Here is a 115,343-nt window from a genome sequence, read left to right as displayed (position 1 = left end):
ATGAGCTGCTGCGGACATTCCACTCCGGAGTCGTCCGGTTGAAGGATATGCCAGTCTATACGATCGAGGGACAATATTTAGGCAAAGTATCGGATGTTTATTTTAAGACGTCCGAGGGTACACCAATAATAGGATATGAGTTGACGGACGGTTTTCTCGCGGACGTGCTGGAAGGAAGGCGGAAGCTGATTCTGCCGGAAGCGCCGGACAAGATGACATTGGGCAACGATGCGATTCTCGTGCCGGCGTCTTACGAACGGATACTGACGAGAGAGCCTACGCGGAAAGTGACAGGTGAAGACGGATGATGAGATGTCCGAATTGCGGTTCTAAAGATATCGGTAAAATCGGTTCCCATCAATTTTATTGCTGGAGCTGCTTTATCGAATTGACGGTCAACGGAGAGAAAATGTCGGTTTACCAGGTGGAAGAGGACGGAACGTTAAGCTCGCTTGACGATTTGTTCTTCGACGAGCCGATCCCGGCTCCGATTCACGCCAACGGCATGTAAGACGCGCGCGAAGCGCTCCGCCCCCGGAATGGGGAGCGGAGCGCTTTTTTTTCTGGGGTGCTTGCCGGGGTCTCCCGGACCGTTAAGAGGTTGATGGTCGGGCGGACTCAGCGGATTAACGGTCTCCCGGACCGTTAACAGGTCGATGGTCGGCGGAATCAGCGGGTTAACGGTCTCCTGGACCGTTAACGGGTCGATAGTCGGCGGAATCAGCGGATTAAGGTCTCCCGGACCGTTAATGGGTCGATTGTCGGCGGAATCAGCGGATTAACGGTCTCCCGGACCGTTAACGGGTCGATAGTCGGCGGAATCAGCGGATTAACGTAGCGGCCCGGATGCGGGCTGGCGGCCGTTCTCCCGGAGGCTGGTTTATGCGCGAGGACAAGTGCATATACTGGAAGGGAATGCCCGTCCTGCGGATGCGGCCGCTGAAGGGGGGAGTACGGAGATGGAGACGTTCGCGAAAAGCCGCCTGTTTCGCGCGCTCGTGTACGCGATCCTCCTGCTGGTCGTCTTGTTCCTGGTTGTGCTCGTGCGTCCGATGCTGATGTCGGTTTACGATTTTCTCAAGGCGGTGCTGGCCCCTTTTCTCGTTGCGATGATCATCTCCTACACGCTGAATCCGATCGTCAATCTGCTGCACGACCGCAAAGTTCCGCGCACCGCGGCGGTGCTGCTCATCTATGCCGTTTTCCTCTCCGTATCCGTCGTGATTCTGATGAACGTCATTCCGATGTTCATGAAACAGGTCGAGGAGCTGAACGAGCATATGCCCGAGCTGACGATGAGAGCGCAAGGACTGGTCGACCATTTCAACAACAACAACGTGCTGCCGGAAGCCGTCAGGGACGGCATCAACCGGTCGATCGGGACGCTGGAGAAACGGATCGAGCAGTGGATCGCCAACTTCCTCAACAATATCGATTCCGTCGTCAACGTGCTGTTTATCGTCATGATCGTGCCTTTTCTCGCTTTCTATATGATGAAGGATCTGGATGTGTTCGAGCGCGCCGCCCTGCAGTACGTGCCCCGGGCGAGGCGCAAGCATGCGGTGCGGCTGCTGAAGGAGATCGATACCGCCCTGGGCAGCTACATTCGCGGCCAACTGATCGTGTCGTTCTGCGTCGGGGTGCTCGCGTACATCGGTTATTTGATTATCGGGATGCCCTATCCGCTGTTGATGGCCGGATTCGTCTCGCTGTTCGATATCATTCCGTATTTGGGACCGTTCTTCGGGGCGCTTCCCGCGCTCATCATGGCCACGACGGTATCGTGGAAAATGGTGCTGATGGTCATCGTCGTCAACATGATCTGCCAGAACCTCGAGAGCAACGTGATCAGTCCGCAGGTGGTCGGGAAATCGATGAAAATGCACCCGTTGACGATCATCCTCGTGCTGCTGGTCGGAGGGGAGCTGGCGGGCATCGTGGGGATGATTTTGGCGGTTCCGTTCTACGCGGCGATGAAAGTGGTCGTTCAGCACGTGGCGGCCTACTACATTCACCGAAAAACCGTTTGACAGCGCCGAACGGGGTTGTCTATAATTTGATGTGTCGTAACAAGATATGACGTCACAAATATTGCGCAACACGTTGACGAAGCATAAGTACCTCGCAGTCCGCATCGCCAGAGAGAAGATTTCTTGCCCGAAGGAAGTCGGCAGACCGACGAAGGACGGGCATGGCTGGAAAAATCTTCGTTGCGAAGGGCGCGGGAAGCTCGCTTCCGAGTGCGGATGCAAGTCCGCCGGCCCGGGCCGTTATCCCGTCAGAGGAGATCGCTTCCGCGGAAGCGATAACCAGGGTGGTACCGCGAAGCTATTCGTCCCTGATTTTGGGGGCGTTTTTTTTATTTTTTTCGAGAGAGCCGAGGAGGAATACCGAAACATGAAACCGATGAAAGCAGCAGAAATCCGCAGCAAATGGCTGGCCTTCTTCGCAAGCAAAGGCCATAAGATCGAACCGAGCTCGCCGCTCGTCCCCCATAACGATCCTTCGCTGCTCTGGATCAATGCCGGCATGGCGCCGCTCAAGCCTTATTTCGACGGACGGGTCATCCCGGAAAATCCGCGCATCGCCAATTCGCAGAAGTGCATCCGCACGAACGATATCGAGAACGTGGGCAAGACGCGCCGGCATCATACGTTTTTCGAGATGCTCGGCAACTTCTCCATCGGCGATTATTTTAAGGAAGAGGCGATTACCTGGGCCTGGGAGTTTCTGACCGGTCCGGAATGGATCGGCTTCGATCCGGAGCGCCTGTCCGTCACCGTCTATCCGGAGGACGAGGAGGCATATCGCTACTGGAACGAGAAGATCGGTCTGCCCCCGGAGAGAATCGTCAAGCTGGAGGATAACTTCTGGGACATCGGCGAAGGCCCGTGCGGCCCATGCACCGAAATTTTCTACGACCGCGGCGACAAATACGGCGATCTGTCCGATCCCGAATGCACGACGGGCGGCGAGAACGAGCGTTTCCTCGAGGTGTGGAACCTCGTGTTCTCGCAGTTTAACCATAACAAGGACGGCAGCTACACGCCGCTGCCGAATAAGAATATCGATACCGGCGCCGGCCTGGAGCGCTTCGCTTCGATTGTGCAGGACGTGGACTCGAACTTCGACACCGACCTGTTCATGCCGATCATCGAGCGCACGAGCGCGATCTCGGGCGCGACCTACAAGGCGAACGAGGAGCATGACGTCGCGCTGAAGGTGATCGCCGACCATATCCGCACCGTGGCGTTCTCCGTGGGCGACGGCGTGCTGCCGTCCAACGAAGGCCGCGGCTACATCATTCGCCGCTTGCTGCGCCGCGCCGTCCGATACGGCAAGGTGCTCGGCATCGACCGTCCGTTCCTGTGGGAGCTGACGCCGACCGTGGGCGAGGTGATGGGCGGCTACTACCCGGAGGTGCTGGAGAAGCGCGAATTCATCGAGAAGATCATTCGCACCGAGGAGGAGCGGTTCCACGAGACGCTGTCCGACGGTCTGGCGATCCTCGCCGAGCTGTGCGCCAAAGCCCGCGCCGAAGGAAGCTCCGCCATTTCCGGTCCGGACGCGTTTAAGCTGTACGATACGTACGGCTTCCCGTTCGACCTGACGGAGGATTACGCCGCGGAGCAGGGCATGACCGTTGACCGCGAAGGCTTCGACAAGGCGATGCAGGAGCAGCGGGACCGCGCGCGGGCGGCCCGTCAGGAGACGGACAGCATGAAGGTTCAGGGCGGGCCGCTGGCCGATTATACGGACAAGAGCGAATTTATCGGCTACGACAATCTGTCCGCGGAAGTCCGCGTGCTGGCGATTGTGGCGGACAACGAATTCGTCGACGTCGCCGGTGTCGACCAGAAGGTGCTGGTCGTGCTCGACCGCACGCCGTTCTACGCCGAGAGCGGCGGTCAGGTAAGCGACCGCGGCGTGCTGTTCGGCAGCGGCGTCAACGCCGAGGTGACCGGCTTGAGCAAGGCGCCTCACGGCCAGCCGGTGCATCAGGTCGTCGTCACCGGAGGGTTCCTCAAGGTGGGAGAGACGCTCACGGCTTCGGTCAACGCCGCGGACCGCGGGGATACGATCCGCAACCATACGGCGACCCACCTGCTGCACAGGGCGCTTAAGGACGTGCTCGGAGAGCATGTCAACCAGGCGGGCTCGCTCGTCGAGCCGGAGCGGCTGCGCTTCGACTTCTCGCACTTCGGCGCGATAACGCCCGAGGAGCTGGCCGAGATCGAGCGCCGCGTCAACGAGCAGATCTGGATCGGCACGGAGCTGGACATCAGCCTGAAGCCGATCGCCGAGGCGAAGGCGATGGGCGCGATGGCGCTGTTCGGCGAGAAATACGGCGACATCGTCCGCGTCGTCCGCGTCGGCGATTACAGCCTGGAGCTGTGCGGCGGCTGCCACGTTCGCAACACGTCGCAGATCGGCCTGTTCAAGCTCGTGAGCGAAGGCGGCATCGGCTCCGGCGTGCGCCGGATCGAAGCGGTGACCGGACGCCATGCCTACGCGTATCTCGACGACCAGCTCGGCCTGCTGAAGGACGCGGCCGCGCTGCTGAAGAGCTCCGTGGCCGACGTGCCGAGACGCGTCGAAGCGCTGCAGGGCGAGCTCCGCCAGGCGCAGCGCGACAACGAGTCGCTGCAGGGCAAGCTGGCCCGCCTGGAAGCGGCGGAGCTGGTCTCCGCGGCCCGGAAGGTCGGCGAGGTGACGCTGCTCGCCGCTCAAGTGAACGCCGGCGGCATGGACGCGCTGCGCGGCGTGGCGGACGAGCTGAAGCTGAAGCTCGGCTCCGCGGTGCTCGTGCTGGGGGCCGTCGACGGCGAGAAGGTGAACCTGGTCGTGGCGGTAACGCCGGATCTGACGAAGCAAGGCTTCCATGCCGGCAAGCTGATCAAGGACATCGCCGCGATCTGCGGCGGAGGCGGCGGAGGCAAGCCGGAGCTGGCCCAGGCCGGGGGCAAAGAGCCCGCGAAGCTGGCCGAAGCGCTGAAGGCGGCCGAAGGGCTCGTCCGGTCCCAGATTTCATAGCCACTAATTTCCTGTCGAACCGAGATTGTGTTATGATGAAGATATGGGTTTTAGTCAGTTACTGAAAGCGAGGTGCTGGAGATGAGCACGTCGGATAAAAACCATTTCGATCAAACCGTCAAATTCGATGTCGTCGCCGACCCGCACGAAGTATCGGCGCGCGATATTCTGTTCAAGGTCCACGACGCGCTGGTGGAGAAAGAGTACAATCCGATCAACCAGATCGTCGGTTACCTGCTGTCCGGGGACCCCGCCTTTATCCCGCGGCACAACAACGCGCGCAGCCTGATCCGCAAGAAGGAGCGCGACGAACTGATCGAAGAGCTCGTGCGCTTCTATCTTCAGCAGAACCGTTGACGATGCGGGCGCTGGGGCTGGATTACGGCGAGAGACGGATCGGCGTGGCGATGAGCGACCTGTTCGGCTGGACCGCGCAGGGACTGGAAGTGATCGACCGCAAAGTCGTCGCCGATCCGGAGGCGCGCATCGCGGAGCTGGTCGGGCAGCACGAGGTGGGCACGATCGTCGTCGGTTTGCCGAAGAACATGAACGGCACGATCGGGCCGAGTGGGGAAAATTGCATCGCATTCGCGGAGCGTCTTCGGCAAAAGCTAGAATTGCCGGTGGAACTATGGGATGAAAGGCTGACGACGGTATCCGCGGAGCGGACGCTGCTCGAGGCCGACGTAAGCCGGAGCAAACGCAAACAAGTGATCGACAAGATGGCGGCGGCGATTTTGCTGCAGAGCTATCTTGAATCGGTATCGAAAAGAAACGAGGGAATCGTCCATGACGGATTTAAACCATAACGAAGAAGAAGCGGAATTGATCTACATTACGGACGACGAAGGCAACGACGAGCCCTTCGAAGTCGTCATGCGCTTCGAGCTCGACGACGGCACCGACCGCAAATACATGATGGTCGTGCCGGCCGACGAGGAAGGGGACGAGGAGCAGGAAGTGTTCGCTTTCCGCTACGACGAGGACAACGAAGGCGAGATCAAGCTGTACCCGATCGAGGACCCGGCGGAATGGGATATGGTCGAGGAGACGTTCAACACGCTGATCGGCGAGTTCGGCGAAGCCGATGACTGATTCGCGCGGCGACGGGCAGGCGTCGGAGGAGCTGCGCGGCCGTTACGGGGACAGCATCGAGCTGCAATCCGAGGACGGGGCGGCGCAGCTCTACCGCATCGCGGCCGAGCTGATCGTGAACGGCCGGCGTTATGCCGTGCTGCAGACGGAAGAGATGCGGCGGGACGACGAGATCGAGGTGTTCCTGATCGGGACGAACGCGGACGGCGAGATCGAACTCGAGTCCGTCGCGGATGAGGAAGAATGGGAGCTTGTCGCCGAAGCCTTCGACGATATGCAGTTCGGCAGCGAAGAACGGCCGTGAAATCATCGATCGAAGAGCGGGCGACCGCTCTTTTTCTTGGCGATTCAGAAAGCGCATCATCCGCAAGCCTTCTCTGAATCGTTTTCGACAAAAACGCGTTTCTCCGTCCCAAGGGCGCCGAAGGCGTTTTTGCTTGGCGAGACAGGTTTGCTGGAGGGGAAGATAGCTTGAATAGAGACGACGATACGACTACGGGATGGAGATCCATTTACGGGGACAACGGGAAGGACGGGGCGAACGGACCGACGGACAAGCGGGAGACGGCCGCGGCGACGGAGAGCGGAAGATTGCCCGCGCTGTCCCGCGTGGCTTCGCGCGCCGAAGGCCCCGCAAGGGAAGCCGAGCCGGACGACCGCTCCCCGGCCGCCCGGACTTCCCGGCAGGAACCGAACGCGAGCACGACATCGGTTCCGGCCGTGCGCCGGCGCAAGCCCAAGGTGCTGCTCTGGTCTTTCCTGATCGCCCTATGCCTGGTATTGGCCATAGCGGGCGGCACGTTATTTTATGTTTGGAACGGCTTAAGGCCGACTCCGGCGTCCGCGCCGGTGAAGTTCACGATCACCTCCGGCATGCGCGCGTCGAAGGTCGCCGAATTGCTGGAGGAGCAGGGACTTATACGTAACGCTTTTCTTTTCGGAAGCTGGCTGAAGCTCGAAGGAGAAGGCTCCCGCTTCCAAGCGGGGGAATACGAGCTGACGCCGGGCATGACCCGGGAAGCCATTGTAGACAAGCTGAACAAAGGGGATACGATCGCGGCGGAGACGATCAAGTTCACGATCCCCGAAGGCTTCACCGTACCGCAGATCGCCGAGCGGCTCGCGGAGAAAGCCGGAGCGGACAAGGAGAAGTTCCTGGAGGCGGCGAGCAAGCCGGAGCTGTGGACCGGGTCCGTCTGGACGAAGGATCTGCCGGAGAAGGGCAATCTTCGTTATCCGCTGGAGGGTTATCTGTTCCCCGAAACCTACGAGATGAAAGCCGGAAGCACGGAGACGGAAATTGTGAACCGCATGCTGGCCGAATTGGACCGCAAGCTCGATCAATTGCCGGAGGACTGGCTTGGCGTCCTGGAGGAGCGGGGACTGACGGTGCACAAGCTGCTGACGATCGCTTCGCTGGTCGAACGGGAAGTTGTCGTCGACGAAGAGCGGCCGATCGTCGCCAGCGTCATACAGAATCGGTTGAACAAGAAAATGCCGCTGCAGATCGACGCGACGATCCAATACTTGCTCGACAAGCAGAAGGAACGGCTGCTCGAAGCGGATTTGAAGGTGGACAGTCCGTACAACACCTATATGAACCAGGGACTTCCTCCGGGACCGATCGCGACCCCGAGCCTGAAATCGATCGAGGCCGCGCTCTACCCGGATCAAACCGATTATCTGTACTACGTCACGAAGAAGGACGGGACGAATACCCACCTCTTCGCGGAAACCTACAACCAGCACCAGAAGAACATCAAATTGAGCGAGAAGAACGTCGCTCCATAACATTCGCGTTCGCAAGAATGCGCGCCGACCCGGCGAGCGGTTCCGCAATTTGGCGGAGCCGCTTGCCGGGTCGAAGATTTCCCGGAGGTGCATTGCCATTACGACAGCGATACCCGAATTGCTCATATCCGCCGGCTCCGTCGGCCAGATAAAGCGTTACGTCCAAGCCGGAGCCACGGCCATTCTGATCGGAGAATCCCGATTCGGCATGCGGCAGCCGGGGGAGATTGGCCAGGAGGCGCTGCAGGAGGCCGCGGCAGCGGCTCATCAAATGGGCGCGAAAGTATACGTAAACATGAACAAGCTGTTCCGCAACCACGAGCTGGAAGGGCTGCCCGACTATTTGCGCGCCGTTCGCGCGGCCGAAGCGGACGCCGTCGTCTTCGGCGATCCGGCGGTCTGGATGAACGCGCGCGAGCACGCTCCCGATCTGACGCTCTTCTGGAACGCCGAGATGACGGGGACAAATTCGTCCTCCGCGTCCTATTGGGGCAAGCGCGGGGCCGCGCGGGCCGTCGTCGCCCGCGAGCTGAACGAAGAGGAGCTTGTCGATCTGAAAGCCAGGTCGAAGATGCAGATCCAGGTCCAAGTTCATGGCATGACGAATATCTATCATTCGCATCGCAATCTTCTGGAGAGCTATATGCAGCATCTTGGCCGCGAAGCGACGCTGATTCGCAAAGGGCCGGACAAAGGGCTGTTTCTCGTCGAGGCCGAACGGCCGGACGAGAAGTTTCCGGTATACGAGGACGACAACGGCACCCACGTGATGAGTCCCGACGACGTCTGTCTGCTCGAGGCGCTGCCCGAGCTGATCCGCGCGGGTATGGACAGCTTCTATATCGAGCCGCTGCTCAAGAGCGAGGAATATAACGAGACGGTGCTGAGGAGCTACCGGGAAGCGCTCGACCGCTGGCGGGAAGATCCCGACGGCTATATTCCGGACGAGCGGGCGCTGGACGACATCCGACGGCTGCAGAGCCCGGACCGGGAATTGGGCTTCGGATTTTTGTACAAGGAACAGGTCTATTGATCGGACTTGATCAGGAGGAATGAAGATGAGTCGAGTCGCAACGCGCGTCAAGCCGCGCTACGCGGGCAAGAGGACGCGTCTGGACAAGCCCGAGCTGCTGGCTCCGGCCGGCAGCCTGGAAAAATTGAAATTCGCCGTCCATTACGGTGCGGACGCCGTCTATATCGGAGGACAGAAATACGGCCTCCGTTCCAATGCCGACAATTTCAGCATCGAGGAGATGCGCGAAGGCGTCGCCTTCGCCGCCAAGTACGGGGCCAAAGTATTCGTGGCGACGAATATTTACGCCCACCAGGAGGACCTGGACGGGGTAGCCGATTACTTGCGGCAGCTCGAGGACGCGGGAATCGCCGCCATTATCGCCGCGGACCCGGCCATTGTGGAAACCGCGCAGCAAGTCGCGCCCAAGCTGGAGGTTCATCTGAGCACGCAGCAATCGACGATGAACTGGCAGGCGGTGCAGTTCTGGAAGGAGGAAGGACTGCCGCGCGTTGTGCTGGCCAGGGAGACGACGATGGACGAGATCGCGGAAATGAAAGCGAAGGTCGACGTCGAGCTGGAGGTGTTCGTCCATGGCGCGATGTGTTCCTCCGTGTCGGGGCGCTGCGTGCTGTCCAACCATTTTACCGACCGGGATTCGAACAGAGGCGGCTGCTGCCAATCGTGCCGCTGGAAATACGACCTGCACGCCGACGAGCAATCGGTCATGGAGCCGGGAGAGAACCTGTTCACGATGGGCTCCAAGGATCTGTGCATGATCCGGCATATTCCCGATTTGATCGACGCAGGAGTCGACAGCTTCAAGATCGAAGGACGAATGAAGAGCATCCATTACGTCGCGTCCGTCGTGAACGCGTATCGGCAGGCGATCGACGCGTACATGGCCGATCCGGATAACTACGAGCTGCGCCCGGAATGGGTCGAGGAGATCGGCAAAGCGGCGAACCGTCCGCTGAACACCGGATTCTTCTATTCGACTCCGGGAGCGGAAGAGCATATTTACGAGCCCGAGGAGAAGGCGGCGCCGTACGATTTCGCGGCGGTCGTAATCGAATACGACGAAAGCGCCGGCATCGCCGTCGTGCAGCAGCGCAATCCGTTCCGTCCGGGGATGGAGGTCGAGTTTTTCGGCCCCGGGGGCCGGCGGTTCGTTCAGCGCCTGGACGAGTTTACGGACGAGCATGGGACCCCGCTGACCGTCGCGCGTCACCCTTTGCAGCAAATTCGCGTCAAAACCGATCGGCCCGTAGCCCCGCTCGACATTATGCGCAAGAGACTATAGTGTTAAATTAGGGTAATATTTTTTTTAGGATCGCCCAAGAAATAAGAGGAAAAAGAAATAGACTTGTCGAATTTGTCACACAAAGGTAAACTTAGCCAACCAAGCGGCCGATAATTACTTTGTTGTGTTCAGGCAGGTCTATTTTTATATGCCGTTAGTCAGTCGTCACTACATAGTTGGAGGGTAATAGCAGATGAAACAATCGTGGCGTGAGAAAATGGGATCGATGAATTTGAAGAAAGCTTCGAATTCCGTGAGCGGTCTGTCCAAAAAGGTTGGCGGTCAATTAAAGGAAACGAAGTTCGAGAATCCGATTCGCTCCGTCGGAATGAAGCTGTTTTTGCTTATATTTTGCAGTATTCTGGCTTGCGTAATGATTTTGGGATGGTTTTCTTATTCCAAGTCGAGCTCGATCATTCAGCAGAAGGTTGCGGATTCGAGCAGTCAGACCGCGGTGCAGACGGCCGGCAAGATCGCACTTATGCTCGAAGGCTACGAACGCCAGTCGCTGCAATTCATTACCGATTCGTCCTTCATTAACCTGCTGGGCACTCTGGCGGTCTCCATGGACGATTATGAAATGTTCGATACGGCGCGTCAACTGACGGAGAAGCTGAACAGCGTCGCCATGGCCGATTCCAGCTATGAGTCGATTTCCCTGATTCCGATGTACGAGGGCGGGCAATTTATCTCCACCGGCACGTCGCTGAACCGGGAAGCTGTCGCCGAGAAGCCGTTCCTGACGACGATCGCGGAGGCAAACGGCCGGGCAACCTGGATTCCGACGATGCCCAAAGGCCTGGACGACAATCGCTCCACTCCGACTTTCGTCTTGGGACGTCTGCTGAATCAAGGCAAGCCTTATCTGCTGATGCTCGAGATCAAGATCAAGACGCTGGAAGACGAGATGAAGTCGGTCAATTTCGGCGAAGGCAGCTCCGCCTACATCGTCTCCTCCGACAAAACGATCGTATACGGTCCGAACGCCGAGAAGATGGGTACTCCGTACGAGTACGATTTGCCGGGAGAAGACTCTTCCGCGACGATTACGATCGACGGGACCAAAGTCCTGTCGTCGGTCGGATTGATGGAGAACAACGGCTGGCAGCTGCTCGGCAACATTCCGGTATCCGAGCTTGTCAAGGACGCCAAGGCAATCAGCAATCTTACGTGGCTGATGTCGCTGATCGCGGCGCTGATCGCGGCCGGTATCGGGATGATCGTCATGCTGACGGTCGGCCGTCCGCTGGCTCAGCTGCGCACGCTGATGAACGAAGGCGAGCGCGGCAACCTGACCGTTCGTTCCACCAACCGCAGCAAGGACGAGATCGGCCAGGTGTCCGAGAGCTTTAACCGGATGATGGAGGAAATTACCGGACTGGTTCGCCAGACGAACCAATCCGCGCAGGAGGTGCTGGAGACGGCGACTTCGCTGTCCGACGCCTCCCGCAAGACGGCCGGAGCGGCCAAAGAAATCGCCGTCGCGACCGAGGAGATCGCCAACGGCGCGACGAATCTCGCGGTGGAAGCCGAGAAGGGCTCGGATCTGACCGTCCAGATCGGCACGCAGGTTCAATCCGTCATCGATTCCAACCTCGAGATGGGACAATCGGCCAACGAGGTCGAGGAAGCCGGCCGCACGGGCTCCGTCTACATGGATAACCTGATCCAGAAGACGGGACAGACGGAAGAGATGACGCGTTCGATGGTCGAGAAGGTGGACAAGCTGCAGGAAAGCACCGGCTCCATCCGGAAAATTCTCGACGTGCTCGGCAATATCACGAAGCAGACGAATATTTTGTCCTTGAACGCCACGATCGAAGCGGCGCGGGCCGGAGCGGCCGGCAAAGGCTTCATGGTCGTCGCCGACGAAATCCGCAAGCTGGCCGACCAATCCCGCGAATCGATCGGCATCGTCGGCGGCATCGTCGAAAATATTTCGCGCGAGATCGACGAAACGGTCAGCGTTCTGTCCGAAGCTTATCCGATCTTCCAGGAGCAGATCGACTCGGTGCGCGAAGCCAATCAAATTTTCGTCACGGTGCAGGACAATATGAGCGGATTTATCAACAGGCTGTCCTCGGCTACGGATTCGGTTCGTCAGCTCGAAGGCGCCCAGAATACGCTCGCTCTCGCGATGAGCAACGTCAGCGCGGTCGCCGAAGAAGCGTCCGCCACGTCCGAGGAAGTCGCTTCCTTGAGCAACGAGCAATTAAGCATCAGCGACGGTCTGGTGCAGCTGTCGAACAACCTCGAGGCGGTATCGGGCAAGCTGCGCGAATCGCTCAGCCGCTTTACGGTATCCTAAGTTTTAATTTGCGCGAAGAGGTCTTCTCCGATTTCATGGAGAGGGCCTCTTTTTCATATCGTCTTCAAGACGGAACCGGCCGTTATGCTTGACAACGCGAATTATGGAAATCCTAGAGAGGAGACGAGAGAAAAAGGGGCATAAGAAATGAGGCGGGTAAGATCGACAAGGGCGCTGCGGGTGCTTTTACTGCTGGCGGCGCTGTTCGGCGTGCTGGGGGCTAGGCTGGCCTGGCTGCAGATTTGGGGAGGCGGAGCGAGGAGCGCAAGCGTTTCGCTGAATACGAGCGCTGTGCTGCAGCATTCGGATACGCTGCTGCTCGACAGCGGCCGAGGGCGATTCCTCGATCGCCGGGGACGCCAGCTGACCGGGCAGGCGGTGCACGGGCTGGCCGCGTTTCCCGACAACGGGCAGCCGCGCGGGCCGGAACGGGACGTTCGGGATTTGGCGGAGGCTCTGGGCGTCGAGGAGAACGTGCTGGAGCAGTGGCTGAGACGGCTGCGGGAACCGGCCGTGTGGCGTCCGCCAGGGTCCGGCGCGGCGGCCGATCTGACCTCCGAGCAGGCGCTGCGGGCGGAGCGGGCGAACCTGCTCGGCGTAGCGGTACTGCCCTATCTGAATCGTTATCCGGCGGACATCACGCCGCTGCATGCGATCGGTTATATTTCGCAGCATCCCGAGCATGTCGTCGGCGTCTACGGCGATCAAATCGCCAAGAAACGGATGAAGACGACAACGCCGATGGGGGGAGCGGGATTGGAGAAGTCGCTGGACCGTTTGCTCCAGGGTCGATCCGAGACGCTGGTGAAGCAGGTAACGGATGCGGGGAGAAAACCTCTGCAGGGGCTGGGGCTGCGGCTGACGGTTGCCGACAATCCGCATTTTCCGCTGCAAGTGACGACAACGCTCGATCTGGACGTTCAGCGGATCGCCGAATCGGCGATGGACGAATACGGAATCGGCCAAGGGGCGGTTGTCGTGCTGGACGCGGCGAACGCCGACATTCTGGCGATGGTGTCGCTTCCTCGTCTGGACCCCTATCATGTCGGCGCGAACGGAACGGACGAGCGCAATCACGCGGTCTCCGCCGCGCCGCCCGGATCGGTGTTCAAGACGGTGACGCTGGCCGCGGCGCTGGAGGCGGGCGAGACGGGCTGGCAGGAGACGTTCTACTGCGACGGCAAATACGGCAAATACGGGCTGAAATGCTGGAAGAAGGGCGGGCACGGCCGGTTGACGTTGGAGCAGGCTTACGCGCAATCCTGCAATGTCGCTTTCGCGACTTTGGCCGAGCGCCTGGACCCGGCCTGGCTGCAGATTACGGCGGAGCGGCTGGGCTTCGCCAGGCAGGTGGGCTGGCACACGGACCGCTTCGCGGACGGAAAACCGCTGCGGCTGCTGGGCGAGGAAGAGGCGGGCACGGTGTTCTTGAACAAGCGGATCGCCGCAGACGGGGGAGCGAGAACGGGATCGGGCATCGGCCAGCGGGACGTGAGGATCACTCCGCTGCAGGCGGCGAACATGGCCGTGACGATTTTGCACGATGGCCGCGTATTCTCGCCCAGACTGGTTAAGGAGGTGCGCTACGCGGACGGAGGGCTGATGGCTTCGCTGGACGTGCAATCCGCGACCTCGAAGCACGGAAGGATCGGAGCGGATACGGCCGCCGCGCTGCGCAAGGGCATGCTGGCGGTCGTGCGGGAGGGGACGGCCGCCGGGGCGCTGCGAGGCTCGGCATGGCCGCTGGCCGGCAAGTCGGGAACGGCGGAGCTTGCGGGCAAGCGGAAGGGGCGCAACGATCATTGGTTTGTCGGATACGGGCCGGTCGGCCAAAAGCCGCGGTACGCGGTCGCCGTGCTGATCGAGGATCAGCCGGCGGGCCTGCGCAACCGCGGCGCAACGGTGTTCGGCAAAGTTATGGACGGGATTCGGCGTCTGGAGCTTCGCCGGCAGCAGGCTGCGGCGCAAGCGGATGAACGTTGAACTCGTCCTTCGGAAACCGGATCCAGCGATGGAAGTAGCCCTGGTCGTACAGAGCTTTCAGCAGAATCATCAGGATCGGGGCCAGAATCAATCCCGCGACGCCGAACAGCGATAAGGAGATCATCATAAAAGCCAGCATCGTGAAGGCGGATACGCCGACGGTCTGCCCGGTAATTCTCGGCTCCAGAAATTGCCGGGTGAGCGTCACGACGAGCAGCAGCGCGGTAAGCCAGATGGCCAGCGTGGTGTCCCCGACGACGAACAGGTAGACGATCCACGGAATGAACAGCGTGTTGACGCCGAGCAGCGGGAGCACGTCGAAGATGCCCGCGAGCAGTGCGATGGAGAACGCGTTGTTCACGCCAAGCGCCAGCAAAGCGACGAAGATCACGAGAAACGTAATGCTGATCAGCTTGCCCTGCGCTTTCAGATAAGCGCCGATTCCTTTGAATACGTTGTTGCGCAGAAACTCGAAGGCGATTTTGAGCGTTTTGGGCGCTCTGTCCGAGGACACCTTCTTCCAGCTCTCGATCTCCAGACTCAGGAAATAAGCGAGAATGACGGCGATCGAAATGTTCAAAATAAAGGAGGAGAAGGAGCTCAGGAAGCCGACGAGCCATTTCAGAAATTTGCCGGCCCAGCTCGCCCCCAGATCGGTCACGTAGGCGGTAGCCTGGCTCAGCTTCTCGGCGACGTCCGGAGGCAGCGCGTCCGCCTGGGTTTGCAGCCGTTCGGCGATCGTATGAACCTGGCCTTCGAGCAATTTCTGATACTTCGGCAGATCGTCCGCAAGCTGCGAAATCTGAATCGTGAATATATAGCCGAGTCCGAAAAAGGCGGCCAGAACGATCAGCGTGAATAACAGAATGCTGATGCCCGTGGCGATCGATTTGGGCAGTCCGATGCGGTTAAGGCGCTTGGCCAGCGGTTCGATAATCCAGAAAATCAGAAAGGAGAGAAATACGGGCGTCGCCAAATTGTACAAGTAGCTGAATACGTACATCGTCAGCCATACGGTGAGCACGACCACGCCAATATCAAAAACGGTTCTCCAGTATTTTTGGTACAATGAGAGCATCTGTCAGCCTTCCTTTTCCGATTCGTAATAGGCAGCTTGTCCGTTCCAATAATTTCTATTGTACATGATAACAAAAAAGATGCATACTGGAATGCCTATTTTGGCGGAGCATATGTTAAAATATAAGGCAGGCTAATAACCGCGCGCACAACTAATATGGCAATCAAGATGGTGGGGAAAGCATGGAAATCATCCTATGGATAGGTTTTTATTTTTTGACTTTTTACGCTTTTTTGCCGGCTTTGATCAGCCGGATTTTCGGCTACCGCGTCTTCATGAACGGAAAGTCGGCGGACGGGATTTCCTTGACCTTCGACGACGGGCCCGACCCGGAGTATACGCCCAAGCTGCTCGACCTGCTTAAGCGCCACGGCGCGAAGGGAACGTTTTTCGTCGTGGGGGAGAACGCGGAGAAGTACCCGGAGATTGTGGCGAGAATTCATCAGGAAGGACATATTCTCGGCATACATAACTACGTCCATCATATGAACTGGTTTATGCGTCCGAGCACCGTCAAGCGGCAAATCCGCCAAACCTCCGACGTTATCGAGCGGATTACGGGGACGAAGCCGATGTATTATCGTCCTCCCTGGGGAATCGTGAACATGTTCGATTACGCCAAGCTCGGACATCTGCAGATCGTCCTCTGGACGTCGCTGTTCGGAGATTGGAAAAAGCGGATCGGGGCGGACAAGCTGTATCGCCGGATGAAGCGGAAGCTGAAGCCGGGGCAGGTGTTCCTGCTGCACGACTGCGGCAGCACCTTCGGGGCGGATCGCGACGCGCCCGAAAACACGATCGCCGCGGTGGAGAGAATTCTGAACGACGGGAGCAAGAAAGGCTATCGCTTTATCGGCATCGACAAAATGATCGAAGAGACGGAGCGCACCAAGAAAAAAGGCGGAGCGGGCAAGGCTGCCGGCGCGAGCGCGGAGCGTTCCGTCGGTCCCGTCAAGAAGCTGGTTATCGCTCTGTGGATGCTCTGGGAGAAGCTGTTTCACGTCGTGTTCCGGCTTCGTCCCGTCGGCGACACCGGATTTTTCAATTATCGGATTCGCAAGTATTCGGGGCCCGCGCTTCGGCTTCAGAGCGGACGGGAGCTTAAATCCGGAGAGCAGATTATGGAAATTCACTTCGAAAACCGGATGCTCGTCGAGATGGGGATGAAGTCCAAGACGTCGCTGCAGCTCGCCATCCGAATCATCCGCGAGATGGAGAAGGTGCTGCCGGACATGGCGCGCGAGCTGGCGGCGATTTCGAAGGGCGGCGACATCAGAGCGCTCTACGGGGTATCGATGATTCATCGGGGAGGCGAAAGCCTCGGGTTCGAAATGTTCGACTTGCCCAAAGGATTGTTCGCGTGGTCGACGAACCTTTACTTGCGGTTTATGATTCGCGTCGTTCACCCTTCCGGCAACCGGCGGGTACGCGAACACGGGGAATCGTTGAATCCCCGCATGCTGATTATGGAACGGGAAACGCTGCTGAAGTGGGCCGACGATTCCCGCGCGGTTCGCCGCGTCGGGCGGGAGCGGGCCGCCGCCGTCAAGGCGGACGAGACGGGCGGCAGATCGACGCGGAAGGCGGAAGCCGCCTCCGCTTCCGCCTCGTCCGACAGCTCCTCCGAAGGAGAGTTCGACGACGCAACCCTCGGCAAGCTGGTCTAATTTTTATTTTATGGTTCTTTCGTAAGAAGGCTGCCCCCTAAGATAATCAAGCTGCTTTGAAAGATAATCGATGAGCAAGGTGAAAGGGGGATGTACCTCCTTCCGATGCTATACGCCCCTGAAATGGGAATGATAAACCGGTGATAAGGTGATTTCAGGAGCGTAGGAGGCATCTCCAGGAGGTACACACCCCTTCTTTGTCTATCGATCATTAAGCAACTCTGTAGCGGACAACCTTTTTGAACGCCAGCAAAAAAGCCTGCGACGTCATCAGGACGCCGGAGGCTTTTTGCTTCTTGACAGGATGCAATTGCGGGAGAGGGGGGACGGGAAAGTCGTTCCCGCCCGGCCGTCCCGTTTACATTTTCATGACGCCGCCCTGGCTGGCATTGGTAACCATGGCCGAGTAGCGGGCGAGATAACCGCGCTTGATCTTCGGCTCGAAGCCTTTCCATTCGGAACGGCGGCGTTCCAGCTCTTCGTCGCTGACTTCCAGCGTGATCGTGCGGTTGTTCATGTCCAGCTCGATGATGTCGCCGTCCTGCACGAACGCAATCGGACCGCCTTCCGCGGCTTCCGGAGAGATGTGGCCGATCGCGATGCCGCGGGACGCGCCGGAGAACCGGCCGTCGGTAATCAGGCCGACCTTCGTTCCGAGGCCCATGCCGACGATCTGGGAGGTCGGGGCAAGCATTTCCGGCATGCCCGGGCCGCCTTTGGGACCCTCGTAGCGGATAACGACGACGTGACCTTCCTTAACCTTGCCTTCGGCAAGACCTTTCAGCACTTCGTCCTGGGAGTCGAAGCAGATCGCCGGTCCGCGGTGGTAGCCGCCGACCGATTTGTCGACCGCGCCGACCTTGATGATCGAGCCGCCCGGGGCGAGGTTGCCGAACAGCACCGACAAGCCGCCTTCCTTGCTGTGCGGATCGTCGATCGGACGAATAACCGAATGATCGGTAATTTCCGCGCCTTCGACATTCTCGCGCAGCGTCTTGGCGGAGACGGTCATCACTTCGCCCTTCAACGCGCCGTCCTTCTTGAACAGCTCGTTGATAATCGCGCTTACGCCGCCTGCGTTATGCAGATCTTCGATATGATGATCGGAAGCGGGAGCGAGCTTGGACAAGTAAGGGACGCGCTTTGCCACTTCGTTGATCCGTTCGATCGGATATTCGATGCCGGCTTCGTGAGCGAGGGCCAGCGTGTGCAGCACGGTGTTCGTGGAGCCGCCCATCGCCATGTCCAGCGCAAACGCGTTGTCGATCGAATCGAGCGTAACGATGTCGCGCGGCTTGATGTCCTTCTCGATCAGCTCCATCAGCTGCTTCGCCGATTTTTTCACGAAATCCCGACGTTCGGGGGCGACCGCGAGAATGGTGCCGTTGCCCGGAAGGGCGAGGCCGAGCACTTCCGCCAGGCAGTTCATGGAGTTCGCCGTGAACATGCCGGAGCAAGAGCCGCAGGTCGGGCAGCCGTACTGCTCGAGCTCGGTCAGGCTTTGTTCGTCGATCTTGCCGGTCATATAGGCGCCGACGCCCTCGAATACCGAGGTCAGCGAGATGGCGCGTCCGTCGCTCGTACGGCCGGCCTTCATCGGTCCGCCGCTGACGAAGATCGTCGGAATGTTGACGCGCAGCGCGGCCATCATCATCCCCGGCGTAATTTTGTCGCAGTTCGGGATGCAGACCATGCCGTCGAACCAGTGCGCGTTAACGACCGTCTCGACGGAGTCGGCGATAATCTCGCGGCTGGCCAGGGAATAGCGCATGCCGATGTGGCCCATGGCGATGCCGTCGTCGACGCCGATCGTATTGAATTCGAACGGAACGCCGCCCGCTTCGCGAATCGCTTCCTTGACGATTTTGCCGAATTCCTGCAAGTGAACGTGACCGGGTACGATATCGATGTAAGAATTGCAGACGGCAATGAAAGGTTTGCCGAAATCCTCTTCCTTAACGCCGGCCGCCCGAAGCAAACTGCGGTGCGGAGCGCGGTCGAAGCCTTTGGTGATCATGTCTGAGCGCATTCTTTTGTTGGCCAACTGTAGTCCCCCTCTTCGGATAAACCGGAATGTCATATCCTTGATTCTATCACATCTTCGGACGGCTTGACCAGAACGGCTTGCGCCGCTCCGCCGTCCGCGACGGGCGGGAAAATCAAGAACGGCCCCCCGCCGTTACGGAAAAACCGGCTGCGGAAACCGTTCGTTATTGGGCGGAATCGGTGAACAGATTGGCGAGTCCGGCGAACGGCAAATTTTCGTAATGCTCGGTTTTATACACGACTTCGCTCTCGACCTTCGTCTCGTCGCCGGGCTTGTTGCGCCGGAACTGGAAACGGTCGTACAGCTTGACGAGAATGCGCGCCGTATTGATCGCATCGTCCATCGCGCGGTGGTGGGAGCCGCTGAACGGAATTTCGAGCATTTCCAATGCGGGCTTTAACCCCATCTGCTGATGCTTCTCCAGCTTGTAGACCTTGGAAAGCATCTTCTGCAGATTGTTGTGGTTGACGATCCAATCCGTCGAAATATTGTGCTGCCGGCATTCGTGCGCCAATTGCCGCTGATCGTCGGGTCCCCATGCGCACAGGAAGTATTCCTCCTGTCCCATCCATTCGATAAACCCGCGGACGACTTGCGACAGCGGCGCCGCGGCGTCGACGTCCTCCTGCGAAATGCCCGTGAATTCGGTCGTATCCGCGGACAGCTGGGGCACGACGGTCGGCTTGACGAACGACTGGAACGTGTCGACGATTTGCGGCTGTCCGTCGGCGTCTCCGACTTTCGCCGCTCCGATCTCTATGATTTCGGCGATCTGGCCCTTCTTGCGCCGGACGGTCATTTCCAGGTCATAGACGATAATAATCACTGCATGCACCTCAAGATGTTCCGATAATGATTCGTACCCTTGTTATTATAGACCTCCTCCGTTCATTTGTCAGTGTGGAAAATAATTGTCCGAATGTCCGGAAAGCGGGCGGCGGAGTCGAATTTGATCGAACGGTGGCGATCAGTTACAATATAGCTATTCATTTATATTAAGGGTAGGAACCGGAAGGAGCTTTGCAATGAGCACTTTTTCACAGCGATTGGCTTCTATGAAGCAGGGCTTGAAGGACCAAGTCACCAAGTTCAAAAACAAGGATTTCATGGACGCGGTCGTTGCCGGATGCGCCATCGTCGCCGCGGCGGACGGCGAGATCAGCGGCCCGGAGAAGCAGAAGATGATCGGCTACATCCAGCATAACGAAGAGCTTAAGGTGTTCGAAACCTCCAAAGTGATCGAAAGATTCAATTTCTATACGGGCAACTTCGATTTCGACGCCATGATCGGCAAAGCGGAGGCGATGAAGCCGATCATCAAGTTCAAGGACAAGCCGGACATCGCCCGCATTGTCATCAGCGTCTGCTGCGCTATCGGCGCCGCCGACGGAGATTTCGACGAGCAGGAGAAGAACGTCGTGCGCGAAATTTGCCGCGCGGTGAATCTGAACCCTGCGGATTTCGGACTGTAAACCGCTCGACGAGCGAAACGGGGCTTTCCCGCGGGTCATCCGAGATGATCCGCAGGGAAGCCCCTAATTTTTTAAGGCGTTATTTTTGCGCGGCTGTGCTAAGACCCGGGGCCGCGAGCGGGCGGTTCCAGCCCGAGCCTCTGCCGTGCTCCGGCATGCCGGGCAGCGTCAATCCGCCGTCGACCTTCAGCACGGTTCCGGTCATATAGCGCGCCCGCTCGGAGCAAAGGAAGGCCGCGGCGTCGGCCACGTCTTCGTCTCTGCCGTAGCCGAGCGGAATCTGATCGCCGAATTCCGTTCCTGCCGGCGAGGCGGGAAGCGTCTCTCCCGCGGCGATGCAGTTGAGGCGAATGCGGTCGGGAGCGAGCTGCATCGCCAGCGATTCTGCGCTGCGGTGCAGGGCGGCCGAATAGGAGCCGATCAGCACGTTGTCGGCGTAGGCGCGATGGGCGTGATGGGAAGTGACGAACAGAATGCTGCCCGCGGTGCCCGTCTCGATCATGGCGTTGGCCGACGCCTTCGTAAACAGAATCGCGCTGCGGTAATGCAGCGCGTATTGACGATCCAGCTCCTCCGCGTCGGTATCGATAAGCCGCCCGGCCGGAGGGCGGCCGGTGCTCCATACCGTCAGCGCCAAATCCGCTATTTCGCCGACAATGCGCTCCGGCGTCTCGGGCGCGTCAAGCGGCGCCTGAACGAGGCGGACGGACGCGCCCGTCCGCTCGATTTCCGCGCGCAGCTCCGCGGCGCCGTTCGGAGGCGCGTGGCAGGCCAGGACGATGTCGCGGCCGTCGCTGGCCAGGGCGAGCGCGATCGCCCGATTCAGCGTCGAAGCGTCGCCGACGATCAATGCAGTTGTACGGCTCATGGCGTATCCCCTTGTCAGGCGTAGTTGTAGGTCCCGTCGGGCAGACGGGTTTGCGTCCAGCGCGTTACCGAATCGTCGCAAGGATAGCGGGCGGCCAGCTTCTCGTCGATATCGATGCCGAAGCCGGGCTTGTCGTTGGCGTACACGTAGCCGTGCTTTAATTGCGGGCAGCCCGGAAACACCTCCTGCAGCCGTTCGTCGAGTCCGGACCATTCCTGAATGCCGAAGTTGTGCGCGTTCAAATCCAGATGGATGTTGCCGGCATGACCGACCGGAGACACGTCGCCCGGACCGTGCCAGGCCGTCTTCACGCCGAACTGCTCGCAGAAGATGGCCAGCTTGCGCGACGGGGTCAAGCCGCCGATCTGGCTAATATGCACGCGAACGAAGTCGATCAATCGCTTGGCGATCAGGTGCGTCCATTCCTGCGGATTGTTGAACAGCTCGCCGATGGCGATCGGCGTCGCGCTCTGCTGGCGAAGCGTCTCGTACCAGTAATCCTGCTCGGGAGAGAGCAGGTCCTCCAGAAAATAAGGCCGGTAAGGCTCCAGCGCTTTCGCCAGGCGCACGGCCTCGATCGGAGCGATGCGTTCGTGCGAATCGTGGAGCAGCTCAAGGCCGTAGCCGACCTTGGAACGAACGTGCTCGAACAGCTTCAGCGTATTGTTGATGTACTGATCGGGACAATAGTAGACGCCGTCCGGCGAATCGGGCGGCGTATTCAGCGCGCTCGCTTTCCCGCCGTAGCCCCCGAATTGAATGCGAATATGCCGGACGCCCTGCTCCTGAAAACGATGGACGTTCTCGACCACCTCGTCGAGCGTCGCTCCGTCCGCGTGGCGGTATACCGCCACGGCCTGCCTCGATTTGCCGCCGAGCAGATCGTACACCGGCATGCCGGCCAGCTTGCCTTTAATATCCCACAGCGCCATGTCCACTCCGGATATGGCGTTGTTGCTGATCGGGCCGTTGCGCCAGTAAGCGTTGCCATTCATCAGATGCCACAGATCCTCGATGTCGGATACGGATCTGCCGACAAGCAGCGGCTTCAAATATTCCTCGACCACAAGCGTAACGGCCTTGTAGCGATAGGTGAAGGTGGCGCAGCCCAGGCCGTACAGGCCGGGCTCGCTCGTCTCCACCTTGACTACGGTCAAATTGGCTCCGCTCGGTTTCGTATTGATTACCCGAATGTCCCGAATAACGATTGGATGAATGGCAATCAGCCCCTTAAATGATTTTTTAGTTGGCGATCGGACTGGTCGAGGTGCGCGGGATCAGATGGACGGGAATGACTTTGGCCGACGGATCGTTGTCCTCGGACAGCAGCATATCCGCCATCGTCTCGCCGATTCTGGCAAAGTTCTGGTCGACGGTCGTAATTTGGGCACTGCCCGTCACCGCCCACTCGATATTGTCGAAGCCGGCGATGTTCATTTGCGCGGGCACTTGAATGGACAGACTCCGGCAGCACATATACACATTAAAAGCGACCTCGTCGTTCTCGCATTCAATGGCGGTGACGCCGGCCTTGAAAAGCGTGTTGATGACGTGCTTCAGCATGTGATAGTCGGAGCTGAGGTTCATGCGCACGAATTCGGGATTCGGAGTCAGGCCGTTATCGGCCATGCAGCGGTCGAACCCCTCGTACCGATCGCGAATACTGGTCAAGTCCCCGGAGGAGAAACGCGACAGATAGGCGATATTCCGGTGGCCGTAATCGATCAGATGCTGCGTCAGCATATAGGCGCCGTTGAAATTGTCGCACACAATGCTGCTTAAATAGTCGATATCGTGAGGCTTATCCAGAATGATGACGCGTTTTCCGCTCTCCGTGAACTTTTGCAGAATGTCCCGGTGCAGCTCTTTGGCGGACGGGTAGAAAATAAGGCCGTCCACGTTCTGGCCGAGCAGCCGCAGCAGCAATTTGCGTTCTTCCTCCTCGCTGGGCTCGCACACGTGGATCGAGAGATGCCAGCCGTGCTCGGACAGTTGGCGGGTCGCCACCTCGATTGCCCGCAGGATTCCTCCTTGCGTAATCGCGAAAGGGAGGACGAACGGGATGAGCTTGCCGGGCAGCGCGCCGACGGAAGGCGCGCTTGCAGCGGCCGTCTCGGCGGAGCTTCTCCGGCGCACGAAGCTGCCCACGCCGCGCTTTCGGTACAGGACGCCCGCGTTCTCGAGCTCGTCGATCGCGCGCTTCGAGGTGATGCGGCTGACGCCGTATTGCTCCGAAAGGCTTTTTTCCGTGCAGATCGGCTTGTCGTAGCTGAACTGCTTTTTTTCGATGTTGGATAGAATGTCATCGATGATCACTTGATATAACAATTTGGTTGAGCTGCGTCGCATGTTTAGCTCCTCGATCGCTTATTTCATTCTGTTTGCAGTCTATAGTATATCAAATGGGGGGCCGAAGTCAATTGAGATGACAGGCCGGGGGCGGAAAAAACGCTTTATAAAAATATTCTCAAAGTTATTGACATATCAAAATTGGAGGTGGGATAATATGACACATCAAACATGAAACGAAAAGGGCAAACATGATATGACAAACTATAATGATCGCGTTTACATGTTTGAAATTCAGGTTTAACAAATTATTGGGAGGTTTACGATGAGACAGAGAGCGTTATCGGTTCTGTTGGCTGGCCTCGTAGTCGTGTCGATCCTTGCCGGCTGTTCGGGCAAAGGGAATGAAGGAGCGTCTTCGACGCCCGCATCCGGTTCCAAGGAAACGTCTTCCGCAAGCCAATCTTCCGGAGGAACGAAGGAATTGACCCTGTGGACATGGAAGATAGCCATGGCGCCCGGATTTGAAGCCGCTGCCGAGAAATTCAAGGAAAAAACGGGCATTACCGTAAAAGTCGAAGCGTTCTCTCCCGACGATACCTATCGCCAGAAGGTCATCGGGGCCGCCAACTCGGGCGATCTTCCCGACGTCATTCACTGGTGGGCCACGCGCGGCCTCGGCTTCGAAAACGCGCTGGTCAACATGAACGACAAAGTAACGGACGATTTTAAGAGCAAGTTCATTGGAACCGCTTTCAACGAATCTCTCGTCCGCGAGTCCGACGTGAGAAACTGGGCAAACGACGCCCAGCAGAGCGACGTGGTCAAATCGCTGAAGGTAGGCGATCTGCATCAGATCCCGCTCGACGTGGGCGGCTTCTTCACGATCTATGCCAACAATGAAATTTTGAAGGAGGTCGGTCTGGAAAACCAGGTGCCGCAAAACTTCGAGCAGTTCGTCGAGTTCTCCCAAAAGGTGAGCGAAGGTACGGACAAAGCCGGCTTCGTATTCGCCGCCGGCCTGCCGGACGTCTATTACAACTGGATGGGACGCGGCATCGAGGCGACGTTCCTCGGCGTGGACAAATCCGTCGGTCTGATCAACCGTACGGAAAAAATGAGCGATCCCGAGAACATCAAACCGCTCAAGGCGTTCGAAAGCCTGGTTAAATCGAACTCGATTCTCGACGGCGCGATCACGAAAACGATCGACGACGCGGATCTGTCCTTCGCGGCGGGCGAAGCCGCCTACTTGCTCGGCGGAACGTTCACGTACGGCAACCTTGGCGCAATGGGCATGGATCTGGAGCAGGTCAGCTCGTTCACGATTCCGGCGATGACCGGTTCGAAGGTGACGAAGCCGTTCGAGCTGAATCCGTTCACGCTGACCGCGCTGGCCATCTCCAAGGATTCTCCGAATCAGGATGCGGCCTGGGAGCTGGTGCAATTCCTGACGGCCGATCCCGAGGGCGCTACGCTTCTGGCTAACGGGGCTTACATTTTGCCGGCCGCCAACCTGGGCGCGCAAGTAAGCGATCTGTCGCCGACGCTGCAAAGCATGTATTCCTCGCTCAGCGACGAGCCTTCCGTCGTCACGCAGGTCGACAACTGGCCCGACAGCATCGGCCGCAAGCTGGAATGGGAAGAGCTGTACAAGGATATGCAGAAGATCATGACCGGAGAGCTGACCGCGGAACAGGTCGCGAGCAACTTCGACAAGAACGCGGCGAACGAAGCGGCCAAGGGCAGCTGATCGCCGACACGGACAGGCGAAGGTCGGGCGTACTGGCTGGCAGACGCAGTACGCCCTTCCTGCTTTCTGCGAGGATGCGAAGGATCGGATAATACATGAGCTGCGAGGTGCTCCACAATGCGCAAGTGGAAGGAAACGCTGGCAGGCTACCTGTTCTGCGCTCCGGCGCTTTTGCTATTTTTGACAGTCGGATTGTACAGCGTCGGTTTCTCCATCTTTATGAGCTTCTACAACTGGTCGGGCGTCGATTTTGCCGGTACGGCCCGGTTCGTCGGGTTTGAAAACTTCGAATACTTCCTGTTCGGCGGCAGTCCGATCAAGACGAAAATCTTTTACGACGGTTTGCTGAATAACTTTAAGATCGGCATTTTGTCCATCGTATTCATTATCCCGATTTCCATGATTCTGGCCTTTGTCGTGAGCAACATCAAGCGGGCCGGCCTGTTCCGAACGATTTATTTTATCCCGATGGTCGCTTCCGGGGTCGGCGTTTTCTATGTGTGGCAGGGTCTGTTCGGCGCCAACGGCACGATCAATACGGTGCTGTCCTCGCTCGGGCTGGATATGCTGATGGTCAAAAACGGCATGCTGGGCGATCCCCGAACCGCCATTTTGGGCGTGATCATCACCGTCATCTGGGGAGGCATTCCGGGTACGCTGATTTTGTACTATGCGGGACTCGCCAACATCGACAATGTCTATTACGAATCCGCCGAGATTGACGGAGCCAATAAATTTCAGATGCTGATGAAGATTACGTGGCCGCTGCTGAAGCCGATGACGATCATCGTCCTCATTCAGCAATTAAACGGCGCTTTCCAAATGTTCGAAAATATCTGGGTGCTGACGGGGGGCGGACCGGGCGGCGCAACGGACGTCGTCGGCACGCTGATCTATAATACGGCGTTTAAGGACGGCAGATACGGGCTGGCGAGTGCGATGGGCTGGTCGGTGTTCGTCGTCACGCTTATTCTCTCGATTATCAGCATTAAAGGATTTCGATCCGATACGGAATAGGAGGGGAGGTCATGTCCGGAAAAAAAAGCAGCGGAGCTGCGGCCTCGTTGATCAAATACGCGATTTTGACATTGTACGCGGCGGCGTGCTTGTACCCGTTCGTGTGGATGATCGGAACGTCGCTCAAGTCGCAAATGGAGTCACTGCGCTATCCGTCGGTGACGTTTCCGAAGGAGAGCTGGCATTTCGAGACCTATATCGAGGTTTGGAACAAATTAAACTTCGCCAAATACTTTACGAACAGCATGCTGGTCAGTACGACCGCCGTCATTTTCGCCGTGCTGATCTACTCGTTGATGGGCTTTGCGCTGGCTCGCATCGACTTTAAAGGAAAGAACCTGATTTTCGCCGGCTACATCGCGCTTATTCTCGTGCCTGGCCTGACGGTGCAAATTCCGCTGTACATCAACATGGTGTCGCTGGGACTCGGCAACACGTTCGCGGGCCTGGTGCTCCCGATGATTAACGGCGCGGGTCCGTTTGCCGTATTTCTGTTCCGCAACTATTTCCTTTCCTTATCCAAGGAATTGTTCGAAGCGGCCAAGCTGGACGGCAGCAGCCTGTTCGGCATTTACGCGCGTATCTTCCTGCCGCTGTCCCTTCCGGTGGTCGGCACGATCGCCGTTATGAACTTTATCGGCACCTGGAACGGGATTCAGTGGCCGATGATTATTTTGCGCGATCGCGAGCTGTTCACCTTGCCGATGGCGGTCATGTACCTGGATCAATCGGCATTCAAGCAGTGGAATGTGCTGATGGCCGGCTCTCTCTATTCGGTTGTTCCCGTTATTGTGGTGTTTGTTCTGCTGCAAAAATCGTATATTCGCGGTCTGACTTCCGGCGCGATCAAAGGGTAGTGGATTCCCGGAGCAAGGACAAAGACAGGGGGTGCGTTATGGAGCAAGCGGGGAAGACGGCGTTCGTTACCGGGGGCAGCCGCGGCATCGGCCGCGGCATTGCCGAACGGCTGGCGCGGACGGGCTACGATGTCGCGTTCACGTATAATACCAAGCTGGACGAAGCGGTCTCGCTCCACCAGGCGATTACGGCTATGGGCCGGCGCTGCTTCTATTATCAGGCGTCGATGGAACAGCCGGACACGGCCGAGCGGGTGACCGCACAGGCGATAGCCGATCTGGGCCGGCTGGAGGTTATGGTTTGCTGCGCGGGGCTGACGGTTCACAGCAATGTGCGCAAGCTGTCGGCGGAGGACATCGACTTCGCCTACCGACTGGATTACAGAAGCTATATGCTGTGCGCGAGGAGCGCGGCCCGGCACATGATCGAGCGGCAGCTTGCCGGCAGCATCGTCATGATTACCTCGACGCGCGGAACCCGCGCCTACCCCGAAGACCCGCTGTACGGCGGCATGAAAAGCGCGCTGAACCGGGCCTGCGAATCGCTGGCGCTGGAACTGGCGCCTTACGGCATCAGAGTCAATGCGGTCGCTCCGGGAGCGACGGCCATTCGCGGCGGCTACACGCCGGAAGAGCTGCGCGCGTCCGCGTTTGCCCGGCAAATTCCGCTCGGCCGCCTGGGGACACCCGCGGAGGTGGCCGGATTGGTCGCTTACCTGGTATCGGACGAGGCCGCTTATATGACCGGAACGGTGACGCGAATGGACGGCGGGCTGATCCTGTCCGGCATTCCCGCGGGCGGCGGCGAATCGGAGCCGCAATGGCATGCGCTGCCCGCCCGTTTGCGCTGATGTTCAGAATTTGTTGAGACCCGACTGGTAAAATAGTTTCAGATATCAAGGCGATATAGGGCCTTAAGAACCAGTCGGGGAGTGGTGTTTCAATGTTGCCAGCTGATCATTTCCGAGTCGTGCCGGTAAACGAGTACGAGGACGAGTACGAGGAAATCCTTACGCCAGACGAAGTGAACGAGATTTTAAAGCAGCTTGAGGAGGAGCAAGTGGGGGAAGAAAGCCGCGAGACGGGAGCAGATCTCGACCGGTGACAAGAGAATTCAATAGACAGCAAAAGAGATTGCGGCGCCGAACCAGTTGGATTTGGCGTCTTTTTTTGTTGATCAAGAAATCATTGGCGTCAATCAGAAAAATCAAAGGAAGAGTCCCCGGTAAGCGAGGACTCTTTATCATTTACCTTTTCGCTTTATAGAACTCGTGATACAGCTTCATGAGCGCGCGCTTTTCAATCCTCGAAACGTAGCTTCGGCTGATGCCCAGCTCCCGGGCGATCTCCCGCTGCGTGCGCTCGTCTCCGCCTCCGTCGAGCCCGAACCGGCCGCGGATAACCTCTTGCTCCCGCTCGTCGAGAATGTCGAGATTGCGGTAAATTTTGCTTTTTTCGATTTTCAATTCGACCTTGTCGACGACCTCGTCGGGCTCCGTTCCGAGAATATCCTGCAGCGTAATTTCGTTGCCCTCTTTGTCCGTTCCGATCGGATCGTGCAGGGATACGTCCTTCCTCGTTTTTTTCAACGAACGCAAATGCATCAGAATCTCGTTCTCGATGCAGCGGGCCGCGAAGGTGGCGAGCTTCGTGCCCTTGTTCGGCTGGAAGCTCTCGATGGCTTTGATCAGGCCGATCGTGCCGATGGAGATCAGGTCCTCCAAATCTTCCCCGGTATTGTCGAATTTTTTGACGATATGCGCGACGAGCCGAAGGTTGTGTTCGATCAGCAGGTTGCGGGATACGGGATCGCCCTCCGCCAGACGCTTCAAATGAAGAGCTTCTTCGTCGTCGGTCAGAGGCTGGGGGAACGCGTTGTTTTTAACATACGAGACGAGCAGGGAGAGCTGTTTCAGAAACAGCGCAATCGATGCGATAAAACCAGGCACGGGACGGCCACCTCCGGAAGTAGGATCGCTCGCGAAAAAAGAAGCATTATCATTGTATGTGGGTGGCCGCCCAACCGTGCCTGTTTCACCGGATTAAAGTCGTTTGTCGAATGACAATGCCCTGTAGTGGGAAATAATGAACGCGACGAGCAGATTCGCGATTTTCTCATGGAGGTGTTAGCAATGGCAGTCAAGAACGCCGGGGGCGGCTCCGGGGCGTACAAGCCCGTGTCGATGTCGTCCAAGGAGTACCAAGCGTTCGCGAAGGCGCGGGAGCCGTCCCGGTCCATATGGACCAACTGCTTGAAGGCATTTTTGGTCGGCGGAATCATCTGCACGATCGGTCAGGGGGTCACTCAATTTTTCATTGCCGCGTTCCATATGTCCTCCCGGGATGCGAGCAATCCGACCGTGGCGGTGATGATTTTGCTGGCCGTCATTCTGACGAGTCTCGGCATCTACGATAAAATCGCCCAGTGGGCGGGCGCAGGCAGCGCCGTTCCCGTGACGGGCTTCGCCAACTCGATGTGCTCGGCCGCCATCGAGCATCGGGCGGAAGGACTCGTGCTTGGCGTAGGCGCCAATATGTTCAAGCTGGCCGGCTCGGTTATCGTGTTCGGCGTCGTGGCCGCATTCGTCGTGGGCATCGTCTATTGGGTGTTCGGAATCGGGGCGTGGCATGATACTGCAGGGTAAACGATCTTGGGTATTCGACCGTCCTCCCGTCATTATCGCCGCCGGAACGGTCGTGGGGCCGGATGAAGGCCAGGGACCGCTGGCCGCCGATTTCGACCTCGTTCATCCCGATCTGGAGATCGGCCAGCCGACTTGGGAGAAATCCGAGAAAGCGCTTATGGAGCAGGCGACGGACATCGCCCTGCAGCATGCGAAGCTGTCCAAGGACAAGCTGAACTTTTTTGTCGGCGGGGATCTGATGAACCAGATCATTAGCACGACCTTCGCGATCCGGCAGCTGGAGGCGCCTTACATCGGCGTGTTCGGCGCCTGCTCCACCTCGATGGAATCGCTGGCCGTCGCGTCGCTGATCGTCGGCACGGGGGCCGCCGAATACGTTATGGCGGGCACGTGCAGCCATAACTGCACCGTCGAGAAGCAGTTCCGGTATCCGACCGAATACGGCTCGCAGAAGCCGCCTACCGCGCAGTATACCGTAACCGGAGCCGGAGCGTCCGTCCTCGCGGGAAGCGGCGACGGTCCCGTCGTAACGGCCGTCACGATCGGCAAAATTATGGACCTCGGCATTAAAGATCCGTTTAACATGGGAGCGGCGATGGCTCCGGCGGCGGTCGATACGATTCAGGGCCATTTTCAGGAGACGGGCAGAGATCCCGGCTATTACGATCTGATCGTAACCGGCGACCTGGCCGGAGTCGGACACCCGCTTGCCAGCGAAATGCTGCAGCGCAACGGGGTGCCGATGGAGCGGACGACGTTTAACGACTGCGGGCTGATGATCTACGACGTGGAGAAGCAGAAGGTGCAGGCGGGGGGCAGCGGCTGCGCCTGCTCGGCCGTCGTCACTTACGGACATCTGCTCAAGCGAATCCGCCGCGGGGATCTGAAGCGGATTCTCGTCGTCGCCACGGGCGCGTTGCTCAGCCCGCTGTCTTACCAGCAAGGGGAGAGCATTCCCTGCGTGGCTCATGCCGTCGCGATCGAAGCGGGCAATTCGGGGCAAGGAGGTGCTAACGGATGATGACTTACGTATGGGCGTTCGTGGTCGGAGGAGCCATCTGCGTCGTCGGTCAGCTGCTGTTCGACGTCGCCAAGCTGACTCCGGCGCATACGATGTCGCTCCTGGTGGTGGCCGGAGCCGTGCTGGACGCCTTCGGCTGGTACGACCCGCTGGTCGACTTCGCCGGCGCGGGGGCGACGGTGCCGATTACGAGCTTCGGCAACGCGCTCGTTCATGGGGCGCTGACCGAGCTGCAGGAGGTCGGCTGGATCGGCGTCATCACGGGAATTTTCACCGTCACGAGCGCGGGCATATCGGCCGCCATCGTGTTTTCCTTTCTCGCCGCGCTGGTCGTCAAGCCGAAGGGCTGAATCGAACCGTTCGTTCGGCTGGAACTCAGCTGCCTGTCAACAGCCAGATCCGGATTTCGGGTTTGGCTGTTTTTATATGCTTTTTTGGAAGAAACTAAAATTTACGATGCTATCCAAATTCCGGTATAATGAAATAGATACGAAAATAAAGACATCGAAGTAGAATCCATAGGAGGAACGAGAAATGGATCAACATGCCGCGATGCTACTACTAGATAAGATCAGACATAACATGGAATCTTGTATTTATGGCAAAAAAGAGGAGATCGCTTCCATGCTGACTGCGCTGCTCGCGGGAGGGCATGTCTTGATCGAAGACGTTCCGGGAACCGGCAAGACGCAGATGGTCAAGGCGCTGGCCTTGTCGATCGGCGGTATTTTTCATCGCATTCAATGCAATCCGGACTTATTGCCGACCGATATTACCGGGGTTTCCATTTATCACCCGAAGCTGGAGCAGTTCGTGTTCAGGCCCGGTCCCGTCATGGCGAATCTGCTGCTGGCCGACGAGATCAACCGCGCCACGACGAAGACGCAATCCGCCTTGCTGGAGGCGATGGAGGAGAAGCGGGTATCCGTCGACGGGGAGACGCACAACCTTCCCCATCCTTTTATGCTGTTCGCCACGCAAAACCCGATCGAGTTCGAGGGCACCTACAGCCTGCCCGAAGCGCAGCTGGACCGTTTTCTGATGAAAATCAAGCTGGGCTATCCCGACGAAGCCTCGGAGAAGCGGCTGGTGATGGAGCCGGGAGCGAGCCGGTCGGCGGAGGCTCTTCCGGCTGTGGCGACCGTCGAGGACGTCGCCCGCATGCAGAAGCTGGCGGAGGAGATCCATCTGGAGTCCGCGGTCGCCGATTACTTGATCGCTCTCGTTCGCGGCACGCGCCAGCATTCGGCCGTCCTGCTCGGCGCGAGCCCGCGCGCGGCCGTCGCGCTGACGTCCGCGGCGAAGGCTTACGCCTTCCTTAACCACCGCTCGTTTGTCCTGCCGGACGATGTGAAGGCGATGGCGCCGCTCGTGCTCGGCCATCGGCTGCATTTGCGCTCGGAAGCGCGGATGCAAGGCGTCACGAACGTGCAGGTGCTGGAGGAAGTCATGCGTCTGCTGCCCGTGCCCGTAGGGATGGAGCGCTGATCATGGCGCGCCTGCAGGTTCCCCGCGCATGGTGGTTGAGCGCGGTTTTATACGTCATCGCTCTTTGTTATCTGCTCTTCCAGGGCGGCAAAACGTCGCTTATGCTGTTTACGATCTTGAACGCGCTCGCCGTCTACTTGATGCTCGGAAGATGGAGCGGCATCGGCGGCGTGCAGGGCGTCCGGCTGACGGAAACCGGAGACGGGCAATCGGCGATTCTGACCGCGGGTGCCCGTCTGCAGGTCAAGCTGCGCATGCAGATTCCGGGATTCTGGCCGCTGCCTTACGTCATCGTCCGGGAGAAGCTGGTTCGCACGACCGGCGGCGACGCGCAGCTGTACGAAATGTCGTTCGTCCCGGATTACAAGCGCCGGGGCGAGGTGCAGTTCGAGACCGCCCCGCTGCGGAGGGGCCGGTATCAATTTCAGCAGACGGACTGCTCGACGCGGGATATTTTCGGCTTGTTCGAGCACCGCGGATCGTTCCGTCAACCGCTGTACGTGCAGGTGCTGCCCCGCACCGTTCCCTTGAAGGATTGGCGGATGTTCCGCCGTTCGCAGCGGGGCGTGTTTCACCATACGTTCACTTCGCTGTGGGCCAGGGAGACGACCCAGATCGACGGGGTGCGGGAATACATTCACGGCGACCGGCTGTCGCGCATTCACTGGAACGCGACGGCGAAGACGGGACAGTGGAAGTCGAAGGAGTTCGAGCGGGAAGCTCTGCCGCGGGTCGTGTTCGTGCTGGACCGGAACGCGCAAGCTTACCCGCATGCGGATCAGTTCGAGCTGGCCGTGTCGGTGGCGGCGTCGCTGCTGGAGCTGACGATTGCCCGGGGCATGCCGATCGGCTTCGTATCGGCCGGCCAATCCGAGAGCTGGTTCGGGGAAGGGCGCACGCCCGTGTCCAAGGACGAGGTGTTTCAGCATCTGGTCGACGTGGAGGCGGACGGCGCCATGCCGGTCGGACAGCTGCTGTGCCAGGTGGCGGAGCGGTACGAGCCGGGCGTTCACATCGTCATGATCGGTTCCGCCGCGGACGAGCAGCTGTCGGTGGCCATGAAAGCTCTCGAGAGCAAGCGAATGGTCCCGAGCATGATTCATATCGGTCATAAGCATCTGTCCGCGGAAGCGGTCGCCGCCGTCCGGAACTGGGAGCGATTGTGCCAGTCCAAGCAGTGGGATTTCATTTCGGTGAACGAGCTGGACAGACTTCCGTTGGCTTTAGGGGGTGCGTCCGCTTGACGAAGTTTCTGCCGTCGGGGAGATTCTGGAGGCGGCTCGTGCTCGAGCGCCTTCATCGCCTGCTGGCCGTTGTCGTCGTATTCGAGCTGATTCAATGCTTCGCCGACTATTGGTGGGAAGAAACCTATTCGATCGTCTACGGGGTGCTGGCCGTTACGGCCGTTACGGAATTGCTGTTCACCCGGCTGCTCTGGGTCAGATTGATCCTGCAGTTCGCGGCGGCCGCGGCCATGATTTTGCGGAAAATCCCGATCGAGTGGGGCGGCTGGCCGGAGAGCTGGCGGGCATGGGATCAGGTCAACGATTTTATGGCGTTCCATTTGACCCAGTTCCATCCCTTCTTCGAGCTGGCCGCGGGCGCGATATTGACCGTTCACGCTCTTGCGTGGCTCGGCTCCAGAAGATTCGGGGCGATCGCGATTATCGTGTGCTCGATCATGATCATGACGGTCGTCGACTCGTTCTTCCCGCTGGAGCTGTGGCGCAACATCGCGTGGATCGTAACCGCGGGACTGGCCTGGCTTGTCGTGCTGCATCTCAGGCAGCTTCAAGTCCGCCATCCCGACAGCTGGGAGGCGATCGCCGAACGGCCGCTGGACATCGCGTTTCCCGCCGTCATCATCATTACGATCGTGCTCGTAAGCGGAATTATTATGCCTCGGGCACCGATCATTCTCGAGGATCCCTATACGATCTGGACGGAGGCCCAGGGACGCGAGGTTCCGGTGTTCTCCGGCGAAGGGGGCGTGCAGAGAACGAGCGCGTCGGGCGGCAGCGGCTCCTCGCTGTCCGGATACAGCCGGGACGACCGCAAGATCGGCGGAGGTTTCCAATTCGACTATTCGCCGGTCATGACCGTGACGACCTCCCAGCGCAGCTATTGGCGGGGGGAGAGCAAAGCCGTCTACACGGGCAAAGGCTGGGAGGATCTTAAAAATCCCGCCCTCGTCGCCGCTCCGATCGGGCAGGAAGCCGCGAGCTACGAGCTGGATCCGCCCCGCGCCGAGGGCGTGGAGACGATCGAGGTCGTTCAGACCGTCCAGGTCGAGCGCCGGGACAAGCTGCCGGTTCTGTTCGCGGCCGGTCCCGCGTCCGCGGTTACCGAGCTCAAGAGCGACAACAACGCCGGGCTCCGCTGGAATCCGGAGGAGTGGGAGCTGCGCTGGGGCAAGTCGGCGCGCGTGCAGACGTATTCGGTCGTGTCCGAGGTGACGGTGCTGGACGAGGAAGCGCTGCGCGGCCTCGACCCCTCCGCGCCGAGCAGCATCGACGTGACGCCGTATTTGCAATTGCCGGACAATTTGCCGCAGCGGGTCCGCGATCTGGCCGCGGAGCAGACGGGCGAATTCGCCAGCGACTACGATCGCGCCAAGGCGCTGGAGCAGTATTTGAAGACGACGTATCCGTACACGAACACGCCGGATCTGTCCCGTCAATCCGACCGGGCCAACGGGGACTTCGTGGACGAGTTTCTGTTCGAAATCCAGGAAGGGTACTGCGATTACTTTTCCACATCGTTCGTTGTTCTGGCCCGTTCGATCGGATTGCCGGCGCGCTGGGTGAAAGGCTATGCGACCGGTTACGATCAGGCGGCGTTGGAGCGGGCCCGTTACGGCGGGCCCGACGTGGAGCCGGATCCGCTCGGGGCCGGAACGTATACGGTCCGGAACGCGGACGCCCATTCCTGGGCCGAAGTCTACTTTGAAGGCTACGGCTGGATTCCGTTCGAGCCGACGTCCGGCTTCTCGGTGCCGCAGCCTCGTCCCGCGAACGCGCCCGAGCCGGTGGAGCCGGCCGCTCCGGTGGACGCGACTCCGGTCGAACCCGAAGCCGTCCCCGCCAAAAGCAACTGGCTGGCGATTACCACTTCGGTCGTCGGCGCGCTGCTGCTTGCCGCCGCCGTCGCGTTCTTCGTCAAGAGCCGGAGGGCAAGGAACGTGTGGAGCCGGCTGCGCCATCGCGGAACGACGCCGAACCAACGGGTCGTACGCGAGATGGAGAGACTGCTCTCCTTCCTCCATCGCCAAGGCCTGCGCAGGGAGTCTCACGAGACGATTCGCGAAACGTTCGACCGCTGGAGCCGCAAGTTCTCGTCCTTAAGCGGAGAGTTCGAAGGCGCGGTGAAGCTGTTCGAGCAGGCCAGATACGGAGGCGGGCAAGGCGACGGCCGGCTGCTGACCGCTTTTAACGAAGTATCCGAAAAAATTCGCAAGGCGCTGTAGACGGAGCATCGACGGATTGAAGAGCCTGTCTCGGTCATCTCGGCCCTCCCGGCCGCGACTGGCGAGGCAGGTTCTTTTTTTTGCAAGGCCGCATGGGGTATGGTATATTTTGAGGAAGATTAGCCGTTAGGACGTATCTGCATACACGCCCTAGCAGACAGGAGCTATTATTTAAGATGTTCAAGCGTTTGCTTCCCGATCAGATCGTGAACACCGTTTACGATATCGATCTGAATGAATTGCACGCTCAAGGAGTCCGGGGGATTATTACGGATCTTGACAATACGCTGGTCAGCGCCAAAACCCCGCTGGCGACCCCGCAGCTGATCGGCTGGCTGGATCTGGTCCGGGAGCGGGGATTTCAAGTTGTCATTTTGTCCAACAATAACGACTCGCGGGTCGGCAAGTTTGCTTCCCCGCTCGGCATTCCTTACATTCCGGCGGCCCGCAAGCCCGGCGGGGCGGCGTTCAGGCGCGCTCTGCAGCGGATGGAATTGCCGGCGGAGCAGGCGGTCGTCGTCGGCGACCAGATGCTGACCGACGTTCTGGGCGGAAGGCGGGCGGGGCTGCATACGATTCTGGTGACGCCGATCGCTCCCGCCGAGGAAGGCTGGGCGACGCAGATCAACCGCCGCATCGAGAAGGTCGCGCTGGCCCGCTTGCGCAAGAAAGGGCTATGGCCGGAACAGGGAGGACGACAGCATGGCAAGTGAACCCATTAAAGCTCCTCGCTGCGCAGGCTGCGGGATCGCGCTGCAAAGCGAAGACCAGGGGAAGCCGGGCTACGTTCCCGCTTCTTCCATAGACAAGGAAGGGGCCGTATGCCAGCGCTGCTTCCGCATTAAAAATTATAATGAAGCTTCGTCCGTCGCCGTCGACCAGGACGAATTTCTGAAGCTGCTCGGCGGCATCGCTTCGACCGACAGCCTGGTCGTTCATATCGTCGACCTGTTCGATTTTCAAGGCAGTCTCATTTCCGGCCTGCAGCGCTTCGTCGGGAACAATCCGGTGCTGCTCGTCGTAAACAAGATCGATCTGCTGCCCCCGGTCACGAACTGGAACCGGCTGCGCAACTGGGTGCAGAAGGCGGCCCGCGAAGAGGGGCTGAAGACGGCGGACGTCGTGCTGTGCAGCGCGCGCCGCAACATCGGATTCGACCGCGTCGTCGAAGCGGTGAACGCCTGCCGCCAAGGGCGCGACGTCTATGTCGTCGGGGCGACCAATGTCGGCAAGAGCACGCTGATCAACCGGCTGATCTCCGACTACAGCGACCTGAAGCGGGAGTTGACCGTATCCCGGTATCCCGGAACAACGCTCGACGCCGTGCATATTCCGCTGGACGACGGCAAGAGCATCATCGATACGCCCGGGATCGTCTACGATTGGAGAATGTCGGAGATCGTGCCGCGCAAGGACTTGGCGGCGCTGCTCCCGGACAAGCCGCTCAAGCCGATGACCTATCAGCTGAATCCCGGACAGACGCTGTTTTTCGGCGCGCTGGCCCGCTTCGATTTTATCGAAGGGGAGCGCCAGTCGTTCACGGCGCAGGTGTCCGGCGGCCTGACGATTCACCGCACGAAGCTGGAGCGAGCCGACGAGCTGTACGCGCAGCATCGGGGCGACATGCTGAGCCCGCCCGGACGGGAGGATCTCGATGCGTTCCCGGCCTGGACGAGGCACCGGCTGCGCGTGCCGGCGAATGCGGATCAGGACGTCTTCGTGTCGGGATTGGGCTGGATACAGGTTAACGGCAAGACCGGGGCTCTGCTCGATATTCACGCCCCCAAGGGCATTAAAGTGATGCTGCGCGACAGCCTGTTGTAGCGTTTCGTTCCCGAGGACGGCCGACTGCCGCCTCAGGGAGAGGAGGATATTCGGATTGATAGATAGTCATACAAAGCTGTTCGGGGTCATCGGCGACCCGATCCGCCATTCGAAGTCGCCGATCATGCTGAATCGCGCGTTCCGGGAAAGCGGCGTCAACGGCGTTTACGCCGCTTTCCACGTCGAGCCCGGCCGTCTGGAGCAGGCGATCGCCGGCGTACGGGGACTCGGGTACCGGGGCTTAAACGTGACGATTCCGCACAAGGTCGAAGTGATGAAGTATCTCGACGAGATCAGCGAAGGCGCGAAGGCGGCCGGCGCGGTCAACACGATCGTGAACGAGGACGGCCGGCTGATCGGCTACAATACCGACGGAATCGGCTACGTCCGGTCGCTGAAGGAAGAGGTCGAACCGGATTTGGCCGGCAAAACGATCGTGGTGCTCGGAGCGGGAGGCGCGGCGAGAGGGATTTTGTGGGCGCTGGCGCAGGAGCGTCCGGCGGCCATTATCATCGCGAACCGCACGGAAGCGAGAGCGGCCGAACTGGCTGCGTCGTTCCCGGCCGGGCTGCGCATCTCCGCGCTCCCGTGGAGCGAGCTGCGGGGCGCCGTCGCCGAAGCGGACGTCGTCATCAACACGACCTCCGTCGGCATGTCCCCGAACGTGGACGACCTGCCGCTGGACCCGGCATGGCTGAAGCCGGGAGCCGTCGCCAGCGACTTGATCTATAACCCGCTCAAGACCGCCTTCCTCGCCCGGGCCGAGGAGCGGGGGTGCCGCGCGCACGGCGGACTCGGCATGTTTATTTACCAAGGCGCTTACGCCTTCGAATATTGGACCGGCCGGCCGGCGCCGGTCGCGGCTATGCGCGAAGTCGTGCTGGCTTCGTTCAAGCAAACTTAAGGAAAGCAGGAACTTACATGCTGACAGGCAAACAGAAACGTTATCTCCGCTCGCTCGCCCATCATCTTACCCCGATCTTCCAGGTCGGCAAGGGCGGCACGAACGACCATCTCGTTCGGCACATCCAGGAGGCGATCGAGACGCGCGAGCTGATCAAAGTGTCCGTACTGAACAACAACGACGAGGACCCGAGGGAGATCGGCGCCGAATTGGCGGAGAAGTCCGGGTGCGAGCTGGTGCAGGTTATCGGCAAAACGATCGTTCTGTACAAGGAATCCGTCGATCACAAGGAGATCGAGCTTCCTAAGTAACGGCAGGAGGGCGGATGCGACACATGCGTAAAATCGGTTTGCTCGGCGGGACGTTCGACCCGGTCCACTACGGCCATCTGGTTGCGGCCGAGGCCGCTCGGGACGCGCGGCGGCTGGACGAGGTCTGGTTCATCCCGACTTTCCTGCCGCCGCACAAGCCCCAACCGGGCGCGGACGGAGCGCGCAGACGCGAGATGCTGGAAGCGGCCGTCTCCGGCAATCCGGCGTTCCGCGTCGAAGATATCGAGCTGCGCAAGCAAGGGACCTCATATACGGTCGAGACCGTCGCCGCGCTGCGGCAGCGGTACCCGGACGCGGAGTTTCATTGGATCGTCGGCTCCGACATGATCCGCGACCTGCCGAATTGGCGCAGGGCGGAGGAGCTGGCTGCGTCGGTCGGCTTCATCGGACTGGAAAGGCCCGATCAGCCGAGCGACGACGCTTCGCTGCCGGAGTACGTCCGAAGCAAGCTTGCCCGGGCGGAGATGCCGCCGCTGGGCATCTCCTCTACCGACATCCGGCGCAGAATCGGGGAAGGGCGTTCCGTCCGCTACCTGCTGCCCGATGCGGTCATCGAATACATTCAAAGGAATGGCCTATATGAATCTTGACAAACTGCGGGAAGCGACCCGCGCGCAGATGCCGGACAAAAGGTGGAAGCATACGCTGGGCGTCGTGGACTCGGCCGTCGAGCTGGCGAAGCGGTACGGGGGCGACCCGGACCGGGCGGAGCTGGCGGCCCTGCTTCACGACTATGCCAAGGCATGGGCCGTCGATCGCATGGAAGCCGTCATTCGCGAGCAGGGCTTGCCCGCCGAGCTGCTGGACCACGACAAGGAGCTGTGGCATTCGCACGTCGGCGCCTGGGCGGTCCGCGCCGAGCACGGCATCGACGACGAAGAAGTGCTGGATGCGATCCGCTACCATACGTCGGGACGCGAAGGCATGACGAAGCTGGACAAAATCGTCTGTTTGGCGGATTATATCGAGCCCGGAAGAGCGTATCCCGGCGTCGACCTGATTCGCGAACGGGCTCGACATAGCCTGGAGGATGCCCTTGTGGCGGCTTTCGGTTCCACGATCGGCGTGCTGATCGAACGGGGCAAGCGCATATTCCCGCTCACCGTTCTCGCGCGCAACGATCTGATTACGCAAATGAAGCAAAACAATAACGGAGGCTGAGACATGGCAGGAAGCTCGGAACAATTGCTCAAGAAAGTTTTTCATGCCGCGGAAGAGAAGAAGGCGCACGATCTCGTCGCCTTGAATCTGCAGGGCATTTCCCTGGTGGCGGACTATTTCGTCATCTGCCACGGCAATTCGGACACGCAGGTGCTGTCGATCGCGACGGAAATTCGCAAAAGCGCCGAGATGGCCGGATACCGCGTGCGTGTCGAAGGCTTGGACACGGCCCGTTGGGTGCTCGTGGACATGGGCGACGTCGTCGCCCACGTGTTCCATCGCGACGAACGGGAGTATTATCATCTGGAGCGTCTGTGGTCCGACGCGAAGGCAGTGGAGATCGTATGAATCTGACCGCCGGAACGGTGCAGAGCCTGCGCGTTCGCAGAGAGGTGTCTCCTTACGGCTGGTTTCTCGGCTTTGGGCCCGAAGACGGACCGGAGGTGCTGCTTCCCTACGGGGAGGCGGCCCAGAGCCGTCCCGAGGTCGGGACGGACATCGAAGCGTTCCTGTTTCACGACGACAAAGAGCGGATCACCGCGACTTTGCGCGAGCCGCTTATCCGGCTGGGCGAGCTTGCTCGCCTCAAGGTGGCGGATTTCCATCCCAGCTTCGGCTTCTTTCTGGAGATGGGGATCGGACGCCAGCTTCTGCTGCCGGTCAAGTCGTTCCCCGCGGAGCGCAGAAACGCGTGGCCGCAGACGGGCGACGAGCTGTTCGTCGTCATGAAGCACGACAAGGAAGGGCGCATGCTGGCCCGTCTGGCCAAAATCGAGGATTTCGCGCCGCACGTCTTCCGCGCCCCTTCGTCCTGGAAAAACCAGTGGCAGGAAGGCTGGGTAACGGACGTGTTCCGCGACGGCGTATTCGCGCTTGTCGACGGTGGCGTGCTCGGCCTCGGCGCGCTCGGCTACATCAATGACGGCGCGATGGTGCACCCGCTGCGCATCGGTCAGAAATTCCGCGCCAGAGTTACGCAGGTGCGCGAGGACGGGCGGGTGTCGCTCAGCGTCAAGGCGACGAAGGAGGTCGGCCGTCTGGAGGACGCCGACCGGATTTTGGCGTTTCTGAAAGCCCGACCGGGCGGAGCGATGCCCTATTCCGACCAGACGGGCGCGGAGGACATTCAGCGGCGGTTCCAGCTCAGCAAATCCGCGTTTAAGCGGGCGCTCGGCAAGCTGATGAAGGACGGGCTGATCGAGCAGAAGGGCAACTGGACGCATTTGAAGTCCTTGGACGATTCGGCCGGAGAGGATTCGACCGGCGACGAGAACGAAGACTGAGGATGAGCGAACGGGGCGTCGCAAGTCGCCTCGGAGGAGCGAGATTTTAACTTACGACTGGAGCTGCGGCAATGCGTACATATCGTCAATTCGCGGCCGTCTACGATCGTCTGATGGAGGACATGCCGTACTCCGATTGGCTGAGCTTCGCCCGCCAATGCTGGAACCGCTACGGCATTCCGCGGACGGTCGTCGACCTGGGCTGCGGCACGGGCAACCTGTCGATCCCGCTCGCCCGCTCGGGCTTTCGCGTGTTCGGCATTGACATCTCCGCGGAAATGCTCTCGGTTGCCCGCAGCAAGTGGGAGGAGCCGCAGGGACGCCGCGGCGATCGGGACGAGCCGGGAACGATCCGCTGGCTGCAGCAGGATATGCGGGATTGGGAGCTTCCCCATCCGGCGGACGCGGTAATCAGCTTCTGCGACTGTCTGAACTATTTGACGGAGCCGGAGGACGTCTCGGCGGCGATCCGCCAGACGTACCGGGGGCTGGCGCCCGGCGGACTGTTCCTGTTCGACGTCCATGCCCCGCGGCAGCTGGAGCGCTATGCGGAGGAGCAGCCGTTCGTCTACGACGAGCCGGACGTGGCGTACTTGTGGACGAGCGACTACGACGAGGAGCGGATGGAGATCGAGCATTCGCTGACGTTTTTCATCCGGGAGGACGCGGCGGCTCCGGGAGCGGGCGCGCTGTACAGCCGTTTCGAGGAGTCCCACGTGCAGAGGGCGTACGACCCCGACTGGATCGCCGGAGAGCTGGAGCAAGCCGGCTTCGAGCTGCTGCATCGCACAGCCGATTTCAAGTGGGACAAGCCGAACGCGGAATCGGAAAGACTGTTTTACGCGGCTCGCAAGCCGGAATGAATCAGGGGCTGTTTCTTGGTCGAACGGACGGCGGCATTGCCGTCTCCGCCGGACTGGGAAGCAGCCTTTTCGCATTAAGCCGGCTCGAACGCAGCGGACTTCTCCGCTCGCCGGTTTACCCGATGCCGGCCGGCAGCAGCGAGATGAAGCGCTGCGAAGCGGCGGACAGCGGAGTGCCCTTCAGCGTGACGATGCCGATTCGCCGCGGCGGAGGAGACGGAAGGAGCGGAACTTCGACGATCTGTCCGGACGCCAGCTCCTCCCGGACGAATTCCCGCGCCGCGAAGGCGAGTCCGAACCCGCTGCGGACGAATTGCACGATCAGATCGATGCTGCCCAGCTCGAGCTCGGGATTCAGCGCGGCGCCGTGGGACGAAGCATAGCGGTCGAGGAACCGCCGAATGCTGCCGCCGGACTCCAGCAGAATAAGCGGATAGCGCCGCAGCTCCGCAAGCGTCAGCGATTTCCCGCCATCCGGGGAGAAGGCGGCGTCCGCGATCAGACATTCGTGCAGCGTCAAGCTTTCCCGGACGTCGACCTTGTCGTCGTCGACCGGAAGATTCACGATGCCGAAGTCGATATGACCGTTTCTCAGCAAGGCCAGCGTTTCGTCGGTTGTCCGGTTGGTGACGTGGATCCGCACTTTAGGATAAGCCTTGCGATATTCTCTTAAATAGGGCAGCAGGTAGTGCTTGCACAGCGTATCGCTGGCCCCGATATGGATTTCCCCGCTTTCGAGATCGCGCATTTCCGCCAGCTTCTTCTCTCCCGCTTCCATCATCCGAAACTCTTGATCGAGATAGACGAACAGCGCTTTCCCTTCGTGCGTCGGCACGACGCCTTTCGGCGTGCGAAAGAACAAGGGCGTTCCAAGCTGACGCTCAAGCTGCTTAATCGTGTGGCTGACCGCCGGCTGCGTAATATGCAGCGCTTCCGCCGCTTTGGACAAGCTGCCGCACAGCGCCGTCCGGTAGAAGACGCGGTACCATTCCGTATTCATCTCCATAGGCATAACTCCTTCTTATATCCGGTATTAGGAATATCAATTATTTTTATAACTTCGCTGCCTCTATAATAAGCCTTGCACGGACAATACGAAAGGGGAGGCCGGAAAATATGACGGTTACAGCGATCGTGGGAGCGAATTGGGGAGACGAGGGCAAGGGGAAAATGACCGATCTGTACGCCGGGGAGGCTTCATACGTCGTCAGGTATCAGGGAGGAAGCAACGCCGGGCATACGATCATTAACGATTACGGGAAGTTTGCCCTGCGCATGCTGCCTTCCGGCGTGTTTCATCCGGAGACGGTGAACGTCGTCGGGCCCGGGGCCGCGTTGGACGCGGAGCGAATGCTGGCCGAGCTGGCGCTTCTGGAGGAGCGCGGCGTCGCGAAGCCGAACGTCCGCTTGTCGGATCGCGCCCAGGTCGTGCTCCCCGTGCATCGGCTGCTCGATGAGCTGGAGGAGACGAGACTCGGCGCGCAGAGCTTCGGCTCGACGAGAAACGGCATCGCGCCGTTTTACGCCGACAAATACGCCAAGCTGGGCGTCCAGGTGGCCGACCTGCTTCACGAGGACCTGCTGAGGAGCAAGCTGGAGCGGACTTTTGCGGCCAAAAACGTACTGCTCGAGCATCTGTACGACAAACCGGCTTTGGAGCCGGGCGAGCTGGTCGAGCAATTGACCGAGCTCGGCGGAAGGCTTGAACCTTTCGTATGCGATACGACCAAGCTTCTCCGGCAAGCGCATGCGAACGGGGAGACGATTCTGCTCGAAGGCCAGCTTGGCGCGCTGCGGGACCCGGACCACGGCATCTATCCGTATTCGACGTCTTCGTCGACGCTTGCCGGTCACGGCGCGGTTGGGGCGGGTCTGCCCCCGTACGCCATCTCCCGCGTGCTGGCCGTCGTCAAGGCGTATTCCTCCTGCGTCGGAGCGGGACCGTTTGTCTCCGAGCTGGCCGGCGAAGAAGCCGAGGAGCTTCGGCGCAGAGGAGGAGACGCCGGAGAATACGGGGTCGTCACCGGTCGCCCAAGAAGGGTAGGCTGGTTCGACGTCGTGGCGACTCGTTACGGCTGCGGCGTTCAAGGCGCGACGGAGGTCGCGCTGACGAACCTGGACGTGCTGGGCTATTTGGCGGAAATTCCGGTATGCGTCGGCTACGAGATGAACGGAACGGTTGTCGAGGATTTCCCAACGTTGCCTATGCTGCAGCGAGCGAAACCGGTTCTCTGGAGACTTCCGGGATGGAAAAGCGATATTTCCGCATGCCGTTCGTTCGACGAGCTTCCCGAGGAGGCCAGGAGCTACGTGGGTTACATCGAGGCGGCCGTCGGCGTAAAAATAACCGCCGTATCGGTCGGTCCTCATCGCGACCAGACGATACGGCGGATTTGAAGGCGGTCCTGTCGGAGCGCGTTAGTCGGAGGACGCCGGCTTCTCCCCGACCGGCTCGAGCTTGCCCGGCCAGAAGGCCCGGCGTCCCAGCAGCAGCGTAATCGCCGGAACGAGGAACGGGCGCACGACGAACGTATCGAGCAGCACGCCGATCGCGGTAATCGTCCCGAATTGCACGAGCACCTGAATCGGCAGCGTCGCCAGCACGGCGAACGTTCCGGCCAGAATGAGTCCCGCGGACGTGATGACGGCGCCCGTCTCGCCGACGCCTTCCCTGATCGCCCGCTTAAGCGGCATTCGTTTTCTTTTTTGCCAGATGCTCGAGATCATGAAGATGTTGTAATCCTCGCCCAGCGCGACCAGAAAAACGAACGAGTACAGCGGAATCGCGCCTTGGATCGCATCAGCCCCCATCCCGTAATGAACGACCAGCCAGCCGAGCCCCAGCGCGGAGAAAAAGGAAACGATGACGGTGAGCACGAGATAGACGGTCGCGATGACCGAGCGCAAATACAGCAGCAGGAGCAGAGAGATCAGCCCGATGACCATCGGAATGACAAGCCTCGTGTCCCGTTCTCCCGTCGTTTTGTTGTCGTACTGCTCCGCCGTTTGACCGCCGATCCAGACGCCGTCCTGCGGGCTCGCGACGCCGGAATCGGCCAACGCCTGCTCCGCAACCTTCCGCAGCTCTGGAATATGACCCATGGCCTCAATTGAATACGGATTCAGATCGAATTGGAGCTCATACGCGACGATGTTCGGATTGGATTGGCCCGTCTGCGGCTCGGACACGATATCGACGTAAGGCAGGGCGGCCAGCTTTTCTCTCAAATTAACGGCATGACCCTGCGTATCGACGATGATCTTCGCCGGCGCCAGATCTCCCGGGGAGAATTGCTCGCCGATCACCGCAAACCCTTCCCTGGACTCCATATCCTTCGGAAAAGACGACAGCAAATCGTAGGTGAACTTGATTTGCGGCGTAACGGCCGCCAAACCTCCGAGCAGCAGCAGACAGACGACCAGCACCGCCCAAGGCTTGCCCGTGACGATGCGTCCGGCCCAATTGCGCGGCTCCTTGGGAGCGGCGGGGGCCGGCTTGCCCTTGCGGGCGGCGCGTTCCCGCTGCATCTCCGGCGTTCTGGGCACGAACGGATAGAAGGAGGCCCGGCCGAGAATGGCGAGCATCGCGGGAACAAGCGTCAGACTCGCGATGCCCATGATCAGAATCGCCAAGCTGAACGGCACGGCGAAGCGCTCGTATGCTCCGTATTCCGCCGCGAGCAGCGTCAGGAGCGCTATGACGACGGTTAAGCCGCTCATCGCGATCGCGCCCGACGAGCCGGTAACGGCGGCGAGCAGCGCTTTGGTTTTGCCGGTCTCGGTTTTGAGCAGGTGACGGAAGCGCGAGATCAGGAACAGGCAGTAATCCGTGCCGGCGCCGAACAGCAGAACGGTCATGATCGAGATCGCCTGGCCGTCCACGACGATCCAGCCCTTGCTTGCCATCCAGCCGAGCAGCGGGCTGATGACCCCGTAGGCGAAGCCTACCGCGACGAGGGGCAGAAGCGCCAAAATCGGCGAACGGTAAATGAGCAAGAGCAGGAGCAGGACGAGCAGCACGGTTCCGATCAGCAAGCTGACGTCGGCGTTCCGGAACAAGCCCGTCGCATCGATCTGAATGCCGACGGGGCCGGTGACGCGCGCGCTCAATCTGTCCGCGGAATCGCCGGGCTCGGCGAACGGGTCGGCTCCGGCGATGGCGGCAAGCTCTCGCTTGAGCTCGGTCACGCCTTCCTTTAAATTTTCCGCTCCCGCGTCTTTGGCGAACAGAACGGGCAGCACCAGCGTGCTCCCGTCCGCGGAGAGCTGGCCCAGCAGCGCTTGCGACGGCATTGCGTGCAGCGGCGGGACAGCCGTCTGATGCGGCACGGGCGAGGCGGTCAGCTTCTCCGTCAGCTTGCGGACGAAGCCGAGCTCGGCCTCGCCGAGTCCGTCGCCCTTGCGCAGCACGACAAGCGCCGGAATGTCCGATCCGCTCGGGAATTCGCGCGCGGCGACGGCGTCCGCCTGTACGGAAGGCTTTCCGAATTTCAGATTGGGGGAGTTGTTGATTTCCTGACTGTTCACGGACGGGAGCAGCGCGCTCAGCAGGCCGGCCGCGGCAATCCAGACGAGCAGCGTGATCCATTTGCTTCGCTTGCCGGAAACCCAGCCTCCGTAACGATGTTCTTTATCGCTCATGACGGGCGGTCCTCCTTCTTTTTTTGAAGAACGCTATAAATGAGAGCTTTCGGAATTTCGATTTTCGGATATAATGGAATATAATTTCGAATTAATTATATATACCGGAAGGTTAATTATGCAACGACGAGTTTTTTCGCATAAGGAGGGACAGCGATGAGCGGTTCCCGTTCCGGACGAGCGCCCGGAAGACCGAAGAGCGGGGCGGACCAGCCGTCGATGAGAGACAAGGTGCTGCAGACCGCTTCCGTTCTGTTTATGGAATTAGGGTATGAGCCGGTTTCGGTCAATATGATCGCCGCGCGAGCGGGAGTGACGAAGGCGTCCGTCTACTATTACTTCGATAACAAAGCGGTGCTGTTTACCGCGGCCGTAACGCAAATGATGCGGCGAATCCGCTCGGTCACCGAACGGATCATCGAGGCGAACGGAACTTTGCGGGAGCGTCTCGTGCAGATCGCGTTAGCTAAAATGACGAAGCTGCAGGCGCATATCGAATTCGAAAGCCTGATGAGAGAAGCGCTGGCTTCGCTGAGCGAAGAGCAGAAGGCCGAGATCCGCGAGGCGGAGCACGGGATTCACGAGGCGCTTGCGGCGGAGTTCGCCAGGGCGATGGCGGACGGGGAGCTTGCGAAGGGGCATCCGATGCTGCTGTCCCATGCCTTCTCCGCGCTTCTGATGGTCGGAAGCCGGGAGCGGATCGGGGACGAAGCGTTCGCCCCGGAGCGGCTGGCGACGGCCGTCGCGGATTTGTTCCTGCACGGAGCGGCGGACCGGTAACGGCCGCTTTGCCGAACCGGCGGACCGCGGCACGCTCGGCGGCTGTACGTTCGGCGCGAGGCGCCTCCGCTCGACAGAGGCGTCTTCCTCCGCTTGACACGAATCGCGCGAATGGCTATAATCATGGCATACTTTGGCTGTGAAAAGGATCAGTACTCGCATGACGTTATTTCAGAGAGCCGGCGGAAGGTGCGAGCCGGTTAACGACTGCGAAGAACTCGCCTTGGAGCCTCCGAGCCGAACGCTCTTGCAAATTCGCTATGCGGATGCCGGGCGCTAGGCAAGGCGTTACCTCTCGTTACGAGGCGGAGTGGGCGGACATCCAAGCAGGATTGCCGTCAACTAGGGTGGTACCACGGGAGATGACGCTCTCGTCCCTAGCGATAACGCTGGGGGCGGGAGCTTTTTTATTTTGACGGATAAGGGAGTTAATCGACATGGCACAGGAGCAAGGTCAGGGCTATCAGCCGCAGAAAATCGAACCGAAGTGGCAGAAATATTGGGACGAGAACAAGACGTTCAAGACGACGGAGGAAGCGGGCAAGCCGAAGTTTTACGCGCTTGACATGTTCCCGTATCCGTCGGGAGCCGGGCTCCACGTCGGCCACCCCGAAGGCTATACGGCGACCGATATCGTCAGCCGTTATAAGAGGATGAAAGGCTTTAACGTGCTGCACCCGATGGGCTGGGACGCGTTCGGCCTGCCGGCCGAGCAGTACGCGCTGCAGACGGGCCGCCATCCGCGCGAAATCACGTTCGAGAACATCGACAACTTCCGCCGCCAGATCAAGTCGCTCGGCTTCTCCTACGACTGGGACCGGGAGTTCAGCACGACGGACCCGGATTATTACAAATGGACGCAGTGGATTTTTATCCAGCTGTACAAAAAAGGACTCGCCTACGTCGCGGAAGTGCCGGTCAACTGGTGTCCGGCGCTGGGCACGGTGCTGGCGAACGAAGAGGTCATCGACGGGCTGAGCGAGCGCGGCGGCCATCCGGTTATCCGCAAGCCGATGCGCCAGTGGATGCTGAAGATTACCGAGTACGCCGAGAGATTGCTGGAGGACCTGGAGGAGCTGGACTGGTCGGAGAGCATCAAGGACATGCAGCGCAACTGGATCGGCAAGTCGACGGGCGCGGAAGTGACGTTCGCCATCGACGGCCACGACGCTGCGTTGACCGTATTCACGACGCGTCCGGACACGCTGTTCGGGGCGACGTATTGTGTGCTGGCTCCGGAGCATGAGCTGGTCGGTACGATCACGACCGCCGGGCAGAAAGCGGCCGTCGACGCTTACGTCGAGCAGGCGGCGCACAAGAGCGATCTCGAGCGCACCGACCTGGCCAAGGACAAGAGCGGCGTATTTACGGGCGCATACGCGGTCAACCCGGTGAACGGCGCCAAGGTGCCGATCTGGATCGCCGATTACGTGCTCGGCGGCTACGGCACGGGCGCGATCATGGCCGTTCCGGGGCACGACGAGCGGGACTGGGAATTCGCGAAGAAGTTCGGCCTGCCGATCGTGGAAGTCGTCGCCGGGGGCAACGTCGAGGAAGCGGCGTATTCGGGCGACGGCAAGCTGGTCAATTCGGAGTTTCTGAACGGATTGGGAACGGCGGACGCGATCAAGGCGATGATCGCGCGGCTGGAGAAGGAAGGCAAGGGCAAAGGCAAGGTGACGTACCGTCTGCGCGACTGGCTGTTCAGCCGTCAGCGTTACTGGGGCGAGCCGATTCCGGTGCTGCACTACGAGGACGGCACGATGGACACCGTTCCCGAGGAGGAGCTGCCGCTGCTGCTGCCGGACGTGGATGCGATCCAGCCTTCCGGGACGGGCGAGTCTCCGCTGGCCAATGTGACCGAATGGGTCAACGTCGTCGATCCGCGCAACGGCCGCAAAGCCCGGCGCGAGACGAATACGATGCCGCAATGGGCGGGAAGCTGCTGGTACTACCTGCGCTTCATCGATCCGAAGAACGACAAGGAGATCTGCTCTCCGGAGAAGCAGCGCGAATGGCTGCCGGTCGATTTGTATATCGGCGGCGCGGAGCATGCGGTTCTTCACTTGCTCTATGCGCGCTTCTGGCATAAGGTGCTGTACGATCTCGGCGTCGTAAGCACGAAGGAGCCGTTCCACAAGCTGGTCAACCAAGGGATGATTCTCGGCACGAACAACGAGAAAATGTCCAAATCCCGCGGCAACGTCATCAATCCGGACGACATCGTCGGCGAATTCGGCGCCGATACGCTGCGGATGTACGAGATGTTCATGGGCCCGCTGGAAGCGACCAAGCCGTGGAACACCAATGGCGTGGAAGGCGTCTTCCGCTTCCTCGCTCGCGTGTGGCGCTTGTTCGTCGACGACAGCGGCAAGCTGAACGCAAAAATCCGGGACGTTCCGGGAGACGAGGCGTTCCGCCGGGTTTGGCACAAGAGCCTCAAGAAGGTCGGCGAGGATTACGAGGGCTTGCGCTTCAACACGGCGATCAGCCAGATGATGATTTTCGTCAACGAAGCGTACAAGACGGAAGTGCTGCCGAAAAAAGCGATGGAGGACTTCGTGCAGATGCTGTCCCCGATCGCGCCGCACATCACGGAAGAGCTGTGGGAGAAGCTTGGCCGTTCCGAATCCGTCACTTACGCTTCGTGGCCGCAGTACGACGCGGCGTTTACGGTGGATGCCGAGGTCGAAATCGTCGTGCAGGTGAACGGCAAGATCGCCGAACGTCTGAAGATCGCCGCCGATCTGGACGAAGCGGGCATGCAGGCGCAGGCGCTTGAATCCGCGAAGGTGCAGGAGCTGATCTCCGGCAAGACGATTCGCAAGGTGATCGCGGTCAAAGGCAAGCTCGTCAACATCGTTGCCAACTGATTCGGGCCGTGGCCGTCTGGAAACGGGAGCGTCTGCCTGACGGAACGGCAAAGCCGCAAGGAATGAAGCTGCAAGAAATAAGGAAGCGATAGAACGATCGCAGCGTGAAGCACACGCCGCTTGACCCCGTCCTTGAGGACGGGGCCGGGCGGCGTTTTTGTTTGCCTTGCTCCACGGCCCTCGGGCCGGGCGCTAGGTGCGCTCGCGGGGGAAGAGTGAGGAATCGACGCGATCGAGATCTTCGGCGAACTTCTCGTGCGTCGTGAACAGCACCTGCATGAACGCGCCGCGGGTCGTCTTGCGCAGCGACTCCAGAGCGGCGGCCGTAATGCCGCCCGGCACCGATACCCGCGCCTGAAGCTCGGCCGGCGAGCAGGGGAGCTCCAGCATAAGCCGCGCCGTGCCCAGCATCATTTCGCAGGCCAGGGCGGTGGCGGTTTCCCGTTCCATCCCCGCGGTTAGAACCGCGGCGTCGATGAACTGTTCGAGCAGGAACGCCATAAACGCCGGACCGACGCTGGACAAGTCCGATGCGACCCGCACCTCCTCCTCGGGAACGCAGATCGGCCGGCTGATCGAGGCAAACAGCTCCCACAGCGCCCGCTTATCCTCCTCCGTCAATCGGGTCCCCCACATGACGAGCGAGGCGCCGCTGCCGACGGCGTTGACGACGCTGGGAATAATTTTAGCGACTTTGCTCGGCGTAAGCTCCTCCAGGGAGGAGATTTTGACGGGGCTCGTAATCGAGACAACGATCTGCTCCGCGGTTAATACAGGCGAGATTTCATCCAGCACTCTTCGGAAATCCAACGGTTTTACGCACAAAAACAAATAATCGGCCCCGATCGCGGCTTCCCTGTTCGAAGCGGCGATATGCAGGCCGGGATATTGCTCGGCCAGTGCGGACAGCTTGCCATGCGTCCGGGAGCTGACTACGACGTCGTCCGGCTGCATCGCGCCGGCGCGTACGAAGGCACCCACCAGTAAGCTTCCCATACTCCCCGCACCGATGAAGCCGATCTTCATCCTGGTCCCTCCTACAGAGTCGTTCAAACGTTCCGCCGTTTATCCGTCCCGATCGCTTGGGACGAGGACGTACGTTTACCTTGCATTCCATTATATGAATACGTGCTTGGACGTCATGAACGATTTTTCCTATATTTATGCGAGATAAGAAACGGAGGATACAACAAAATGAATAAAAATAAACCATTTCGCATGCGCAAACCGGCTGCCGCCGCTTTATTCGCGATCGGAGCTTGCGCGCTCTGCATCGCTTTATTCCTCGGTTCCCGCCCGGCGACGATCGCAGGATGGACGCCCGTAAACGAATCTCTGGAGGAAACGCTCGGTCTGTTGGCTCCACCTCCGGCAGAGAAGGAGCGGGAAGCTGGCGGGCAAGCGACGTCTTCCGCAGACAAGGAATCTGGCGGACAGGCGGCGCCATCCGAGCAGGAATCTGGCGCACAGGCACAGCCCCCGGCAGACAAGGGGCAGGAGGCTGAGAGGCAACCTCCGTCTTCTTCAGCCGCTGCCGGGGCTTCGCCTTCCAACGTCGCCTCCGATCCTCAGTCGGATGTTTACGCAGAAGCAGCGTCTCCCTCGCCGATGCCTTCCGGAGAGAGCGGCGAGCCTGTGGACCAACCTTCGGGAGCCCTCGATCTGAACAGGGCGACCGAAGCCGATCTGGATGCGCTGCCCGGCATCGGCCCGTCCAAAGCGAAGGCCATTATCGCCCATCGCGACAAGATCGGCGGCTTCCGAAGAGTGGAGCAGCTACTGGACGTTAAGGGGATCGGACCCAAGGTTTTCGAGCGTTTGTCCGCTCTCGTATACGTCGCGGCGAGGAAATAAAGAAACGCCCGAGATTGACTTTTACTTTAGCCAAATTTTATGAGAGAATGGGAGGGAAAACGATCTAAATCCATTATCCACTTTTGGGAGGTTCAAATCCGAATGAGCAATGAATCCTATTCCCTGGAAACGCTTGCGGTGCATGCAGGGCAGCAGGTCGACCCGACGACGATGTCCCGGGCGGTTCCGATTTACCAAACGTCATCCTATGGCTTTCGCGATACGGATCATGCGGCGAACTTGTTCGCGTTAAAAGAGTTTGGCAACATCTATACTCGGATCATGAACCCGACGTCGGACGTGTTCGAGCAGCGGGTAGCCGCGCTTGAAGGCGGCGCGGCGGCTTTGGCGGTCAGCTCCGGGCAGGCGGCGATTACGTATTCCATTCTGAACATCGCGGGAGCGGGAGACGAGATCGTCTCTTCGTCCAGCCTGTACGGAGGTACATACAATCTGTTCGCGATCACGCTGCCGAAGCTGGGCATTACGGTCAAATTCGTGGATCCGTCCAACCCGGAAAATTTCCGCGCGGCGATTACGCCGAAGACGAAGGCGGTATTCGCCGAGACGATCGGCAACCCGCGGGGAGACGTTCTGGACGTTGCCGCTGTCGCTGCGATTGCGCACGATAACGGCATCCCGCTCATTATCGACAGCACGTTCACGACGCCGTTCCTGCTTCGTCCGCTCGATCACGGCGCGGATATCATCCTTCACTCGGCCACGAAGTTTATCGGCGGCCACGGGACTTCGATCGGCGGCATCGTCGTCGACGGAGGCAAGTTCGACTGGAAAGCCAGCGGGAAATTCCCCGGCCTGACCGAGCCGGACCCGAGCTACCACGGCGTCGTGTACACCGATGCTGTCGGTCCGATCGCGTACATTATTAAAATGCGCGTGCAATTGCTTCGCGACATGGGGGCGGCGCTGTCTCCGTTTAACTCCTTCATGTTCCTGCAGGGCCTGGAGACGCTGCATTTGCGCATGGAGCGCCACAGCAGCAACGCGCTTGCCGTCGCGAAGTTCCTCGAGTCTCATTCCGCGGTGGAATGGGTAAACTATCCGGGTCTGGAAAGCCATCCTTCCTACGAATTGGCCCAGCGCTACTTGCCTAACGGCCAGGGCGCGATTTTGACCTTCGGAATCAAGGGCGGCATCGAAGCGGGCAAAAAAGTGATCAACGCCGCGAAGCTGTTCTCGCATCTGGCGAACGTCGGCGATTCCAAGTCGCTGATCATCCATCCGGCGAGCACGACCCACCAGCAATTGAGCGAGGAAGAGCAGATCGGGGCCGGCGTGCAGCCGGGCATGATCCGCTTGTCGGTCGGCACGGAAGGCATCAAAGACATTATCAACGATTTGGAACAAGCGCTGGCGGCAAGTCAACGGTAACGAGGCAGGCCCCGGGGCGGAGGGAGTAAGATGACAGCCTTGCGCAAAGACTGGGATACGTATTTCATGGACATCGCTTTTATGGTTTCTACCCGTTCGCGCTGTCCGAGACGCCATGTCGGGACGGTGCTCGTGCAGGGCAAAAAGCTGCTCGGCACGGCGTACAACGGCGCTCCGATGGGCGTGCAGGATTGCTCCGAGGCCGGCTGCATGATCGTGGAAGAGTACGAGCCGGCCTCGGCGGGCTCCTCGGAAATGATCAAGAAGCAGCGCTGCATCCGGACGATTCACGCGGAGCAGAACCTGTTGCTGTTCACCGACCGGGTGGACCGCGAGGGCTCCGTCGTTTACGTGACGGACCAGCCTTGCTGGACTTGCGCGAACATGCTCGCCAACAGCGGCATCGCGGAGATCGTCTACTTCAGACCTTATCCGAAGGATTACGGCAAAGTCGCCGCGCTGATGGAGCAGCGGGGACTCATTTTCCGCAAGCTGGACAACTACGTCCCGCCCGCGGACACCGAGGTCCAGGACGGTTCGTAAATGCGGAGTCGAGAAGGAGCAGAGGTGGGAACAGGCAGCCCATACCCTGCGATTAATCGCAGTTAGGAGATCCGGATTGTCACCCGGCTCTTCTTCTCGGCAGCAACATACGGAGCCGGGTTTCCCCGGTTTTTTCACAAATAAATCTGTTTGGAAATAAGAAGAGGAAGCACCTCTTTGCTGAGCATAATTGCTCTGCGGGGGGGATGCTTCTCTTTGCGTTTGAAAGGATGACAAGAAAAGCGATCAGAAAAAAACGTACCGGAGAGTTTGTGGTGAATGAGAAAAAATGCTGGGGGTATCACCAAATGACGATTGAGTCCACAGATCAATGGTTAGATATTTGTGGATAACAAAACGAGGAATGTATCCTGTTATATGCAGGAAAAATGCTACTGTATTCTAGCCCGATGACATTGAGTGATTGTTTCCTAACTGTACTCGATCATAAATGGACGGTGGTCACGTTGTAGTACAACAAAAGTCGGAAATTAACTTTTTATTTCGGTTTTGGGGTAATAAATCTTGTCTAAAATGATAATAAATAAAAATTTCGACAAGTAGTAGTAATGACAAGCTGCATAAATAAGAAATCTGATCGGTGGTATATAAAACCAGAAGTGAAGGGATTTTAGATACTAACTAATAATACAGTGATAGGCTAAAAAGACATCCACCAGAATAGTAATCAGTAACAGCAAACAAAAGAGGTGTTTTTATGGAGAAACGAAAAGTACAAGCTCAGTTGATAATTACTTGTGACGTAGTTATTGATGATGATTTAAAAAGGAAAGCAGTCAAGCAGTATGCTTCAGTTAAAGATGATGAATCCCTTGCCAAGCAACTCCTTTACGCATATTTGAATCCAAAGATACCGTACAATAAAGAATTAGTGGAAGCCGAAGGCTCTTGGGATGCTATTTGCGAGTTCAAAGGTCGATTATCTAATATTAAAATCAGCGATGAAATAATTTGAGCATATGCGGAGCAAAGCTCCGTTTATTTTTTTGTTTCTTATTTTTTTTCCATGTGATAAATTGGAAGTATATTTATCCGACTTTTTGACTAAAAGGGGATTTTCATTTGTCGAACCTTACATTGAAACGCCTCATTACACATGGCATCGATTTAACTCAGGCAGGACCGACGACTTTTGATAGATTAATGCCTCTTCACACGGTCCCACAGGAAGTAAGAGATTTTTTCATTTCGCATATTGAAAGTGCTTTAGTTGCCAAACAAGTTCAAGCGTGTATCTTCAGTGAAGAACATGCATCTGTGTTAATTGACTGCGTTGAGATTGCTGCTGACTTAACTGATGACCAAGTTTTCATCGACAACAGTAAAAACATGACACAATTATTGTTTAATGCAATGTATGCGGCGTCAACAACAAGTTCAGGTACGTTAATGTTCTTACAGTATTTTGATGCCAGAACGAATTCGGACTACTTGGCGATTCTTAAAATGGATCCTAATAAAGGTATACAGCTTGATTTAATCAATTATCAGTTTAAAGTTCAAAAGGATATGCTGCCCAGCGTTAATGAAAAGCTGCATAAATGTGCTTTTATAAAATTAGACGAAAATCTCTATGATGAAGAGATGCATCTTCGCGTGTTGGACAAGCAGCAGCTTACCGGGGAAGTATCAAAGTTTTTCTTGAAAACCTTTCTTGGTGCTGAAATTGTTATTAATGATAAAGCAATGACTGAGCTCGTTGGGAAGAAATTGAGCGAATTTGGAGTGGCTGAAAACATTGTTATAGATCCTAAACAAATCCTGGATTTTAACTACAAAATCGATAACATTCTCTCAGACGGACGGGAAGTTGACTTGGAAGCCGATCTAGAAAGTCTTTTTAAGACTTATATTCCTGGTGACGCGGATCGATTGCATAAGATTGAATCGTTCAAGCAAAAGTTGTTAAGCGAAAAAGAAAATGCGTACTATCAGTTTACAGCAAACAAAAAACAAACTGTTGCGTTTTTTGCTGATAGCAATAATAAAATCAAAATCCAGTTCCCGGTAAGCTATCAAGATCACAGTGTATTTGTGGATTATGAAGATGAAGAAGACGGAAGCAAGACTACAGTAATTAGAATTAAGGGTGTGGAACTGAAACAAAAATTTAAATAAGGAGAGCGACGGCTATGAACCAGTTGCTAAAGGATATTTTAGCAATGACAAAACAATATTCGAATAATGCTGTTAAAGTAAGCAGCATAGAAGATGTTGATATAGCCGTCTTTACGTTTTCCTCCACTTTAGAGAAGTTTTTTGAATTATCTGCCCCCAGTAAGAACCTCTTTGAAAACTTATTTGTAAGCCTAGAAGTAAATTATGAAGAAGATCTCTTTGAATATGAACAGGTTTACGATTTTCAGGAAAAGCACATATTGAATTTAACCAAAGAAATTAAATTTAAAATTAGCATAAATAAACGACTGAGATTCAATCTGGATGAAAATGTGTTTATTTTTTTCACTTTAGATTCTTTTATAAAATCATTCGACACTGTTAACTTTAATTTCTTTAAAAGAATAAATGAGCAGAAAACCGTTGTTGTACATATTCCGATTGATACCGAATCGAACAATGAGTATCTTTTACTGAAACCGCTAGAAAGTTTTACAATTCATAACGCTAGTGATTTGTCTGATCCAATCAAAGAAGAGGGCGCTCGACTTATTAAAATTAGAGAGGAAACGTCACGGTTGCTCACGGCGGTACCAATTCCGCACTTTTTTTATTTTCAAAACATTGATGAAGAGTTGAAAATGTGGCACGAGTCAAATTTGTTTTACTCATCGTTTCTTCATTTATCAAATAAAATCGTTGATCGTAAAATTACAATCAGAGGTCATAAGAATACAGAGATTGAACTCGAGAACAACTTTTTTCCCGTAAATGCTTCTATTTTATATAGTATTTTTAAATTTTCTTACGAAGAAAAACATTACTCTGACAAAATTGAAATATCAAGAAACATCCTAACGTTATATCTGAATAGTAATGAAACCGTTAAGAAAATAGATGAATTGTTACCAAAGATATATAAAACTATAACAAGCCACTTCTCTGCCTATATTAAGGACAGCATCAAAAAGTTCTTCAGTGAGCGTAAAGACGTAATCAAAGAAGCTCATAAGTTTGCTTCTGACTTAAGGGGAGAAGCCGATAAGCTTCAAACTTATATTAATACGTCTTTAATTGGCATTATTACAGCTGTATTTTCTGGAGCACTGGGCTTATCAAGAGGCGAGAGATGGTTCTTATTGGTTGCCTTTGCGTTTCATTGTATCTATTTTGCGATTTCATATTTCATAAACGGCAACTATGTTCGGAAAAAATCAGATGATATTATAAAACTGTATGATGATTACACTGCAGAATTTGTGGTTTTGGATGATAACGACGTTGCGGATATTAAGAAGACGTACATAGAACCTTCAATGGAAGGCATTGAGCACTATTTGCGGAGATATCGAAATATAACGATATGGTTAGTTACTTTTATGTTAGTTTTAATTTTGACTGGTTTGTTTCTACCTGACAACTACTTCTCAGCTGTTAAACTTGGAGATGCAGATAGCGTAAGTGTAACTCAGGATACATACAATCAAGTTCCATAGTGGGTGCGAGATGCAGGAGCGGGCATGAGATTACGGTCAAAAACAACTCAGGCCGTTCAGCAAGAAGAATATGTCGATATTGCTCATGACGGACAAAATAAACTGAATGAATCTGATTGCTAAATTATCTATCTTCAGGTAACATAAAGAGAATCTATAGGGATAGTCTACTAGGTCTCAGAATTGGGTCAATAAAGATCAGATCAGAATAGGGGGGCGGTAAAACTACTTGTTATACCGACACTCTTGGTCTTCATCGAACAACTAAAAATACCTAATTATGAGGAAGCACCTCTTCGTCAAGCGTTGCGCTTGGCGGAGGGGTGCTTTTTTGCGTGGAAGGGGAGGCATTGGAAATGGATCGAAGGCCGTTGGTGGCCGTGAGCTGCTGCTGGATTGCAGGGACTGCGCTGCTGTCTTTATGTTCGGGGAGAGGGGCCTTATTGGCAGCGGGCGCGCTGCTTCTGATGCTGCTGGCGGCAGCGATGACGGGTCTGGCGTCCCCGAGGCTGGCGTGCGTATGCGCGGCCGCGTTGGTGTTGGCGCATGCGGAAAGGACGTGGACCGAGCAGCGCTTATCGTCCGATATTCCGGCGGCCGAAGTCGAGGCGTGCGGCGGCGCGGCCGAGCTTGCGGGCAGGCTCGACTCTGTCGCGGAAGTGGACGGAGATTTGGTCGCGTTCAGGCTGAGGGCCGAGACGATCCGGTTGGGCGATTCCGAAGAGAGGCGCACGAAAGAGGTCGTCGTCGTTAGGGTAAAGCTGGCCAAGCCAAGCGAACAGCAGACGGCCGGCGAGTGGAGAAGGGGGGACCGCGTTCTTCTGACCGGGGTCTTGGAGCTTCCCGGGCAAGCTTCCAATTTCGGAGCGTTCGATTACCGCCGTTATCTAATGAAGCAAGGCGTCTTCTGGCAAGTGTCGGTGCAAGGGCTGGAGCAGGTCGAGTATACGAGAGTGGCGGCCCCGTGGCCGATGAAGCCGCTGCGGGCGCTCGACGAGCTGCGGGATACGATCGGCAGGCTGGCCGATCGGCTGTATCCGGGCGGGGATTCAGGATATATGAAAGGATTGGTCGTCGGCATTCGTTCCGACCTCGATCCGGTGCAGTTCGATAATTTCGCCAGATTGGGATTAACGCATATTCTCGCGATTTCGGGTCTTCATGTAGGCGTGATCGTCTACTTGCTGCTGCAAATTTGCGGTTGGCTCAGACTGACGCGCGAACGATCGCTGGAGCTGACCCTTGCGATGATGCCGGTCTATATGCTGGTCACGGGAGCGTCGCCCTCCGCCGTGCGCGCTTGTCTGATGGCGATGATCGCGCTTGGCCTGGCGCGCCGACACGCCCTCAAGGACGGTCTGCATTTACTGTTCGCCGCAGCGATGGTTATGCTCATCTGGAATCCTTCGCTGATCGAGGATGTCAGCTTTCAGCTTTCTTTTCTCGTTACGGCGGGGTTGATCCTGGTCGTGCCGGCCGTCTCGGATCTGCTGCCGATAAGATGGAAAGGGTTGAAGGGAGCCGTTGCCGTCACCGTGACCGCTCAGCTCGTATCGTTTCCGGTTTCGGTCTATTATTTTCATTCGATGCACCTGCTGTCCCTGCCGGCCAATTTCCTGCTCGTTCCTTTTATTAGCGCGATCGTGATGCCGCTTGGCATGGCTTCCTTGACTTTGGGCGGGATTTGGCTCCCGCTGGGCGTCATTCCGGCCAAGCTGGCGACGCTGGGGAACGACCTGACGTTCGGCATCGTCGATTGGCTGAACGGCTTTATTCAATGGAGGACGATCTGGCCGCAGCCGTCCCTGCTCTGGGTCGCAAGCGCCTATGCGCTGATGGGAGTCGGGCTTGCCGGATTAAGGCGGCGCTCCCGACGGCTCAAGGAGAGGGAATGGTGGACGGCGCAAGCGGCTCAATACGAGGCGCAATTCGCAGGCGCATCCGTTACGTCGCCGCTCGATTCCGTTGTTCCCGGCGCAGCGCGCTCCGAGAGAGCGCGATCGTTGGCCAAGCGATGCGGATTCGGCATCGCCTTGACCGCATGGCTCGTATGGGGAGCGCAGCCGGCGTGGACGGATCGCGAAGCGGCGGTTTCCTTCCTCGATGTGGGGCAGGGAGACAGCATTTTGATCCGAACCGGCTACGGCAAGCGAATTCTGATCGACGCCGGAGGGACGGTCAGCTTCCGCAAGCCGGGAGACGAGTGGAGGGAACGCAACGATCCTTACGAGGTCGGCAGGAAGCTGCTTGTGCCGCTGCTGCTGCAAAGGGGAATCCGGCAGCTGGACGCGCTCGTGCTGACCCATATGGATACCGATCATATCGGAGGCGCTCGCGCTGTGCTCGACAATATTCCCGTACGGGCAGTGCTGTTCAACGGCACGATCAAGGATTCGTCCGGCGCGCTGGCGCTGATGCGGGCGGTTGCCAACAGGGGGATTCCCGTATACGCGGCGCACGAATCGCTGGAATGGCAGCCCGATCCTTCGGTAAACCTCCGCGTTCTGTACCCGTCGGCGGACGATTCGCAGCAGGATAGCCCCGTTGAAGCCAGCGACAAGCAAAATGAGCGAAGCGTCGTTCTGTTGGCGGAGATTTACGGACGCCGTTTTCTGCTGCCCGGCGATCTGGAGGCCGGAGGGGAAATCGCCATCGTGGACGAAGAGTATGCGAGCGGAAGGAATGGCGCCGGTTTCTTGGATGGCCAACGCCCTGCCATCGACGTGCTCAAAGCCGGCCATCACGGCAGCAAGACGTCGACGACCGGCTTGTGGGTCGATTTCTGGCAGCCGAGAGAGACGGTGATATCGGTCGGACGCAACAATTTCTACGGGCATCCGAGTCCGGAGGTGCTGTATCGGCTTGAGAGCGCGGGAAGCGAGATCTGGAGGACGGACCTCAACGGAGAGGTGCAGTATCGCATTTCTCCGGGCGGGACGATGCGGAGAAGGACGATGATGACCTTGACGTCCGAGCCTCATTCTTAAAACTTTCAGAAGGAAGATAACGAATATTCGGGACGACGGCCTGCTGCCGGGTTTCAAGGGGAGGATGGTTCTCTGCGGGCGGGATTGCCGCGGCGCGCGTTTATCCAGCATAAAACATGGTGACTTTTTACGTATTTTTGCTAGACTTATAGAGTATGAATGAAGGGTTACCGAAAATTCCCGTTGGGGAACTGCAACCTTTATTTGGACGCTAGCGTCTGTGAAGGTGCAGGGGAGGAGGATCTTCTGTGGTGGAGCCGGCTCTGATCAAAGCCGCACAAGCGGGCGACCGGGAAGCTCTCGTCGCGCTACTCCGCGAAATCGAGCACCAAGTGTATCGTACCGCGTACTATTTGCTGAACAACGAGCAGGATGCGCTCGACGCATCGCAGGATGCGCTCATTCGGATATATACGAAAATCGGATCCTACGAGGAAAAAGCGCAGTTTCGCACCTGGGTGCAGCGAATTGTCACGAACATCTGCATCGACAAATTCCGGCGCAAGAAACCTTCCGTCTCCATCGAGGAGCACGAGATGGTCTTTCAGGCGGGGGATAACGTGGAGACCGAAGTTTTGTCCGCGTACGCCGCGGAGGAAATTCGAGAAGCCATCGGTAAGCTTCCCGAGCATCATCGTACCGTGGTCGTTCTCAGGTATCTCCAGGATTTCTCTTATAACGAAATTGCCGATTCCTTGAATTTGCCGCTTAATACTGTCAAATCCTACTTATTTAGAGCCCGGCAACAATTGCAAGTTTTACTTCACGATTATCAGAAAGGTGGTGTCCGGGGATGAAGTGCCAAGAGGTGATGGAACTCATGCAGCGTTACATTGACGGTGATCTAGATCAACAAGAAACATCGCTCATGATGGATCATGCCGATCAATGCTCGGATTGTGCCGCCATGCTGGTCAGATTGCAGAAGCTGTCGAGCGAATTGGAGCAGCTTCCGCGAGTCGTACCGAAATTCAGTATCGTGGATTCGATTCTTCCCGAGCTGGAGCGCCTGCATGCCGCCGGCGCGACCGACGGGGCGGACAAAGCCGCGAGCGATTCGATCGCTTCATCGCCGGCACCGGTTCGTTCGCAGCGGCCTTCCCGGCGGCTCTTTCGCAAAATTTCCGGCGTCGTAGCCGCGGGTATCGTCGTCGGGCTGCTGCTGTTCAGCAATCCCGGGGAGTGGCTGAGAATGGGCGGCGGAAGCCATAACGATGCGGCGATGCCGAATCCGGTGTCCGCGCCCGCCGGCGAGAAAGGGTCGGCGGCGTCGGGAGCCACGCTGTTCTCCATTCAAGAAGAGACCCCTGAGGGCGTTCAGGATCAATCCGCTCCGGAGGCACGGGAAAAGTCGTTTGCGGCGGGCGGCGGGGACGGAGAAGCGGAACTGCGTCATAACGAGGGAGACGCCTCATCCGGAGAAACCGGAGATACGATGACTCCCGCGCTTGAAGGCGACGGGCCTCTCATCACGGGTCTGTCGGCTCCGGCGGAAACGGCGGAATCCCCGGACGGCAAGTGGAGAGCGGCTGCCGAGGAGGAGGCGGGAACGCTGAGGGTCTACCGCGCCGAGGACAACGAGCTGCTGTACAGCTCGGAGCCGAAGGATGGGAGCATCGGCCTGCTGACTTGGAACGATGACAGCACCGCGCTGAACTTTACGGTCACCGCTGCCGACGGCAGCTCGACGGAATGGCAGCTCGACATGGCGACGTTTACGGAATCCGAAAGATGAACGAACTTTTTGACGGCAGTCACCTTCCCGGGGGAGGCCGCGTATAGTGTACGGTATAAGCCGACGAGCGTCTCCGGACCGTTGTCGCGCTCGTTCGCGCCGGTACCATGGGCCGGCCGGCGGACGTTGATATAGATGTCCGAGAACAAGGGGATCGCGCCGCAGCAGGCGCGATCCCCTTGTCTTTGTCGGCTCGGTTCGCGGCGGGGAAGCCTCCGGTTCTGCCTCCGACATAACCCGATTCTGCGTCCATAGGACGCCGAAGGCGTTTTTGCTTGGGTGCGCATTCCCGTGCCTTTGTAGTACAATGAGAGGAAACGAACAAGCAAGGAGCGGCAGGATGGACGCGAAGCAAGCTTTTCGAGCGGTTAATCAAGGTCAAATCTCGCCCGTGTACGTCTGTTACGGGACCGAGTCCTATATCAGGAACGAATTTATCGAACGGCTGCAGGAGCGGCTTGTGGAACCCGAGCACAGGGAAATGGCCATCGTCCGCTTCGATACCGGGGAGACGCCGATCGATACGGTCGTCGACGAGGCCGAGACGCTGCCGTTTCTCGTGCCAAGCAAAATCGTGATCGTCCGGGATCAGACGCTGTTCGCCGCGGGCAAGGAATCGGCCAAAACCGAGCACCGACCCGAACGTCTCCTCGCGTATATGGAGCAGCCGCTGGAGTCGACGGTGCTCGTCTTTGTCGTGCCGCAGGAGAAGCTGGACGAACGCAAGAAAACGGTGAAAACGGCCAAAGCCAAAGAGTACATCGTCTCGTTCGCCTCGTTGCAGCCCGAGGAGCTGCTGCGCTGGCTGATCAAGCGCGCCGGGGGGCAGGGACGCTCGATGGACGCCCCGGCCGCGGAGGAGCTGCTGCGCCGCGTAGGCACCGACATGCACGCGCTGGCCGCGGAGACCGACAAGCTGTGCCTGCACGCGGGACAAGGAGGCGCGGTATCGCTCGAAGCGATCCGAACGCTCGTGCCGATGGCGACGGAGCAGAACGTGTTCAAGCTGACCGAGGAACTGGCCGCGCTCCGTACGACGGAAGCGATCTCGCTGTATCACGACCTGCTGAAGCAGCGGGAGGAGCCGATCAAGCTGATGGCGCTGCTTGTCCGCCAATTTCGCAACATGCTCTACGTGAAGGAGCTGGGAGGCCAAGGGTATTCCCCGCAGCAGATGGCGTCCCAGATCGGGCTTCATCCTTATGCGGCGAAATTAACGGCCGAGCAGGCGCGCAAGTTCAGCCTCGAGCGGCTGGCCGCGCTGCTTGGCGAGCTGGCGGAGCTGGATTACGCGATGAAGACGGGGAAGGTCGACAAGGCGCTCGGCCTCGAGCTGTTCTTGCTGCGAACCGGCTCCCAAGGGGCAAGCTGAAACTGCGGAGGAGCGCGGGGAAGGCGGAACGATCGGTGCTCGCAGCCGTGAAATCATGACGCGAAAACATGAAAACAAACCAAAAGAGCCATCCTACAAGCAGGACGATCCTGCAGGGGATGGCTCTTCGATGGCTGCCGCCGGTGAGCGGCTCGCCGCATATGCGTCAGGCGCAGCCTTAAGCTTGCGCGGACAATGCGTTGAGTTTCTTGGCCAGGCGGGACTTTTTGCGAGCGGCTGCATTTTTGTGAATAAGGCCTTTGGTTGCCGCTTTGTCCAGCTTCTTCTGTGCCGCACCGTATGCTGCTTTAGCAGCGTTCACATCCGTTCCTACGACCGCAGCGTCGGCTTGTTTAACAGCCGTACGAAGAGCGGATTTAGCCGAAGCGTTGCGCAGGCGGCGAGCTTCGTTCGTTTTGGTACGTTTGATGGCGGATTTGATGTTTGGCATTCTTTTCACCTCCAGATCAAACAGAAAGTATTTCTCCACACAACTTGTAACATTCTATCATGCAAGGGGGCAAAAAGCAAGCTGATTTCCCACCTCAATCCGCAAGCGAAAGGGGCTTTATTTCACCCGATGGACAAAGACTTGTCGATGTATAACATCCGCACGGACCTGGCTCTGGAAGCGAAGGAGCTCGCCTCGGAAGATCATGGAGCGTCCGAAATTCCGGGGCTGTGGTCGGAGACGGACAGCAGCGACGGCGTTACCGTAACCCGGATGGAAATTCAGAACGAAGAAGCCGCGCAGCGGATCGGCAAAATGGTCGGACACTATGTCACGCTCGAGGTGCCGGGCATGCGCCAGGGCGATACCGAGCTGCAGGATAAAGTGGCGACCGCGATGGCCAAGGAATTCGAGGCGTTCCTGCAGCGGATCGGCATTACTCCCAAGCACAGCGTGCTTGTCGTCGGGCTGGGCAACTGGAACGTGACGCCGGACGCGTTGGGGCCGATCGTCGTGGAGAATATGATGGTGACGCGGCAGTTTTTCGAATTGATGCCGGATCAGGTAAGTCCGGGATACCGGCCCGTCAGCGCCGTGGCGCCGGGCGTGCTGGGCACGACAGGCATCGAGTCGAGCGACATCGTGCAGGGCATTGTGGAGAAGGCGAAGCCGGACCTGGTCATCGCCATCGACGCCCTGGCCTCCAAATCGCTTGAACGGGTCAACACGACGATCCAGATTGCCGATACGGGCATTCACCCCGGCTCGGGCATAGGCAACAAGCGCAAAGGGCTGACCAAGGACATTCTCGGCGTCCCGTGCATCGGCATCGGCGTGCCGACCGTCGTATACGCGTCGACAATCGTCAACAATACGATGGATATGATGTTCGAGCATATGAAGCAGCATACCGACAACATGGACCCGATGTTCGGCGTTTTCGGCAAAATGGCCGACAACGAACGGCTGCAGCTGGTGCGCGAGGTGCTTCACCCGCTCGGACACGATTTGCTCGTCACGCCCAAGGAGATCGACAAGTTTATCGAGGATATCGCCAACGTCATCGCCAGCGGCCTGAACGCCGCGCTCCACGAAGCGGTCGACACCGACAACGTGGCCGCCTATACGCACTAGGGCGGGTTTGCCTGCACGCCCCGGAACGCCGCGCTCCCGCAGGAGCCGCTTCGCCAGCCGAAGCGGCTCCTCTCTCATTCTATCAACCTTCCGGTTCTATCATTCCCGTTTGTCTCATAGGATGAGATACCTGGGAAAAAAGAGAAGGCGCCTTCGCAGGACGGAGGCACCGGGAGGTAGAGCAACATGAAACGAAGGATCGGATCGACGGAGTGGCCCTTGCTGCGTGCCAAATGGCGTAAAATTCTCGTTACCGGACGCGCTTTTTTCCTGCTGAGCGCCGGTTCTATGATGCTGTTCATTCTGCTGGGACTGGGCGGCTTGCTGCAGGACAAGCTGGCCGTGTCGCCCGCGCAATCGATGAAAGGGATGGCCGCCTCGCTGTCGGGCCGATTTTTCGAATCGCTGCTGGCAATGGAAATTCCGGAGATGGAAGCCTCGGCGGATTCGCCGTTCGAGACGGGCCGGATGGCGTCGTTCCTGCTGCGGTTCATGACCGACATGAATCCCGACAATCCGAAAAGCCTGCTCACGCTGGAGCTTCCGGGCATGGATCGCGATCGTTCCGTGCTGCTCAGGCCGGGTTCGGGTTCGCCGGAGGCGCCCGAAGACCACGGTCCGCTCACCGATGGAGAGCAGCCTTCCGATTATGGGGAGCCCGGCGAGCCGCAGGATCCCGACCATTTTCCCGAGACGGAGACCGATCCCGAGCCGTCGGCTCCGGCGTCTCCCGCGCCTTCGGGCGGAGAGGACAAGCCTTCTCCGGCCAGCGAGCCGTCTACGGAAGGACGCAAAGTCGTCTTCGTCTATCATTCGCACAATCGCGAATCGTATTATCCGGAGCTCAAGGAAGGGACGAAGGACCCGAACTCGGGCAAAATCAACGTCACCTTGGTCGGCAAACGGCTCGTCGGCCAACTCGAAAAGCGCGGAATCGGGGCCGTTCATTCGCCCAAGGATTATTCGACGTCGGTTCAGGGCTATAATTGGAATTATTCGTATAAATATTCTTTGCAGACCGTACGCCAGGCGATGGCCGATAACGAAGATTTGAAATTTTTCTTCGATATCCACCGGGATTCCCAGCGACGCTCGAAGACGACGGCGACGATCAAGGGCAAGGATTATGCGCAGGTGTATTTTATTATCGGGCATCGCAACCCGAACTGGCGCGAGAACGAGGATTTCGCCAATCGCCTCCACGAGCGGCTGGAGAAGCAGTATCCCGGTCTGTCCCGGGGCGTGTGGGGCAAGTCGGCGGCCAACGGCAACGGGGAGTACAACCAGTCCGTCGCTCCGGACAGCGTGCTGATCGAGATCGGCGGCGTCGACAATACGCTTGAGGAATGTTACCGGACGGCGGACGCGCTGGCGAAGGTCATCTCGGAAATCTATTGGGACGACGAAAAAGCGGTCAAAGCGGATGCTCCGCAAAAATAGAAAGGAGGTGCGCCGATGCGCAGGGATACGTTTAAGCTGCTGATTATGGCGGGTCTGCTCGGCTTTGCCGTGCTGTACGGGATGGAGCTGTCGTCCAAGGGGATCGAAAGCGTCAAAGGCCCGTGGGAGACGGAGGGAACGGCGGTCGAGCAGCCCGCCGAAGACGGAGACTGGACGCTGCCGGTCAAGGAGCCGCGGCAGGGAACGAAGTCTCGGGAGGACAGCCGATCCTCCGCCGCCGGAGAGGGGCTGGAGGCCGGCGAGAACGGCGAGGAATTCGGGATACCGAGAGCGGATCGCGAGCCGATCGTCGACAGATTGTCCGGCAAGACGGCCGAGGTGCTGAACAACCTGTCGCGGGACGGCATTCGCATGGTCGTCTCCTTGTTCGACAAGGTGCTTGGCTAGCGGCGAACGGAGGGGGCTGGCGCGGAGTAGGGCGGGGATGCGGCTTGACGCGCGCGAAGCGGTCGACTATGATGGAGGTAATTCCGTTTCTAAGGGGAAATTTAAATGTTGGTCATGGTTCTGAACTGAATTATTCAATAAGTCGCTAACGACCCATGCATGGAGCAGCGAGCCTGGAAATAAGCAGGTTTGTTTGCCGATGGGGCCGTCGCGGCTGGAATAACCAGTGAGGAACCGGACAAGACCGCCCCTTCCGAAACGAAGCGTTCGGGGAGATCTGCCGTGCTCGTCAGGGTACGGTTTTTTTGCGCGATTTTTCGGGTTTGCGCCCGGGAGCCGCGCGTCTCTTCGAGGCTGATTTCTGGCAGGCTGCGAGCTTGCGCCGATGGCGCATGTCCTCGCGGCCTATTTTTTATTTTCCACTTAGGAGGCATAAACGATGAGACAGCATTCACTCGACAAACTGGAATATCCCCGCGCGATATCCGCGCTCCTGAACTGCGCCGTGACGTATTTGGGCAAACAAAGAATCGAGCGGCTCCGGCCGATCGCGGACATCGCGATCATTCGGCGCAAGCTCGCGGAGACGGAGGAGGCTGCCCGGCTGCTTGCTCGGGGCGCGCATCCGCCGCTCCCTTCGCTGGAGGGCATGGAGACGCTGACGGCTCTGCTCGGAACGGGGTACGTGCTGACCGAGCAGGATTTCGGACATCTGGCCCAATTCGCGCGAAGCTGCGAGCAGCTGCGGCAGTATATGGCCGCCAAGAGAGCGGACTTTCCGTCCGTGGCCGGCTACGGCCTGTCGATGCACGACCTGAAGCCGCTGCGAGAGGCGATCGAGGCTTGCGTCGACCGGGGACGCATCGTGGATACGGCGAGCCCGGAGCTTCACAAGCTCAGGAAGAAAATCCGCGCGGCGGAGGAGAAGCTGCAGAAGAGACTCGAAGGCCTCATGTCCCGGCTGGCGGATTGCCTGCAGGAGAGAATCGTCAGCCGCAGAGACAACCGGTTCGTGCTGCCCGTGAAACGGGAATACCGCAGACGCGTGCCCGGAGCGGTGCTGGACGAATCCGCGAGCGGCCAGACCGTATTCGTGGAGCCGGCGGAGCTGGCCGGACCGCAGATGGAGCTGAGCGAGCTGCGGTTCCAGGAAAGCCGCGAGGAGACGCTTATTCTCGCGCGCTTGACCGGAGAGGCGGAATCGTACGCGCAGGAACTGTCGGTCAATCTCGATGCGGTCGGATACTGCGATTTTCTGTTCGCGAAGGCCAAGTGGGGGCTGGCGATCGGCGGCGTCGCTCCGGAGCTGAACGAAAATCGCGCGCTCGATCTGAAGGAAGCGCGTCACCCGTTTTTGGCGGCACAGCCGGTTCCGCTCAACATCCGCGCCGGCGACGGCTATCGGGCGCTGCTGATTACGGGACCGAACACGGGCGGCAAGACCGTTGCGCTTAAGACGGCCGGGCTGCTCACGCTGCTGGCCCAATCGGGGCTGCTTATTCCCGCCGCGGAGGGAAGCTCCGTGGCCGTGTTCCAGTCCGTCGAAGTCGATATCGGGGACGATCAGAGTCTTGAATCGTCGCTGAGCACGTTTTCCTCCCACCTGCGCAACGTCATCGATATTCTCGCCCACGCGGGACCCGCGACGCTGGTGCTGCTGGACGAACTGGCGACCGGTACCGATCCCGGAGAAGGGGTCGGCCTGTCGATTGCGGTGCTGGAGGAGCTGTACCGGCGGGGCTGCGTGATTATGGCGACGACGCATTTTAACGAGATCAAGGAGTATGCCCGGAACGCGGAAGGCTTTCGGAACGCCCGGATGGCGTTCGACGAAGAAACGCTTAGTCCGCTGTACCGTTTGGACATGGGAGAAGCGGGCAACAGCTACGCTTTCGTCATTGCCGCCAAGCTGGGGATCGCGCCGAACATCGTCGAGCGGGCACGCACGATTGCCGACCGGCTGAAGGATGGGCGCGAATACACGGCCGTTCCCGACGCGGAGGCAGGACGGCTGCAAGCCGATGCGCGCGCGGACGCTCGCCCCGCTTCGCGGCAGTCGAAACGGCAGACGAAGAAGGAGCGGACGAACGAGGAGATGGCCGGCAAGTGGTCGGTAGGGGATCTCGTTTATATCCCTCATCTGCGCAAGGCCGGCGTCGTATATCGGCTGCCCGACGAGCGAGGCAACCTGATCGTGCAGGTGCAGCGGGAGAAAATCAAGCTCAACCATAAGCGGATTCGCAAGTATATCGACAAAAAACACCTCTACCCGGACGAAAATTACGATCTGGATATCGTGTTCGACTCGGTGGACAATCGCAAAAAACGCCATCTGATGGGCAAGCGGCACGTGGAGGGGATAACGATCGAGCATCCGCCGGAGGAGTAGCCGCGAGAGGAAATGGCCGGCGCGATTCCGGCACTCCCGTCAAGCTGCCGCCGCGCTCATTGATGAGAGCGGCGTACGCTGTTATAATGAATTGATCGTCATTCGACGTTATGGAACCGGCTGGAGGTACTCATTGGAATGGCAGAACTGTCCATCAAACAAAGCAACATCCGCAATTTTTGCATTATCGCGCACATCGACCACGGCAAATCGACGTTGGCCGACCGCATTTTGGAATATACCGGGGCTCTGACCTCGCGGGAAATGCAGGAGCAAGTGCTGGACTCGATGGACCTGGAGCGCGAGCGCGGCATTACGATCAAGATGACGGCGGTGCGGCTGCTGTATAAGGCCGACGACGGAGAGACGTATTTGCTGCACCTGATCGATACGCCGGGCCATGTCGACTTTACGTACGAGGTATCGCGCAGTTTGGCCGCATGCGAAGGCGCGATTCTCGTCGTCGACGCGGCGCAGGGCATCGAGGCGCAGACGCTGGCCAACGTGTATCTGGCACTGGACAACAATCTGGAGATCGTTCCGGTCATCAACAAGATCGACTTGCCCAGTGCGGAGCCCGATCGCGTCAAGCAAGAGATCGAGGACGTGATCGGTCTCGATGCGAGCGACGCGGTGCTGGCGTCCGCGAAGAACGGGATCGGCATTCGCGAAATTCTGGAGCAGGTCGTCAAGCAGGTTCCGCCTCCGCAAGGAGATCGCGACAAGCCGCTGAAGGCGCTCATTTTCGATTCCCATTACGATGCATATAAAGGCGTCGTCTGCTCCATTCGCGTCATTGACGGCACGATCAAGGCCGGCACGCGCATGAAGTTCATGGCGACGGGCGCGCAGTTCGAAGTCGTCGAGGTCGGCACGTTTATGCCCCGTCCGACGGCGGTAACCGAGCTGGGACCGGGAGACGTTGGCTTCGTCAGCGCTTCGATCAAGAACGTGAAGGATACGCGGGTCGGGGATACGATTACCGATGCGAAGAATCCGACCCCCGAGCCGCTCGCGGGCTATCGAAGCATTAACCCGATGGTGTTCTGCGGGATGTATCCGATCGATTCGACGGATTACAACGACCTGCGGGACGCGCTGGAGAAGCTGGAGCTGAACGACGCTTCGCTGCGCTATGAGCCCGAATCGTCCCAGGCGCTTGGCTTCGGCTTTCGCTGCGGCTTTCTGGGCATGCTGCACATGGAGATCATTCAAGAGAGAATCGAGCGGGAGTTCAACATTCCGCTCATTACGACCGCGCCGAGCGTTATTTATCGGGTGACGCTGACAAGCGGCGAAGTGCAGGAGATTTCCAATCCGGCCGATTACCCCGATTCCGCCAAAATCGACTTCGTCGAGGAACCCTTCGTCAAGGCGTCGATTATCGTTCCGAACGATTTCGTCGGCGCAATTATGGAGTTGTGCCAGGGCAAGCGCGGTGAATTCATCGATATGCAGTATTTGGACACGAACCGCGTTACGATTCAGTACAATGTGCCGCTGGCGGAGATCGTCTACGATTTCTTTGACCAGCTCAAGTCGAGCACGAAGGGCTACGCCTCGTTCGACTACGAACTGATCGGCTACCGGCAATCGTCCCTGGTCAAAATGGATATTTTGCTCAACGCCGAGAAGGTGGACGCGCTTTCGTTTATCGTGCACAGGGACCGCGCCTACAACCGCGGGCGAGTCATCTGCGAGAAGCTGAAGGAGCTCATTCCGCGCCAGATGTTCGAGGTGCCGATTCAGGCGGCGGTCGGCCAGAAGATCGTCTCCCGCGAGACGATCAAGGCGATGCGCAAAAACGTGCTGGCCAAATGTTACGGCGGCGACATCTCGCGTAAGCGGAAGCTGCTCGACAAGCAGAAGGAAGGCAAGAAGCGGATGAAGCAGGTCGGCAACGTCGAGGTTCCGCAGGAAGCGTTCATGGCGGTGCTGAAGCTGGACGAGGATTAAAAATACGGGGAAGCGGGCTGCGGCCCGCTTTTCTCTATTGAAGTTAACGTGAAGGGCAACAAGAACGATAAGCGGGGTGAAATCTATGAGCAGCAATTGCGCGGAATCCGCCGAACCGGCGAATGGCGTGCCGCCGCTGCACCGGTGGACGCCGAGTGCGCTGTACATCCATATTCCTTTTTGCACGAACAAATGCTTTTATTGCGATTTTAACTCCTACGTCGCCGCAGGCCAGCCGATCGACGCGTATTTGGACGCGCTTGAAAACGAGATGAGGCTGACCGTTGCCGAGCTGTCCCCGACCGCGATCGATACCGTATTCGTAGGCGGGGGGACGCCGACCGTGCTGACGCCTTCGCAGATGAGTCGGTTTCTGGAGGCGGTAAGAAGGCATTTTCCGCTTGCGGCCGATGCCGAATTTACGATGGAAGCCAATCCGGGCACGACGGACATGGAGAAGCTTGCCGCGATGCGCGACGGCGGCGTGAACCGGATCAGCTTCGGCGCGCAGACGTTCGACAACGGCTTGCTGGAGAGAATCGGGAGAATTCATGCCGCGCAGGACGTCGTGCAGAGCATCGCCAACGCCAAGGCGGCCGGATTTGCGAATCTGTCGATCGATCTGATGTTCGGTCTGCCGAACCAGACGCTCGCCCAGCTTCAGGACAGCGTCAACAAGGCGCTGGAGCTCGACTTGCCACACTATTCCCTGTACGGGCTGAAGGTGGAGGAAAATACGCTGTTCTACCGTCTGTACCAGCGGGACGAGCTGCCCTTGCCCGAGGAAGAGGAAGAAGTGGCGATGTACGAGTACCTGATCGAAAGGCTGAGCGGAGCGGGGTACCGGCATTACGAGATCAGCAATTTCGCGCGGCCGGGCTCCGAGAGCCGGCACAATACGGTCTACTGGCACAACGAGCCGTATTACGGGCTGGGCGCCGGAGCCCACGGTTACGCTTTGGGGCAGCGCCATGTCAACATTAAAGGCGTGCAGCCGTACATCGACGCGGCCAACCGCCAGCTTCCGCGGCTTGAGCGCAGCGGCGTCAGCGCGGAGGAAGCGATGGGCGACTTCATGATGGTCGGCCTGCGGCTGCGGGAGGGCGTGACTCAGGCCGCTTTCGCCAAGCAGTTCGACGGGGCCGACCTGGAACGGATATACGGCCGGGAGCTGGCCAGGCTCGTCGATCAGGGCTTGCTGGAGCGCACGGAGCGAGAGCGGGGCTATCGGCTCACTCCGCGCGGCGTGCTGCTCGGCAACGAGGTATTCGGAGCGTTCGTCTGATCTTCTAAATGTCTCTTGAGGGATCCGATGAGATGTTGTATATTTATACATACATTATTCATTGGATGAGAGAAGGAATGGTTATGTCGGTCGTCTGCCGCCCGGCGCTAAAGGAAGACGTAGAGGCGCTTTACGAACTTATACAGGGTTATGCCGCCCAAGGAATTATGCTGCCCAGGTCGCGCGAGGCGTTGACCCGGAACATCGATACGTTTATCGTTGCCCTGGACGGAGAACGGCTGATCGGGTGCGGCTCGCTGTGCCGTCTTGGCAGCGACCTCGTCGAGATTCGTTCGCTGGGCATTGCCGACGGGTATAAAGGCCAGGGGGTCGGCAGCAAGCTCGTCGACGCGCTGATCGCGGAAGCCAAGCTGCAGGGCATTCCGAAAGTAATGGCGCTCACGTACGAGGCGGCGTTTTTTCAGAAGAACGGATTCCGGATCGTCGACAAGGAGATTTTTCCCGAGAAAGTATGGACGGATTGCGTCAACTGCCCGAAGCAGGAATGCTGCGACGAAATCGCCGTCGTACGGATCATCGAGCCGGCCGAGAAGAACGAGGAGATCAGTTTCGCCCAAATGTAAGCGACGATGCCAAATCGAGCGGGAACGTCCTTGACACGACCGCCTTCGGTTTGGTATTTTTGTAATAGCCTTTAGCACTCGTCGTAATTGAGTGCTAACGATGACGGGAAGCCATTTTAAGGAGGAGATTCGGATGCTGAGCGAACGCCAACGCATGATCCTGAACGCGATTGTCGACGATTATATTCGTTCCGCGGAGCCGATCGGCTCTCGCAGTATCTCCAAGCGCGGGGATGTCACTTTCAGTCCCGCGACCATCCGCAACGAGATGGCGGATCTGGAGGAGATGGGGCTGCTTGAGCAGCCGCATACTTCGGCAGGCCGAATTCCTTCCATTAAAGGCTACCGTTACTATGTGGATCATCTCGTCACCCTGGGCGCAATCGGGGACCGGGACGCACGGATGATTCGTTCTTTTTTCGCGGAGAAAATGTTGCATTGGGAAGGCATTATCGAGCATGCGGCAACGATTCTGTCCCAGATGACGAATTACACTTCGATCGTGCTGGGGCCGGAGACGTTCAACACGACGCTGAAGCATTTTCAGTTCGTTCCTCTCTCGGATAATTCCGCCGTCGCGATTATCGTGACGAACACGGGGCATGTCGAGCATCGGACGATTTCCATTCCGGAAGGCATCTCGATGGACGATATGACGAGAACCGTCAATTTGCTCAACGACAAGCTGGCCGGAGTGCCGTTCTTCAAGGTCAAGTCCGCCCTGCACAACGAGGTGGCCAAGGAGCTTAGCCGCTACGTCGAGCGGTTCGAGGAGATCCTCGCGCTGCTGGAGCAGACGATCGACGACAAGCAGGAGCCGAAGGTGTATCTGAGCGGCGCTGCCAACATGCTGATGCAGCCGGAGTTCAAGGATGTCGACAAGGTGAAGTCGATCCTGGGAATGCTCGAGGAAACGCCGCTGATCGTCCAGCTGTTCCAAGCCAATCCCGGAGGGATCCAGGTGAAGATCGGGACGGAGAATGCCCATGAAGCCATCAATCATTGCAGCTTGATTACCGCGACGTATTCGTTCGACGGACAGTCGCTCGGCACGATCGGCATTCTGGGACCGACCCGGATGGAGTACGCGAAAGTGATCGGCTTGCTTGATTATTTATCCAAGGATATCGCCCAGTTGATGTCCCGCTGGCATAAATAAAAGGTTGCATAGCCCCCGAAACCGGGAGGCACGGTAAGGAGGTGAATCGTACATGAGTACGAAGGATACGAAGGAGTCTGCTAACATGGATGAGCGTCAGGAAGAGGTTTTGGAACAGGAAAACATCACCGAAGAAACGAACGATTCGAACGTTTCCGGCGATGAGCCGCAAGCCGGGGAAACGACGGACGGCGAGAGCGATCGCATCGCCGAGCTGGAGCGATTGGCGGACGAGCACCAAACTCGTTATTTGCGCGCTCAGGCCGATTTCGACAACTTCCGCAGACGTACGCAGAAGGAAAAGGAAGAATTGGCCCAGTATGCGTCGATGAAGCTGATCACGCAATTGCTGCCCGTTCTCGATAACTTCGATCGGGCGCTTCAAGCGGGCGATCAGTCGGGCGGGACGGATTCTTTCGTCAAAGGCGTGGACATGATTTTCCGCCAGCTGTCCCAAGTGATGGAAGCGGAAGGCCTTAAACAAATGGAAGCCGTAGGACAGCCGTTCGATCCGGAACTGCACCAGGCGATTATGCGGGTAGAGAGCGACGAGTACGAGGAAGGAACCGTCGTCGAAGTCGTTCAAACCGGGTATATGCTTAAAGATAAAGTCATACGTCACGCGATGGTCAAAGTCAGCGGCTAGCGAGACTTCCTTCGATCGAGAAGGAAGTCGATCGTGCACTTATAACAAAGGAGGAACATACAGATATGAGCAAAGTAATCGGAATCGACCTCGGTACGACAAACTCGTGCGTCGCGGTCATGGAGGGCGGGGAAGCCGTCGTCATCCCCAACGCGGAAGGCAATCGCACAACCCCGTCCGTCGTTGGCTTCAAGAAAGACGGGGAACGGGTCGTAGGCGAGACGGCGAAGCGACAAGCGATCACGAACCCGGACCGCACCGTTAGTTCGATCAAGCGGCATATGGGCTCCACTCACAAGGAAACGATCGACGACAAAGCGTATTCCGCTCCGGAAATTTCCGCGATCATTTTGCAGAAGCTGAAAGCAGACGCAGAGGCATACTTAGGTCAAACGGTAACGCAAGCGGTTATTACCGTTCCCGCATACTTTAACGACAGCCAGCGTCAAGCGACGAAGGATGCCGGCAACATCGCAGGCCTTGAAGTGCTGCGGATCGTCAACGAGCCGACCGCAGCCGCGCTTGCGTACGGCTTCGAGAAACAAGAGGATCAAACGATTCTCGTATTCGACCTTGGCGGCGGTACGTTCGACGTTAGTATTTTGGAGCTGGGCGACGGCTTCTTCGAAGTTAAAGCGACAAGCGGCGACAACCACCTCGGCGGCGACGACTTCGACCAAGTCATTATGGAATGGCTGTCCGGCGAATTCAATAAGGAGCACGGCATCGACCTGCTGAAGGACAAAGCCGCCGTCCAACGTCTGAAGGATGCGGCCGAGAAAGCGAAGAAGGAGCTGTCCGGCGTCGTATCCACGACGATCTCCCTGCCGTTCATCACGGTTGTGGACGGAGTTCCGCAGCACTTGGAGCTGAATCTGAGCCGCTCGAAGTTCGACGAGCTGACGGCCAGCCTGGTCGAGCGCACGATGGCTCCTACCCGCCAAGCGTTGTCCGATGCCGGCATGACGGCTTCGGATATCGACAAGGTCGTCCTGGTCGGCGGTTCCACGCGTATCCCTGCCGTTCAGGAAGCGATCAAGAAATTGACGGGCAAAGAGCCGCACAAAGGCGTTAACCCGGATGAAGTAGTCGCGCTCGGCGCGGCGGTTCAAGCCGGCGTATTGACGGGCGAAGTTAAAGACGTCGTTCTGCTCGACGTGACTCCGCTGTCGCTCGGTATCGAAACCGCAGGCGGCGTCTTGACGAAAATGATCGACCGCAACACGACGATCCCGACGAGCAAGTCGCAGGTGTTCTCGACCTATGCCGACATGCAGACGCAGGTCGAAATCCACGTGCTTCAAGGCGAACGCGCGATGGCCAAGGACAACAAGACGCTCGGACGTTTTGTTCTGAGCGAAATTCCGCCGGCGCCTCGCGGCGTGCCGCAGATCGAGGTTACGTTCGACATCGACGCGAACGGTATTGTTAACGTGTCCGCGCTCGACAAAGGCACGGGCAAAACCCAGAAGATCACGATCACTTCCTCCGGCGGTTTGAGCAAGGAAGATATCGAACGCATGCAGAAGGAAGCGGAATTGCACGCGGAAGAGGACAAAGCTCGCCGCGAGCTGGTCGAAGCGAAGAACAGCGCGGATCAGTTGATCTACAGCGTCGACAAAACGATCAAGGACCTCGGCGACAAGGCCGACGCGGGCGAAGTCGAGAAAGCGAACGCGGCGAAAGAGAAGTTGACAAGCGCGATCGCATCCGATAACCTTGAACAGATCAAGCAGGCGACGGAAGAGCTGACGGAGATCGTTCAGCAGCTGTCCGTGAAGCTTTACGAGCAAGCCGCTCAGCAAGCACAGCCGGATCAAGGCGCGGACACGGACGCAGGCTCCGGTTCCGGACCGGCCAAGGACAACGTAGTCGACGCGGACTACGAGGTCGTAGACGAAGACAAGAAATAATTCGGATTGCCGCATATTCGGAAAGTCAAAGCCGATTCCACAGCGATGCGGAATCGCTTTGACTTTCCTTCATGAGGAGGTGGAGAGAAGTGGCAGACAAAAGAGATTATTACGATATTCTGGAGCTTCCCAAGAACGCCTCCGCAGACGACGTGAAGAAAGCTTATCGCAAGCTGGCCCGGCAGTACCATCCCGACGTCAACAAATCGCCTGACGCCGAAGCGAAGTTCAAAGAAGTGAAGGAAGCTTATGACGTGCTGAGCGACGACCAGGCGCGCGCGCGTTACGACCAGTTCGGCCACCAGGACCCGAATGCCGGGTTTGGCGGCTTCGGCGGCGGAGCTGGCGGAGCGGATTTCGGCGGCGGCTTTGGAGATATATTCGATATGTTTTTCGGAGGCGGCGGGCGGAGAGATCCGAACGCGCCCCAGCGGGGGAACGATCTCCAGTACACGATGACGATCGAATTCAAGGAAGCGGTATTCGGCAAAGAAATGGACATCACGATTCCGCGCACCGAAACCTGCGACACTTGCCACGGCAACGGCGCCAAGCCCGGAACGAAGCCGGAAACCTGTTCCGTCTGTCACGGCACGGGCCAGCAGGAAGTGGCGCAGAATACGCCGTTCGGACGCATCGTGAACCGCCGCGCCTGCACCGCGTGTTCGGGACGGGGAAAAATCATCAAAGATCGCTGCGGCACTTGCGGCGGCAGCGGTCAAGTGAAGAAGCAGCGCAAAATCCATGTCAAAATCCCAGCGGGCGTTGACGACGGAGCGCAGCTTCGGGTTAGCGGCGAAGGCGAATCCGGCCAGCGGGGCGGTCCTGCCGGCGATCTCTATATCGTGCTGCGCGTGAAATCTCACGATTTCTTCGAGCGGGAAGGCGACGATATTTATTGCGAGATTCCGCTGACGTTCACGCAAGCGGCGCTGGGCGACGAGATCGAAATTCCGACCTTGTCGGAGAAGGTTAAGCTGAAGGTTCCTCCTGGCACGCAGACCGGTACGTATTTCCGGCTGAAGGGGAAAGGCGTGCCGAAGCTGCGAGGCTATGGCCAAGGGGATCAGCAGGTGAAGGTAACGATCGTCACCCCGACCAATCTGAGCGAGGATCAGCGCGAGCTGCTGCGGGAGTTTGCCTCCAAGAGCGGCGAAGCGACGCATGAGCAGAGCAAAAATATTTTCGAGCGCATGAAGCGCGCGATTCTTGGAGAATAAGAGCAATGACGGCCGACAGCTTAGCGCTGGCGGTCTTTTTTTTGCGTGCATAAGCAGAGGGGCGGGGGAAGAACCTATTAAAGATTGCGAAAAGCAAGTTGTCGCGAAGCGAAAGCATGTTGTTGCGAAGCGAAATCATGCTGTTGCGAAGCGGCGGACAAGGAGGGATAGATCGTATATGGAGAACGAACGCAAACATCTGCCGGTCGCCAGGGAAGAAGACGTCGAATATTCGGAAGAGCTCGCGGATCAGGCAGACAGAGAAGCGCTTGAGAGATCCGAAGCGGCAAATAGGCGCGCAGCCGAAGAGCAGGGGGAATGACGCGAATGGAAATGCAGTCACTTCAAGCCGCGTTCGCCAGCCAGGACCAAGCCGAATCGGTTATCCGGAAGCTGTCCTTCCTTCGCGGCGACCGTTTTCGGCTGGAGCGGGCGGACGGAGCTTCCGGGGCTTTGGCGGGCAACGGACGTCAAGAGGCTGAATTCGGATCGGATCTCGGTGCCTCCGCGTCCTCCGAATTCACGCTCTCCGTCCTCATTCCGACCGAAGCCGCCGACCAGGCGCGCACCGTCATCCGTCAAGCCGGCGGCGAATTATATTGACCGATCGAATCGGGCGCGCTCCTCTCTTGAGGGTGCGCCCTTCGTTTTTCCTCCACTATCCCCCTCGTTCAGAATGCTGCTGCGTTAGTATGCCGTTTCCCGCTCCTTTGGCCATTATCCCCCTCGCTCAGAATGCTGCTGCGATAGTATGCCGTTTCCCGCTCCTTTGGCCATTATCCCCCTCGCTCAGAATGCTGCTGCGATAGTATGCCGTTTCCCGCTCCTTTGGCCATTATCCCCCTCACTCAGAACACTGCTGCGATAGTACGCCGATTCTCGCTCCTTTGGCCAATATCCCTTTCATTCAGGAAAAGTCGCTGTTCCTAGTGTTATGACCAAGTTTTCTGAGCGAATGGGATAATGGGGATAAGGAACACGAAGAGGGTTAAGAGAGCAACGGGCAGCTGAGCGAACGGGATAGTGGAGATAAGGAACGACGAAGAGGGTTAAGAGAGTGACGAGCAGCTGAGCGAACGGGATAGTGGAGATAAGGAGCCCGGAAGAGGGTGAAGGGAATGATGAGCAGCTGAGCGAAGGGGATAATGGGGATAAGGAATGGGGAGGGAGCGGGACGAGATGAGGAGTTTCTTTTGCATCCGGCAAAACAGTGCGTGTATAATGGGATTCATTGAGCTGCGATAAGGGAGAGGAACGGATTTGCGCTGGCATGAATTGACCGTCCTGGCGACGGAATCGTCCCAGGAGATGGTGACGCATTATTTGACGGAGCTGGGGGCAGGGGGCGTATCGGTCGAGGAAGCGTGGTCGCCGGATAAGCCGAGGGATACGAAATACGGCGAGGTATACGATACGCCGCTGAATGATATACGTCCGGGTTATGCGCTGTATAAGGCTTATTTTTCGGAAGATTACGAGATGGAACCGATTGCAACCGAGCTGAGGACGCTGCTGGAAGGGCTGCCGGAATACGGCTATGACGCCGGGGAGTTCACGATCCACGTAGGCTCCGTGCATGAGGACGATTGGGCGAACGCGTGGAAGCAGTATTTCAAGCCGGTAGCCGTTACCGATCGGCTCGTCATCAAGCCGACGTGGGAGGAGTACGAGCCGAAGAAGGAAGGCGAGCTCATCATCGAGCTCGATCCCGGAATGGCTTTCGGCACGGGGACGCACCCGACGACGAAGCTCTGCCTGAAGGCGCTGGAAAGCGCAATCGAAGGAGGGGAGCGGATCATCGACGTCGGCACCGGCTCCGGTGTGCTCGCGATTGGGGCGATGAAGCTGGGCGCCGCCAAGGTGCTGGCACTTGATCTGGACCCGGTAGCGGTCAAATGCGCGCAGGAAAACGTGGAGTTAAACGGCTACGATAAAGTAATCGAGGTGAGGCGCAGCGATTTGCTGGGCGTGCTCAACGAGAGCGAGGCGGGGGCTAGGGAGGCTGACGGAGTGAAGCCGCCGGCGGATCTTGTCGTCGCCAACATTCTCGCCGAAATTATTTTGCTGTTCATCGCCGATGTGATGGACGTGCTGAAGCCGGGCGGTCTGTATATCGCGTCCGGTATTTTCAAAAATAAAGAAGAGGCCGTCGAGGCGGGCCTGCTTGCCGCGGGCTTCGAAATCGTCGACGTGCTGAGGCAGGAAGACTGGGTGGCGTTCGTCGCCGGCAAGCCGAAGGGGGAGGTCGAGTGAACTTTTTCTGGTTTCCGATCGAGCACCTGCCGATCATCATCTTGATCATGCTGATCGCGTTCAGCGTGCATGAATTCGCCCATGCCTGGACGGCGTGGAAATTCGGAGACGATACGGCGTATCGCGAAGGACGGGTTACTTTGAATCCGCTATCCCACCTGGACTGGATCGGGATGCTGTTTCTCGTCGTCGCCGGATTCGGTTGGGCGAAGCCGGTCCCGGTCCGCCGGAGCCGGTTCAAGAAGCCGCGTCAGATGAATATCCTGGTGACGGCCGCGGGACCGATCAGCAATCTGCTGCTGGCCTTCCTCCTGTTGTTCGTCTTTTACCTGCTCGGAGTCATGAACGTGTTTGACCGGGTTTCAACGGATTTTTTCAATAACATTCTTACTTTCCTGAACTATTGGCTGAACATCAATCTGGCCCTGTTTCTGTTTAATCTGCTCCCGGTGCCTCCGCTCGACGGTTATCGCATCGTAGAGGAGTTTCTGTCCCTGAAAACGAGGATGGCCATCCAGCAGAACAGCCAGTGGATTACTTTTGCTTTCCTGATCATTGTCTTTATTCCGCCGCTTCGGGAAGCGACGATCGGACGGCTGATGCAGCTGAAATCTCCGATATTGGACGGGATGCAGTGGCTGCTGGGGCTTATATTTTGAGGCCGGGATAATGCTGGGCTAGGACTGAGCAGAGGTCTGGCAGAGGTCTGGCTGAGATCGGAATGAGCCGGGAACCGACGGTGGCGAAAATAGCCCGAAAGCGGTATGATGAAGGTTGGAGTTTTCAGCGAGCGGGAGGCAGAAGAGGGATGCAGCGTTATTTCGTGCCGGAGGCGCAGATGGACGAGCGGTCCGTCACGCTGGAGGGCGACGACGCGCGTCACGCGGCGGCCGTCATGCGGGCGAAGCCGGGAGACCGCTTCGTAGCCTGCAACGGCAGCGGCCGGGATGTCGTCGCGCGGATCGTTTCCGTGGAGAAGCATAAAGTGGAGGCGGAAATCGTCGAAGAGCTGGCCGGTTCCGCAGAGATGCGCTGGAGGATCGACGTCGCCCAGAGTCTGCCGAAGGGAGACAAGCTGGAGACGGTCATTCAGAAAGGAACGGAAGCGGGAGCTGCCGCTTTCCTGCCGTTCTTGTCGCGCCGCACCGTCGTGCAATACGACGAGCGCAAGGAGGCGAAGCGCATCGACCGCTGGCGGAAAATCGCCAAGGAGGCGGCGGAGCAGAGCCATCGCAGCGTCGTGCCGCGGATTGACGCGGTCAGCTCGTGGAAGATCCTGCTGCAGAAGTTCGCCGAGTACGACCTGGTGCTGCTCTGCTACGAGGAGGAAGGCCGCTCCGGCGTTGGCCTAAGGGAGGCGCTTGCCGCCTTCGGCAGAGAGAGAGAGCCGGAGGAGCGCGCGCCGAGCGTGCTCGTCGTGGTCGGCCCCGAGGGAGGCTTCGCTCCCGAGGAAGCGGAGGCGGCGATCGCCGCGGGAGCCCGGGCGATCGGCCTGGGCAGAAGAATATTGCGGACGGAGACGGCCGCGCTGTACGCGCTGGCTTGTCTCGCTTACGAGTCCGGAGAGTTGGGAGGAATCAACGATGCCTAGCGTGGCATTTTATACCCTGGGATGCAAAGTCAATTTTTACGATACCGAAGCGATCTGGCAGCTGTTCAAGAACGAAGGGTACGAGCAGGTCGACTTCGAGCAGACGGCGGACGTCTATTTGATCAATACGTGTACGGTGACGAATACCGGCGACAAGAAGAGCCGCCAGATCATTCGCCGCGCCGTGCGCCGCAATCCGGACGCCGTCATCGCGGTGACGGGCTGCTACGCCCAAACCTCGCCCGCGGAAATTATGGCGATTCCGGGCGTCGATCTCGTCATCGGCACGCAGGACCGCGAGAAGCTGATGACGTTCGTCTCGGATATCCAGAGCGATCGCAAGCCGGTGAACGCCGTTCGCAACATTATGAAGACGCGGGAGTTCGAGGAGCTGGACGTGCCGAGCTTCACGGAGAAGACGCGCGCGTTCCTGAAAATCCAGGAAGGCTGCAACAACTTCTGCACATTCTGCATCATCCCGTGGTCCCGCGGCTTGTCCCGCAGCCGCAAGCCGGACAGCGTGCTGGAGCAGGCGCGCCAGCTTGTCGCGGCCGGCTATAAGGAAGTTGTCCTGACCGGCATCCATACCGGCGGCTACGGCGACGATCTGGAAAACTACCGCCTGGCCAATCTGCTGGCCGATCTCGATCAGATCGACGGCCTGGAGCGCATTCGCATCAGCTCAATCGAAGCGAGCCAGATCGACGAGAAGGTGATCGCGATTCTGAACAGCTCGCGCAAAATGTGCCGCCATCTGCACATTCCGCTGCAGGCGGGCCACGACGACATTCTGAAGAGAATGCGCCGCAAATATACGACCGCGGAGTACGCGGAAAAAATTCGCCTGATCCAAAAAGCGATGCCGGGCGTCGCGATCACGACCGACGTCATCGTCGGTTTCCCGGGAGAAACCCAGGAGCAGTTCGAGAACGGCTTCCGGTTCATGGAGCAGATGAAATTCGCGGAAATGCACGTGTTTCCGTATTCGAAGCGGACCGGCACCCCGGCCGCGCGGATGGACGGCCAGGTCGACGAGGACGTCAAGCACGAGCGCGTGCACCAACTGATCGACTTGTCCGAACGGATGCAGGCCGAGTACAGCCGCGAATGGGTCGGCAAGACGCTTGAGGTCATTCCGGAGCGCGGCGCCAAGAGCGCAAGCAACGGCACGATCTCCGGCTATACGGACAACTACTTGCAGGTCGAGTTCCGCGGAGATTCGTCCCTCATCGGCAAGCTGTGCCGCGTCCGGGTGACGGAATCCGGCGTGAACGAGTGCCGCGGCGAGCTGCTCGAGGTGCTGGATGCCGACTCCAGACCGGTAGCCATGCAAGCTTAATCGCAGTCGGAACCGAAGATTTCACCGTGAGGCAGGCGCTGGCTTCCGCCTTGCGGTGAAATCTTTTTGACGTACATAGGAGAAGGGACACGAGGCGGAGAAGGAGTATGCATGCGGTGCGCGCTCAGGCGGAGGTCGGGTCGGAAGCGCCGCGTCTCCGGAAGGGGATGTAGGCGAACGGCAGAGCGATCATGGAGCAGAGTACGTTAAAGATCGTCTGAGCGTGGGCGATCTGGGCGGACGGATCGCCGGGCGCGATCCAGGCGGCCGCTCCGTGAAGCGCGCCGATCAGCGGATAGAACAAGGCGGCGCCGCCGACGTTCAGCGCCAGCTGCGCCAGGGCGACGAATCGTCCGCCGGCGCCCCCGCCGAGCGAGGCGACCAGTCCCGTGAAGCAGGTGCCGACGTTGGCGCCGAGGACGATGGCAATGCCGGCTTCGGGAGAGATCGCCCCGGCGGCCGCAAGTCCCATGCACATGGCGATCACCGCCGAGCTGGAATGGACGAGCGCGGTAATGGCGGCGCCGCCCAGGACGCCCCACATCAAGTTATCGTACGTATGGCGCATCATCGTTTCGAAGTAGCCGTTCTCCCGTAGGGCCGGCCCGATGCTCTGAAGCAGCTTGAAGCCGACGAGGAGCAGGCCGAAGCCGCTTGCGGCAACGGAGACGTAGCGCAGGCTCACGATGCGCCGGGGGGCGGCCGCGGCGTCGCGCATCTCGTTGACGGCGAAGGAGACGAGCCACCCGGCGGTACCGAAGGCCAGAAAATAAATGCCGTATTTGTGCAGCTGCAGGCTCATGAGCTCGGTCGTAAAGCAGGTGCCGACGTTCGTGCCGAGAATGATGCCGAAGCTGCGGGAGAACGTCAGCCATCCGGCATTGACGAAGCCGATCGTCAGCACGGTGACGGCGGTGCTGCTCTGCAGGAGCGCGGACGCGGCCGTGCCTACGGCGAAGCCTCTAAGCGGCGTCGAAGTGGATTTGGATACCCACGAGACGAGCCGATGCCCCGCCCAACGCTCCAACGAGGCTTCCATGACCTTCATGCCGGACAGCAGCAGCGCGAACCCGAGCAAGGACGGGACGATCAGTTCAGCAAACATGTTATGCACCCCCCATTAACCCTATGCGGCATGAGGACAAGTTTATGATCGACCGATGCGGCATGAGGACAAGTTCAGGATCGGACAAGGAGTGGTTGGCCAATGAGTAATCAAGCGTCAGTATGGTTAAATAAAAGCAGGAGGCCCCGTCTGGAAGAGGGTCATCCGTGGGTTTACGCCAACGAGATCGCCAAGATGGAAGGGGAGCCGACGCCCGGACAGCTGGTTGAAGTGAAGGACCACCGAGGGCAGCCGCTCGGCACCGGATACTGGAACCCGGTATCGCAAATTACGGTTCGTCTCGTCGCCTACGGCCCGCTGGAGCGAATGGACGAGGCATTTTTCCGCAGCCGGTTCGAACGCGCCCTGGCCTACCGCCGGCGTTTTGTCGGAGCGGACGACTCGTGCCGGCTCGTGTACGGGGAGGCGGATTTCCTGCCCGGGCTTGTCGTCGATCGCTTCGGCGGCGTGCTGGTCGTGCAGGTGCTGACGCTTGGCATGGAGCTCGCGAAGGAAGCGTGGCTGCCCGCGCTGATCGCGACGTTCGAGCCGCAAGGCGTATACGAGCGCAGCGACGTGGGCGTACGGACGCTCGAGGGGCTGGAGGAACGGACGGGCGTTCTGTACGGCGAATGTCCGAGACATGTCGAGATCGAGGAGAACGGGCTTCGCGTCCAGGTGGATATCGAGGGCGGACAGAAAACCGGCTATTTCTTCGACCAGCGGGAGAACCGGGCGTCCATTCGGCCGCTGATGCTCGGCTGGGGCGCGCGCAGCGGCATCAAGCTGGCGGAGACGGAAACGGAGGAAGGCGTCAAGCGGCTGCAGCCGGTGAACGACAAGGGCAACGTCGTGACGTTCCCGTACTGGGACGGCGCCACGGTGCTGGAATGCTTCGCGCATACGGGCAGCTTTACGCTTCACGCGTGCGCGTACGGCGCGAAGAAGGCGACCTGCCTCGACATTTCCGAGCATGCGCTGCAGACCGCCCGGCATAACGTCGAAATCAACGGCTTCTCCGATCGCGTGGAGTTCGTCGCGGCGGACGCCTTCGAGTATTTGCGCCAGCAGGTCGCGGGCCGCGACGAGCGTCAGGCGAGAGCCAACGCCAAGGCCTCCGGCGCCAAGGTGGACACGTCCAAGCCGCTCGTCTCGGAAGGGCGGACCTGGGACGTCATCATTCTCGATCCTCCGGCCTTCGCCAAGACGAAGCGTGCGGTCGAAGCCGCCCGGCGCGGCTATAAAGACATTAACCTGCATGCGATGAAGCTGCTGAACGAAGGCGGATATCTGGTAACGGCGAGCTGCTCGTACCACGTCCGGCCGGATTCGTTCCTGGAGACGATCCAGGAGGCGGCCAAGGACGCGGGCAAAATTCTCCGCCGCGTCGAATGGAGAGGAGCCGGCAAGGATCATCCCCAGCTCGCCGGCATGGAGGAAGGCCATTATTTGAAATTCGGCATTTTCGAGGTGCGCAGCCGCAAGGGGCTGTAGAGCGTTTTGTCGCGCATGACGATCTTCCCCGCCAATTGTTAAGGAATTGTTAGCAAATCGCCGGATGAACTTATGCCGTTTCGGGAACATTCCTAACGCCTCCGATTTATGCTTGAACAAGAGGCAACGCAACGGGAGGGTTGAACATGGTGCACGATGTAATCCTGTTCGGCAAGCGGGCGGTTCCGCTCGAAAACCGAGCGAAGACGTCAAGCAGCCGAAGCCGCTTTAACACGCGGATTCGGGCGATGGTGGACGATCTGGAGTTCCGCCGCCGCTGGAAGCACGTCAGCTATATCGAGCTATGGTCGGATGCCGCCATTTTTAAGTACGACGACGGCACGAAGTGGTACATGAATATTTCATGATTTCATGACGGCGACGCAAGCCGCATCAGCCGCATAGATCGATAAAAAAAAGAATCGCCTCGTTCCTCCGCGGAGGACGGGGCGATTCTTTGTCTATTCCTTGGCGCTCCCTTGAGGGGCGGCGGTCTGTTTCTCGAAGTCCCTGACGTAGTCGTCCACGACCTGCACTTCCATCATGCAGTTGTTGACCATGAACTTAAAGACGCCGTTGTTGAAGTCGGTGCCGACTTCCTTGTAGAAGATGCCCTCGTAGACGTCGCTCTGCGTATGGTTAAAGCAAAGTCTGTACCCTGCGTGATCCTCCTTGAGGTAGGCTCGTACCCCTTTCTCGAAAAAACCGTCGCGATTGAGCTCCCTGGAGACGGAGATGATGTGAAGATCGACGAACGGAATTTCGTTCAGCAGGATATTGATAAAGGAGCCCTTCGTAATTTCCTTCCAGCGGCTTTGGGCGGTTTGTCCGATAATGAGCTGCGTAATATTGTTTTTCCTGGCCACTTCCCCGATGACTTTGGCGATGGGGCGGGATTCGTTGTATTTTATTATAAATTGTTCGGCGCCGTGCTCCTGCGCCAACTCTTTCCATTTTTCAATAAAATGAATTTTCTCGATATCCATTTCGTCTTCTGGAAGCGGGTCTACGGTCAGTACGTAGAAAGGACAGTCCAGCATGTTGGCGAGCTTGCCGCCTCGGCGGATCAATCTCTCTCCATTTGGGCCGTAATAGACGCAAACGAGAATGCTCTCATCCATTCTTCCGTTCTTCAATTTAACGATTCACCTCGTATAAACTTTTAACGCCGGCGACGTCCAGAAACAGCGCGTCAGCCGGACATTGACTCCAGCGTACATTTTTTGTTTGGTTCTGTCAATTCGTATAGTGTATACTGTTACTAATGCGGTTGCTGTTATAGATTTGCCCGCTTTTACATGAATCAATAATGGATTCGGGAGGATAATAAGACCCATGTTCAAGGAAAACCGCGAGCTGACCCGTCGGCCGGCCGTTTCCGCGGACAGTCTCATAAATCATAGTACAAATGGGAGGTTCCAAGTTGTCGTTGTTGCATTTTGCCGTACTGCTTCCTTTTCTGTACACCGTCTTCGTGCCTCTATTCTTTAAAAAAATGCCGCGCATACATACGGGCTGGTTCGTCATTATCGTTCCTATGCTGCTGTTCGTTTATTTTGCCGCCCAATTTCCGCTTCAAGCCGGTTCGGCCCCGTTGTTTCAATCCTTATCCTGGATTCCCTCGTTAGGCATTCGCTTCGATTTGCATCTGGACGGATTGTCCATGCTGTTCGCTCTCATCATAACGGGCATCGGCACCTTGGTTATTTTCTATTCTATTCATTACATGTCCAAGGATCGGGAAGCGTTACATCATTTTTATATTTATTTGCTCGTATTTATGGGCGCGATGCTCGGAATCGTATTGTCCGACAATCTCATGGCGCTGTATGTGTTCTGGGAGGCGACAAGCGTATCGTCCTTCCTGTTGATCGCGTATTGGTACCAGAGAAAAAGATCCCGCTACGGCGCGCAAAAGGCGATGCTCATCACCGTGTCGGGCGGATTCGCGATGCTGCTCGGCTTCCTGATGCTGGGCTCGGCGGCGGGGACGTTCAGCATCCGCGAGATCGTCGGCATGAAGGATGCGATCATGAACGATTCGCTGTTCCTTCCGGCGATGCTGCTGGTGCTGCTCGGCGCGTTTACGAAGTCGGCGCAGTTTCCGTTCCACATCTGGCTTCCGGACGCCATGGAGGCTCCTACGCCGATCAGCGCTTATTTGCACTCGGCCACGATGGTAAAAGCCGGCGTCTATTTGGTCGCCCGCATGACCCCGATCTTCGGAGGACAGATGAGCTGGTTCTGGATCATTACGATCGTCGGAATCGTCACCTTGTTCTGGGGCGCGTTCATGGCCGTTCGCCAGTTCGATTTGAAGGCGCTGCTGGCGTACTCGACCGTCAGCCAGCTCGGACTGATCATGTCTCTGCTTGGCATCGGCTCCCTGTCGTTAAGCGCGGCTTACGAGGCGCAGGCAATGCTGTTTTCCGGCGCCATCCTGGCGGCCGTCTTCCATCTGTTCAACCATTCCATCTTCAAGGGCTCTCTCTTCATGGTCGTCGGCATCCTGGACCATGAGACGGGCACCCGCGATATCCGCAAGCTGGGCGGCTTGCTCAGCCTAATGCCCGTATCGTTCTCGCTGACGATCATCGGCGGCTTGTCGATGGCCGGTCTGCCGCCGTTCAGCGGCTTCCTGAGCAAGGAGATGTTTTTCACCGGGGTGCTGACGGCTTACCGCCATATCGACCAATGGGTTGTCCTGCTGCCGATCGTCGCATGGCTCGCCAGTGTGTTCACGTTCGTCTACTGCCTGATTTTCGTATTCAAGACGTTTACGGGCACCTATCGTCCGGAACGCCTGGACAAGAAGCCGCACGAAGCGCCTATCGGCATGCTGGTCTCGCCGATCCTGCTGGCGGCGCTCGTGCTTCTGATCTTTTTCTTTCCCGATATCATCTCCTATTCCTTGCTGGAGCCCGCGATGCGTTCCGTATTGCCGAGCCTGCTGCAGCCGGGCGAAGTGTTCGAGGTCCATATCAAAGCCTGGCACGGCTTCAATGCCGAGCTGTTCATGACCGGCGGAATTATCGTCATGGGTGTGCTGCTGTACAAAACCTATAAAAAATGGGCCGATATTTATTACAATTTACCGCGCAAATTCGATTTCAACCATCTGTACGACAAAGGCTTGACCGGCGCGGAGCGTCTGTCCGCCCGGATCACGAACTTCTACATGAACGGTAATCTGCACAGCTATCTCAGCTACATTTTTACGTTCGTCATCGTCGTCGTCGGAGGCTCGTTCGTGCTTCAACAGGCGTTCGCCATCGACCAGGGCACGCATTCGGCCATCGAACCGTACGAATATTTGCTTGCCGTCTCCATTGCGGTCTCGGCCGGATTCGTCCTGTTCGTCAACTCCAGATTAACGTCCATCATCGCGGTGGGCGCGGTAGGCTACCTGGTCTCGCTGCTGTTTGTCATTTTCCGGGCGCCCGATCTGGCCCTCACTCAGCTTGTCGTCGAGACGATCACGACCGCTTTGTTCCTGCTGTGCTTCTATTTCCTCCCTAAGCTGAAGAAGGAGATCGTGCGAATTCGCGTGAAGGTGTCCAACCTGGTCATTTCGGTCGGCGTCGGCGCGGTGTTCACCTTGATCGGCATTTCGGCCCAGAGCACGAATCCGTTTAAGCCGATCTCGTACTTCTTCCTGAACTCGTACGAGCTTTCCGGAGCCCGCAATATGGTTAACGCGATTCTCGTCGATTTTCGCGCCTTCGATACGATGCTGGAGAGCGTCGTCCTGTTTATCGCGGGCATAGGCGTCTATACGCTGATTAATCTCCGCAGGTCGAGGAGGGAAAAGCGATGAAGTTTTCGGATTTGATTTTGCAGACGGCCGCCAAGGTGCTTGTCTTTATCATTATGACCTTCTCGATCTATATTCTGTTCGCGGGACACCATAACCCCGGAGGGGGATTTATCGGCGGCTTGATTACCGCGTCGGCGCTGATGCTGCTCTACATCGCGTTCGACGCGGAAACGATTCAGGAAATCATTCCCGTGGACTTCAAAATCGTCGGAGCGATCGGCGTCCTGCTGGCCGTCGCGACGGGGATCGGGTCCATCGTGGCGAACGAGCCGTTCCTGACGCAAGTGTACCGGTACGTTAACCTGCCGCTTCTGGGCAAAACGGGCATCGGCACCGCCATGGTGTTCGATATCGGCGTCTACCTGGCCGTGGTCGGAACGACAATGACGATAATAAGAAGCATTAGCGAGGATACGTAATATGGAAACTTTAATGACGATTACCGCCGGCGTTCTGTTCACGACGGGAACTTATCTGATCTTAAGCAAATCTCTCCTGCGCATCATTATGGGGATGTCGTTATTTACGCATGGCGTTCATATTATGCTCATGGCGATCAATGGGCTGAAGCGCGGCGCGGCGCCGCTGCTCGGGGAGGAAGCGGAGAGCTATACCGATCCCGTGCCGCAGGCGCTGATTCTGACTTCCATCGTCATCAGCTTTTCGCTTACCGCATTCTCTCTCGTATTGGCGTACCGGACTTACAAAGAGCACGGCACGGACGATGTGGAGCAGTTAAGGGGACAAGATCATGAATAATCTGGCCGTGTTGCCGATCGTTACGCCATTGCTGTTCGGCATTCTGTTGTTTTTCGTACGCTACCGGCTTCGGCTTCAGATGGGGCTGGCGGCCGTCGGGACGCTGGCTACGCTGGGCGCGTCGGCGTTCCTCGCGCGGACCGTGTCCAGGAACGGCATTCTGGTGCTGCACGCGGGCGGCTGGGACGCTCCTTACGGCATTCCGCTTGTCGCAGACATGCTGGCGGCCATCCTGGTGACCATCTCCTCCGTCGTAACGCTGGCTTGTCTGCTGTACGCCTTCTACGCGCTGGACGACGAGCGCAAACGAAATTACGCCTTCCCGCTGATGATGATCCTGCTGTGCGGGGTTAACGGCTCATTCCTGACCGGCGATATGTTTAACCTGTTCGTCTTTTTCGAAGTGATGCTGCTGGCTTCCTACGTGCTGCTCAGCCTGGGCGGAGGGCGGGTGCAGCTGCGGGAGACGATCAAGTATATCGTCATCAATATTATCGCCTCCAGCCTGTTCGTCGTCGCCATCGCTTACCTGTACTCGATTACGGGGACGCTTAACATGGCGCACATCGCGCAGCGCATCGCGGAACTCGGACAGGACGGGCTGGCGACGACGATCTCCTTGCTGTTTCTCGCCGTATTCGGGCTGAAATCGGGGCTGTTCCTTTTCTTCTGGCTTCCGGGCTCCTACAGCGCGCCGCCGGCCCCGATCGCCGCCTTGTTCGCCGCGCTGCTGACCAAGGTGGGCATCTATTGCATTATCCGCACGTTTACGCTGATTTTCCCCCATCAGCCGCAAATCACGCACGAAATCATTTTGTGGCTTGCCGCGCTGACGATGATTTTGGGAGCGATGGGGGCGATCGCTTATTGGCGAATCAGGCAAATTCTTGCCTACAACGTCATCGTGTCGGTCGGCTTTATTTTGTTCGGGGTCGGCGTCGCGACCGAAGCCTCCCTGAGCGGGACCGTCTATTATTTGATTCACGATATGATCGCCAAAGCTTTGATTTTTATTCTCGGGGGAGCGATCGTCAGCATCGCCGGCACCGACAGGCTTCGCGAGATCAGCGGTCTGATCCGCTTCCGCCCGGCTCTCGGCTGGCTGTTCTTCCTGTCCGCGCTGGCGCTTGCGGGCGTTCCGCCGCTTAGCGGCTTTGTCGGCAAAGTGATGATACTCCAGGGCGGCGTCGAAGTGCGATCTTTCGTGCTGGTCGTCCTTGGCCTGCTGTCCAGTCTGCTCGTTCTGTATTCGGGAATGAAGGTATTCATCCATAGCTTCTGGGGAGAGACGCTGCTGAGCGAAGGGGAAGAGAAGTCGACGGGCAAGGGCGCGCTGCTTCCGGGCGTGATTCTGGCCGCTCTCGTCATCGGATTCGGCCTGGGCGCCGAGGAGATTCTGTCTTACGTCCGGCAGGCCGTCGAGCCGCTCGTGAATCCGACGCTGTACATCGAGGCGGTATTGTCCTAGGGCGTGTATGCAACCTCCGAGGACAGCAGATATCGCTGAAGAAGGAAGTGATGAACAATGACGATGCAAATTTTGCTGAACCTGCTGATCGCCATGGTGTGGATGCTGCTGCACGACAAGTGGAGCGCGCTTACGTTCACGATCGGCTTCATTCTTGGATTTTTTATTATCTTTTCGTTTCGAAGGTTTTTTCCGACGCCTTTCTATGGCAGAAAGCTCGGGGCCATCCTTAAGCTGATCTATTTGTTCGGCATCGACCTGATCCTGTCGAGCATCGTCGTGATCGGCCAGGTGATCCGGCCGAGGCTGAACATTCAGCCGGGCATCTTCAAGATGGAGACGAAGCTGAAGACGGATTGGGAGCTGGCCATGCTCGTGAATCTGCTGACGCTTACGCCGGGCTCCGTCGTGATGGAGATCGCCCAGGAGGAAGGAATTTTGTACGTCCATGCGATGGATCTAAAAACGAAACAATCCGTCTTGAATACGAAAAACAAGCTGGAGGATGTCATTATCGAGGTGATGCGCTGATGTTCGATCTGCTGCTCAAGTTGTCGATGTTTCTGCTTACGGTGTCCATCGTGATCGCCTTGTATCGCGTGATCAAGGGGCCGTCCTTGCCCGATCGCATTCTGGCGCTCGATTCGATCGGCTACAATGTTATCGGGATCGTGGCCGTCCTGTCCATTTTGCTTAATTCTCACGCTTATTTGGAAACGATTTTGCTGATCGGCATTTTGGCGTTTCTGAGCACGGTCGCGCTGTGCAAGTTTCTGGAGAGGGGGGTCGTCGTTGAGCGGAAAAGAAATCATTGAAACGATCGTGCTTGTGATGATCCTGATCGGAACGCTGCTGAACGCGCTGAGTTCGCTGGGCTTCATTCGGCTCCCGGACGTCTACAATCGCTCGCACGCCGCCACCAAGAGCATTACGCTGGGCATCCTGTTTATTTTGCTCGGGACGTTCATTCACTTCCTGTTCGTCGACGATTATTTCAGCGTGCGGCTGCTGCTCGGCATCGTGTTCGTCTTCCTGACCGCGCCCGTAACCGGACACCTGATCGTCCGCTCCGCTTACCGTTTCGGCGTCAAGCTGGCGGATTCCAGCGTCAAGGACGAGCTGGCCGAGGACCTGGAACGGGCGAAGAAACAGGAAGCTCGGTCGGAGGGGACGTAAGGGAAGCTTGGACGTAAGGGACATCGATGGAAGGGATATAAGGAAGCTTGGATGCGTGGCGCAATGGGGCTGGGCAGTCGAGGCTGACGGCTAGTTTCGAAGGAACGGGATAGCGTGTGAAAGTGGAATTATAAAGTTGGAGCAAGTAAACGCTGAGGGCGACCTTGGCGTTTTTGGTTTAAACTTTAACTAGAATTTACATCCATAAGAGTAGGGAAAGTGGTAACGTTAGTAGAGAGAATGAGAAAAACGAGGAGAGACAAAAAGCGATGAGGACAACGGTCAGCAGGCCGGGAATAAAATGGTTAAGGCATAAATTTTTAAAGCATATGATCCCCATTTTATGTTGGCCAATCAGCGCTTTTCTGGGCTTTTTTACGGTTTATCTATTTGGCACGATGCTTTTTACAGCGAGCAATGCCAGGTGGCCGACCCAAGACCTCTCCGTATTTACACTATCGCTGTTTTTATTGCTTTTGATATTTGTAACCGTTGTTGGCTTTTGTATATGGGCTTTCCGAAAGATGAGGCATCCGCTCTATTATATTAATCTCTTCTTTTATGTGATTTTTGTAGTTCTTGCTCCCTCTATTTTAGTCGATTATTAGGGAAGAATTAGCGCCTAGAATAATGTTCATGACTCTATAAGGAGTATTTCATATGAAAAAGTGGTTGTTATTTATTGTTGGTCTTGTTGTTTTCTATGGCTTGACAGGTAGTTTTATTGTCATGCTTCTGGCCTTGTCGGACAGCGGCAGCAGCGGGTTTTATGTGTTTGAGAAAGATGTATCTGCAGCGGCATTATCGGGACTGCTATTTATTATTTTGCTTGGTATTTACGTATTTGTATTTAGGGTATTATTAAAAATTAGTGAAAAGCTTCTGTCCGGCAGTATTTTTCTGGGCATTCTTTTGATATTTTTTACTCCGACCCTTATTAATTATTCTCATTCAATTTCAGAAGAGATACAGATTAAGTCGGCGAAGAAGAAAGTAAATCAGAATGTTATTCAAATGATGAATCTAATTGCCGAGAATGAACTGCCATACGAAGTGGATTTTGATGAAAGCAATCTATATTCAAATTTACATTCCTCCGAAACCACTTATATTTTTTTGGAAAAACAAACAAATGAGAAAATCAGCCAATCAGAAATCATCAATTTAGTACATAACTTACCTTTGAAAAATACACGATTAACGGTTCTTGAAGCAGGTCGAGACAATTACATATCAATTACATTTAATGAAAATAAAAAAATAACATTTTGTAATCCCGAAGGTGTTTGCAAACAAAACAACATTGTTGCAGAGGAGAATTTATGAAAATGAAAAGAATGCAACTATAATATTCTCGTTTTCCCTGTTGCTCTTTAGCCGGAGGCTTCAAAACGGGGAGGTCGTATGTTGCTATTCTATTTCTCAAATATGTTACAATACTCAACAAGATAAAGGATAGCGGTTAAGAGAAAGCGGAGGGAAGCGCATGACGTTACGGCTGATAACGGGGCGTTCCGGGAGCGGCAAGACGCGGCTGTGCCTGGACGAAATCAGGGGCAGGCTGAAGGAAGCCCCGCTCGGAGCGCCCCTGATTTTGCTCGTGCCCGAGCAGGCGACCTTCCAGGCCGAATACGAGATGGCGACGACGCCGGGACTGAACGGCTTTATGAGGGCGCAGGTGCTCAGCTTTCGCCGGCTCGCGTTCCGGGTCATGCAGGAGACCGGCGGTTCGGCGGTCGTATCGATTCACGACAACGGCAAAGCGATGCTTTTACATAAAGTGCTGGAGGCCAGAAAAGAGAGCTTGCGGCTGTTCCGTGGGGGCAAAGGGGATTCGGGGCTGATCGCCGACATCAACGATCTGTTGACGGAGATGAAGCGGTACGGCGTCGACGGCGCAAAGCTGGCCGAGCACGCCGAAGCGGCGGGGCGGACGGCGGCCGGAGCCAAGGACGGCGCGATGCTTGCGGACAAGCTGCACGACTTGGCGACGATCTACGCCGACATGGAGCGGGAGCTGTCCGGACATTGGCTGGACGGAGAGGATATGCTGGATTGGCTCGTCCGGGGGGCGCAGCGTTCTTCGCTGCTGTCCGGCGCGGAAATCTGGCTGGACGGCTTTCACGGTTTTACGCCGGGGGAATACGCGGTCATCGAAGCGCTGCTCGCCAAATCGGACAGAGTAAGCGCGGCGTTGTGCGTCGATCGGCCGTACGGCGCGGGAGAGCGGCCGGACGAGCTGGACCTGTTTCATCCGACGGCGGAGACGTCCGCGCAGCTGTGCGAGCTGGCGCTGGCGGCGGGCGTCGCCCTGGAGCCGCCGACGGTGCTGGAGCCGGAAGTCGCGCCGCGTTTTCGCGACAATGGGATGCTGGCGTTTCTGGAGCGGAATTGGGAGAACCGGAAGCGCTGGGACGGCGACCCCGCCGTGCTGGAGCCGGGGCATCCGGAATGCGGCCTGTCGCTTTGCGAGGCGGCGAACCGCCGAACGGAGGCGGAGGCCGTCGCCCGCGACATGCTGCGCCGGGTTCGCGAGGAAGGCCGGCGCTGGCGGGAGATGGCCGTCTTCGTGCGCAAGCTCGACGACTATGCGGATCTGCTGAAAGCCGCGTTAAGCGAGTACGGCATCCCGCACTTCCTCGACGGCAAAGCGAGCGTCTCGCATCATCCGTTCGTCGAATTCGTCCGCTCGGCGCTCGAATGCGTCACCGGAGGCTGGCGGGCGGAGGCGGTGTTCCGTTGCGCGAAAACGGATCTGCTCGGCACGCCGGAGCGGAGAGTTGCGAGAGACGAGGTCGACCGGCTGGAAAATTACGCGCTGGCCGCGGGAATCGACGGCTGGCGCTGGTATTCGGACCAGGCGTGGTTCCCGCTTTACGGCGGAGACGTCGAGGACGAGTCGGAGCCGGGTTCGGCTTCCGTTAAGGAGCTGGAAGCGCTGCTGGAAATCCGCGACGCGCTGCTCAAGCCGCTGCTGGCGCTGGAAGGACGGCTGAAGGCGGCCGGATCGGTCCGGGAGCTGTGCGAGGCCGTCTATCTGTTTCTTGAGGAGACGGGAGCGGCGGACCGGCTGGAGAGCTGGTCGAAGGAGGACGAGCTGGCCGGGCGTCCGGACCGGATGGCGTTTCATCGTCCGCTCTGGGACGGAGTCGTCTATTTGCTCGACCAGTTGGTGGAGCTGATGGGAGACCGTCTCCCGGATCTGGAGCTGTTCGCCGGGATGGTCGATTCCGGGCTGGAGGAGCTGAAGCTGGGCGCCGTGCCGCCTTCGCTCGACGGCGTGCTGATCGGCAGTCCCGAGCGGACGAGATCGGACCTTATCCGGATCGTCTATTTGCTGGGCGCGAGCGACGGCGTGCTGCCGATGCGGATTCCCGAGAACGGCCTGCTTGCGGAGGAAGAGCGGGACCGGCTGGCGTCGGCGGGGCTTCGGCTCGCGCCTGGCGCGAGGCGTCGGCTGCTCGACGAGGAGTTTCTGGCGTATTTGACGTTGACGACGCCGTCCCGTCATCTGTGGATCAGCTATCCGATCGCCAACGAGGAAGGCCAGACGCTGCTGCCGTCGCCATGGATCGGCAAGCTGCGCAGACGGTTCCCGGGCATACCGGTGCAAGCGGTGGCGGCCGAGCCGCAGCCGACGCAGCCGGAGGCGGCGCAGCTCGCCTACGCCGCCCACCCGGGGAAAGCGATGACCCATCTGCTGAACCGGCTGCGAGGCTGGCGGCAGGGCGAGGCGATGACGCCGGGCTGGTGGGCGGTGTACGATTGGCTGCTCGGCCAGGACGAATGGAGGCCGAGACTGCGTTCGCTCGTCGGCTCCCTGAGCTATTCGAACGAAGAGAAGCCGCTGTCGCCGGAGACGAGCCGGCTGCTCTACGGAGACCGACTGCTGGCGAGCGTATCGCGGATGGAGCGGTTTATCGCGTGCCCGTTCCAGCATTTTGCCGTGCACGGGCTGCGCTTGCAGGAGCGGCGTCTCTATCGGGTCGAGTCGCCCGATATCGGGCAGCTGTTCCACGCGGCGCTGCGGCAGACGACCGAGAAGCTGTTCGCCGAAGGACCGGCGGCACTGGACGCTCTCAGATGGCAGAGCGAGGCCGCCGCCGCGGTGGACAAGCTGCTGCCGCGGGTGCAGTCGCAAATTCTGCTGTCCTCCCACCGCCATCAGGCGATGGCGCGCAAGCTGCGGGACATCGTGACGAAGGCTTCCGCGATGCTGGGCGAGCATGCGGCCTTGTCGGCGTTCAAGCCGGTCGGCCTGGAGCTGAGCTTCGGACCGGACGGCCTGCTCCCGGCGCTGTCGCTCCCGCTGGACGATTCCCGTTGGATGGATATCGTCGGGAAGATCGACCGCGTGGACGCGGCCGAATCGTCGGCGGGCCTCCTGTTGCGCATTCTGGACTACAAGTCCAGCGCGACGAAGCTGAAGCTGGACGAGGTGGCGCACGGGCTGTCGCTGCAGATGCTCACTTATTTGGACGTCGTCGTTACGCACGCTCCGCATTGGCTGGGCCGCGCGGCGAAGCCGGCCGGTGTGCTTTATTTTCACGTGCAGAATCCGCTGCTGAACACGCCGAACGGGCTGTCCCCCGAGGAGGCCAGGAACGCCTTGTTCAAGCAGTACCGGATGCAGGGCCTGCTGCTGGCCGACGGGGAATCGGTCAAGCTGATGGACGAGTCGCTGAACAGGGAGAGCAAATCGGCGGTCGTGCCCGTCGAGTTCAAGAAGGACGGCGCGTTCTCCGCGCGTTCGCAGGTGGCCAGCGAGTCCGAATGGGACGTGCTTCGCGGCTCGGTCCGCTCGCAGATTCGCCGGATCGGCAAGCGGATCGCGGACGGGGATGTGGCGATCGCGCCCTACCGGCTCGACAAGCGGAGTCCGTGCGCGTTCTGTGACTATCGGCCCGTATGCCATTTCGACACGCTGGTCGAAGGCAACGGGTACCAGACTTTAAGCAAGGCGTCCGACCGCGAGCAGCTGTGGAGAAGGTTGGCGCTTGAAGCCAAGGGGGATGAACCGCGGTGAAGCAGGGGCAACGATGGCCGGCGAAGCCGGAGGGCAGCCGCTGGACGGACGAGCAGTGGGCGGCGATCGCGGCGGACGGAGCGCATCTGCTCGTCGCCGCCGCGGCCGGATCGGGCAAAACGGCGGTGCTCGTCGAAAGGATCATTTCGCGGATCGCCGACGAGAGCCGTCCGCTGGACGTGGACGCGATGCTCGTGGCGACGTTCACGAAGGCGGCCGCGGCCGAGATGAAGGAGCGCATACGCCATGCGCTAGAGGAGGCGCTGGAGCGCGCTCCGGAATCGAAGCATCTGCGCCGCCAGATCGCGCTGCTGCCGCGGGCTTCGGTGACGACGCTGCACTCGTTCTGCCTGGAGGTCGTGGAGCGCTACGCGCCGCTGATCGAGCTCGATCCAGGCTTCCGGATGGCGAACGACACCGAGGCGGGACTGCTGCGCATGGATACGCTCGACGAGCTGTTCGAGGAGCGCTATGCGGCCGAAGGAGGCAGCGGCGAGCTGGCTTTGCTGGCGGATCGCTTCGGCGGGGAGCGGGACGACGAGCCGCTTCACCGGCTCGTGCTCGAGCTGCACGAATTCGCGGGCAGTCACCCATGGCCGGAGCATTGGCTCCGCGAGACGGCCGCCCGGTTCGGCGAAGCTGAGGCCGGCGAGCTGCTGGAATCGCTATGGGTCAAGAGCCTGCGCGACGACGCCGAACTGCTGCTGCAGGGAACGCTGCAAATGCTGCGCGCGGCGCTTCGCATTGCGCACGAACCGGGCGGTCCCGAGCCGTACATCGAGACGCTGTTCGCCGACATCGACGGGCTGGAGCAAGCGGCGGCGGCATTCGCGACGGACTCGTGGGAGGCCTGGCAGGCCGCCGCGTCGGGCATTCGCTTCGGCAGGCTCAAGGCGTGCAAAGGCGACGAATACGATCCGGCGCTGATCGAGCGGGTCAAAGCGTTGCGGGAATCGGCGAAGAAGACGGCCGGCAAGCTGGCCGAGGAATGGCTTGTCCGCACTCCGGAGCAGTACGCGCGGGAGCTGCGCGAGCTGGCTCCGGAGATGATGAGCCTGGCCGAGTTGGCGATCGGGTTCGGGGAGCGCTACGAGCAGGCCAAGCGGGCGAAGGGACTTCTGGATTTCGGGGATCTGGAGCATTACGCGCTGCGCATTTTGCGCGACGCTTCCTCGACTCCGGACAACAGCGTGCCTTCTCTTGCGGCGCTCGGTTTCCGCGACCGGTTCGCGGAAATCTATCTCGACGAATACCAGGATACGAACGAAGTGCAGGAGGCGATCGTCTCGCTGATCGCCAGAAGCGATCCCGGCAACGTGTTTATGGTCGGCGACGTCAAGCAGAGCATCTACCGGTTTCGGCTGGCCGAGCCGGGCTTGTTTCTGGAAAAATACAAAACCTATTTGCCGTACGAGGCGGATATCGCCGACGCCGGCAGGCTGGAGGGCGAGCCGGGCCTGCGCATCGACCTGGCGCGGAATTTCCGCAGCAGACGGGAAATTCTGAACGCCGCCAACCACGTCTTCCGGCTCATTATGCGCGAGCCGGTCGGAGAGATTGACTACGACGAGCAGGCGGAACTGAAGTATAGCGACGGCTACCCCGAGGCGCAGACAGAAGCCGGGGGAAGCAATCCGTACGCCGTCGAGCTGATCGTGCTGGACGGGGCGGCCTCGGCGGCTTCGGAGGACGAAGAAGGGGCCGAAAACCCGCAGGCCGGAGCGGACGACCGCAGCGCTCGGGACGACGAGCCGGGCGCCGCCGACGAAAGCTCCGAGGAGACGGAGGACCTGGAAGCGGCGCAGATCGAGGCCCGCTGCATCGCGGACGAGATTCGCAAGCTGATGGGAACCGGCGGGGGAGAAGACCAGGTTCCGCCGTTCGCGGTGTACGACGCCAAGGCGAAGCTGCATCGGCCGGTGCAGTACCGGGACATCGTCATTTTGCTGCGGGCGGTGTCCGCGCTGGCTCCGACGATGATCGAGGAGCTGAAGGCGGCGGGCATTCCCGCCTACGCGGATCTGGCGACCGGCTATTTCGCGGCGACGGAGGTGGACACCGTGCTGTCGCTGCTGTCGGTTATCGACAATCCGCGCCAGGACATTCCGCTCGCGGGCGTGCTTCGCTCGCCGATCGGCGGCCTCTCGGCCGAGGACCTGGCGCGGATTCGCCTCGTTCGCCGCAGAGGCTCGTTCTGGGAGGCGTTCGCGGCGGCCGCGGGCGGCGGAGAAGCCGCAGAGGCTGCTTTGCCGGACCCGGGCGTTCGCCGATCCCTCGGCGAATTTCTCGGCAGGCTGGAGATATGGCGCGATTTCGCCCGCAGAGAGCCGCTCGGGGAGCTGCTGTGGATGCTCTACCGGGAGACGGGCTACTATGACTTCGTCGGGGGCTTGCCCGGAGGCGGGCAGCGCCAGGCGAATTTGCGCGCGCTGGTCGACCGGGCGATCCAGTATGAGCGCTCCTCCCGTTTCCGCGGGCTGTTCCGCTTCCTGCGGTTTCTGGGCCGGATGCGCGACACCGGCGCGGACCTGGGGGCGGCCCGGGCGCTCGGAGAGAGCGAGAACGTCGTGCGGATCGTCTCGATTCACCGCAGCAAGGGGCTGGAGTTTCCCGTCGTCTTCGCCGCGGGTCTCGGCCGCAATTTCAATCGCAGGGATTTGAACGGCGCGTTCCTGAAGCATAAGAAGCTGGGCTTCGGACCGCGCGTGTACGAGCGGGATACCCGCGTCACGTATCCGACGCTGCCGCAGCTTGCGATTCGCAGGAAGCTTGCCGCGGAGATGCTGGCCGAGGAGATGCGCGTGCTGTACGTGGCGCTGACCCGGCCCAAGGAGAAGCTGTTCCTGATCGGGGCGAGCAAGGACGCGGCCAAGCTGCGGGAGCAATGGGCGGAGACGGCCGCGATGGCCGAGAACGGCCTGCCTCCGCATGCGGCGGCGGCCGCGCGGAAATATTTGGACTGGCTCGGTCCCGCGGCGGCGCTGGCCGCCGAGTCGGCCGATCCGGCGAGCAGGTGGCTTATCCGCTTCGAGCCGTTCGCGGCTTATACGAACCGCGTCTCCGAGGCGCAGGAAGCCGCTCCCGACGACAATCGGCTGTGGAACGCCGTAGTCGACGGCGATCCGGTCCGTGCGGCGGCTGCTCCGACCGCGGAGGCGATCGGCCGCATATTGTCCTGGCGGTATCCGCACGAGGCCGCATCGCAGGTCGCGGCGAAAAAGTCGATCACGGCGCTGAAGCTCCGTCAGGGCGGGGAAGCGGCGGTCCGGCCGCCGGAGCTGCAAATAGCCGCCGCCGAGGAAGACGTCCCCGACGAGTGGCGCGAGCGCCTGGCGGACGACGAGGAGGCGCAGACGTCGGCGGTGACGTTCCGGCTGCGCCGCCCGCGGTTCATGTCCGCAAGGCAACTGACTCCGGCCGAACGGGGGACGGCATACCATCTCGTCATGCAGCATTTGCCGCTTGACGGGGACGCTTCCGCGGAACGGATCGCGGAGCTGCTGGACGGCCTGGAGGAACGGCGCATTTTGTCCGCGGATCAGAAAGCGGGCATCGACGCGTCCGCCGTGGCGGCGTTCTGCGCGACGCCGCTGTACGACCGGATGCGGAAGTCGGCGCGCGTGCTGCGCGAGGTGCCGTTCACGTACGGACTCGACGCCGCTTCCGTCTACCCCGGAGCGCTGGAACCGGACGCGGGCGAAACCGTAATTATACAGGGGGTAATCGACTGCTTGTTCCAGGAGGGGGACGGGCTCGTGCTCGTCGATTACAAAACGGACGCGCTGAAGGGACTCGACGCCGCCGCGGCCGCGGAGAAGCACCGGTTCCAGGTGGAGCGGTATGCGGAAGCGGCCGGCGGCGTCGCGGGCATGCCGGTCAAGGAGACGTACGTCTATTTCTTCGACGACGGCGGCCATGTCGTCCGGGTGATCTGACGGACGCGAGCCGTCTTGCGCCGTCCGGAACGGCCAAGCGAAAATAAGCTGCAGGGGGATGCGTTATGTCGGCCGAAGCCGAGAAGAAGAACAAAAACGGAAAGTCGTATGTCATCGGAGCGGTGTTGATCGCGTTCGTCGTTCTGATGACGTTGGTGATTATGGGGTATTCGAAGTACGTGCTGGAGGACCAGGCGCGCACAACCGATCAGGGACAGCGGCTCGCCGAGCGGTACGTGTACGCCCAGCTGTTCGCGGAGCGTCTCCGCGACGGGGCCGAAGGTTTTCTCGTCGCGAAGACGGAGGCGGAGCGAATCCGCGCCGCCAAGCAGCTCGCCGAGGCCAGGCTGGCGGGTTCCGAGGCGCTGGCGCTGCTGGTGGAAGCGGAGAGCGCGGCGTCCGGACTGCCGCGGGAAGAGGCAGGCAAGCCGGTGACGGAAGCGGCGGATGCCGTGATCGGAGCGGACGGCCCGCTGGCCGTCATCGGCGAAAGCGGCGGCCCGCTGACGGAGGCGGAGATCGCTTTGCTGGGCGACGTTCGGGACGCGGCGGCGGGCATCGAGGAAGCGCTGAAGGGCTATCGGGCCCCTTCGGGCGAAGCGGGCTACCGCCAGATGGCGACGCTGGGCGAGTGGAAGCCGTACGCCCTCGAAGCCTCCGCCAACCTGCAGCGGCTTGCCGCCGCCGTTCGGCGATAGAGTCGGAAGAACGAGCCCATTTTGCGCACCTCCATGTAGCCAAACGCCTACGCCCGCATATGATGTTGAGGAAACGGGCGCCCAAGGAGAGAATGCTCATGGAGAAAGCAAAACCGATGCCGCAGCCGGCGCCGCAGCCTGCGCAGAAATCCGTGCAGCAAGCGGCTACAGGGCATCACGGGTACCATCCGGCGCCGGCGCACAAGCCGGTCGGCAAAAAGGTAACGAAATCGATGTGCGAAGCCCACATGCATCGTTACGTCGAAGTGCAGGCGGCCGACGGCTTCTGCTACGACGGCATCGTGGAGCACGTGGACGACGAATGGCTGTGTCTGGCGGTTCCCGGCTCGGTGGAGCCGACGCGGGGATTTTTCCCGCCGCCGTTTTATCCGCCGTTCGGAGGGGGCTTCTACCCTTTCCGTCCGCGCCGGTTCAACAGGCTGATTTTGCCGCTCGCGGGCTTGGCGGCGATCTCTTTACTGCCTTATTATTGGTAATCGGAGAGCCTGAGCGGCAGGGACCTGCGGTGTTAGCCGCGGGTCCCTGCCCATTGGACGGGGAGGGGCCGGATGCGGTATGATGGATGCATATGCCAACTCGTTAAAGGGGTGCGTCCATTTGCCGGATTGTTTGTTTTGCAAAATCGTCGAAGGCACGATTCCTTCCCGGAAAGTATACGAAGACGATCTCGTTTACGCTTTTCACGATATTCAGCCGCAGGCTCCCGTTCACCTGCTCGTCATTCCCAAGAAGCACATCGCCACGATGAACGATTGCCAGCCTGAGGACCAGGCGCTGCTCGGGCATCTGCTGCTGGCGTCCAAGAAAATCGCGCAGGAGGCGGGCCTCGAGGAATCCGGCTACCGTCTCGTCAACAATTGCGGGCGCGACTCGGGACAGCTGGTGTTCCATATCCACTGGCACATTCTCGGCGGCGAGCCGCTCGGCCCGTTAAACGCGCCGGGAGAACATTAAAGCGCATGAACGCGTGCATGGGCGAAGGAAAAACTTAGCGCCGGACGAATCGGATTTATTGCTCGGCTCAAGTTGACACTGCCTTTCCTCATCACATATAATATAGTTTGATAACCGTGTTGGGTCTGTTGCGGAGGGAGGGAAAACAGGTGGCCGAAACAAAAGTACGAAAAAATGAAACAATCGACGCTGCACTCCGCCGCTTCAAGCGTTCCATTGCCAAAGATGGCGTTCTCGCGGAAGTGAAGAAACGTAAGCATTACGAAAAGCCAAGCGTGAAGCGGAAGCTGAAATCCGAAGCTGCGCGCAAACGGAAGTACTAGGAGGAATCCGCACTCATGAATCTTGCGGAGCGACTGAACGATGATATGAAGCAAGCGATGAAGAGCGGGGACAAATTCCGTCTCCAGACGATTCGCCTGATTCGGGCATCGATCAAAAATCAAGAAATCGAGCTGCGCCGGCCGCTTGACGATAACGAAACGCTTAATATATTGAGCCGTGAACTCAAGCAACGACGCGATTCCCAGCTGGACTTCGAGAAGGGCGGCCGGGAAGACCTCGTAAGCAATGTCAGGGCAGAAATTGAGATCATCTCCGAATATCTACCGCGACAGCTTACAGAAGAAGAAATCAAAGCAATCGTTGTGCAGACCATGCAAGAAACCGGTGCTTCTTCTAAAGCCGACCTCGGGAAATTGATGGGCGTTCTTATGCCCAAGGTGAAAGGCGTTGCGGACGGCAAGCTCGTCAATGCAATCGTCCAGCAATCTCTGCAATAATCAGACATGACAGACTGGCACTCCCGCAATTGGGGGTGCTTTTTGCCATGCGCGGACTTTTCTGCCCCCGAATCGAATGCGGAAACGGTCCGGGCGGGTTTGATAGGAAACAAAATGAGCAAAATAGCAGGAATGAAACGCATCGGTTGTCGAAACGTAATATAGAGTATGTTAAATGCACACAGAAGGGACAAGGAGGGGAGGAAAAATATGGGCGTAGAGACATTGCGGAACGTCCGCACGCCGCGGAGATCGCGAATCGGCCTGGCCGTGCTGGCGTTGCTCGGCCTCCTGTCGCTGCTGGGCGCTGCGTCTGGCCATGCACGGGCGGAGGAGCTGCCCTCGGCGGGCGCCGTATACGTCATTCCCGTGCAGCAGACGGTTCAGAGCGGCCTGGCCTCGTTCCTGGATCGGGCGCTTAACGAAGCGGAAGAGGCAAAGGCGTCGCTGATCGTGCTCGACATCGATACGCCGGGAGGACGGCTCGATACGGCGGAGGAGATCGGCAAGCGCATTCGCGAAGCTTCCGTTCCGACGGTCGCCTTCGTGACCGGCAAGGCGGCTTCGGCGGGCGCTTACCTGTCGCTGAACGCCGGAGACATCGCGATGGCTCCGGGCTCGACGATCGGCGCGGCCATGATCGTGGACGGAGCCGGCAACGCGATCGACAATCCGAAGCTCGTCTCGTTCTGGAGCGAGGAGATGCGCGCGGCCGCGGAAATGAACGGACGCCATCCGGGCATCGCCATCGGCATGGTCGATCCGAACCGGGTCGTCGAGATGGAGGAGATCGGCGAGACGAGCCAGCAAGGACAGATCATTTCGCTGAGCGCGGAAAACGCTTTTAAGGTCGGTTACGCCGACAAGCTGGCAAGCACGGTAGAGGAAGTGGTCGCCTGGAAAGGGCTGTCCGATCGCACGATCGTCGAGGTCAAGCCGTCGCTGGCGGAACGGGTATCCGAGTTCCTCACCTCTCCCGGCATCAGCCTGCTCCTGCTCGTCATCGGCATCGCGGGCGTCGCCATCGAGTTTTTCGTTCCCGGCTTCGGGGCTCCGGGCATTACCGGACTGATCGCGTTCGGGCTGTATTTCTTCGGACAGTCGATCGCCGGCTTCGCGGGCATGGAGTCGATGATCGTGTTTCTGCTCGGCATCGGTTTGCTCATTTTGGAAGTTTTCGTTCCGAGCTTCGGAATTTTGGGCATACTCGGTATTGCCTCGGTCATTGCGGGCATTACGATGGGAGCGTACGACACGGGCAACGCGCTGCGTTCGCTCGGCATCGCGGTCCTCGTGGCGGCCGTCATCGTCGGGGTTGTCGTCTACGTGTTCCGCAAGCGCGGCGTATGGAACCGGTTCATCTTGAAGGAGGAGCTGACGTCCGACAGGGGCTTCGTTCCCCAGCAGCCCCGCGAGCATTGGGTCGGGCAGACCGGGGTGGCGGTGTCGCTGCTGCGTCCGTCGGGGATTGCCGAGATCGACGGGAAGCGGCTCGACGTCATTACGTCGGGGGAATTCATCGAACAAGGCAAAGCCATCCAGGTGACGTCCGTGGACGGAACGCGCATTGTCGTAAAGGAAATTGCGGGAAATTCGTCGAATTTAAACAAGGACGCCTGAGTTTTGCCGCTTTTTGTGCATCTCTATGCGTCCCTATGCGTCACAACTAAACTTGCCGGAGGTATGTTATGAGCGGAGCGGATATTCAAGTTTTCGTTATTATCGCCATCGTCGTAATCGCGGTGTCGGTGTTCATGAGCTTTTTCCCTTTTATGCTGTGGATCTCGGCGCTGGCCGCCGGAGTTCGGATCAGCATCATCACGCTTGTGGCCATGCGGCTGCGGCGCGTCGTTCCGAGCCGGATTGTCAATCCGCTGATCAAGGCGACCAAGGCGGGGCTCGGCTTAAACATTAATCAACTGGAGAGCCATTACTTGGCGGGGGGCAACGTGGACAGAGTCGTCAATGCGCTCATTGCGGCGCAGCGTGCCGACATTCCCCTTATTTTCGAACGCGCAGCCGCGATCGATCTGGCCGGACGGGACGTCCTGCAGGCGGTACAGATGAGCGTTAACCCGAAGGTTATCGAAACTCCCGTCGTATCCGCCGTGGCGAAGAACGGCATCGAGGTTAAAGTGCGCGCTCGAGTAACGGTAAGAGCGAACATCGACCGTCTCGTCGGTGGCGCCGGCGAGGAAACGGTGCTTGCCCGGGTAGCCGAGGGCATCGTCAGCACGAACGGCGCTTCGGAGTCCCACAAGGACGTTCTGGAGCACCCCGATTTGATCTCCAGAACGGTTCTGGGCAAAGGGCTTGACGCGGGAACGGCGTTCGAAATTTTGTCCATCGACATCGCGGACGTCGACGTAGGGAAGAACATCGGCGCCCATTTGCAGACGGAACAGGCCGAAGCCGACAAGCGGATCGCCCAGGCGAAGGCGGAGGAACGCCGCGCGATGGCCGTCGCTCATGAGCAGGAGATGAAGGCGCGCGTCGTCGAGATGCAGGCGAAGGTCGTGGAGGCGGAGTCGGAGGTGCCGCTGGCGATGGCGGCCGCGCTCAAATCCGGCAATCTTGGCGTCATGGATTACATGAACCTGAAAAATATCGAAGCGGATACGCAGATGAGAGGCTCTATCGGCGGTCAGAACGATTTGCTCGGCGGAGACGGACCGAAGAAGTCTTAATCCGTCCGCGCCAAGCGGGAAGGAGGGAGCGCCGTGGAGCAGCTCGTTACGTTCCTGACCTCGAACTTTCAGTTTGTGATTGTCATCGTGGGCATTTTGTACTTTCTGTTTTTCCGCAAATCCCCGCTGGAGAAGCGTCCGCCGAACCGGATGCCGGACTTTGGAGGGGAGGCGCAGCATAGACGCCCGGAGCGGCCGGGACGGCCGCTGCCGCAGTCTCAGCCGCAGCAGCAGACGGCAAGAACCAGGCCCGTTGCGGTTCCCCAGCCGGAGAGGAGCGCCTATTCCGCGGCCGAGCGAGGCGTGTTCGCGACTCCCGACGCCGGAGGAATGGAAGAACTCGAGAGTCCGATTTTTCAGGAGCCGACAATGAAGCGGGCCGGCGCCCTGAACGGCGGCCGGGAAACCCGCACGGCCTTGCAGCAGCGGGATTTGGCGAAGGCGGTGTTGTGGTCGGAAATATTGGGCCGCCCGCGGGCGCATAAGCCCTACCGGCGCTAATTCGTCGCCGCGCCCATGAGGCTGTCCCTTAAGTAACAGAGTCATACTGAACGATGATCGATGGAATCATGTAAGTCGCATCTACCCCCTTCTGTGCCATACCTTCCTGGAATTATGAACGGATAAACCCGTGGCAGTGCCATTTCAGGACCGTATGAGGCAGTTTCCGGGAGGTAGATGCTTCTTCTTTTTTCATCGATCCTCTTGTATGCCCTGACTCAGGGGACAGCCTCTAAAACGTATAAAAAAACCGTTCCTTTGGCAAAATGGCAGGCGCATTTGCCAAAGGAACGGTTTTTTTCTATAGCTGACCAATTGATGTACATGACACTCGCCGGAATCTTTTGAGTAAAGATGTCCGAAATAGATTAACCTTCGCTATGCCTCCGCTATGACTTTACCCTTGCTCCGACAGGCGATTCCTCCGAGCCTTCAGGCTCCATAATCGGTCGAAGCGGCACAGTAACAGCCTCCCAGACCGCTAAAAGCGGGCAGTTGCCAGAATGGGCTTGCGTAACGGCCTCCCTAGACCGCTAAAAGCGGGCAGTTGCCCGAATGGGCTTGCGTAACGGCCTCCCTAGACCGCTAAATGCAGGCATCTGCCCGAATGGGCCCGCGTAACGGTCCGTCAGACCGCTAAAAGCGGGCAGATGCCCGAATGGGCTTGTGTAGCGGCCTCCCAGACCGCTAAATGTAGGCAGTTGCCCGAATGGGCCCGCGTAACGGTCCGTCAGACCGCTAAAAGCGGGCAGATGCCCGAATGGGCCAGCGTAGCGGCCTCCCGGACCGCTAAAAGCGAGCATCTGCCCGGATGGGCCCGCGTAACGGTCCGTCAGACCGCTAAAAGCGGGCGGCGCTCGAATTGGGCGGTCATAGTTTTTTGCGTTCCGGCAGGACGGCGAGAACGGGAGCGAGCTGGCCCGGACGGCCACATAAAGAGGGAGGCGGGCGCATATGTTTATCGTATAGGAGGGAGGACCGCCCAATGGTGCGTGTAAGCCGGAAGCTGCGCAAATGGACCGCGACGATTCTCGATCTACCGCAGGACGTCGCGCTGGACCTGCCGCGCATCACGATGATCGGCGGCCTTCAACTGACGGTGGAAAACCATCGCGGCATCGTTCACTTCTCTCCCGACAGTCTGAGGCTGGCCATGGACGGCGGAGAGATGGAGGTGACCGGAGAGAATCTGGTTATCCGCAGCATCGGGTCGGAGGAAGTGTTCGTGGAAGGAAAAATATTGGGCGTCCAATTGCATGCGAAGGGAATAACGCCAGCCTAAGCGTCCGGGGCCGTCATGCCCCATTATCATCATCATGCCATAACGCCGTCATGCCGACTCGAAGCGCCGTTGGGCGCTTCGCGGCATGGCGGCGGAATGGCTCGTCCGGACGCGGAAAGCCGGGACAAGCCCTTATGCCGGGAGGGAGCAGGAATGAAAGGAAACTGGGTCGCGTACGCGCGCGGTTACGTATGGGTCAAGCTGATCGGGGAAGCCTCCGAGCGATTCGTTAACTTGGCGACGAGAGAGCGGATCGACTTGTGGCATATTTCGTTTACGCCGGAAGGGGAAATGACGTTCGGGGTGGCGATTCCCGACTTCTTCCGGATGCGGGCGCTGCTGAAGGAGAGCGGCTGCCGCACCCGGATTATTTCCAGACACGGCCTGCCGTTCCGGCTGGCCCGGCTTTCCAGGCGCAAGACGTTCGCGGCGGGCATGCTGGGGTTTGTCCTGGCGCTGTTCGTGCTGTCCACGCTGATCTGGGATGTGCGCGTAGAGGGCAATTCGGCGATTCCCGAGGAGAAAATCCGCCAGGCCGCGAGAGCCGAAGGCATCTACGATTACCAGTGGTCGTTCCGGCTCGGAGACGCGGCCACGCTGTCGCAGCGGCTTGCGCTGCGGCTGCCCGAGGCGGCCTGGGTCGGCGTGGACAAGCGCGGCACGTCCGTTACGATTACGGTCGTCGAGTCGACGAAGCCGGAGAGCAAGGAGCTGGAGGGGCCGCGGCATCTTGTCGCCAAGGCGGATGCGGTGGTGACCCGCATCGTGGCGGAGAACGGTCGGCCCAAGGTAGAACGTAACGACCGGGTGCGCAAGGGCGACATTCTGATCTCGGGCATACTCGGCGAAGGGAACAACAGCAAACAGGTCGTCTCCAAGGGCAAGGTGATGGGGCTGGTCTGGCACGAGTACCGGATCGTCTCGCCGCTGCAGGCGAAGACGCGAAATTTGACCGGGGAGTCCAAGGAGAGGGGTTACCTGGTCATCGGCAGCAGGGCGCTGCAAATTTTGGGCTACGGCGGCGAACCGTTCGAGCGCTCGCAAATTCGCACGGAGCTCCAGAAAGCCCGGCTCTGGAACATGGAGCTGCCGTTCGGCACGATGAAGGAGCACGAGCTGGAAGTCGTCGAAATCGGCAAAAAGCTGACTTCCGCGGAGGCGAAAGAGGTCGGACTCGCTCAGGCGCGAGCCGAATTGCTCGCGAAGGCCGGCAAGGATGCGACAATTAAAGCGGAAAACATTTTGCATGAACATACCGAGAATGGTAAAGTGTTGTTAACCGTTCTTTTTGAAGTGGAACAATCCATCGAGGTCGAACGTCCAATTACGTAACGGACAGGGTTTAGGGGGAATGAGTTTTTTTGACGGAACTAAAGCATTCGACAACGATCCCGCTCAGCAACGCGGCAGAAGGGCTGGCGCTGTTCGGCCCGCAAGACAAGTTTCTGCGCCTCATCGAGAAGGAAACCGTGTCGCTCATCCGATCGAGGGACGCGGAAATCTATATTGAAGGACCGGAAGAGGAAGTCCGTTCCCTGCAGCAGCTGTTCGAGACGCTGATCCAGCTCATTCAGGGCGGCCTGCAGCTCGGCGAACGCGACGTGCGCTACGCGCTCGAGCTGGCGCGCGAGATGAAAGCGGACGAACTGCTCTCCCTGTTCAAGGGAGAGATTACGCTCACCTTCCGCGGCAAGCCGATCATTCCGAAGACGCTGGGCCAGCGCCATTACGTCACGACGATTCGCAAGAAGGACATCGTGCTCGGAATCGGGCCCGCCGGCACCGGCAAGACGTATCTCGCCGTCATGAGCGCCATCGCCGCTCTGAAGGAGGGCCGGGTCAAGCGTATTTTGCTCACCCGCCCGGCCGTGGAGGCCGGGGAGAACCTCGGGTTCCTGCCTGGGGACCTGCAGGAGAAGGTCGATCCGTACTTGCGCCCGCTGTACGACGCGCTTAACGACGCGCTTGGCGCCGAAGGCGTCGCCAAGGCGATGGAACGCGGCCAGATCGAGATCGCTCCGCTCGCTTACATGAGAGGACGCACGCTGGACGATTCGTTCGTCATTCTGGACGAAGCGCAGAACACGACGCCGGAGCAGATGAAGATGTTCCTGACGAGGCTCGGCTTCGGCTCCCGGATGGTCATTACCGGAGACGTGACGCAGATCGATCTGCCGAAGGGGAAGAAGTCGGGATTGACGGAGGCCGAGCGGATTCTTCGCTCTATCGAAGAGATCGGAATCGTGTACTTCTCCGATCAGGACGTCGTCAGACACGCGCTCGTGCAGAAGATCATTCTCGCTTACAACGCAGACCAGGAACAATAAAACCCTTAAGGGAGGGGAGTGCCGGATGAGTCGAAACAACAGCGGCCAGCCAAGCAATCCGCTTACCTTGTCCGGGGCAGCGGCAGGATGGAAGAACAGCGCGGCGATGCGCTGGCTCCTGCTTCTGCTTTTTGTGTTTTTGTTTTATTTCAGCCTTGCTCCGCGGCTGGTGCCGGAGACGTACGATATTACGCTTAACGGCAAGGCGGACAAAGACATCCGCGCGCCGCGCCAGGAAGTGGACGAGAAGGCCACCCTGCAGGCGCAGGAGGACGCGTCGAGCAAGGTGCCCGATACGTATTCGATCGTCCAGCTCCGCAACGAGGTGCTGGTCAACGAGCTGTTCGCGAGAATCGAAGAGCTGAACCTGGACGACCAGATTACGGAGGCCGACCGGGTGGACATTTTCCGCCGCGTTCTGCCGGAACGGGTCGACCAGTACGTCTCCAACTTCGTTATTTCCAATCGCGGCTCGGAGACGTATTCGCCGGAGCTGCTGGAGGAGATGCAGCGGGTCGTCGCGATGCAAAAATATGCGATCCCGGAGGAAACCTATTACAAGATTCCCCGGATGTCGCCGGAGCAGCTTCAGGAGATGCGGTCGGTGACGCGCGACGTCGTATGGAAGATGACGAGCGAGCCGATCACGCAGGCGGAGACGGCGCGCACGAAGGTGGCCGAGCTGGTGAATGCGAGCTCCCTGGCGCTGAAGACGGAGCGGGAAATCGTGCAGGAGCTGGCGCGGCTGGCCATCCTGCCAAACAAGTTCTTCGACAAGAAGGCGACCGATAACGCCAAGGTCGAGGCGAAGCAGAATATGCCTCCGGTCGTGATCAAACAGGGCGACATCGTCGTGAAGCAGGGGCAGGTTATTACCGAAAGCCTGTACGAGAAGCTGGACGGCATGGGACTGCTGCAGGAGCGCAAAAACTATTTGCCGCAGCTGGGCGTGCTGCTGCTGTCCGTGATTTTGACGCTGGCCCTGTATGGGTACGGAGAGCTGACGTCGGCCTCGACGATATTGAAGAAAACGAACGCGCATTGGGCCATGCTGCTGCTGATCTTCGCGCTTAATCTGCTGTTTATGCATCTGGTCGCCTTGACGCACAGCTCGGACTGGCCGTTCGTCGGTTATTTGGCGCCGATTGCGATGGGCGGCATGCTGGTGACGCTGCTGCTCGACATGCACCTGGGCTTGGTCAGCTCGTTTCTGTTTACGCTGCTGGCCAGCGTCATTCTGAACGTCGAGCAGGAGCATATTTTCGACTTCCGCTACGGTTTCGTCGCCGCCGTCGTGTCCTTCACGGCGGTGCTGGCGATCCACAGGGCGAGTCAGCGCTCGTCCATTCTGAAGGCCGGCATAATGGTCAGTCTGTTCGGCTCGGTCGCCGTGCTGGCCCTCATGCTGGTCAATCCGGAGCCGAGCCGCGCGGACCTGCTCCAGTCGGTTATTTTCATGCTGGCGAGCGGACTGCTGACGGCGGTGCTCGTCATCGGCCTTATGCCGTTTTTCGAAGTCACGTTCGGAATTTTGTCGGCGCTTAAGCTTGTCGAGCTGTCGAACCCGAACCACCCGCTGCTGCGCAAGCTGTTGACCGAGACGCCGGGCACTTATCATCACAGCCTGATGGTCGGCAACCTGTCGGAGGCGGCCGCGGAGTCGGTCGGGGCGAACGGTCTGCTGTGCCGCGTCGGCTCGTTCTACCACGACGTCGGCAAGACGAAGCGGCCGCTCTATTTTATCGAGAACCAGAACGCTTCAGGCAACCCGCACGACAAATTGGAACCGAAGGTAAGCGCCTCGATCATTATCGCTCACGCGAAGGACGGCGCGGATATGCTGAAGGCTCACAAGCTGCCGAAGCCGATACGCGACATCGCCGAGCAGCATCACGGCTCGACGTTCCTGAAATATTTTTATTACAAGGCGGTTAAGCAGGCGCAGGAGCAGGGGAAGGAGATCGACTTCACCGAAGACGATTACCGCTATCCCGGCCCCAAGGCGCAGTCCAAGGAGGCGGCGATCGTCGGCATCGCCGACTGCGTGGAAGCCGCGGTCCGCTCGCTGAACCATCCGAAGGTGGAGCAGATCGAGGAGATGATCGCCAAGATTATCAAGGACCGGCTGGACGACCACCAGTTCAACGAATGCGACCTGACGATGAAGGAGCTCGACAGAATCGCCCAGACGCTGAAGGAAGCGGTCATCGGCATGTTCCATTCCCGGATCGAATATCCGGACGACAAACAATTGAAGATGGCGAAGGAAGCGACGGACGACGCCAAAGAAGCGAAGGAGAATTAGAATGACGCTAAGCCTGGAATGGATCGACGAGCGGGAAGGCGGGGCCGGCCAGCGGGAAGAGCAGTGGATGGAGGCGCTGGAGAAGCTGCTGGCGATTGCCGGCCGCAAGGAGGAAGTGGAGCGGGGCATCGTCACTTTGACGCTGACGGACGACGAAGGCATCCGCGAGCTGAACCGCCAATACCGCGACCTGGACAAGCCGACGGACGTGCTGAGCTTCTCGCTGCTGGAGGGAGAACAGGCCGACATCCGTTACGAGGACGAATACGAGTCTTCCGCAGAAGGCGAGGAGAGCTGGGAGGACGACGACAAAGCCGGCGATCCGTTCTCCGATCTGCTCGGGGACATCGTCATTTCCGTTCCGAGAGCGGAGGCGCAAGCTGCGGAATACGGACACAGCTTCGAGCGGGAGCTCGGCTTCCTGTTCGTGCACGGGTTTCTTCATCTGCTTGGCTACGATCACGGCGACGAGGAAGAGGAGCGGCTGATGTTCGCCAAGCAGGAAGAGGTATTGCGGGAAGCGGGCCTCGTGAGATGAGCGGCTGGCGCGCGCGCGAAGTCCGGTCGTTCCGCAACGCTTGGGCTGGGCTGACGGAGGCGCTGCGAACCGAACGTCATATGCGGTTCCATTCGGTCGCCGCCTTGGTCGTCGTCGCGCTGGCGCTGTGGCTGAATGTCGACCGCCGGGATTGGCTGTGGCTGCTGCTGGCGATCGCGGCCGTCTGGTCGGCGGAGTTGGTCAACACCGCCATCGAACGGACGGTGGACCGAATTTCGACGGACGTTCACCCGCTGGCGAAGACGGCCAAGGACTCGGCGGCCGCGGCCGTGCTCGTCATGGCGATATTCGCGGCCGCGGTCGGGG

Annotated in this window: 104 protein-coding genes and 1 other annotated feature (2 of these 105 running past the window's edge); of the genes, 91 read left to right on the top strand and 13 right to left on the bottom strand. The window is 58.8% G+C overall.

Going from position 1 to position 115,343, the window contains the following annotated elements:
• The 13 genes from ACFFT4_RS34815 to ACFFT4_RS34755 form a co-directional block, all read left to right on the top strand.
• Nucleotides 1-308, top strand: the 3' portion of a protein-coding gene (locus tag ACFFT4_RS34815) for a PRC-barrel domain-containing protein (protein WP_378054410.1). Its footprint begins 244 nt before the window's first position; the window shows 308 of its 552 coding nt (coding positions 245-552); its start codon lies off the left edge, out of view; the stop codon is at nucleotides 306-308.
• Nucleotides 305-511: a YrzR-like zinc ribbon domain gene (locus ACFFT4_RS34810; RefSeq protein WP_378054408.1), complete on the top strand. Its 207-nt coding sequence runs from the start codon at nucleotides 305-307 to the stop codon at nucleotides 509-511. The genes ACFFT4_RS34815 and ACFFT4_RS34810 overlap by 4 nt, the downstream gene beginning before the upstream one ends.
• Nucleotides 512-959: 448 nt before the next feature.
• On the top strand, nucleotides 960-2,030 hold the full coding sequence (locus ACFFT4_RS34805) for an AI-2E family transporter (protein WP_378054406.1): 1,071 nt from the start codon (nucleotides 960-962) through the stop codon (nucleotides 2,028-2,030).
• A 376-nt stretch (nucleotides 2,031-2,406) separates the two neighbouring features.
• The gene (alaS, locus tag ACFFT4_RS34800) at nucleotides 2,407-5,034 is read left to right on the top strand and encodes an alanine--tRNA ligase (protein ID WP_378054501.1); all 2,628 of its coding nucleotides are present in this window, start codon (nucleotides 2,407-2,409) and stop codon (nucleotides 5,032-5,034) included.
• 81 nt (nucleotides 5,035-5,115) lie between these two features.
• Entirely contained in the window at nucleotides 5,116-5,391 is a 276-nt protein-coding gene (locus ACFFT4_RS34795) for an IreB family regulatory phosphoprotein (protein WP_378054404.1), read from the top strand.
• A gap of 2 nt (nucleotides 5,392-5,393) precedes the next feature.
• Nucleotides 5,394-5,843, top strand: coding sequence for a Holliday junction resolvase RuvX (gene ruvX, locus ACFFT4_RS34790; protein WP_378054402.1), 450 nt, complete (start codon nucleotides 5,394-5,396; stop codon nucleotides 5,841-5,843).
• Nucleotides 5,824-6,129, top strand: a complete 306-nt coding sequence (locus ACFFT4_RS34785) for a DUF1292 domain-containing protein (protein WP_378054400.1) — start codon at nucleotides 5,824-5,826, stop codon at nucleotides 6,127-6,129. The genes ruvX and ACFFT4_RS34785 overlap by 20 nt, the downstream gene beginning before the upstream one ends.
• The gene (locus ACFFT4_RS34780; protein ID WP_378054398.1) at nucleotides 6,122-6,433 is read left to right on the top strand and encodes a DUF1292 domain-containing protein; all 312 of its coding nucleotides are present in this window, start codon (nucleotides 6,122-6,124) and stop codon (nucleotides 6,431-6,433) included. The genes ACFFT4_RS34785 and ACFFT4_RS34780 overlap by 8 nt, the downstream gene beginning before the upstream one ends.
• Before the next feature lie 167 nt (nucleotides 6,434-6,600).
• Entirely contained in the window at nucleotides 6,601-7,920 is a 1,320-nt protein-coding gene (gene mltG, locus ACFFT4_RS34775) for an endolytic transglycosylase MltG (protein WP_378054396.1), read from the top strand.
• Between the two features lie 118 nt (nucleotides 7,921-8,038).
• On the top strand, nucleotides 8,039-8,953 hold the full coding sequence (locus tag ACFFT4_RS34770) for a peptidase U32 family protein (RefSeq protein ID WP_378054394.1): 915 nt from the start codon (nucleotides 8,039-8,041) through the stop codon (nucleotides 8,951-8,953).
• A 19-nt stretch (nucleotides 8,954-8,972) separates the two neighbouring features.
• Nucleotides 8,973-10,235 carry a peptidase U32 family protein gene (locus ACFFT4_RS34765; protein ID WP_378054392.1) on the top strand — a complete coding sequence of 421 codons (1,263 nt, stop codon included), beginning with the start codon at nucleotides 8,973-8,975 and terminating at the stop codon, nucleotides 10,233-10,235.
• A gap of 193 nt (nucleotides 10,236-10,428) precedes the next feature.
• Nucleotides 10,429-12,543: a methyl-accepting chemotaxis protein gene (locus ACFFT4_RS34760; RefSeq protein WP_378054390.1), complete on the top strand. Its 2,115-nt coding sequence runs from the start codon at nucleotides 10,429-10,431 to the stop codon at nucleotides 12,541-12,543.
• Nucleotides 12,544-12,690: 147 nt separating this feature from the next.
• Nucleotides 12,691-14,526: a peptidoglycan D,D-transpeptidase FtsI family protein gene (locus ACFFT4_RS34755; RefSeq protein WP_378054388.1), complete on the top strand. Its 1,836-nt coding sequence runs from the start codon at nucleotides 12,691-12,693 to the stop codon at nucleotides 14,524-14,526.
• On the opposite strand, the gene ACFFT4_RS34750 is transcribed toward ACFFT4_RS34755, so the two are convergent.
• A complete protein-coding gene (locus ACFFT4_RS34750; RefSeq protein WP_378054386.1) occupies nucleotides 14,459-15,604 on the bottom strand; it encodes an AI-2E family transporter in 1,146 nt (381 codons plus the stop codon). The genes ACFFT4_RS34755 and ACFFT4_RS34750 overlap by 68 nt on opposite strands.
• A gap of 182 nt (nucleotides 15,605-15,786) precedes the next feature.
• Between ACFFT4_RS34750 and ACFFT4_RS34745 the strand changes: the two genes are divergently transcribed.
• On the top strand, nucleotides 15,787-17,271 hold the full coding sequence (locus tag ACFFT4_RS34745) for a polysaccharide deacetylase family protein (protein ID WP_378054385.1): 1,485 nt from the start codon (nucleotides 15,787-15,789) through the stop codon (nucleotides 17,269-17,271).
• 358 nt (nucleotides 17,272-17,629) lie between these two features.
• Here the strand turns inward: ACFFT4_RS34745 and ilvD are convergent, their stop codons facing one another.
• Both ilvD and ACFFT4_RS34735 read right to left on the bottom strand, forming a co-directional pair.
• Nucleotides 17,630-19,300 carry a dihydroxy-acid dehydratase gene (ilvD, locus tag ACFFT4_RS34740; protein ID WP_378054499.1) on the bottom strand — a complete coding sequence of 557 codons (1,671 nt, stop codon included), beginning with the start codon at nucleotides 19,298-19,300 and terminating at the stop codon, nucleotides 17,630-17,632.
• 181 nt (nucleotides 19,301-19,481) lie between these two features.
• The gene (locus tag ACFFT4_RS34735; protein ID WP_378054383.1) at nucleotides 19,482-20,153 is read right to left on the bottom strand and encodes a 3'-5' exonuclease; all 672 of its coding nucleotides are present in this window, start codon (nucleotides 20,151-20,153) and stop codon (nucleotides 19,482-19,484) included.
• A gap of 190 nt (nucleotides 20,154-20,343) precedes the next feature.
• Here ACFFT4_RS34735 and ACFFT4_RS34730 point away from each other — a divergent pair, with 190 nt between their 5' ends.
• The gene (locus ACFFT4_RS34730; RefSeq protein ID WP_378054380.1) at nucleotides 20,344-20,790 is read left to right on the top strand and encodes a tellurite resistance TerB family protein; all 447 of its coding nucleotides are present in this window, start codon (nucleotides 20,344-20,346) and stop codon (nucleotides 20,788-20,790) included.
• A 79-nt stretch (nucleotides 20,791-20,869) separates the two neighbouring features.
• Here the strand turns inward: ACFFT4_RS34730 and ACFFT4_RS34725 are convergent, their stop codons facing one another.
• From ACFFT4_RS34725 to ACFFT4_RS34715, 3 genes are all read right to left on the bottom strand, one after another.
• Nucleotides 20,870-21,658, bottom strand: a complete 789-nt coding sequence (locus tag ACFFT4_RS34725) for an SDR family NAD(P)-dependent oxidoreductase (RefSeq protein ID WP_378054378.1) — start codon at nucleotides 21,656-21,658, stop codon at nucleotides 20,870-20,872.
• Nucleotides 21,659-21,672: 14 nt separating this feature from the next.
• Complete coding sequence (locus ACFFT4_RS34720) at nucleotides 21,673-22,815, bottom strand: enolase C-terminal domain-like protein (RefSeq protein WP_378054376.1); 1,143 nt, start codon at nucleotides 22,813-22,815, stop codon at nucleotides 21,673-21,675.
• Nucleotides 22,816-22,900: 85 nt separating this feature from the next.
• The gene (locus tag ACFFT4_RS34715) at nucleotides 22,901-24,007 is read right to left on the bottom strand and encodes a substrate-binding domain-containing protein (RefSeq protein WP_378054374.1); all 1,107 of its coding nucleotides are present in this window, start codon (nucleotides 24,005-24,007) and stop codon (nucleotides 22,901-22,903) included.
• Nucleotides 24,008-24,272: 265 nt separating this feature from the next.
• On the opposite strand from ACFFT4_RS34715, the gene ACFFT4_RS34710 reads away from it, so the two are divergent.
• The 5 genes from ACFFT4_RS34710 (at nucleotide 24,273) to ACFFT4_RS34690 (ending at nucleotide 28,679) form a co-directional block, all read left to right on the top strand.
• Nucleotides 24,273-25,700, top strand: coding sequence for an ABC transporter substrate-binding protein (locus ACFFT4_RS34710; protein ID WP_378054372.1), 1,428 nt, complete (start codon nucleotides 24,273-24,275; stop codon nucleotides 25,698-25,700).
• Nucleotides 25,701-25,817: 117 nt separating this feature from the next.
• A complete protein-coding gene (locus ACFFT4_RS34705) occupies nucleotides 25,818-26,717 on the top strand; it encodes a carbohydrate ABC transporter permease (RefSeq protein WP_378054370.1) in 900 nt (299 codons plus the stop codon).
• A gap of 11 nt (nucleotides 26,718-26,728) precedes the next feature.
• The gene (locus tag ACFFT4_RS34700; protein ID WP_378054368.1) at nucleotides 26,729-27,574 is read left to right on the top strand and encodes a carbohydrate ABC transporter permease; all 846 of its coding nucleotides are present in this window, start codon (nucleotides 26,729-26,731) and stop codon (nucleotides 27,572-27,574) included.
• Nucleotides 27,575-27,612: 38 nt separating this feature from the next.
• Nucleotides 27,613-28,425, top strand: a complete 813-nt coding sequence (locus tag ACFFT4_RS34695; protein WP_378054366.1) for an SDR family NAD(P)-dependent oxidoreductase — start codon at nucleotides 27,613-27,615, stop codon at nucleotides 28,423-28,425.
• Between the two features lie 92 nt (nucleotides 28,426-28,517).
• A complete protein-coding gene (locus tag ACFFT4_RS34690) occupies nucleotides 28,518-28,679 on the top strand; it encodes a hypothetical protein (RefSeq protein WP_378054364.1) in 162 nt (53 codons plus the stop codon).
• 142 nt (nucleotides 28,680-28,821) lie between these two features.
• Here the strand turns inward: ACFFT4_RS34690 and sigK are convergent, their stop codons facing one another.
• A complete protein-coding gene (sigK, locus tag ACFFT4_RS34685) occupies nucleotides 28,822-29,523 on the bottom strand; it encodes an RNA polymerase sporulation sigma factor SigK (RefSeq protein WP_378054362.1) in 702 nt (233 codons plus the stop codon).
• Nucleotides 29,524-29,706: 183 nt separating this feature from the next.
• On the opposite strand from sigK, the gene spoVAC reads away from it, so the two are divergent.
• From spoVAC to ACFFT4_RS34610, 15 genes are all read left to right on the top strand, one after another.
• On the top strand, nucleotides 29,707-30,219 hold the full coding sequence (gene spoVAC / locus ACFFT4_RS34680; RefSeq protein WP_378054359.1) for a stage V sporulation protein AC: 513 nt from the start codon (nucleotides 29,707-29,709) through the stop codon (nucleotides 30,217-30,219).
• Nucleotides 30,206-31,240, top strand: a complete 1,035-nt coding sequence (gene spoVAD, locus ACFFT4_RS34675) for a stage V sporulation protein AD (protein ID WP_378054497.1) — start codon at nucleotides 30,206-30,208, stop codon at nucleotides 31,238-31,240. Before spoVAC ends, spoVAD begins: the two co-directional genes overlap by 14 nt.
• Entirely contained in the window at nucleotides 31,240-31,590 is a 351-nt protein-coding gene (spoVAE, locus tag ACFFT4_RS34670; RefSeq protein ID WP_378054495.1) for a stage V sporulation protein AE, read from the top strand. Before spoVAD ends, spoVAE begins: the two co-directional genes overlap by 1 nt.
• A 184-nt stretch (nucleotides 31,591-31,774) precedes the next feature.
• Nucleotides 31,775-32,728, top strand: a complete 954-nt coding sequence (locus ACFFT4_RS34665) for an AAA family ATPase (RefSeq protein ID WP_378054357.1) — start codon at nucleotides 31,775-31,777, stop codon at nucleotides 32,726-32,728.
• Nucleotides 32,729-32,730: 2 nt separating this feature from the next.
• Nucleotides 32,731-33,972: a DUF58 domain-containing protein gene (locus ACFFT4_RS34660; RefSeq protein WP_378054355.1), complete on the top strand. Its 1,242-nt coding sequence runs from the start codon at nucleotides 32,731-32,733 to the stop codon at nucleotides 33,970-33,972.
• Nucleotides 33,969-36,194, top strand: coding sequence for a transglutaminase domain-containing protein (locus tag ACFFT4_RS34655; protein WP_378054353.1), 2,226 nt, complete (start codon nucleotides 33,969-33,971; stop codon nucleotides 36,192-36,194). Before ACFFT4_RS34660 ends, ACFFT4_RS34655 begins: the two co-directional genes overlap by 4 nt.
• Nucleotides 36,195-36,370: 176 nt before the next feature.
• A complete protein-coding gene (locus ACFFT4_RS34650; protein WP_378054351.1) occupies nucleotides 36,371-36,907 on the top strand; it encodes a YqeG family HAD IIIA-type phosphatase in 537 nt (178 codons plus the stop codon).
• Nucleotides 36,897-38,018 carry a ribosome biogenesis GTPase YqeH gene (gene yqeH, locus ACFFT4_RS34645; protein ID WP_378054349.1) on the top strand — a complete coding sequence of 374 codons (1,122 nt, stop codon included), beginning with the start codon at nucleotides 36,897-36,899 and terminating at the stop codon, nucleotides 38,016-38,018. The genes ACFFT4_RS34650 and yqeH overlap by 11 nt, the downstream gene beginning before the upstream one ends.
• Nucleotides 38,019-38,076: 58 nt before the next feature.
• Complete coding sequence (gene aroE, locus ACFFT4_RS34640; RefSeq protein WP_378054493.1) at nucleotides 38,077-38,922, top strand: shikimate dehydrogenase; 846 nt, start codon at nucleotides 38,077-38,079, stop codon at nucleotides 38,920-38,922.
• Between the two features lie 17 nt (nucleotides 38,923-38,939).
• On the top strand, nucleotides 38,940-39,233 hold the full coding sequence (gene yhbY, locus ACFFT4_RS34635; protein ID WP_378054347.1) for a ribosome assembly RNA-binding protein YhbY: 294 nt from the start codon (nucleotides 38,940-38,942) through the stop codon (nucleotides 39,231-39,233).
• A 23-nt stretch (nucleotides 39,234-39,256) separates the two neighbouring features.
• Nucleotides 39,257-39,844, top strand: coding sequence for a nicotinate-nucleotide adenylyltransferase (gene nadD, locus ACFFT4_RS34630; protein WP_378054345.1), 588 nt, complete (start codon nucleotides 39,257-39,259; stop codon nucleotides 39,842-39,844).
• Entirely contained in the window at nucleotides 39,834-40,415 is a 582-nt protein-coding gene (gene yqeK / locus ACFFT4_RS34625; RefSeq protein ID WP_378054343.1) for a bis(5'-nucleosyl)-tetraphosphatase (symmetrical) YqeK, read from the top strand. The genes nadD and yqeK overlap by 11 nt, the downstream gene beginning before the upstream one ends.
• Nucleotides 40,416-40,418: 3 nt before the next feature.
• Nucleotides 40,419-40,763 carry a ribosome silencing factor gene (gene rsfS / locus ACFFT4_RS34620; RefSeq protein ID WP_378054341.1) on the top strand — a complete coding sequence of 115 codons (345 nt, stop codon included), beginning with the start codon at nucleotides 40,419-40,421 and terminating at the stop codon, nucleotides 40,761-40,763.
• Nucleotides 40,760-41,698 (top strand): CvfB family protein, encoded by a 939-nt coding sequence (locus ACFFT4_RS34615; protein ID WP_378054339.1) that lies wholly within the window; start codon nucleotides 40,760-40,762, stop codon nucleotides 41,696-41,698. Before rsfS ends, ACFFT4_RS34615 begins: the two co-directional genes overlap by 4 nt.
• Before the next feature lie 71 nt (nucleotides 41,699-41,769).
• The gene (locus ACFFT4_RS34610) at nucleotides 41,770-42,561 is read left to right on the top strand and encodes a class I SAM-dependent DNA methyltransferase (RefSeq protein ID WP_378054337.1); all 792 of its coding nucleotides are present in this window, start codon (nucleotides 41,770-41,772) and stop codon (nucleotides 42,559-42,561) included.
• A 115-nt stretch (nucleotides 42,562-42,676) separates the two neighbouring features.
• Here ACFFT4_RS34610 and ACFFT4_RS34605 read toward each other — a convergent pair whose 3' ends face one another.
• Nucleotides 42,677-43,567, bottom strand: coding sequence for a LysR family transcriptional regulator (locus ACFFT4_RS34605; RefSeq protein WP_378054335.1), 891 nt, complete (start codon nucleotides 43,565-43,567; stop codon nucleotides 42,677-42,679).
• A 110-nt stretch (nucleotides 43,568-43,677) separates the two neighbouring features.
• Between ACFFT4_RS34605 and ACFFT4_RS34600 the strand changes: the two genes are divergently transcribed.
• A complete protein-coding gene (locus ACFFT4_RS34600; RefSeq protein ID WP_378054333.1) occupies nucleotides 43,678-44,958 on the top strand; it encodes an adenylosuccinate synthase in 1,281 nt (426 codons plus the stop codon).
• A 21-nt stretch (nucleotides 44,959-44,979) separates the two neighbouring features.
• Here the strand turns inward: ACFFT4_RS34600 and ACFFT4_RS34595 are convergent, their stop codons facing one another.
• Entirely contained in the window at nucleotides 44,980-47,202 is a 2,223-nt protein-coding gene (locus ACFFT4_RS34595) for an MMPL family transporter (protein WP_378054331.1), read from the bottom strand.
• Nucleotides 47,203-47,358: 156 nt separating this feature from the next.
• Here ACFFT4_RS34595 and ACFFT4_RS34590 point away from each other — a divergent pair, with 156 nt between their 5' ends.
• Nucleotides 47,359-47,982 carry a TetR/AcrR family transcriptional regulator gene (locus ACFFT4_RS34590; RefSeq protein ID WP_378054329.1) on the top strand — a complete coding sequence of 208 codons (624 nt, stop codon included), beginning with the start codon at nucleotides 47,359-47,361 and terminating at the stop codon, nucleotides 47,980-47,982.
• A 130-nt stretch (nucleotides 47,983-48,112) separates the two neighbouring features.
• Nucleotides 48,113-48,364: a binding site (T-box leader), on the top strand.
• A gap of 55 nt (nucleotides 48,365-48,419) precedes the next feature.
• Entirely contained in the window at nucleotides 48,420-50,855 is a 2,436-nt protein-coding gene (gene leuS, locus ACFFT4_RS34585) for a leucine--tRNA ligase (protein WP_378054327.1), read from the top strand.
• A 192-nt stretch (nucleotides 50,856-51,047) separates the two neighbouring features.
• Here the strand turns inward: leuS and comER are convergent, their stop codons facing one another.
• Nucleotides 51,048-51,881 (bottom strand): late competence protein ComER, encoded by an 834-nt coding sequence (gene comER, locus ACFFT4_RS34580; protein WP_378054325.1) that lies wholly within the window; start codon nucleotides 51,879-51,881, stop codon nucleotides 51,048-51,050.
• Nucleotides 51,882-52,049: 168 nt separating this feature from the next.
• Here comER and ACFFT4_RS34575 point away from each other — a divergent pair, with 168 nt between their 5' ends.
• From ACFFT4_RS34575 to holA, 10 genes are all read left to right on the top strand, one after another.
• On the top strand, nucleotides 52,050-52,709 hold the full coding sequence (locus ACFFT4_RS34575; protein WP_378054323.1) for a ComEA family DNA-binding protein: 660 nt from the start codon (nucleotides 52,050-52,052) through the stop codon (nucleotides 52,707-52,709).
• A gap of 102 nt (nucleotides 52,710-52,811) precedes the next feature.
• Entirely contained in the window at nucleotides 52,812-54,101 is a 1,290-nt protein-coding gene (locus tag ACFFT4_RS34570; RefSeq protein WP_378054321.1) for a homocysteine synthase, read from the top strand.
• Nucleotides 54,102-54,131: 30 nt separating this feature from the next.
• On the top strand, nucleotides 54,132-54,644 hold the full coding sequence (locus tag ACFFT4_RS34565; protein ID WP_378054319.1) for a deoxycytidylate deaminase: 513 nt from the start codon (nucleotides 54,132-54,134) through the stop codon (nucleotides 54,642-54,644).
• Nucleotides 54,645-55,362: 718 nt separating this feature from the next.
• Entirely contained in the window at nucleotides 55,363-55,620 is a 258-nt protein-coding gene (locus ACFFT4_RS34560; protein WP_378054317.1) for a hypothetical protein, read from the top strand.
• A gap of 107 nt (nucleotides 55,621-55,727) precedes the next feature.
• Entirely contained in the window at nucleotides 55,728-56,783 is a 1,056-nt protein-coding gene (locus tag ACFFT4_RS34555) for a nucleoid-associated protein (protein WP_378054316.1), read from the top strand.
• A gap of 14 nt (nucleotides 56,784-56,797) precedes the next feature.
• On the top strand, nucleotides 56,798-58,279 hold the full coding sequence (locus tag ACFFT4_RS34550) for a hypothetical protein (RefSeq protein WP_378054314.1): 1,482 nt from the start codon (nucleotides 56,798-56,800) through the stop codon (nucleotides 58,277-58,279).
• Between the two features lie 443 nt (nucleotides 58,280-58,722).
• Nucleotides 58,723-61,266, top strand: coding sequence for a DNA internalization-related competence protein ComEC/Rec2 (locus ACFFT4_RS34545; RefSeq protein ID WP_378054312.1), 2,544 nt, complete (start codon nucleotides 58,723-58,725; stop codon nucleotides 61,264-61,266).
• A 248-nt stretch (nucleotides 61,267-61,514) separates the two neighbouring features.
• Complete coding sequence (locus ACFFT4_RS34540; RefSeq protein ID WP_378054310.1) at nucleotides 61,515-62,063, top strand: RNA polymerase sigma factor; 549 nt, start codon at nucleotides 61,515-61,517, stop codon at nucleotides 62,061-62,063.
• Entirely contained in the window at nucleotides 62,060-63,001 is a 942-nt protein-coding gene (locus ACFFT4_RS34535) for a zf-HC2 domain-containing protein (RefSeq protein ID WP_378054308.1), read from the top strand. The genes ACFFT4_RS34540 and ACFFT4_RS34535 overlap by 4 nt, the downstream gene beginning before the upstream one ends.
• 340 nt (nucleotides 63,002-63,341) lie before the next feature.
• Nucleotides 63,342-64,373, top strand: a complete 1,032-nt coding sequence (gene holA / locus ACFFT4_RS34530) for a DNA polymerase III subunit delta (RefSeq protein WP_378054306.1) — start codon at nucleotides 63,342-63,344, stop codon at nucleotides 64,371-64,373.
• A gap of 178 nt (nucleotides 64,374-64,551) precedes the next feature.
• On the opposite strand, the gene rpsT is transcribed toward holA, so the two are convergent.
• Nucleotides 64,552-64,824 carry a 30S ribosomal protein S20 gene (gene rpsT, locus ACFFT4_RS34525; RefSeq protein WP_378054304.1) on the bottom strand — a complete coding sequence of 91 codons (273 nt, stop codon included), beginning with the start codon at nucleotides 64,822-64,824 and terminating at the stop codon, nucleotides 64,552-64,554.
• A gap of 129 nt (nucleotides 64,825-64,953) precedes the next feature.
• Between rpsT and gpr the strand changes: the two genes are divergently transcribed.
• The 17 genes from gpr (at nucleotide 64,954) to mtaB (ending at nucleotide 84,141) form a co-directional block, all read left to right on the top strand.
• Complete coding sequence (gpr, locus tag ACFFT4_RS34520; protein ID WP_378054302.1) at nucleotides 64,954-65,958, top strand: GPR endopeptidase; 1,005 nt, start codon at nucleotides 64,954-64,956, stop codon at nucleotides 65,956-65,958.
• A gap of 186 nt (nucleotides 65,959-66,144) precedes the next feature.
• Nucleotides 66,145-67,398 (top strand): stage II sporulation protein P, encoded by a 1,254-nt coding sequence (gene spoIIP / locus ACFFT4_RS34515; protein ID WP_378054300.1) that lies wholly within the window; start codon nucleotides 66,145-66,147, stop codon nucleotides 67,396-67,398.
• Nucleotides 67,399-67,413: 15 nt separating this feature from the next.
• Nucleotides 67,414-67,806: a hypothetical protein gene (locus ACFFT4_RS34510; protein ID WP_378054298.1), complete on the top strand. Its 393-nt coding sequence runs from the start codon at nucleotides 67,414-67,416 to the stop codon at nucleotides 67,804-67,806.
• Nucleotides 67,807-68,245: 439 nt separating this feature from the next.
• Complete coding sequence (locus ACFFT4_RS34505; protein WP_378054296.1) at nucleotides 68,246-70,195, top strand: endonuclease MutS2; 1,950 nt, start codon at nucleotides 68,246-68,248, stop codon at nucleotides 70,193-70,195.
• Nucleotides 70,196-70,333: 138 nt separating this feature from the next.
• Nucleotides 70,334-72,151, top strand: a complete 1,818-nt coding sequence (lepA, locus tag ACFFT4_RS34500) for a translation elongation factor 4 (RefSeq protein WP_378054294.1) — start codon at nucleotides 70,334-70,336, stop codon at nucleotides 72,149-72,151.
• 85 nt (nucleotides 72,152-72,236) lie between these two features.
• The gene (gene hemW / locus ACFFT4_RS34495) at nucleotides 72,237-73,436 is read left to right on the top strand and encodes a radical SAM family heme chaperone HemW (protein WP_378054292.1); all 1,200 of its coding nucleotides are present in this window, start codon (nucleotides 72,237-72,239) and stop codon (nucleotides 73,434-73,436) included.
• Nucleotides 73,437-73,513: 77 nt separating this feature from the next.
• Nucleotides 73,514-74,020: an N-acetyltransferase gene (locus ACFFT4_RS34490; protein ID WP_378054290.1), complete on the top strand. Its 507-nt coding sequence runs from the start codon at nucleotides 73,514-73,516 to the stop codon at nucleotides 74,018-74,020.
• Nucleotides 74,021-74,153: 133 nt separating this feature from the next.
• Nucleotides 74,154-75,179, top strand: coding sequence for a heat-inducible transcriptional repressor HrcA (hrcA, locus tag ACFFT4_RS34485; RefSeq protein WP_378054288.1), 1,026 nt, complete (start codon nucleotides 74,154-74,156; stop codon nucleotides 75,177-75,179).
• Between the two features lie 52 nt (nucleotides 75,180-75,231).
• Nucleotides 75,232-75,825, top strand: coding sequence for a nucleotide exchange factor GrpE (gene grpE, locus ACFFT4_RS34480; protein ID WP_378054285.1), 594 nt, complete (start codon nucleotides 75,232-75,234; stop codon nucleotides 75,823-75,825).
• A 65-nt stretch (nucleotides 75,826-75,890) separates the two neighbouring features.
• A complete protein-coding gene (dnaK, locus tag ACFFT4_RS34475; RefSeq protein WP_378054283.1) occupies nucleotides 75,891-77,738 on the top strand; it encodes a molecular chaperone DnaK in 1,848 nt (615 codons plus the stop codon).
• Between the two features lie 89 nt (nucleotides 77,739-77,827).
• On the top strand, nucleotides 77,828-78,958 hold the full coding sequence (dnaJ, locus tag ACFFT4_RS34470) for a molecular chaperone DnaJ (RefSeq protein ID WP_378054281.1): 1,131 nt from the start codon (nucleotides 77,828-77,830) through the stop codon (nucleotides 78,956-78,958).
• Nucleotides 78,959-79,136: 178 nt separating this feature from the next.
• Nucleotides 79,137-79,280 (top strand): YfhD family protein, encoded by a 144-nt coding sequence (locus ACFFT4_RS34465; RefSeq protein ID WP_378054279.1) that lies wholly within the window; start codon nucleotides 79,137-79,139, stop codon nucleotides 79,278-79,280.
• A 5-nt stretch (nucleotides 79,281-79,285) separates the two neighbouring features.
• Nucleotides 79,286-79,561: a hypothetical protein gene (locus tag ACFFT4_RS34460; RefSeq protein WP_378054277.1), complete on the top strand. Its 276-nt coding sequence runs from the start codon at nucleotides 79,286-79,288 to the stop codon at nucleotides 79,559-79,561.
• Between the two features lie 657 nt (nucleotides 79,562-80,218).
• Nucleotides 80,219-81,211: a 50S ribosomal protein L11 methyltransferase gene (gene prmA, locus ACFFT4_RS34455; protein ID WP_378054275.1), complete on the top strand. Its 993-nt coding sequence runs from the start codon at nucleotides 80,219-80,221 to the stop codon at nucleotides 81,209-81,211.
• Nucleotides 81,208-81,870: a site-2 protease family protein gene (locus tag ACFFT4_RS34450; protein ID WP_378054273.1), complete on the top strand. Its 663-nt coding sequence runs from the start codon at nucleotides 81,208-81,210 to the stop codon at nucleotides 81,868-81,870. Before prmA ends, ACFFT4_RS34450 begins: the two co-directional genes overlap by 4 nt.
• Before the next feature lie 149 nt (nucleotides 81,871-82,019).
• Entirely contained in the window at nucleotides 82,020-82,802 is a 783-nt protein-coding gene (locus ACFFT4_RS34445; RefSeq protein WP_378054271.1) for a 16S rRNA (uracil(1498)-N(3))-methyltransferase, read from the top strand.
• Nucleotides 82,795-84,141: a tRNA (N(6)-L-threonylcarbamoyladenosine(37)-C(2))-methylthiotransferase MtaB gene (mtaB, locus tag ACFFT4_RS34440; protein ID WP_378054269.1), complete on the top strand. Its 1,347-nt coding sequence runs from the start codon at nucleotides 82,795-82,797 to the stop codon at nucleotides 84,139-84,141. Before ACFFT4_RS34445 ends, mtaB begins: the two co-directional genes overlap by 8 nt.
• 124 nt (nucleotides 84,142-84,265) lie before the next feature.
• Here mtaB and ACFFT4_RS34435 read toward each other — a convergent pair whose 3' ends face one another.
• On the bottom strand, nucleotides 84,266-85,246 hold the full coding sequence (locus ACFFT4_RS34435; RefSeq protein WP_378054267.1) for a Na/Pi cotransporter family protein: 981 nt from the start codon (nucleotides 85,244-85,246) through the stop codon (nucleotides 84,266-84,268).
• A 102-nt stretch (nucleotides 85,247-85,348) separates the two neighbouring features.
• Here ACFFT4_RS34435 and ACFFT4_RS34430 point away from each other — a divergent pair, with 102 nt between their 5' ends.
• Both ACFFT4_RS34430 and ACFFT4_RS34425 read left to right on the top strand, forming a co-directional pair.
• A complete protein-coding gene (locus tag ACFFT4_RS34430) occupies nucleotides 85,349-86,740 on the top strand; it encodes a class I SAM-dependent rRNA methyltransferase (protein ID WP_378054265.1) in 1,392 nt (463 codons plus the stop codon).
• A gap of 146 nt (nucleotides 86,741-86,886) precedes the next feature.
• Entirely contained in the window at nucleotides 86,887-87,108 is a 222-nt protein-coding gene (locus ACFFT4_RS34425; protein ID WP_378054263.1) for a hypothetical protein, read from the top strand.
• Nucleotides 87,109-87,201: 93 nt separating this feature from the next.
• Here ACFFT4_RS34425 and ACFFT4_RS34420 read toward each other — a convergent pair whose 3' ends face one another.
• Nucleotides 87,202-87,861, bottom strand: a complete 660-nt coding sequence (locus ACFFT4_RS34420; protein WP_378054491.1) for an adenine nucleotide alpha hydrolase family protein — start codon at nucleotides 87,859-87,861, stop codon at nucleotides 87,202-87,204.
• A 302-nt stretch (nucleotides 87,862-88,163) separates the two neighbouring features.
• Here ACFFT4_RS34420 and ACFFT4_RS34415 point away from each other — a divergent pair, with 302 nt between their 5' ends.
• The 24 genes from ACFFT4_RS34415 to ACFFT4_RS34300 all read left to right on the top strand — a co-directional run.
• Nucleotides 88,164-90,557: a Na+/H+ antiporter subunit A gene (locus ACFFT4_RS34415; RefSeq protein WP_378054261.1), complete on the top strand. Its 2,394-nt coding sequence runs from the start codon at nucleotides 88,164-88,166 to the stop codon at nucleotides 90,555-90,557.
• Nucleotides 90,554-90,976, top strand: coding sequence for a Na(+)/H(+) antiporter subunit B (locus tag ACFFT4_RS34410; RefSeq protein WP_378054259.1), 423 nt, complete (start codon nucleotides 90,554-90,556; stop codon nucleotides 90,974-90,976). The genes ACFFT4_RS34415 and ACFFT4_RS34410 overlap by 4 nt, the downstream gene beginning before the upstream one ends.
• A gap of 1 nt (nucleotide 90,977) precedes the next feature.
• Nucleotides 90,978-91,316, top strand: coding sequence for a Na(+)/H(+) antiporter subunit C (locus tag ACFFT4_RS34405; RefSeq protein WP_378054257.1), 339 nt, complete (start codon nucleotides 90,978-90,980; stop codon nucleotides 91,314-91,316).
• Nucleotides 91,309-92,784, top strand: a complete 1,476-nt coding sequence (locus ACFFT4_RS34400) for a Na+/H+ antiporter subunit D (RefSeq protein WP_378054255.1) — start codon at nucleotides 91,309-91,311, stop codon at nucleotides 92,782-92,784. The genes ACFFT4_RS34405 and ACFFT4_RS34400 overlap by 8 nt, the downstream gene beginning before the upstream one ends.
• Nucleotides 92,785-92,841: 57 nt before the next feature.
• Complete coding sequence (locus tag ACFFT4_RS34395) at nucleotides 92,842-93,315, top strand: Na+/H+ antiporter subunit E (protein WP_378054253.1); 474 nt, start codon at nucleotides 92,842-92,844, stop codon at nucleotides 93,313-93,315.
• Nucleotides 93,315-93,599, top strand: a complete 285-nt coding sequence (locus ACFFT4_RS34390; RefSeq protein WP_378054251.1) for a Na(+)/H(+) antiporter subunit F1 — start codon at nucleotides 93,315-93,317, stop codon at nucleotides 93,597-93,599. Before ACFFT4_RS34395 ends, ACFFT4_RS34390 begins: the two co-directional genes overlap by 1 nt.
• On the top strand, nucleotides 93,577-93,960 hold the full coding sequence (gene mnhG / locus ACFFT4_RS34385; RefSeq protein ID WP_378054249.1) for a monovalent cation/H(+) antiporter subunit G: 384 nt from the start codon (nucleotides 93,577-93,579) through the stop codon (nucleotides 93,958-93,960). The genes ACFFT4_RS34390 and mnhG overlap by 23 nt, the downstream gene beginning before the upstream one ends.
• Nucleotides 93,961-94,620: 660 nt before the next feature.
• Nucleotides 94,621-95,286 (top strand): hypothetical protein, encoded by a 666-nt coding sequence (locus ACFFT4_RS34380; protein WP_378054247.1) that lies wholly within the window; start codon nucleotides 94,621-94,623, stop codon nucleotides 95,284-95,286.
• Between the two features lie 160 nt (nucleotides 95,287-95,446).
• The gene (addB, locus tag ACFFT4_RS34375; protein ID WP_378054245.1) at nucleotides 95,447-98,986 is read left to right on the top strand and encodes a helicase-exonuclease AddAB subunit AddB; all 3,540 of its coding nucleotides are present in this window, start codon (nucleotides 95,447-95,449) and stop codon (nucleotides 98,984-98,986) included.
• On the top strand, nucleotides 98,983-102,921 hold the full coding sequence (locus ACFFT4_RS34370) for a UvrD-helicase domain-containing protein (RefSeq protein ID WP_378054243.1): 3,939 nt from the start codon (nucleotides 98,983-98,985) through the stop codon (nucleotides 102,919-102,921). The genes addB and ACFFT4_RS34370 overlap by 4 nt, the downstream gene beginning before the upstream one ends.
• Nucleotides 102,922-102,986: 65 nt before the next feature.
• Nucleotides 102,987-103,619, top strand: coding sequence for a hypothetical protein (locus tag ACFFT4_RS34365; RefSeq protein WP_378054241.1), 633 nt, complete (start codon nucleotides 102,987-102,989; stop codon nucleotides 103,617-103,619).
• A 98-nt stretch (nucleotides 103,620-103,717) separates the two neighbouring features.
• Nucleotides 103,718-104,116: a hypothetical protein gene (locus ACFFT4_RS34360; protein ID WP_378054239.1), complete on the top strand. Its 399-nt coding sequence runs from the start codon at nucleotides 103,718-103,720 to the stop codon at nucleotides 104,114-104,116.
• A gap of 79 nt (nucleotides 104,117-104,195) precedes the next feature.
• Complete coding sequence (locus ACFFT4_RS34355) at nucleotides 104,196-104,594, top strand: histidine triad nucleotide-binding protein (RefSeq protein WP_378054237.1); 399 nt, start codon at nucleotides 104,196-104,198, stop codon at nucleotides 104,592-104,594.
• A 149-nt stretch (nucleotides 104,595-104,743) separates the two neighbouring features.
• Entirely contained in the window at nucleotides 104,744-104,917 is a 174-nt protein-coding gene (gene rpsU, locus ACFFT4_RS34350; RefSeq protein ID WP_094041673.1) for a 30S ribosomal protein S21, read from the top strand.
• A 15-nt stretch (nucleotides 104,918-104,932) separates the two neighbouring features.
• Nucleotides 104,933-105,376 (top strand): GatB/YqeY domain-containing protein, encoded by a 444-nt coding sequence (locus ACFFT4_RS34345; protein ID WP_378054235.1) that lies wholly within the window; start codon nucleotides 104,933-104,935, stop codon nucleotides 105,374-105,376.
• Between the two features lie 210 nt (nucleotides 105,377-105,586).
• Complete coding sequence (locus ACFFT4_RS34340; protein WP_378054233.1) at nucleotides 105,587-106,996, top strand: NfeD family protein; 1,410 nt, start codon at nucleotides 105,587-105,589, stop codon at nucleotides 106,994-106,996.
• A 68-nt stretch (nucleotides 106,997-107,064) separates the two neighbouring features.
• The gene (gene floA / locus ACFFT4_RS34335) at nucleotides 107,065-108,063 is read left to right on the top strand and encodes a flotillin-like protein FloA (RefSeq protein ID WP_378054231.1); all 999 of its coding nucleotides are present in this window, start codon (nucleotides 107,065-107,067) and stop codon (nucleotides 108,061-108,063) included.
• 33 nt (nucleotides 108,064-108,096) lie between these two features.
• Nucleotides 108,097-108,564, top strand: a complete 468-nt coding sequence (locus ACFFT4_RS34330) for a hypothetical protein (RefSeq protein WP_378054229.1) — start codon at nucleotides 108,097-108,099, stop codon at nucleotides 108,562-108,564.
• A gap of 985 nt (nucleotides 108,565-109,549) precedes the next feature.
• Nucleotides 109,550-109,846 (top strand): sporulation protein YqfC, encoded by a 297-nt coding sequence (yqfC, locus tag ACFFT4_RS34325; protein WP_378054227.1) that lies wholly within the window; start codon nucleotides 109,550-109,552, stop codon nucleotides 109,844-109,846.
• A 153-nt stretch (nucleotides 109,847-109,999) separates the two neighbouring features.
• Nucleotides 110,000-111,178, top strand: a complete 1,179-nt coding sequence (gene yqfD / locus ACFFT4_RS34320; RefSeq protein WP_378054225.1) for a sporulation protein YqfD — start codon at nucleotides 110,000-110,002, stop codon at nucleotides 111,176-111,178.
• A gap of 29 nt (nucleotides 111,179-111,207) precedes the next feature.
• Nucleotides 111,208-112,173 (top strand): PhoH family protein, encoded by a 966-nt coding sequence (locus tag ACFFT4_RS34315; protein ID WP_378054223.1) that lies wholly within the window; start codon nucleotides 111,208-111,210, stop codon nucleotides 112,171-112,173.
• Nucleotides 112,174-112,198: 25 nt separating this feature from the next.
• Nucleotides 112,199-114,478, top strand: coding sequence for an HD family phosphohydrolase (locus tag ACFFT4_RS34310; protein ID WP_378054221.1), 2,280 nt, complete (start codon nucleotides 112,199-112,201; stop codon nucleotides 114,476-114,478).
• A gap of 1 nt (nucleotide 114,479) precedes the next feature.
• Entirely contained in the window at nucleotides 114,480-115,016 is a 537-nt protein-coding gene (ybeY, locus tag ACFFT4_RS34305) for an rRNA maturation RNase YbeY (protein ID WP_378054219.1), read from the top strand.
• On the top strand, nucleotides 115,013-115,343 hold the 5' portion of the coding sequence (locus tag ACFFT4_RS34300; protein ID WP_378054217.1) for a diacylglycerol kinase family protein. 41 nt of this gene lie beyond the right edge of the window; 331 of the gene's 372 nt are visible here — the first part of the coding sequence; its start codon is at nucleotides 115,013-115,015; its stop codon lies off the right edge, out of view. Before ybeY ends, ACFFT4_RS34300 begins: the two co-directional genes overlap by 4 nt.

The sequence above is a fragment of the Cohnella cellulosilytica genome (assembly GCF_042431195.1).
GTDB classification, from domain to species: domain Bacteria; phylum Bacillota; class Bacilli; order Paenibacillales; family Paenibacillaceae; genus Cohnella; species Cohnella cellulosilytica.
The sequence above is the reverse complement of the archived record's forward strand: the minus strand, read 5'-3'. Positions and strand labels throughout refer to the sequence as shown.

Bases quoted from the DNA above. Each gene is read 5' to 3' on its own strand.
- ACFFT4_RS34810 (WP_378054408.1), top strand. From the start codon at position 305: ATGATGAGATGTCCGAATTGCGGTTCTAAAGATATCGGTAAAATCGGT.
- ACFFT4_RS34805 (WP_378054406.1), top strand. From the start codon at position 960: ATGGAGACGTTCGCGAAAAGCCGCCTGTTTCGCGCGCTCGTGTACGCG.
- alaS (WP_378054501.1), top strand. From the start codon at position 2,407: ATGAAAGCAGCAGAAATCCGCAGCAAATGGCTGGCCTTCTTCGCAAGC.
- ACFFT4_RS34795 (WP_378054404.1), top strand. From the start codon at position 5,116: ATGAGCACGTCGGATAAAAACCATTTCGATCAAACCGTCAAATTCGAT.
- ruvX (WP_378054402.1), top strand. From the start codon at position 5,394: ATGCGGGCGCTGGGGCTGGATTACGGCGAGAGACGGATCGGCGTGGCG.
- ACFFT4_RS34785 (WP_378054400.1), top strand. From the start codon at position 5,824: ATGACGGATTTAAACCATAACGAAGAAGAAGCGGAATTGATCTACATT.
- ACFFT4_RS34780 (WP_378054398.1), top strand. From the start codon at position 6,122: ATGACTGATTCGCGCGGCGACGGGCAGGCGTCGGAGGAGCTGCGCGGC.
- ACFFT4_RS34765 (WP_378054392.1), top strand. From the start codon at position 8,973: ATGAAGATGAGTCGAGTCGCAACGCGCGTCAAGCCGCGCTACGCGGGC.
- ACFFT4_RS34760 (WP_378054390.1), top strand. From the start codon at position 10,429: ATGAAACAATCGTGGCGTGAGAAAATGGGATCGATGAATTTGAAGAAA.
- ACFFT4_RS34755 (WP_378054388.1), top strand. From the start codon at position 12,691: ATGAGGCGGGTAAGATCGACAAGGGCGCTGCGGGTGCTTTTACTGCTG.
- ACFFT4_RS34750 (WP_378054386.1), bottom strand. From the start codon at position 15,604: ATGCTCTCATTGTACCAAAAATACTGGAGAACCGTTTTTGATATTGGC.
- ACFFT4_RS34745 (WP_378054385.1), top strand. From the start codon at position 15,787: ATGGAAATCATCCTATGGATAGGTTTTTATTTTTTGACTTTTTACGCT.
- ilvD (WP_378054499.1), bottom strand. From the start codon at position 19,300: ATGCGCTCAGACATGATCACCAAAGGCTTCGACCGCGCTCCGCACCGC.
- ACFFT4_RS34730 (WP_378054380.1), top strand. From the start codon at position 20,344: ATGAGCACTTTTTCACAGCGATTGGCTTCTATGAAGCAGGGCTTGAAG.
- ACFFT4_RS34725 (WP_378054378.1), bottom strand. From the start codon at position 21,658: ATGAGCCGTACAACTGCATTGATCGTCGGCGACGCTTCGACGCTGAAT.
- ACFFT4_RS34715 (WP_378054374.1), bottom strand. From the start codon at position 24,007: ATGCGACGCAGCTCAACCAAATTGTTATATCAAGTGATCATCGATGAC.
- ACFFT4_RS34710 (WP_378054372.1), top strand. From the start codon at position 24,273: ATGAGACAGAGAGCGTTATCGGTTCTGTTGGCTGGCCTCGTAGTCGTG.
- ACFFT4_RS34705 (WP_378054370.1), top strand. From the start codon at position 25,818: ATGCGCAAGTGGAAGGAAACGCTGGCAGGCTACCTGTTCTGCGCTCCG.
- ACFFT4_RS34700 (WP_378054368.1), top strand. From the start codon at position 26,729: ATGTCCGGAAAAAAAAGCAGCGGAGCTGCGGCCTCGTTGATCAAATAC.
- ACFFT4_RS34695 (WP_378054366.1), top strand. From the start codon at position 27,613: ATGGAGCAAGCGGGGAAGACGGCGTTCGTTACCGGGGGCAGCCGCGGC.
- ACFFT4_RS34690 (WP_378054364.1), top strand. From the start codon at position 28,518: ATGTTGCCAGCTGATCATTTCCGAGTCGTGCCGGTAAACGAGTACGAG.
- spoVAC (WP_378054359.1), top strand. From the start codon at position 29,707: ATGGCAGTCAAGAACGCCGGGGGCGGCTCCGGGGCGTACAAGCCCGTG.
- spoVAE (WP_378054495.1), top strand. From the start codon at position 31,240: ATGACTTACGTATGGGCGTTCGTGGTCGGAGGAGCCATCTGCGTCGTC.
- ACFFT4_RS34665 (WP_378054357.1), top strand. From the start codon at position 31,775: ATGGATCAACATGCCGCGATGCTACTACTAGATAAGATCAGACATAAC.
- ACFFT4_RS34660 (WP_378054355.1), top strand. From the start codon at position 32,731: ATGGCGCGCCTGCAGGTTCCCCGCGCATGGTGGTTGAGCGCGGTTTTA.
- ACFFT4_RS34650 (WP_378054351.1), top strand. From the start codon at position 36,371: ATGTTCAAGCGTTTGCTTCCCGATCAGATCGTGAACACCGTTTACGAT.
- yqeH (WP_378054349.1), top strand. From the start codon at position 36,897: ATGGCAAGTGAACCCATTAAAGCTCCTCGCTGCGCAGGCTGCGGGATC.
- yhbY (WP_378054347.1), top strand. From the start codon at position 38,940: ATGCTGACAGGCAAACAGAAACGTTATCTCCGCTCGCTCGCCCATCAT.
- nadD (WP_378054345.1), top strand. From the start codon at position 39,257: ATGCGTAAAATCGGTTTGCTCGGCGGGACGTTCGACCCGGTCCACTAC.
- yqeK (WP_378054343.1), top strand. From the start codon at position 39,834: ATGAATCTTGACAAACTGCGGGAAGCGACCCGCGCGCAGATGCCGGAC.
- rsfS (WP_378054341.1), top strand. From the start codon at position 40,419: ATGGCAGGAAGCTCGGAACAATTGCTCAAGAAAGTTTTTCATGCCGCG.
- ACFFT4_RS34615 (WP_378054339.1), top strand. From the start codon at position 40,760: ATGAATCTGACCGCCGGAACGGTGCAGAGCCTGCGCGTTCGCAGAGAG.
- ACFFT4_RS34610 (WP_378054337.1), top strand. From the start codon at position 41,770: ATGCGTACATATCGTCAATTCGCGGCCGTCTACGATCGTCTGATGGAG.
- ACFFT4_RS34605 (WP_378054335.1), bottom strand. From the start codon at position 43,567: ATGGAGATGAATACGGAATGGTACCGCGTCTTCTACCGGACGGCGCTG.
- ACFFT4_RS34600 (WP_378054333.1), top strand. From the start codon at position 43,678: ATGACGGTTACAGCGATCGTGGGAGCGAATTGGGGAGACGAGGGCAAG.
- ACFFT4_RS34595 (WP_378054331.1), bottom strand. From the start codon at position 47,202: ATGAGCGATAAAGAACATCGTTACGGAGGCTGGGTTTCCGGCAAGCGA.
- ACFFT4_RS34590 (WP_378054329.1), top strand. From the start codon at position 47,359: ATGAGCGGTTCCCGTTCCGGACGAGCGCCCGGAAGACCGAAGAGCGGG.
- leuS (WP_378054327.1), top strand. From the start codon at position 48,420: ATGGCACAGGAGCAAGGTCAGGGCTATCAGCCGCAGAAAATCGAACCG.
- comER (WP_378054325.1), bottom strand. From the start codon at position 51,881: ATGAAGATCGGCTTCATCGGTGCGGGGAGTATGGGAAGCTTACTGGTG.
- ACFFT4_RS34575 (WP_378054323.1), top strand. From the start codon at position 52,050: ATGAATAAAAATAAACCATTTCGCATGCGCAAACCGGCTGCCGCCGCT.
- ACFFT4_RS34570 (WP_378054321.1), top strand. From the start codon at position 52,812: ATGAGCAATGAATCCTATTCCCTGGAAACGCTTGCGGTGCATGCAGGG.
- ACFFT4_RS34565 (WP_378054319.1), top strand. From the start codon at position 54,132: ATGACAGCCTTGCGCAAAGACTGGGATACGTATTTCATGGACATCGCT.
- ACFFT4_RS34560 (WP_378054317.1), top strand. From the start codon at position 55,363: ATGGAGAAACGAAAAGTACAAGCTCAGTTGATAATTACTTGTGACGTA.
- ACFFT4_RS34550 (WP_378054314.1), top strand. From the start codon at position 56,798: ATGAACCAGTTGCTAAAGGATATTTTAGCAATGACAAAACAATATTCG.
- ACFFT4_RS34535 (WP_378054308.1), top strand. From the start codon at position 62,060: ATGAAGTGCCAAGAGGTGATGGAACTCATGCAGCGTTACATTGACGGT.
- holA (WP_378054306.1), top strand. From the start codon at position 63,342: ATGGACGCGAAGCAAGCTTTTCGAGCGGTTAATCAAGGTCAAATCTCG.
- rpsT (WP_378054304.1), bottom strand. From the start codon at position 64,824: ATGCCAAACATCAAATCCGCCATCAAACGTACCAAAACGAACGAAGCT.
- gpr (WP_378054302.1), top strand. From the start codon at position 64,954: ATGGACAAAGACTTGTCGATGTATAACATCCGCACGGACCTGGCTCTG.
- spoIIP (WP_378054300.1), top strand. From the start codon at position 66,145: ATGAAACGAAGGATCGGATCGACGGAGTGGCCCTTGCTGCGTGCCAAA.
- ACFFT4_RS34510 (WP_378054298.1), top strand. From the start codon at position 67,414: ATGCGCAGGGATACGTTTAAGCTGCTGATTATGGCGGGTCTGCTCGGC.
- ACFFT4_RS34505 (WP_378054296.1), top strand. From the start codon at position 68,246: ATGAGACAGCATTCACTCGACAAACTGGAATATCCCCGCGCGATATCC.
- lepA (WP_378054294.1), top strand. From the start codon at position 70,334: ATGGCAGAACTGTCCATCAAACAAAGCAACATCCGCAATTTTTGCATT.
- hemW (WP_378054292.1), top strand. From the start codon at position 72,237: ATGAGCAGCAATTGCGCGGAATCCGCCGAACCGGCGAATGGCGTGCCG.
- ACFFT4_RS34490 (WP_378054290.1), top strand. From the start codon at position 73,514: ATGGTTATGTCGGTCGTCTGCCGCCCGGCGCTAAAGGAAGACGTAGAG.
- hrcA (WP_378054288.1), top strand. From the start codon at position 74,154: ATGCTGAGCGAACGCCAACGCATGATCCTGAACGCGATTGTCGACGAT.
- grpE (WP_378054285.1), top strand. From the start codon at position 75,232: ATGAGTACGAAGGATACGAAGGAGTCTGCTAACATGGATGAGCGTCAG.
- dnaK (WP_378054283.1), top strand. From the start codon at position 75,891: ATGAGCAAAGTAATCGGAATCGACCTCGGTACGACAAACTCGTGCGTC.
- ACFFT4_RS34465 (WP_378054279.1), top strand. From the start codon at position 79,137: ATGGAGAACGAACGCAAACATCTGCCGGTCGCCAGGGAAGAAGACGTC.
- ACFFT4_RS34460 (WP_378054277.1), top strand. From the start codon at position 79,286: ATGGAAATGCAGTCACTTCAAGCCGCGTTCGCCAGCCAGGACCAAGCC.
- ACFFT4_RS34445 (WP_378054271.1), top strand. From the start codon at position 82,020: ATGCAGCGTTATTTCGTGCCGGAGGCGCAGATGGACGAGCGGTCCGTC.
- mtaB (WP_378054269.1), top strand. From the start codon at position 82,795: ATGCCTAGCGTGGCATTTTATACCCTGGGATGCAAAGTCAATTTTTAC.
- ACFFT4_RS34435 (WP_378054267.1), bottom strand. From the start codon at position 85,246: ATGTTTGCTGAACTGATCGTCCCGTCCTTGCTCGGGTTCGCGCTGCTG.
- ACFFT4_RS34430 (WP_378054265.1), top strand. From the start codon at position 85,349: ATGAGTAATCAAGCGTCAGTATGGTTAAATAAAAGCAGGAGGCCCCGT.
- ACFFT4_RS34425 (WP_378054263.1), top strand. From the start codon at position 86,887: ATGGTGCACGATGTAATCCTGTTCGGCAAGCGGGCGGTTCCGCTCGAA.
- ACFFT4_RS34420 (WP_378054491.1), bottom strand. From the start codon at position 87,861: ATGGATGAGAGCATTCTCGTTTGCGTCTATTACGGCCCAAATGGAGAG.
- ACFFT4_RS34410 (WP_378054259.1), top strand. From the start codon at position 90,554: ATGAAGTTTTCGGATTTGATTTTGCAGACGGCCGCCAAGGTGCTTGTC.
- ACFFT4_RS34405 (WP_378054257.1), top strand. From the start codon at position 90,978: ATGGAAACTTTAATGACGATTACCGCCGGCGTTCTGTTCACGACGGGA.
- ACFFT4_RS34400 (WP_378054255.1), top strand. From the start codon at position 91,309: ATGAATAATCTGGCCGTGTTGCCGATCGTTACGCCATTGCTGTTCGGC.
- ACFFT4_RS34395 (WP_378054253.1), top strand. From the start codon at position 92,842: ATGACGATGCAAATTTTGCTGAACCTGCTGATCGCCATGGTGTGGATG.
- ACFFT4_RS34390 (WP_378054251.1), top strand. From the start codon at position 93,315: ATGTTCGATCTGCTGCTCAAGTTGTCGATGTTTCTGCTTACGGTGTCC.
- ACFFT4_RS34380 (WP_378054247.1), top strand. From the start codon at position 94,621: ATGAAAAAGTGGTTGTTATTTATTGTTGGTCTTGTTGTTTTCTATGGC.
- addB (WP_378054245.1), top strand. From the start codon at position 95,447: ATGACGTTACGGCTGATAACGGGGCGTTCCGGGAGCGGCAAGACGCGG.
- ACFFT4_RS34365 (WP_378054241.1), top strand. From the start codon at position 102,987: ATGTCGGCCGAAGCCGAGAAGAAGAACAAAAACGGAAAGTCGTATGTC.
- ACFFT4_RS34360 (WP_378054239.1), top strand. From the start codon at position 103,718: ATGGAGAAAGCAAAACCGATGCCGCAGCCGGCGCCGCAGCCTGCGCAG.
- ACFFT4_RS34355 (WP_378054237.1), top strand. From the start codon at position 104,196: ATGATGGATGCATATGCCAACTCGTTAAAGGGGTGCGTCCATTTGCCG.
- ACFFT4_RS34345 (WP_378054235.1), top strand. From the start codon at position 104,933: ATGAATCTTGCGGAGCGACTGAACGATGATATGAAGCAAGCGATGAAG.
- ACFFT4_RS34340 (WP_378054233.1), top strand. From the start codon at position 105,587: ATGGGCGTAGAGACATTGCGGAACGTCCGCACGCCGCGGAGATCGCGA.
- floA (WP_378054231.1), top strand. From the start codon at position 107,065: ATGAGCGGAGCGGATATTCAAGTTTTCGTTATTATCGCCATCGTCGTA.
- yqfC (WP_378054227.1), top strand. From the start codon at position 109,550: ATGGTGCGTGTAAGCCGGAAGCTGCGCAAATGGACCGCGACGATTCTC.
- yqfD (WP_378054225.1), top strand. From the start codon at position 110,000: ATGAAAGGAAACTGGGTCGCGTACGCGCGCGGTTACGTATGGGTCAAG.
- ACFFT4_RS34310 (WP_378054221.1), top strand. From the start codon at position 112,199: ATGAGTCGAAACAACAGCGGCCAGCCAAGCAATCCGCTTACCTTGTCC.
- ybeY (WP_378054219.1), top strand. From the start codon at position 114,480: ATGACGCTAAGCCTGGAATGGATCGACGAGCGGGAAGGCGGGGCCGGC.